Raw genomic sequence first — 113,852 nt, forward strand, 5'->3', positions numbered from 1 at the left:
TGACGCTGTGCGGACCTCACTGGTGGTGTTGGTGTCGGTGACGTTGCTGATCTCGCTGGCGATCTACGGCAGCCAGGGACGATTCAACCTGGCAGGCTGACGTTCTCAGTCCAGCTGCGGGATCGACGCATCGGTGGCGAGTTCAGCGTAGCGCCGCATGAGCCGAAATGCGGTGGCGCGGTTGAGCTCTGGATCCCGCGCGACGATGCGATAACCGAAGTAGTCCTCCATGGACATCAGCGTCATCGCGATGTCGCGGGCCGGGTCGCTGAGACGGAACGCCCCGGACCGGGCGCCCGCATCCAACAGATCCGTATAGAGACCGACCTGACGGTGGTAGATCCCCTGCACGTCGCGACGCGTGTCCAGATCGAATCCGGCCGCCAGTACCGCCCGCCAGATGGCACGCCACTCAGCATCTTCTGGACCGGTGGGCAGACCGGCAGCGATCGTCTGGGCGAGCTGGCGGCACGGATCGTCGCTCTCGGTGCGCAACCGCAGCCGGTCATCGTAGAACCGGACGTCAGAGCGCAACGCCAGCTCCGACAGCAGCTCGGCCATGTCCTTGAAGTAATACCGGACGGCGTTGGTGGTCAGGCCCAGCTCCGAGGCGACGTCGGAGAGCTTGAGGGTGGCCAGGTCATGGCGTTCGATCAGCGCGATGGCGGCATCCATGATGTCGCCGCGCCGTTCGACCTGCCGGTTCGGCCGTGCCATACCTGCGCCACTCCTGTCGTCGTGCTGGGTGGATCCATCCCATTTTGCACTTCCTCTTGCGTGCTGCGTCACACCGGCGCATAGTTCTTTTCCAATCAGGAAAAAAACTATCGGTGAAGTGAGCGTGACCAATGCGGGCCAGAGACCTCGGCGTAGCCATCGGGGAACACCCCACCGGGCCGCACAACGCCATCACCGACGTCGCGGGTGTCCGGGTGGGGCACACCACCATCACCTCCGACGATCCGCACACCGTGCGCACCGGCGTCACAGTGGTCATCCCCCACGAACACATCTGGACCGAACCGGTGTTCGCCGGCGCGCACCGGCTCAACGGCAGCGGCGAACTGACCGGCCTGGAATGGATCCGAGAATCCGGCGAGCTCACCACCGCCATCGGCCTGACCAACACGCACAGCGTCGGCGTGGTTCGCGACGAACTGGTGGCAGCGCAGGTGCGGGCCCGCGGCGAAGGCGCCTATTGGTCGTTACCCGTGGTGGGCGAAACCTACGACGGACTGCTCAACGACATCAACGGCTTTCACGTGCGTCCCGAGCACGTACGCTCCGCGCTGGACAACGCCAGCGGTGAGCCACCCGCCGAGGGCAACGTCGGCGGCGGAACAGGGATGATCTGCCACGGCTTCAAAGGCGGTATCGGTACCGCCTCCAGGATCACCGACACCATGGCCGGGCGCTACACCGTCGGGGTCCTGGTGCAGGCGAATCATGGCCGGCGCGAACGACTTCGGATCAACGGCGTGCCGGTCGGCGAGCGGATCGGCGCCGCGGAGGTACCGCTTCCCGAACTTCCCGCCCGCTACGAACCCGGATCGGGCTCGATCATCGTCATCGTCGCCACCGACGCTCCATTGCTCCCGCACCAGTGCACCCGGGTGGCCCAGCGTTCTGCGCTGGCCGTCAGCCGACTCGGCGGCAGCGGCGAGCAGTACAGCGGGGATCTGATGCTGGCGTTCTCGACCGGCAACCGCGGGATCCCGCCCTACGCATGGGACGAGAATACGGCGACCTCACGCCCGGAGATCCCACTGCGGATGGTGGCGCCGCAGCTGATGACCCGACTGTTCGACCTGACCATCGAGGCGACGGAGGAGGCCATCGTCAATGCCATGGTCGCCGCCACCACGATGACCGGCCGCAACGGTTTCACCGTCCACGCACTGGACCACGACTTACTTCGCCATGCGCTGTCCCCCACTGCCCGAACACTTCAGGAGATCCCATGACCACATCCACCAAGGCCGAAGGGCGCCGCCTGAACGGGCGCCTCGGACCGATCGGCATCGTGTTCATGGTCGTCGCCGCGGCCGCCCCACTGACCGTGATCGGCGGCAACATGCCGTTGGCGATGGGACTGGGCAACGGCGCGGGTGCCCCGATGGGATTCGTGATCGCCGCACTGGTGCTCTTGGTCTTCAGCGTCGGGTTCGTCACCATGACACCGTATGTACCCGAGGCCGGGGCGTTCTTCTCTTATGTGACAGTCGGACTCGGTGAGCGCGTCGGCAAGGGCATCGCGGTGGTCGCGCTGATCGCCTACACCGCGATCCAGGTGGGCATCTACGGCTACATCGGTTGGGCCATCAACGACACCGTCACGCATTACAACGGGCCGGTGATCCCATGGCCGGTGTACTCGTTCGTCGTTCTGGCGATCGTCGCGGTACTCGGCTACCGGCATATCGAGTTGAGCGCCAAGGTGCTCGGTGTGGCGCTGGCGCTCGAGATCGGCATCGTCGTCATCCTGGACGTGGTGATGGTGGCCAACCCCAGCCCGGCCGGAGTCACGTTGAGCTCGTTCGATCCCGCCGTCTTCACTCACGGCACACTGGGCATTGCAGTCCTGTTCGCGCTTACCGGATTCATCGGTTTCGAGGCCACCGCCGTATTCCGCGACGAGGCGCGGGATCCGGAACGCACCATCCCGCTCGCCACCTACGCCGCGGTCATCATCATCGGCGCGTTCTACGCGATCACGGTGTGGGCGTTCGTCGTCGCTCTCGGGCCCGACCAGGTGACCGCGACAGCTGAGAAAACCCTTGCTGGAGAAGGCAATATGCTGCTGGATACCGCCGGTGACATGCTGGGGACGATCGGGCGCGACATCGTCAACGTACTGCTGTTGACCAGTCTGTTCGCCTGTGTGCTGTCGTTCCACAACGTGATCGCGCGCTACCAGTTCGTGCTGGCCGGAAAGGGTCTGCTGCCGGCCAGACTCGCCGGCGTGCACGACAACCACGAGTCGCCGGCATTCTCATCGGTGGTCCAGACCGTCACTGCCGCCGTCATCGTCGGGGTGCTGGCGATCCTCGGGATCGACCCGCTGGTCGGCGTTTTCGGCTCGATGGCGGGAATCGCCACCGTCGGCATGGTGGTGCTGATGCTCACCACGTCAATCGCGGTACTGGCGTTCTTCCTTCGCGGGCGCGCAAGCGGCCCACTGTGGACCACCCGTCTGGCGCCGGCACTTGCGGTGCTCGGATTGCTGGGAAGTCTGTGGCTGGTGCTGTCGAACTTCACCTTGGTCACCGGCGGCAGTGCCACATTGAGCACCATCTTGGCCGCGATCCCGTTCGTCGGCCTGATCGCAGGTGCGCTCGCCTGGCGGCCGTCGCGGTCATTGGCACCCTCGACAAACTGATTCGAAGCCGAGGCGCCGAACCCGTGCTGCCGCACGGCCTCTGGCATTTACGAGGCCGTGCGGCCGGACGTCCCGAGGACTAGAAGTTCCAGTCCTCGGCTTTGGTGACGACGGCCTTGCCGATCACGTAGGACGAGCCCGACCCGGAGAAGAAGTCGTGGTTCTGGCCTTCCCCAAGGTCAAGGTTGCGCACAACGCACGACCGGCAAAAAACGGCCACAAGAGTTGACTGGAATGACTGGAATAGAGCGAGATTGTGGCCAAAACGTGGCCATGGGATCGCGGCTAAATCCCGCGCCAGGCGGCCCACAGCCGCCCCTTTCGGTAAACCCGGATAACCCGACAAACCCGGATTCTGCAACTGCGGTCACGGCCGATGATCACTCGCACAGAACTACCGTTATCGGTAGTTAGGCGGATCATCGTCGCCACGGTGCAGTTTGTTGCTCTGTTCGAGCAGCGTCTGCGCATGAAGCTGCGCATCTTCGATGGTTCGATGCCATTGCTCATATGTGGAGTTGCGTCCGTGATGGTGACGGTTTACGACTACCGTCTTGAACGGCTTGTCCGAGTAGGGAAGATCGCCACCTTCACTAATCGTGATGCTTACCCAACCGCCGACGATTGTGTCGATGATCCGTTCATTCACGACTTAGCTCTCATCACGTCGTGCGGCTGCCGTTCGCCGTCGCAACCACGTGACCACGTGACCACGGCCAGCGGGCCGAACGCGGCCGCCGGGTACACGAAGATCCACGGATGCCCCCAGCCGGAAATCAACTCCACAACGATTGTCGCGACGAACACCACCGCCAGCACCGCGCACACCCGCCAAAGCCAAAGCATGCCGGGCACCCTACCCACCGATACCGCCGACAGAACCCGGAACGGTGCCCATGCACACCTTGCACCACCGTAAACGGGGAAGCACTACGAGCGTGGATCACACCCTGAGCCCTTGGAAGTGGATCCGCTACGACCCTTGGTCTTCGATGGCGACCGTACGCGCCACAGCACTCACCTCTCAATCGCTCTTCGCCGGGAAGTTCCGCCAGCCAGCGTCACGGCTCCACAACAGCACCCGACGGGAGCCCTCGGGTGCCAGCCACAGGTGGCTGACGTGGTCCGGGATCAGCGGCGGATCAGGCGGCAGCGTCTCCTCAAAGACCAATTCCGAGGAGATTGCGAACGGAAGAGCGCTGCTGTGCAACGGGATGAACAGGTGCCGCTCATCCACGTCAGCGCACTTGGCGAGCTTGTCGAAGTGTGTCTTGATGTGCGCCTGTTCGAACGCCTCGCTTAGCGCGTCGGCGAACCCAGACAATTGCTCGTCGACGGCTCCCCCACCGCCAACCGGCACCACCATCGCCCCCGGATTCTTCATCTCCTTCACCCGTACGTCTGGGTAGCCCGTCATTTCAGACGATGACTCGTCCACCAGCCATTTCAGGTCCGCATGCGCAGAAGGCTCCCAAGCAATCCGGAACGGAGATGGCTCCGAAGCGCCCTCACAAATGCGGATGATGTTCTCGTAGCACTCTTTCAGCCGGTAATAGTCCTCCACGGAACCCACTTCGATGGTCCAAAACCAGTCACCCGGTACCGGCCACGTGCGATCCCTAAACAACTTCATCGCCAGCTTCAGCGCGTCTTTGGCCGCCAGATTGGTCACTTCGAACGCTGCCTTGCGACCGTCTGGGAACGTCAACATCGCATCCACGGCACCTTGCCGCCCGTCGATGTCCCACGCTTCGGCCTCGATTACGTCGAGCTCGCGCACGGCGACCATGCACGCAGCCTGCTCTTGCCGGTCCAACAGATCGATATTGATCAAGCGTGGTTGTCCACTCACGTGCGCCAGGATATGGCCTAGCAATGCGGGGGACTGTTCGTCATTGGCTGTGTCCCTCTGCTGCCCAAGCGTTTTGAATGCGGTTGATCTCGTTAGATGACCACTGGCGGTCGATGCCCGACGTGCAGGCGACTCGCTCCCATGCCACTGGCTGACCTTGCTCTGTCTCGAAATCAGGTTGACTTTCCAGTGACACATTGACTTTCGAGACCGATATCTGAGACTCGGCGTCCTCGGAGTTCGGCTCGACCATGGAGGTCGGCACGGCCGTCTCAGATGTGGTCTGTTTTGAGACGGTCGGCCGGTGGCGATTTCGATGGAACTCCCGTCGGAACTCTCGTCGCGGTGCCGGTGCCGGTGGCAGTTGGCGTTATCGGTGTTCGTGTTCAGGCGGACGCGGGCCGGTCAGGCCGGACGCCCAGACCAGGACGGTCGTGGTCAGCGGGGTAACTGACGACCCCGCCGTCGTGCCCCACACACGGACTTGGCAAACAATTTAATTCAATGTTGACAAAGGTGAGCGATTAGCATCCCGATAAAGGCGAACAGGTTGACTTTGCGCCGTCCAAGGCGACCGCCTTCAAATATAGCCTTCGCACGTCTATGCTGTTTCGGTCTGGGATTGGTAAGTGCATACGCCCCTTGATTTGAAGGGGTCATGACATCAGAATGTCTGTACAAGACCTGGAGGTTTAGTAGCAATGGCGGAAAATGACGCCTGATTCCAGGGTGCCATCGATCTCTCCCGAGAACAAGTCAAAGCTCGCTGGCCACGTTCTTGGTCAGCTGTCTGTTCTGATATTAGTCGGTGCCCTTCTAGGCTTCCTCTTCGGTATCTCTCAATCGCAGAACCGTTGGATCGATGCGTTCAACGGAGTGGTGATCGCGTTGGCCAGTGCAGCGGTCGGTGGGTTGCTCGGACTCCTGTTCGGTGTTCCCCGCGCCCTCGCAGGATCACCCGACTCCACTAGCATGCAGACCACCACAGCACGTACGGCGGCTGGCACGTCCGCGTCAAGCTCCAGTCCTACAACTGCCAGTGCAGCGGGTTACGGCGCGAATACCAATCTGGAACAGGTTTCAGATTGGTTGACGAAGCTCCTATTAGGAGCTGGACTCACTCAGCTGATTCTAGTACCAAGCGGGCTGCAAAGACTGGGGTCATATCTTGCCCCTGGGCTGGGAGGAGGATCAGGAGCCAGTTCATTTGCGGTTGTGCTGGTAATTTATGGCCTTCTGATCGGCTTTTTTCTGGCCTTTCTCGCCGCTCGGCTCAAGCTCGGAGCCGCATTTAAGGAAGCTGATGATCTGGCCCAGAGCAAGCCGGTGGTGACTGCCTGGGTCCATCAACTCCCAGATGCGCCCGTAGGGCCAACGATGCTTCAAGTTTTAGACCCGAAACAAACTGCATCACCTAAAAAGCAGCAGACCGCTCTCCATCTGTCGCAGCAGTTCCAAGCCATAGAGGAGCAGACGCCAGGATCGGCATGGAAGGCCGATGATTACCGGCGAGTCGCTAAAGAATTGGCCGCAGCCAAACTTTATGGCCAGTCGCTACAGATCCTCAACGACGGTGCGACACACCACCCGAACGACCCGAGCCTGCCGCTCTACACCGGAGCCATCTACGGCATGTATTTGAGTGACCACAAGTCAGCTGATAGCAACTACTTCAAGGCTCTGGCAATCAACCCTGCATACGCACCAGCTTTCTATAACTTGGCCTGTAGCGCTGTCAGGCAGGACAAACTACCCGACGCTCACGACTATCTGACCAAGGCCTTTGAGATTGATCCAGGGCTACGAGACCGGTCCACGAGCGATCACGTATGGGACAGCGTGCGAGACTCAGAGGAGCTTAAAGATTTACTGCCCCAGGTTTCCTCAGTGGCGAACACCGAGAACACCCAGAACGATGAGAAGTAGGACAGGCTGACGGATTACATCCTGACCGTTCCGCCGCACAGCGACACGCATTTCCGACTGCCCTTGGCGGCGTTGGTCTCCACTTCTTCGGCCACCTGGGACGTTTCTTCCGCCGGTTGACCGGGCGCTCCCTCAAACGCCACCTGGCCCGAGTCGTCTTCACACGGCTTCACACCGATCACCGCTGCTGCAACGGCGGCGCGCAGTACTTATGACGTGCAATCAGATGTACCGGGCTGGAGTTCGCCGGGGAGCCCAGCCGATGACGGGAACCGTGTCAGATGCTCGGCGGTGGCAGCGCTGACCTTGACCCGGGGAGCAGGAACTAGCAGAGGAACATCTGCGCACTTATCACCAGGGCCGCGCTATCAGGGGACGATGCCAATGCACAACGGATGTGGGCCGTCGGCATTGCCTCCCGTGCTGATGTAGCCGCCGCTAGTGACGCTGTACCACGCCTCCTTGCCAAGAAAGAAGGCGTCCGTATCACCCATTCCGTAGCGACTCATAAGCATGTTTTTGAGTCCTGAGGTGTAGTCGGCACCGCCCGCAACTGCCTTGCAGGCGAACGTGACTGCTTCGGGCTTCCAGTTGCCACATACCTCGCCAGTCGCTGTGTCACACACCCAAGTGTGGTGCTCGCGCCAGTCGCCCTGCTGGCCGTCAGTGCTGTCGGAATGAGCGGTCGTCGGATTTGTCGTGGTCGTCGGTGTTGTGGTCGCCAAAGATAGTGGTGGCGGTGGGCTACTCGTAGTGGCGGTCGGCCCCGCGCGGGCCGAACGGCGCAGGGTCGCGTAAGCGGTGATGTTCTGTTGTTTAGACGCCGCGTAGTAGGTGGACATGAAGGAGAGCGTGCCATCGCTGCGCGGGGTGAGAGTGACGTCCGAGTTTACGCAGTTGCCCTGCGTCATTGTTTCGGTAATCAGCCGTACTCCGTTCGCTGTGGAGCCGTGCTGAGTCCATGTGCCGCTGCAGGAGAGCTGCGGGTAGCTCACCGTGCCGGTGAGCTGTGCGCCGTCAACGATTTCGGCGACCACATCGAAACCCGATTGGGCACCGGAAACAGGTCCAGACCACTCGCCGGTCAACGACATCGGCGCCGTGGTCGGGCTGGCCAACGACGTTGACGGTTGCTGGCGAGCCTGTTGCCAAGGACGCCAGACCAAGGTGGCGACGCCGATTAACAGCATGATTGCGGCGACACACCCCAGGACAACCGATCTACGCAGAGAGGTTGTGGCGGGTTTGGCAGGCGATCTCTTCGGGGACGCGGGTGCGGATTTGTCTGGTTTCGGTGCGGCCTGAGTACTGGCGTTTGCAGACGCTGCTCCCTGTCCAGCACGGGAATCATCCGCTAGGGCCGCCGCGAATGCCGAACACGACGGGAATCGGTCCTGCGGGCTTTTGGCCAGCGCTATTTGGAGGAGGGCGTCGAGCGATGCGCAGTCAGGGCGATGGTCGCCCAGCGTGGGTGGGGTTGTGTTGAGGTGGCGGCTGATCACAACGGCTGGATTGGAGTGTGGGAAGAGTTGCGCACCGCACAGCAGGTGGTAGGCAGTGGCAGCGAGGGCGTACTGATCAGCTCGTCCGTCCATATGTTCGCCCATGAGTTGCTCGGGCGCTGCGTAGGCAACGGTCCCCACCGTCGTGTTGGTCGTGGTGAGGCCGTTGGTGTCGTCGAGCGGGCGTGCGATGCCGAAGTCAGCGAGGAAGATGCTTGGGTCGTCGGTGTCGAGGCCGGCAACGATGATGTTGGCGGGCTTCACGTCGCGGTGCAGCAGGCCCTTTTTGTGGGCGTAGTCCAGAGCGCTAGCCACCGCATTCACAATTGGCATGACAGTTTCGACGGGCATGCCAGCCGGGTAGCGCTTCTCCAATAGCTGACTGAGGTCGGTGCCGTCGATGTACTCCATCGCAATCCACAGTTTGCCGTCGTTCTCGCCTCGGTCGTGGATGCCGACGATGTGTGGGTGCCGAAGGTCTGCGGCGAGGTCGGCCTCGCGAATGAAGCGGTCCCGGAAGGAGGGATCGCTAGATATGTCCGCTCGAAGGACTTTGAGGGCTTCGCGGCGAGGCAAGCGGGGGTGCTGGACCAAGTAGACCTCACCCATGCCGCCTGAGCCCAGGAGTCGGAGCACGCGGTATCCGGCGAAGGTCTCACCGATCCGCAGCGGCATGGGCGAATGTTAGCTGCTGAGATCGCCGTGCCCGACCACTTCGCGTAGCCATGCCGGAGTACCGCCCGGCCGGTTCGCATCCTTCGCAGTTGGCCAAGCCCATATTCTGTGCCTGAGTTGGTCGGCGACTTCAGGGCGGCGCGTCCACGGAATTTCGCGACCTACTTTCTGGACGCTCAGAACTCGTCTATTCCGAGACGGCGTCCAGCCCTGGACGCACACGCACCGGTTCAATATTTGGTTACCGCCGGGCGCCTCCTGAGGCTGGCTTGGGCCTTGCCCCCATGTAGTGGACACGGGATTTGTGGTTATGCGGCTTCGGGCAGCGTAGCCGGTGTCAGGTTCCTTTCGTAGGTCGCGGGGCTGGAATGACGGCAGTAGGAGTGCCGTCGTGTGGTGTTGTAGCGGGCCAGCCACCGAAAGACCTCACGGCGGCAGATCGCCGCGTCCGGCCAGCAGGCACGGTCTTGCAGAATCTCGCGCTTGAGGGCGGCGTTGAACGATTCGGCCAACGCGTTATCGGCACTTGACCCCACCGCACCCATCGACTGGACGACCCCCAGATCGCGGCAGAGATTCGCGAAATCCCGTGAGGTGTACTGACTTCCATGATCTGCATGGAATATTGCACCAGCCAGTGAACCCCGCAGTGCAGCAGCGGCTTTGAGCGCATCGATGACCAGTTCGGTGCGCATGTGATCGGCGATCGCCCACCCGGCGACCCGCCGTGAACAGCAGTCGATCACGGTGGCCAGGTACAGGTTGGCGCCGGTCGCCAATGGCAAGTAGGTGATGTCGCCGACGTAACGGGTGTTGACCTGCGCGGCGGTGAAATCGCGTTTGAGCAGGTCGGGGACCTTCTGGTTCGCCGGGTCCGCCACGGTCGTCTTGACCCGACGTCGGCGTCGATAACCGGCGATCCCGGCGCCGCGCATCACCCGAGCCACCCGCTTGTGGTTGACCCGCTGCCCCTCGGGCGCACCGTCGTTGAGCTCGGCGGTGATCCGCGGCGCCCCGTAGGTGTTGTCCTCGTCGTGGACGGCGCGGATACGCTCGGCCAGCGCCTCGTCAGCAGCCCGACGGGCCGCTCGTCCGTCAGCACCGGCCAACCACGCGTAGAACGACGAACGCGCAACCTCGACGACTGCGCAGAGCCACTTCACCTCGAAGGCGTGCAGGTGGTCGGCGACAAACTGAAAGCGGCTCACCAGTTCGTCTCCCCGGCGAAATATTTGGCCGCCGACCGCAAGATGTCACGCTCGGTGGACAACCGCGCCTCGGTGGCGCGTAACGCCTTGACCTCACTGCGGAGGCGGGCCAGCTCCTGCTCAGGGCTCTCGGCCCCTAGCACAGGCTCGGCCACTACGACACCGCGGCGGTGCCGAATCGGCACCCCGGCCGACTTGCACCACGCCGAGAGCGTGGCCTCGCTGACACCGAGCTCGGCAGCGATCTGGGCGATCGTCGCGCCCTCGGTGTCCCGGTAGAGCGCGACCGCGTCACGCTTGAACTCATCGGGGTAATTTTTCCTTGCCATCGGGTTGGATCATCTCGCTTCCCCCAGCACATTCCTGGGATTGAGCGTGTCCAACACACGGGGTCAAGTCCCCTTCGCCCGGCAAGTGCCGTTGCCATCAAATTGGCGCAGCAAATACTGCTACGCCAATTAGTCGGGTTTGGACTGTGGAACTTTCTTGTCTGTGGATTTGCTGCTAATTACTGTGCTGATGCTGTGGTTGGCGACAGAGCCGTGTTCGGATGTACGAGGCCGATGCAGGGGTCGGGATGTCAACTGAACATTTTCGGGGGACGCGGTGACGGGATCTGGAAATCCAGCGGTAGCCCCAACGGGCCAAAGCCGGGGAAGGAAGGGCCGCCAATGCGCACGTCGCCGCCGGGAGCCCTATGCGTGGCTGGGTGCTAGCGCGGTCACCCTCGGTTTCGGAGTGGTCTTTGCTGTCGGAGGCTCAGGTGTCGCCCGGGCTGAAACTGGCACAGCACCCGGCGCGGTGTCGGACAGCGCAGCAAGGGGCAACTCAACCAGCGACGTAGGTTTCCCGTCGTCACCGCATCTGCGCACAAGCTCGCGGATCGCGACGCCAACGTCCGGCGAGGAATTGTCAATACCTGTGGATCGGCGTGTTTCAGGCGACCTCCGTTCCGGCTTGCTGATCGCCGTCTGAGGGCGGTGTCGGTGGGGTGATTTCGGTGGGGCGTTCGAGCAGTTTGCCCTTGTGGAAGACCGCGCCGGCGCGGACCAGGGCGACCAGGTGTGGTGCGTTGACGGCACGCCAGCGGGCCGCGGCGGCGTCGATGAGCTTGTAGGCCATGGCCAGACCAGCCGCACGTGATCCCGGCCCCTTGGTGACCTTGGTTCTCAAACGTACTGTGGCAAAGGTGCTTTCGATCGGATTTGTCGTGCGTAGGTGGATCCAGTGCTCGGCGGGATAGTGGTAGAACTCCAGTAGGGTGTCCAGATCGTCGGTGATCTTGGCGACCGCCTTGGGGTACTTGGCCCCGAAGTCGACCGTGAAGGCCTTGACCGCGAACTGGGCCTTGTCGATATCCTCGGCGTTGTAGATCTCCTTGAGCGCCGACAACGCCGACGCGTGCGCTGATTTCGGCAGGGCGGCAAGCACATTGGCTTGCTTATGAAACCAGCACCGCTGTTCTTTGGTGGCCGGGAACACCTCGCGTACCGCTTTCCAGAAGCCGAGTGCGCCATCGCCGACGGCGAGCACGGGTGCGGTCATGCCGCGTCGTTTACAGTCGCGCAGCAGATCAGCCCACGACTCGGTCGATTCCCGGTAGCCGTCGGTGATCGCCACGAGCTCTTTGCGGCCGTCCGCGCGCACGCCGAGCATCACCAGCAGACACAGCTTTTCCTGGTCCAGGCGGACCTTGAGGTGGATGCCGTCGACCCACAGGTAGACGTAGTCGGTGCCCGACAGGTCCCGGGCGGCAAACGCGCGGGCCTCGTCCTGCCACTGGCTGGTCAGCCGGGTGATCGTGGTGGCCGAGAGCCCGGCACCCGAGCCCAGGAACTGCTCCAGAGCGGGGGTGAAGTCGCTGGTGGACAGCCCGTGCAGGTACAGCAGCGGCAGCACTTCGCTCATCTGCGGTGACTTGCGTGCCCAGGCCGGCAGGATCGCCGAGGAGAACCGTTTCCGTTCACCGGTGTCGGGGTCGACGCGTTTGTCGTTGACTCGCGGTGCTTTCACCTCAACTGCCCCGGCTGCCGTCAGCACCTCGCGGGCCTGGTGATAGCCGTTGCGGACCACCAGCCGATGCCCCTTCTCATCGAGCTGATCGGCGAACTGGGCCACGTAGGCGGCGACCTCAGCCTTCAACGCGGCGGCCAGCATCTGACGGGCGCCGTCGCGGACGATCTCGTCCAACAACGACCGACCAGCACCGCCAGTGCTTTCGTTGGCCTCGATGGCATCGTGAACTACGGTGAGCATGGGCGTACCTTCCCGAACCAGCGCGCCAACGCCGGCTCATGATCGGACCTTCGGATATTCAGATCATCCTCGGGAAGGTGCGCCCACTTTCACGCCCCCTCACCGAGGCTCATCCACAGGTTCTGATCATTGCTCACGTCCGGCATCGGCTCGACCCGACGGATTGCGGTGAATTCGCCGGCGCCCAACATCATTGTTGTGTCACCACCGTCGGCCACTAGCCGACCGGTATCCCCGATCGGCAATAACGCAGCGCCCACGTCCGCGATATTGCAGGTGGGCCTAGATTCGGTGTCCCCAGGAGCACATCTGAAGTGGGCGCTGGCGAAACCGCCGGCTCTGGTGGCGTCAACATCATCGGCCACCATCTCGGGGGCTCCACCGGCTACGGCTGCCTTAGTCCCAACGTGGTCGCCCTCGCTGCTGGCTCCGATCGGCAAGGTTCTTGTCGGCCTTCTGCTATCGCTGGGTGGGTTGAACACGAGTAACCCGAGTCCCTCTAACCCGTTCCAGCAGTTCTTGTACTCACTAGCCAAGGGTCTCAACGAGACTCTTGACCCTGCCCCATCACCAGGATCGCCCACCGTCGACACTCCGAACCTCAACACCGGCGTCGTCACTGGATCTCTCGGATTTCCCACCGGCAGCGGTCTCACATACACGGTCACCCAGCCCGCCAACGGCACCGTGACTGTGGCCAGCGATGGCACCTACACGTACACCCCGACCCACGCTGCTCGCCAAGCCGCCGGGTTGTCGACTACCGAAACTTTCACCGCCACCGTGCACGAGGGTCTGTCGACCAACTCGGTCACCGTCACCGTGCCCGTCGATCCGGGCACCCCGGTCGCAGGGACGCCCACAGCAGGGATACCAAACTCAGGCACCGGGGCAGTCCTCGGTTCCGCGGTCTTCTCCGACACCGCTGGACGGACCCTGACTTACAGCGCACCGTCCACCAGCACCGGCGGTGGCACAGTCAGTCTTAACACCAGCACGGGGGCTTATACCTACACTCCCACCGTGGCCCAACGCCAGGCTGCCACTGCGACCACAACCGACAACTTCACCATCACCGCCAACAACGGGGTCCGCGCTGCGACAGAGACCGTCACCGTGCTGGTGTCTCCGCCGATTGCCGATACCGTCATCGCGACCTTCGAAGTCGGTATCTCTCCGAACGACGCTGGAGTCGGTGGCTCTCCAGCTGCGGTTGTGTTCAGCCCCAATGGTAGCCGCGCGTACGTCACGGGCTACGCAAATGGCGGTGGCACGGTGTCGGTAATCAACACCGCTACCGCCACCGTAATAGCCACCATCGCGACTGGCATCAACAGCTATCCGAAAGTGCTGGTCATCAGCCCCAACGGCAACGATGTCTACGTCGCCAACGACGACCAGGTAGGCCCGTCGGGCACCGTGTCGGTGATCAACACCGCCACCAACACAGTTGCCTCCACCATCAGCGTCGGCGAATACCCAGCGGCATTGGCTCTCAGCCCTGATGGCACCCGGCTTTATGTCGCCAACAGCGGTAGTGAGTCAGTGTCGGTGATCAACACCGCAACCAACGGGGTCATCAACACCATCAGCGTCTCTCCTGTGGCCAACACCAGCTTCAGGCAAATGGCGGTCAGCCCCAACGGCAGCACCCTCTATGTCACCAATGGCTACAACGGCACGATGTCGGTGATCAACACCGCCACCAACGCCCTCACAAAAACCATCACGATCGCCAATGGCCAGGACGCTGAGGCGGTGGCCGTGAGCCCGGACGGCAGCCGCGTCTACGTCACAGCGCAGACTGTCACTAACGCCTACTACAACACTGTCACGGTGATCAATGCCGCCACCAATGCGATAACCAACACCGCCAACATCGCGGTGCTGCCCTACGGCGCCGAGGGCGACCCGGAGGCGGCAGCACTCAGCGCCAACGGCACCCAGCTTTACGTCCCCAACTACGCGAGCGGCACCGTGTCGGTGATAAACACCGCTACTAACACCGTCACGAACACCATCGATGTTGGCTCGACACCCATTGGGGTGGCACTCAGCCCCGACGGCACCCAGATCTACGTCACGAACTCCTACACCAACAGCGTGTCGGTGATCTACCTTGGTCCAACGACGCAAGCTGTGTGACGAGCAGCCAGACGTCGGGTGCACTGGCGATCTAGGATTCGTCGAGCGTGAAAGCCCCAGGAAATTCAGTTCTCACATGTTCGTCTCGAAAGATGCTGTCTCGCTTCGGGTTACTCTGCCCATTTCGCGACAGGATAGCGGTGATCGGCACTGCCGCCGGCGCAGGCGTGACGGGCACGTGGTGGAAGCTCTGTCGGCGCGGTCGCAGCGCGCACGCATGAAGGCGTCCGCCGCGCCGTTCGCTACCAGGTCACCAAATCTCGGAAGGGATGCCCAGCTCCGGGTTGTAACGAACCGTCATCCCGTTGACGACCGCCGTCGGCCACTCCGGCTCATCGTCACCGCCGGCAACGACACCCGAAAACCCGATGGCACCCGCCCCCCGCATCCGGTTGTGCTGACTATGCGACGCCCGAAAATTCGCTGACTCAAGCGCCAGCGACTCATCCACACTGACCGGCACAAAATGATCCAACTCCCATGCCATCGGATCCGGATGACGCAACGAGTAGTCGATCCCACCCTCGCAGATATGACAGACGGCATGAGACGCCACGCACTGCTTCCGGAATTGCGCCCGCAACACCCGATACGTATTCCGATCCGGGCCGTCGATCCGCCGACGCCAAGACCCCGACCACGCACCAGACTTCGCCTCCGACTCAGGCGTGTCGTCATACTCCGAATCCATCACATCCTCCTCATCTCACCGGCCGGCCCGGCCGACCCGCACTGATCCTGACCAACGCATGCGACACACCCCGCGCCGACAAACCCACACGCACCCCGATCTCACGATGCGTCCACCCCGAGCGACGCAACTTCACAATCAACTCATCACGCGCATCCGACGCACCACGAACAGAACCCATAGCAACCCCCTAGCTCCAAGAGCCACAACCGAATTGACACCCCACAAATTGCCAATACATCGGAAAATCGAAAGCGGACGGACGGGGAGGGATATTTGTCGGAGACCGGTAGCGCGGCACCACCCGCCTGTGACTTTGCTGTGCCCGCCCTGTGGCAGCGTCGCCCCAAGCAGGTTCGGCAGATTCAGTTATGTTGCTAACTTTCGATTGTTGGGACACCTGCGTGCGCCCGCGGGGTCGGAGATCACCGCCAGCAGCACGTGTTCGGTGCCGACGAATCGGTGACCCAGCTGGCGCGCCTCGGATTGCGCGCCGGCCATCAGGTGCCGAACATCAAAGGTGTGCATGTTCATCGCCCCGCGTTGCGGTCCGCGTCCCGGCACGGCAAGCCGCAGTGTTCCTGCCTGGTCTCGGCTTGGAAGGCGATACCGCAGCGGACACACCGGAACGCGGTCTCTGCACCAGGTCGCATCCGCTGCTTGTAGTCGTCGTAGTCGCTAGCTCGGCTGGCCACTTCTGCCCAAGCGTCGGTGGTAGTCGTCGTGGTGGCTCGTCGCGGGCGGTGACGCCGTAGATCTTCGTCGGCGAGCAGGGAGCGTGCGTCAGCGAGGCGGCGGTGCCAGTCCGCCCGGCACCGGTCCGAACAAAATCGGGCCGTGGACCGGGCCGACCAGAACTCCTGGCCGTCTGGGTGCGCGAAGATGTTGGCGCACCACTTGAACGAACCGCTGCTCATCCGTTTAGCGTAGGAACGCGACGGAAGCTCCTTGAGCGCGAATCGCTGGTATTGGCAATGATTTTAGGACCTGGCAGTCTGACGCTAACGGCGTCTCGCGATTTTCATGGTCGCCTCGGTGCAGGCCGGCCCGACTAGCGCGCGCAGATCACTGACGCGGCGGATGAAGTCATCGAGCAACACGTCGTCGTCCATCACGGTGAGTGCGCGCAACAACGTTTCGAGCAACGCGAGCTGGGCGTCGGTCGCGATCATCAGAGTGATCACCGCGCTTGTCACCGCCGCCGCAATGGCCGTGGCGCGTTCGGCATCGCTCATTGAGTCGGTCATTCGTCGGCGTCGTGTAGGGCGGCGAGTTTCGCGTCGACGACCGCCCGGCGGTTGGCGTCGCAGACGTTCAGGTTCACCATGGCTCGTCTCCGTCTTGGTAAGTGGCGGTCTCCAGCACCAGAGGTTTGAAGATGGAGACGTGGACGTCATCGCGGCACACGATGCACTCAGGCCAGGTCATGATCGATGCTCGTTTATGGTGAAGCGCGGAAGGTCGCCGTCGAGTTCCACGATGCGGCCGGCGGCGAGCCAGCCGGCCCAGTTCGCGGCGAGGATGGACCGATCCTTGCCTTGCGGAGAGCGCTGTATGTCGCTCCACAGCTGAGGTCCGTACTTGGCTATCCGCCGCTCGATCACGCCAAAGACCCGTGCGCATTCAGCGGCGCAGCCTTCGCGGTGGCCTTGAGTTGAGGCATGGCAACCACATTCAGGGCAGTGGCCCGGACCCGCCGGCAAGATGTGGACTGCCGGGCCTAGTGGAGTGGGTTCGCGTCCAGTAGGGGTCGCATACAACCCGGATAACCCGGATGACCCGGTTGATGCGGATATTGTTGGAGAGTGCTGCGCTCCGGGTTTGCCGGGTACGCCGGGTGATCCGGGTTGTATGCGACCCACCCCTAGTTGATGCCACACCGGCTCCATGGCCGACCGGGAGTATCCGCGCGGGCCGCGCGTGTCGGGACGGATCGAGGTCAACTTGGTCGCTTGTGTGACGAGCCGACCCAACCTGGTTTCGTTGAGCGGCTTGCCGTATGGGCTGCCCGCACCCCAGTAATCGGGGTTGTGAAGGATGAGTTTCGGCACGAGTTCCCGCGTCGCCACGAACACTTGGCCGTTCGGCCACACCGCGTGTAGGTCGATCATCATTACCATGCCCGGCGGCAGGGTCTTCAGCCCGGCTTCTCGTTCGGCTGCATCTTGCGCAATGTTGGTCTCGATCAGCTTGTGCGTGATGGCCGGCCAGTCGCCTCCAGCGGCAGCGGCGATCCGCGCCAGTGGCCTCCAGCGCTCCTTCGAGCGGCTGATGCATCCGTTGGGCAACGGCACGTCAAGACCTTTGACCTTGTCTCGCATCGTGGCGGCCCACTCCGCGATGCGCTCCCGCAACGCGATTGCGTCGTCTTCCAAGTTCTCCCAGTCGGATTCTTCGACGGTGCCGTCGATGTCAGGCATGAGAAGTACCCGGATTTGGCGGGACGCGGTGTCCGCAGGCAGGTTGGGGTTGTTGCCGGCCATGGCCACGGGCGCGTAGGTGGGCATCTCTCGTGAGTCCCAGCCGCCACCCTTGGCCGGAACCAACACCGGCCTAGTGGCTCCCCGTCGGTATCCGCTATTCAGGATTGCAAGGAGGTCCTCGACTCCGGTCTTGTCGGGGCGAAGCGACCTGTCGATCTCATCGAGCAGGATGGTTCTCATCTCTTGTTCGAGCATCCGCTGGAGGAGTGCGGGCGACGACAACGACGCAACCTTGATGGGACGATGACACAGGCGTTCAAGGTGATCGAGCACGGTGGTCTTTCCGCTCTCCGGAACGATGGAGTCGATTGCGAGCCGTGGTGTCGTGTACAGCTCGACGACTAGATGGGTGTGGACCGTCCAGAGCGCAAGCAGGCGGAGGTCATCGTGGTCGGTCACGGAGATGAACCGTCCGAACCACGTAACCAGCTCGTCGAGCAGGTGGGCACCGCTGAGGTCCTCGGTCATGTCGACCGCCTCGGGATGTAGGCGCCATCCGCGACGGCCTTGCGGCGCTGGGCTTGTCCGCGGACGATGCCGGTCCAGTCCGCGGCGGCGGAGATGGCGAGGCCGGCCTCGCGCAGCGCGTCCTGACGGGTGCCCTGGTCGACGGCCCACCACGGCACCACCATTAAGCAGCTGCCGAGCTTCAGCGGATCGTGGTTGTACAACGTGCACCATGCGACCGATCCGGGTAGCGGTACGGGTTGGCCTAGCCGCGCGATACGCGGCGTGACGTATTGGTTGACCGCGAGCCAGTCGATCTCGCGGGTCGTGTTCTGTCGGAGCGGCGCTGTACGATCAGTCTGTCGAGTTTGATCGCGTGCGCCGTCCTTCGGGGCGGCGTTCTGCATTTTGGCTAAGCACCGACCCGGTTCTCCAGAAGATGACGCACGACGTCACCGCGCAAGTACCTAATCCGTCGACTCCCGGCACCCCCGATCCGCACGAACGGGATGCCGACGCGCCTGTAGCGGTCTTGCGCCAGGCTGTCGACGGTCGTGTCCAGCGTCGCCGCTAGAGCCTTGGTGGTGGAGATCGGCGGTAAGTCGGACAGGTCTATCCCAGTCTCGCGGTACAACGCCATCAACTCCGATTCGGCGAGATCCTTGATGCACCTAAACATTTCGTTGTCTGCCGCTACTTTCACACTCATCAGTGAGGCCACTTCCAGTCATTCCACAAGCCGACAGTCGTCAGCTCTGTTGACAACAGTGTCATATGACATGAATTATGTCTGTATGGCATTTTGGACGTTGCGCAATAGTCGTACGGGGAGGTGTCGTGGCTGACCCACTGGAACGGATCGTCTACGGACTTGACGACGGCGGCGAGGTCACGATCGAGGACGCCGAGCTAGTGGCGATGGGTGACCGGTTCGTGCGCCGACGGATCGTCTATGAGCACGACGGCGATGCCGATCAGCCGGCCACCCGGATCGAATTCGAGGTCCGCGACAAGGTACCCGTGTGTACTCGCTTCGCCATGTGGTCACCGCAGGGCAGCCACACTCAAGTCCGCGCAAGGGATCTGAGCACATCCAGGCTTGAGCGGATCCGCGACAAGTCATACGCCATCACCGGGGTGTTCACCCCCAACCCGGCCGGCGGATGGGTGCGCGTACACAGCCCGGAAGCCCTAAAGGCCGATACCACCCGAGTGAAACGCGCCGCCACACCCCCGAAAAAGATGACCCCGGAATTCCTCGCCCAGGTCGCCGAGATCCACAACAACACACCGCGCGGTAGTCGAATCGAGGCGATACGGGCTGCGATTACGCCCATAAAGAACAAGCGCACGGTGCAACGCTGGATCGAGAAGGCAAAGGACGCGGGACTTATCCATGGCGACGATTGAGAAGTATGTAACGAAAAGGGGCGCAGCGCTTTACCGTGTCCGCTTCCGCACACCTGACAACCGCTCGACGCAGAAACGCGGGTTCACCACCAAACGCGACGCACAGCAGTTCGCCAACTCGGTGGAAGTCGCCAAGCTCAAGGGCGAATACGTCTCGCCCGCGAGTGCCCGAGTGACCGTCGGTGAGCTGGGACCGGAATGGCTGGAGCGTCAGCGCGGGCACCTCAAGCCGTCCGGCTATGCGGTGATGGAGACGGCGTGGCGTACACGGGTCAACCCCCGGTGGGGCCACGTCGCGCTCGGTGACATCCGGCCAACTGGGGTTCAGCAGTGGGTTGGGGAGCTAGGACGCGGCGCCGCTGACGTGCGACCCCTCGGGGCTGCGGGGGTGAAGCGGATGCACTACGTCCTGTCGCAGGTTCTCGCCGATGCGGTCCGCGACAACCTCGTGGCCAAGAACCCGGCAGAAGGCGTCACACTTCCCCGGACCAGTCGCAAGCGGCCCGTGTACTTGGACCACGAACAGGTCGGAGCGTTGGCCGCCGCCTCGGGTGACTACGAGGGCCTGGTGTTGCTGCTGGCCTACACGGGTCTGCGGTGGGGTGAGGCAGTCGGGTTGCGCGTGCATGATCTGGACATGCTGCGCAAGCGGGCCAGTGTCACCGAGAACGCCGTCCAGTCGGGCACCGACATTTACGTCGGCACCCCCAAGTCACACAAGCGGCGCACGGTCCCATTACCGGATTTCCTATTGCCATACGTGGCCCGACAGTGTGAAGGCAAGAAACGTGATGGGCTGTTGTGGTCGGGCGAGGACCGTGACCACATGCGCCGCCCGCATCCAACGTCGGGGTGGTTCGCCAAGGCGGTCAAGACCTCGGGTATCCCCCGCGTCACGCCGCACGATCTGCGGCACACCGCAGCGTCTTTGGCGGTGTCGGCCGGGGCGAACGTCAAGGCGGTGCAGAGGATGCTCGGACACGCGTCGGCAGCGATGACGCTGGACGTGTACGCCGACTTGTTCGATGACGATCTAGAGGCAGTGGCAGCGGCTTTGGACCGTGCACGCGCCGGAGCACGTCAAGCCATCCTCTGACCGACTACGGCGCTGTTACGGTGTCACACCGATCGACGAGATGCGCTACGAAGCTCAGCACAGCAAGCATCTCAAGGGCCTCACTGGCAGTTGGGTCAGGCCATCCGGGATGAGAGACCAGGTTCCGAACGGCCATGAACGCTGTGCGGACTGATGAGGCCGCGCCCTCATGGGCAGACTTCCACGTCTTCGAGGTGGGATCGGGATCGATATCGCGAAACCGAAGGCGTGGGGATTCTGGTGTCGGCGGCGAATCGAGCGTGAAGAGCTTGGCAAGGTTCTCGCCACCCAGACCCGGGCCGGCCACAACCTGCAGCAGACCCTCAAGAGCACTCGCAGCCGTCTGCACCGCTTGGCGATAGTGGCCGTCGTCCCAGAGTCCAGCTGCCGCACCCCAGATAACGCCGTGTAGTTCGGACGCTGTCAGTCGTGGGCCAACTGGCCCGATGATCTCCGCCAGTTCCTCGCGCTGCTCCAAGATTGCGATCGCCTCAACGATTGCCACCCGGGCTTGGATGAACGGGTGCGCGTAGGACTCCAGGCTCTCGACGACGTTGGCCGAAAGTTCCTTCTCGCCCATCTCCGCGATCACATCGCGAGCAAACCTCGTACGCTTGCGGACCTCGTCGATGCCGTCCCTAACCTGTTGGTCGAGTCCGGGAGCTTCGAAACCCTGAGGGTCCGCGTGGCCCCAGCGTCTGTCGTAGAGGTCGCCCCAGTCGTCAATCGTGCCCAAAACACCAGACAGGCGTTTATGGGCAAGTTCGTCGTTCATCTCGGTTCAGGGCAGCTTTCTGTCGAGGGTGTGGCCAAATTGTGGCCACGGGGCGGGTAGCCGGACCGCTAGAGGGTTGCCGCAATTGGCTCTTTAGAAGTTCCAGTCCTCGTCTTCGGTGTTGACGGCTTTGCCGATGACGTAGCTGGAGCCTGACCCGGAGAAGAAGTCGTGGTTCTCGTCGGCGTTCGGCGACAGCGCCGACAGGATCGCCGGGTTCACCTCGGTCTCGTCGCGCGGGAACAGCGCTTCGAAGCCCATGTTCATCAACGCCTTGTTGGCGTTGTAGCGCAGGTACTTCTTGACGTCCTCGGTCAACCCGACCGAGTCGTAGAGATCCTGCGTGTACTCAATCTCGTTCTCGTACAACGCGAAGAGCAGCTCGTAGGCGTAGTCCTTGAGGTCCTGCTTACGCTCATCGGTCTGGACCGCGTAGCCCTTCTGGAACTTGTAGCCGATGTAATACGCGTGCACGGCCTCGTCGCGGATGATGAGCCGGATCAGATCGGCGGTGTTGGTGAGCTTGGCCCGGCTCGACCAGTACATCGGCAGGTAGAAGCCGGAGTAGAACAGGAACGCTTCGAGGAAGACCGAGGCGATCTTGCGCTTGAGCGGATCGTCACCGCGGTAGTAGTCGAGGATGATCTGCGCTTTGCGCTGCAGGTTGACGTTCTCTTCCGACCAGCGGAACGCCTCGTCGATCTCAGCGGTCGAGCACAGCGTGGAGAAGATCGAGCTGTAGCTCTTGGCGTGCACCGACTCCATGAACGTGATGTTGGTCAGCACCGCTTCTTCGTGCGGGGTGAGCGCATCCGGGATCATGCTGACCGAGCCGACCGTGCTCTGGATGGTGTCCAACAGTGTCAGGCCGGTGAAGACGCGCATGGTGAGCTGCTTCTCGTCGGCGGTCAGCGTGCCCCACGACGGGATGTCGTTGGATACCGGCACCTTCTCGGGCAACCAGAAATTTCCGGTCAAGCGATCCCAGACTTCCGCGTCCTTCTCGTCAATGACACGGTTCCAGTTGATCGCCGTCGCCCGGTCGATCAGCTTCGTTCCATCGCTCACCGAAACCCCACTTCACCACGCTGTTTGCCCCGTTTCCGGCTGACGACCAAAACACTACCCCTGGGGTGTGACAACGCGCCGCAACACAACAACTTGTGTTGCGGCGGTGTCGAACCCACAGGTCCGACGCGCGTCGAGGCGGGGCTCGGCGTGTCGGGCGGTCAGCGTGCTGCAGCCCGCCGGGACGGCTGCGCCGAGGCCACCCCCGAGAAGCGGTATTCCGAGCGCTTCAGCGAACGGGTGGACAGCCAGTACTGCCACGTCATGCCGCTCCACAGCGTGCGGTTCTTGCCGTGCTCATCGAGATACCAGCTGCTGCAGCCGCCGGTGCTCCACACCGCACCCTGCAGATCGTCCTGCAGTTCGGCGTTGAAGGCGTCCTGGGCCGAGCGGGTCGGTGCCAGCGCCTGCGCGCCGGCCTTGTCGACCGCACCGATCGCCTGGCCGACATAGCGGATCTGCGACTCGATCATGAAGACCACCGAGTTGTGGCCCAGTCCGGTGTTCGGCCCGAGCAGGAAGAACAGGTTGGGCATGTCGGCGACGGCGATCCCGCGGTGCGCCTGCACACCCTCGCGGTTCCAGCGGTCCACCAGATCCTCGCCGCCGGGGCCTTTGATGCCGACGTAGGTGTAGGAGTCGGTGACGTGGAAGCCGGTCGCGAACACGATGACGTCTGTTTCTCTTGCGGTCGCACGACCGTGCCTGTCCTCGGTGACGATCCCGTGCGGGGTGATACGGGCGATCTGATCGGTCACCAGCTCCGAGTGCGGCTCGGCGATGGCACGAAAATACCTGTTGGAGAACAGAACTCGTTTGCAGCCCACGCGGTAGGTTGGCGTCAGCCGACGCCGTAGATCGCGATCTTTGACCTGGTGGCGGATGTTCCACTTGCCGGCCAACTCCCCCAGGGTGAGCAGCTCGGGGCGTTTGGTCATCGCGAACCCGAGGGCTTCCTGGAACCAGTAGATGCCGGTGCGCAACGCCGCCCGGGTGCCGGGCACCGTGCCGAACGCGTTGCGCATCCACATCGGGATCGGATTGTTGGACCGTGGCAGCACCCATGCCGGGGTGCGTTGGTAGAGCTGCAGTGCGCCGACCTTGTCGACGATCTCCGGGACGATCTGGATGGCACTGGCCCCGGTGCCCACGACCGCGACCCGCTTGCCGGTGAGGTCGACACCGTGATCCCACTGCGCGGAGTGGAACGCCTCCCCTTCGAAGTCGGCCAGGCCCTCGATATCGGGGATGGATGGGATGTGCAGCGCACCGGCCCCGGATATGAGGAATTGCGCGACGTATTCGCGGCCGTCTTCGGTGAAGACGTGCCAGCGATACTCGGCGTCGTCCCAGTGGGCGCGTTCGACGCGCGCGCCGAAATGGATGTAGCGGCGCAGACCGTGCTTGTCGGTCACACCCCTGAGGTAGTCGAGGATTTCCGGCTGCAGCGACCACATGTAGGTCCAGTCCGGCTTGGGTTCAAAGGAGAACGAATAGAGGTGCGCCGGGATGTCGCAAGCGCAACCCGGGTAGCTGTTGTCGCGCCAGGTACCACCGACGTCGTCGGCCTTCTCCAGGATCAGGAAGTCGACGCCGCGGTGCTGCAGCTCGATTCCCATCCCCAGCCCGGAAAAGCCGGTGCCGATGACCAGCGCCCGGGTGTGGACGGGTCCGGTGGAGGCGTTGGCGACGGTGGGTTCAGCAACGGTCATGCGACCAAAATACCCAATACCGGCGGTATCGCCTAGGTGCGTTGCGGCTCAGCCGGCAGCGGCCCGCCGCTGCATGGCGTCGTGAATCGGGCGGTCGGGATCGAGTGCGACGCCCAACAAGTCCGCGGTGCCGTTGACCGTGCCGAGCATGATCGTGGTCAAGTGATTGATGAACTCGTCCGTCGGCATCCGGCGCGGGCTGTCCGGATCGGGGCCCAGCCACCAGTCAGTGGCCGCCGAGCACGCGCCGAACGCGGCCGCCGCAGCGAGTTGTAGTGCAGCGGGATCGAGTTGCATGCCGCGCAGCTCGTTGTTGAACGTGTCGGCGAACGCCATGGTGATCTCGCGCCCCTCGTTGAGCGCGCGCTGCGTGGACTCTGCCTGTTCGGGGAACCGACCCTGCAACATGAATCGCAGCACGTTGGGGTGCTGCTCGACCAGGTTGACGTACTCGGCCACCCCACGGCGGACGACCTCCCGGGTCGGGTCGGTGGCGGCGTCGATGTTCGAGAAGATCGCACCCCAGAGCATGTCGCGCAGCCGCTTGCCGATCGCCTGGAACAGGTCGGACTTGTCGGTGAAGTGCCGGTAGATCTTCGGCTTGGCGGTACCGGCCTCTTCGGCGATCTCGCGCAGGCTGACCTCGGGGCCGTGCTTGTCGATCGACCGGAATGCGGCGTCGACGATCTCGGCTCGCACCTTCTTGCGATGCTCCCGCCAGCGTTCACTGCGCGCGTCGACCTTGCCGGGCTCGGACCCCGACCGCGATCTGGACACTCTGCGCACGTCAAGCACTGTACCCGCAGCGCGGGCTGACCAGGGCCGACCTCGCGTGAGGACTATTACATCGGTCTGACGCAGGCCTTCGCGAAGCAGAGCGCCACGGTGTTCTCCGATAACATCGTCGCATCCGATTATCGAACCGAGACGAGACGTAGTGACCGAGCGATTCGACCTGGTGGTAGCTGGCGGGGGGCCATCAGGATCCGCGGCCGCGTGGCAGGCCGCGCAGACCGGCGCACGGGTGGTCGTGCTGGACAAAGCCCAGTTCCCGCGGGCAAAGCCCTGCGGTGACGGCCTGACCGCCCGCGCCGTGAGCTACCTGCAGAAGATGGGCCTGGCCGACGAGGTCAACACGTTCCATCGGGTCAACCGCGTGACGGTCTTCAGCCCGTCGCAGTGGGAGCTGTCGTTCCCCAAGCGTCCGGGGATGCCCGACCACGGCCACACCGTCAGCCGCGAGCACCTCGACACGTTGCTGCTCAAGCACGCCGAGTCGGCCGGCGCGACGGTGCGCCAAGGTGCCGAGGTGGCCGGACCAGAGCTCGACGCCAACGGCCGAGTGGTCGGTGTGGTGCTCAAGAGCGGTGAGAAGGTGCTCGGCGACGCGGTGATCGCCGCCGACGGCGCTTACTCCCCGATCAAGCGGGCGCTGAAGATCGATTCGGAATACAACGGCTACTCGGCGATCGCGATCCGCTCCGAGATGCCGGCCAACCGTCCCGACTCGGACAGCCTCGACATCTACTTGAAGCTGGCATTCCAGGGCGACCAGCTGCCCGGGTACGGCTGGGTTTTCCCGATGGGTAACGGGGTGTTCAACATCGGCCTCGGTTACGTCAACAGCTACAAGAACTGGCAGTCGATCAACGCCACCCAATTCCTCGGCGATTTCCTGCGGACCCTCCCGCCCGAATGGGAACTGCCGCCGATCGAGGAGCTCAAGAAGAACAAGAGCGTGCGGGCCTGGCGACTCCCGATGGGGTTCACGGCCTGGCCGCCGTGGCGGCCGGGTGTGCTGTTCACCGGCGACTCGCTGGGCGCAGGAAAGCCCGCCTCCGGTGCGGGCATCTCCAAGGCCTTGGAGTCCGGTCTGGCCGCAGGCGAGTGCGCCATCGCAGCGCTGCAGAACGGCGGGCCCGACGACTTCACCAACTACGGGCAGCGCATGGAAGCCGCGTGGGGCCGGGAGTACAAACGGGGCCGCTATTTCCACAAGCTGCTGGGATACCCGCAGGTGGCCAACGCCGGGATCAAGCTGATCGACAACGCCCCCTTCCGGGACGCGATGCTCAAGGCGCTGTACAAGAAAGCCCAAGGGCCGCAGCACAGCTACTGAACGCATGGTGACGATGGCGGCCGGCATCAGCGACGAGGAGCTGGCACGGATCGAAGGTGAATTCGGTTTCGAGTTCGCCGACGATCATCGAGCCTTCCTGTCTTCTGGTCTGCCCGTTGGGGATTCGTGGCCGGACTGGCGCTGCGCGCCGCGCCGGAGTCTGCACCAACGATTGCGGCTGCCCGTCGACGGCATCCTGTTCGCTGTCGAATGGCGGGACTTCTGGGGTTCCGACTGGGGTGTGCGCCCGGCCCGGATGAAGGACGCGTTGCGCAGCGCGAACTACCACCTGGCGCGGGTGCCGCAGCTGGTGCCGCTGCACGCCAACCACTATCTTCCCGCGGGGCGCGGCATGTCCGGGCACCCGGTGCTGTCGATTTATCAGACCGACGTGAGTTGTTGCGCCGCAGACATATTCGACTACGGCAATCCTGATCCGGCACGGAAGTCGGCGTCGACGGTGCCGTTCTGGTCAGACCTGATCGGCTAGATGTTCGACTCGTCGACCGGGACGCCGCGGGCCGGCGCGGCGGCGCAACCGTCGGCGTCCGACGGGGCCACGACGTCCAAGCCCAGCGTGTACGACGTCATCGACAGCGAGCCGTACGCGCAGCCATCGGTGAGCACGCCGACCTTGTCAGCGTGATCGGCAGCCACTCCCGCGAAGTACAACAGCGGCAGAAAGTGGTCGGGCGTCGGCACCGCGGCCGAGTAGTCCGGGTGCTCGCGCAGCCGGACCGCATCGGCCGGATCGGTCAGCACCTGTGCGCGCGCCTGGTCGTCGAAGCGCTGCGCCCAGTCAAAAGCCCCGTCACCGAGCGTCGGATCCATCCCGGCCAGATTGTGCACGACGTTGCCGCTACCCAGGATCAGCACGCCCCGCTCGCGCAGCGCGGCCAGCTTGGCGCCCAGCGCGAGGTGGTACTCGAGCGGCTTGTAGGCGTTGATGGCCAATTGCACGACGGGTACCGATGCGTCCGGGAAGGCGTGCACCAGCACCGACCAGGTGCCGTGGTCGATCCCCCAGCTGTCGACATCGGCGCCCACCCACGTCGGCTCCACGACGTCGGCGATCTCGTCGGCAAGCTCCGGCAGACCCGGTGCCGGGTACTGCACGCCGAAGAGTTCGGTGGGAAAGCCATAGAAATCGTGGATGGTCCGCGGCACCGCCATCGCGGTGACGGCGGTGGCGTTGATGTACCAGTGCGCGCTGACGACGAGGATCGCCCGCGGCCGCCCGGCCGATTCGTGCACCGACCGGCCGAACGCCCGCCACGCCGAGGTGTAGCGGTTGAGTTCCAGGGCGTTCATCGGGCTGCCGTGCCCGATGAACGCGGCCGGCATGAGTGCGGACATGGCTCTAGTTAACCGGGATATCACTCACTGTGGGTGAGCTGGTCGGCGAACGCCGCGCCCGCATCGCCGGTCAGCTTGGCTGCGTCGAACGCGTAGGCGACACGGTCACCGCGGATCGCGCGCAAGGGATCCTCGAAGTCACGGAAGTACCCCATCGCCCACGCGCCCTCCTGGTAGCCGATCAGCTTCAGCAGGTCGTCATCTAGCTCGCGTGCGATTTCCATTGGTACCGAGAGGAATTGGTTCTCCTCCTGGCGGACCCAACCGACGCAGTAGTTAACGTTGATGGCGCGCCGGACGTGGTCGCTGCGGTTGGCGGCGCCGCTGTGCACGATCTTGCCGGAGTAGATCAACACCGACCCTCGCGACATCTCCGCCTGCACGCACTCATCGTCGGCGTAGTCGGTCGGCTTCTTGTCGCCCACCTGACTGCCCGGCACCACCCTGGTCGCGCCCATCTCCGCGGTGTAGTCGGTCATGGCCCACAGCGTGTTGCACTGCACGTGGTAGTCGTCCGGGAAGGGGTAGAAGTCGAAGGCGTTCTGATCGCGGTGCAGCGACTGATCGGTTTCACCCGGCTCGATCGAGATCACCTGGGTGAGCATCAGCTGAAATGCGCTGGCATGGCCGAGGAAGTCCTGGCACACACCGAGGATGGACGGATTCTGGATCAGCGTGCGGCAGGCCGGGGACCGGGCGATCAGCGCACCGGTGCGTCGGGTCTTGCGACCGATCATCGCGTTGTAGCCCATCGGCGTCGCATCGAGGTAGGGCGCCAGTTCGTCGCCGATCGTGTCCATCAACGAGTCCGGAACCAGGTTGTCGACGATCACGTAACCGTCGCGGCGCAGATGGTCGGCAAGGTCCGCCGGGGACGTGGTGGCCGGAACATGCGTCAGCACGGTCATGGTTCGAGTATCGCGGAGCGTATGTGTTGACCAGGTAAAACGGCGTCACACGGCGGTTAAGGCCGCCGACGCTTGGGAGCGTCCGGCTTACGGGCGACCTTTCCGGCGGCGGCGCGAGCGGCTTGCTTGGCCAGCGTCTTCTCACGCGCGGTGCGCTTCGGAGTCGGCTGCGCCTGCCCGCGAGACGAACTCGGCTTGCGCCCCCGCACGATCCCGGTGAACTCCTCGACCAATGCCGACGGTTGCCCCGCCGGGAAGGCAAGCGCCACTGGACAAGTCGGTGCGCCGGCGATCGGACGATACGTGAGGTCGCGGCGGTGGTACAGCCGCGCCAGCGACTGCGGGACCATCAGCACGCCCAACCCGGCGGCGACGAGTTCTATTGCCGCCTCGGTGGTTTCGGGGCGATGATCGATCGCAGTGCTCGGAGCCTCCGCCCAGGCGACGACGTCGTCGAGTGGCAGTAGGACCGGTTCGTCGGTGAGGTCGGCCGCGGTGATCTCGTCGGCGGCGCTCAGAAGGTGATCGGTCGGCACCACGGCCACCGTCGTCTCCTCGTAGAGCGGGATGATGGACAGTCCTGACGTGTCGGCCGACGGGCGCAACAACGCGACGTCGACGATCCCGTCGCGCACCGCGGCGGGCCCGTCCGCCGCGGTGACGGCACGCAGCTTCAGCGGTACATCGGGATGGCGCTCGGCCCAGGTCCGCGCCCACTTCGCGGGCGTCACTCCGGGCACATACCCGACGGTGAGCGAGGACTGGGTCACCGACTCAGGCTACCGATAGGCTCGTGCCATGAGCAGGCCGAACGCGCAGTCGATGAAACCCGCCACCGCGGCGAAGAAGCTGGACGTGTACCTGCCGGCGACGCCCGCGGAGTTCCAGGCGAACGCGATCACCCGCGACGAGCTGGCAGCTCTGCAGGCCGATCCACCGCAGTGGCTGGCCGATCTCCGCAAGAACGGGCCGCACCCGAAGAACCTGGTGGCGGCCAAGCTGGGTGTGTCGATCGCGGGCCTCGCGCGTGGCGGGGTGGTCGATGCGCTGACCACCGAGCAGATCGACGCGCTGCTCGCCGACAAGCCCGACTGGCTGGTCGCCGAACGCGAGAGCTACCAGAGCGTGCTCGCCGAGCAGCGTCGAGTGAAGGCTCTGCACGCGGACAAGGCTCGCTGACACCTCACGCCGCGTCGTCGGTCCAGAAGATCTGCCAGGAATGGCCGTCGAGGTCGTTGTAGCTGCGCCCGTACATGGACCCGTGATCTTCGGAATCCCCATCGGTGCCGCTCGCGGCGATCGCTTGATCGACCAAAGTGTCCACCGCGTCCCGACTGTCGACGCCGAGACAGACCACGCATTCTTTGACCTTGGTCGCGTCGGCGGTCTCCAGCGGGTGCAATGAGTCGAAGTCGTCGCGCTGCAGCAGCATCGCGAACTGGTTGTCCGCCAGTACGAGCGTGACTGCGGTATCCCCACTGAACTGTTCGTTGATCGCGTATCCGAGGCTGGCGAAGAACTTTCGTGAGCGGTCGACGTCGGCGACGGGCAGGTTGACGAACAGCATTGAGTGCATGGGTGCCTCCGTGGCTTCTGCGGGATCCTGCTGGATGCCGTCGGAGAATCAGACCGGCCGGGCGCCTGAAACTCATCGGGGCACCATCGAAAAAGAACTGAGAGCGAAAATTCCGCGGAATCTTCGCTCTCAGTTCTAAGTCTATGCGACGAGGGCGCTCAGCTCACAGCATGCAGCTGACGCAACCCTCCACTTCAGTCCCCTCCAGCGCCATCTGGCGAAGGCGGATGTAGTACAGCGTCTTGATTCCCTTGCGCCAGGCGTAGATCTGCGCCTTGTTGACCTCGCGGGTATCGGCGGTGTCTTTGAAGAACAGCGTCAGCGAAAGCCCTTGGTCCACATGCTGAGTGGCTGCGGCGTACGTGTCGATGATCTTCTCGTAGCCGATCTCGTACGCGTCCTGGTAGTACTCCAGGTTGTCGTTGGTCATGTAGGGCGCCGGGTAGTAGACGCGGCCGATCTTGCCTTCCTTGCGGATCTCGACCTTGCTCGCCACCGGGTGGATCGACGATGTCGAGTGGTTGATGTAAGAGATAGACCCCGTCGGCGGCACCGCCTGCAGGTTCTGGTTGTAGATGCCGTGAGTCTGCACCGAATCCTTGAGTCGTAACCAATCCTCTTGGGTCGGAATGCGAATGCCCGCCGTGGAGAAGAGCTCGCGCACCCGCTCGGTCGCCGGCTCCCACACCTGATCGGTGTACTTGTCGAAGAACTCACCGGATGCGTACTTCGACTTCTCGAAGCCCTTGAACGCCGATCCGCGCTCGATGGCGATCTTGTTCGACGCCCGCAGCGCGTGGTAGAGCACCGTGTAGAAGTACATGTTGGTGAAGTCGATGCCCTCGTCGGATCCGTAGAAGATCCGTTCGCGCGCAAGGTATCCGTGCAGGTTCATCTGGCCGAGGCCGATGGCGTGCGAGTCGTTGTTGCCCTGCTCGATCGACGGGACCGACCAGATGTGCGTCTGGTCGCTCACCGCGGTCAATCCGCGAATCGCTACCTCGATGGTCTGCGCGAAGTCCGGCGAGTCCATCGCCTTGGCGATGTTCAGCGAACCCAGGTTGCACGAGATGTCCTTGCCCACCTTGGAATACGACAGGTCCTCGTTGAACAGCGAGGGCGTCGACACCTGCAGGATTTCCGAGCACAGGTTGGAGTGCGTGATCTTGCCATCAATAGGATTAGCTCGATTGACCGTGTCTTCGAACATGATGTACGGGTAGCCCGACTCGAACTGCAGCTCGGCCAGCGTCTGGAAGAACTCGCGAGCCTTGATCTTGGTCTTGCGGATCCGCGCGTCGTCGACCATCTCGTGGTACTTCTCGGTGACCGAGATGTCGGCGAACGGAACGCCATACACCCGCTCGACGTCATACGGCGAGAACAGGTACATGTCCTCGTTCTTCTTCGCCAGCTCGAAGGTGATGTCGGGAATCACCACACCCAGCGAGAGGGTCTTGATGCGGATCTTCTCGTCGGCGTTCTCCCGCTTGGTGTCCAGGAAGCGGTAGATGTCGGGGTGATGCGCGTGCAGGTAGACCGCGCCGGCACCTTGACGGGCTCCGAGCTGGTTGGCGTAGGAGAACGAGTCCTCCAGCAGCTTCATGATCGGGATGACACCGGAGCTCTGGTTCTCGATGTTCTTGATCGGTGCGCCATGCTCACGAATGTTGGTCAGCAGCAAGGCAACTCCGCCACCGCGCTTGGACAGCTGCAGCGCGGAGTTGATCGAACGGCCGATCGACTCCATGTTGTCCTCGATGCGCAGCAGGAAGCAGCTCACCGGCTCGCCGCGCTGCGCCTTGCCCGAGTTCAGGAATGTCGGGGTGGCCGGCTGGAACCGTCCGTCGATGATCTCGTCGACCAGCTTCTCGGCCAGCGTGGTGTCACCGGCGGCCAACGTCAGCGCAACCATCACCACGCGGTCCTCGAACCGCTCCAGGTAACGCTTCCCGTCGAAGGTCTTCAGCGTGTAGGAGGTGTAGTACTTGAACGCGCCGAGGAAGGTCGGGAACCGGAACTTCTTGGCGTAGGCGCGGTCGGTGAGCGTCTTGACGAAGTTGCGCGAGTACTGATCGAGAACCTCACGCTCGTAATAGTTCTCGCGAATCAGATAGTCGAGCTTCTCGTCCTGATTGTGAAAGAACACGGTGTTCTGGTTCACGTGCTCGAGGAAGTACTGACGCGCGGCCAGACGATCCATGTCGAACTGGATCTTGCCGTCTGCGTCGTACAGATTCAGCATCGCGTTGAGCGCGTGGTAGTCGGTCTCCCCCGGCAACGCGTGCCCTGACGTCGTTACAGGCTCAGCAGCTGTGACTGTAGGTGGCACGTGTCCTCGTCCTTCCAGAATTTCGTTAACTCCGCACGGACGGCTTCGACGTCCTCAGCGGTGCCCATCATTTCGAAGCGATATAGATTCGGCACCCTGCATTTGTGCGCGACCAGCGTCGCCGCGAAGCAGTATTCGGCACCGAATTGAGTGTTGCCTGCCCCGATCACACCGCGGATCAAGGACCGATTGTGCGGATTGTTCAAAAACTTGATGACCTGCTTGGGGACGTATCCCTTGGCCTCGAGGTGCGGGCTGTCCCCTCGCCCCCTGCCGTAGGTCGGCAGGAGCAGGACGTAGGGCCGGTGCACCTCGATGTGCTCGTGAAGGGGAATCCGGATGGCCGGCACGCCCAGCCTCTGCACGAAGCGGTGGGTGTTCTCCGAAACGCTGGAGAAGTACACCAACCGCTCCGGGCCCGCCAGGCTGGGGCTGCCATCCGGATTCATCACATCTCTTTCCGTGGCGCCCGGGCCGCTAAGCGCTCAGTGCGGCACCGACTGGCGGAGTGTCGATATTCGTATGTGTTGTATTCATGGATTTCCTCCTCTGTTGTGTGCATTTTTGTTTCAGTGACCTGTTACTAGCGCTACTAATTCCGCAGCGGGTAGGGCGGCCATCATGTTGACGGCGAAGGGCCAGACGATGTTGTTGACTGCGCTCTTCCATTTGCTTTTGTCGGTGCTGTTGGCGGCGCCGCGTACGACGGCGCCTGCGAGACGTTCGAGTGCGTCTTGAAGGCTGAAATCACCGACTGTGGCGTAATTCTGGGTGCACCAGCGGACGTGAGCGATGACGTCGTTGATGTGAGCACGCAGTGGTGCTGGGATAGAGGGGTCGCTTTTCAAAGTTTCAGCGACGCTCTCAATGTAGCCGTTGATCCTGTCGATGCCGTCGGCTTCAAGGGTCGGTACTACGTCTTCCAGGCGCTCAGCAAGCATTTCGAGAGTGTTCAGGCTGGTTTGGTCGATCGTGGCGGTTCCCTGACCCTGCCAGCCCCCGCTGAATGAGAAAACGACCTGATACCACGTTGGGACGGCCTCTCGGGCGACTCGCATGTTGCGGCCCTGGCTTTCCAGGAGCCCGATAAGTTCTTCGATCTCTCTGAGATGACTGATCGCCAACGTGTGGTCGTCCCAATTTTGACCGTTCAGTCCGCGAGCCGAGGCAGCATTGACGTTCTGTGGGCCGCGCCAGCTGAGGAACTTGGCATGTAATAGTTGGGCGGGGTTAGACATAGCTGTGGTGCTCTCTGAAGGACTGTGTCGGTTCTGTTTCTGATTTGCGCCGCGCGAGTAGGTATTCAGTTCTGTCTCGTTGGCCGAACTTGGCCCACTGAGTTGTCGCGGAGGCGCTGAGGCCGAGCTGTGCGGCGACAATGGCTGCCGGGAGGTCGCTGGTGAGAGCAACCATGGCGTAATTGCGGCCTAGTCGACTCGGGACGCCGGCTTCCGCGAGTTTCACGCTGAGAGTGCGGGTATGGATGGGTTCGTGTGCGCGGGCGCCGGGAAAGAGGAAGTGGGCGTCGCTGTCAGGCGTTTGTGCGCGTGGGTTCTGGGATGCCTGTTGTGTGAGTCGGTTGACGAGCGTTGCGACAGACTCGGGCAATTCAATTGGATGGTTGACGAGTGTGAGCTGTGTGCACGGGCCCGTCGAGGTGACGTGTGCGGTGGTCAGACGCTGAATGTTGACCAGTTTCGCTCCGTAGAGCAGCACGAGCAGTCCAGCGACTCTGGTTTGGAGTTCGATACCGCAGTGCTCGTCAAGCAGCTTGGCGATCTGACCCCGGTGGTCTTGTTCGTCACTGATCTCACTCGGCGGCACCTGTGATCCGCGTGCGAGCGTGACGTTTTCGACGATGCCACGCTTGTTGAGCCACGCGACAAAGCCCTTTATCCGGCGACTGCGGTTGCGGTCTCCTGCTGTCCAGTCGTCGAGCATCGTTTGGGTGAGGTCACCGATTCGATGCCCGGATGATTCCACGTGCTCGATGAGTCGCAGCGCCAGCCGGATCCGCTCGCGGCTCGAATCGGCAGCGTTGGCAGTAAATCCTCGCCGAGCGGCCCGGCGTCGTGCTGTGCGCAAAATGCCCCATCGTGCATAGGGTTCCAGCAGCGCAGCGTGGCGCGGAGCCAGGGAGGCGGTAAATTCGTCAATCCATGTTTCGAGCCGCTCGATCGGCTCGTCGCGCCGCGTCAAGACGTTGGCTTCGACCAGCAGGGCCCGCAGATAGTGGCGGGCTTGGCCGGGCGGGCACGCATCGACGGTCGCGTGGGTGAGGGCACCTTCCGCAGTGGCCAAGAAGCGCAATGCTTCTTGAGTGCGCGCTTTGATTAGCCAACGCAGCGTCGAGGCGGGCCGGCCACGACGAGCAAGCAGGTCGGGCAACATGTCCAGGCCCTCACGAATCGAGCCATCTTCTGCGGTGAGCAGCTCTTCAGTCAGTCGTCGAATCGAGCAGCTCAGGCAGGTGCCTTCGTAGTGCTGCGGGCCGCCTTGATCGCAAGTGGCGCAGACGTAGTCGGTGAGACTGCCCGCGCACGGCCCGCAAGCCAATTCGCCTGCCGGGGTGTGGCCGATAAGGACTTTGGTATGGCCGCAACTCGAGCAGACGTCGGGATGGTTCGTTGAACGCTTATAGCACGAGAAGCACACCGGTCCGAGCGGCCAATGCGCGTGGGTAGGACGTGTTTTCCCGCATAGACCGCACTGCGCGTCCGGAGACTGCACGCAGCTCTTGCAAAGATCAGTGTCCCCGAGCTGAACGCGAGCGGCGATCGGACGCACGTTGCCGCACTTGCCGCAAGCACGCATCGGGGCTTTGTAGCAGCGCTGGCATAGCGGGCCCTTGACGGTCATCGATTTAGCGTGATCAAGACGACCGCAGCCCGAGCAGACATGTTTCGGGCGAGCGCAGCTGCCGCACAATGCTTTACCGTCCGCTTGCCGTGTAGAGGGCACCTTATTTCGCCCGCAGCTGGCGCAAGTTTCCATCCGCTGCGGGTCGTTACGGTAGCAGCGTTTGCAGACTCCGCCATCCGGGGTGCGGGCGGCCCGTTGCGCGAGTCGACCGCAGCGCACACAAGTGTGCTTGGGGGGTGCCACGACGCTCATGAGGCACCGCCTGGTCTGCGGATTGTGGTGCGTCGCGGCTTAATCGGAGTGACCTTGCCGGTGGAGTCTTGACCTCCAACCGCCTTACGTCTCGCAACCTCGTTGATTCGCGGCTCGATCAAGTCGTTTGGAGTGCACTCCAAGATGTCGCACAATGCGACGAGAATGTCCATGCTCAATCGCTGCGGCTGGCCGGTTACTAGGCGATAGGTCTGCTCCCGCGACAAAGACACGCCACGATCGGCTAGGTGCGGTTGCAGATCCGTGGTCGAGAACATTCCACGCTCGGCCATCTTCATGCGCAGATGCCACACGTAATCCATCTGTCTCATCGTGATGACCCCCCGAGCTCGGTGCCGTAGCGGGAGTGCATCGATTGGGACAAAAGGCGATTGCGGTACTCGTTTGACACGCCGACATAGATGGCGGTCGTCGAGGAGAACGAGTGACCAACCTGCTCTTGGATGAATCGTTCCGGGTAGTCGAACTCAACTAGGTGAGTCACGTACGAGTGACGCAACGAATGTAGGTCCAGTGTTGGGTCAATGCCGGCTTCATCGCGCGCGGTGCAAAACGCTTCATTGAGCGTCCGCATGCCGACTCGTGATCCCCGCTCGGTCAACCACAATGCCGGGCGCTTCTCGCTGGGAAACAGCGGTCGCACATCAGTCATGTAGTGATCGAGGATTTCAACGATCCAGCTCATCTCCGGAATCGTCAGTACGGTGCGTCGCTTGGGCGCTCCACCGCGCGAGGCCTTGCCGTACCGAACCGACACCGCGCCAAACCTGCCGAAGTCGTCCATCTTTGAATTACGGCGCAGATCAACAACGTCGATATGGACGACCTCGCGCCGACGTAAACCGAAGGCGTAGCAGAACTTCAACATCGCTGCGTCACGCAAGGCTGTTCGTGCGCCCTTGCGGCCGCGGGCACGGATGGTGCCGACTCGGGCATCAGCGGCATCGAAGAGCGCCTGAACCTCGTCATAGGTCAGCGGACGCCGGGACGGATCACCTTCGTAGTCCCCGACATGGACAATCGAGTTGTCCTCGTGAAAGACCTGCTGGGGAATTTCACCGAACTGCTGCGTGCACTCCGCGATCCAGCCGTACCGCGGATCAAGCAAGTACTCGCAAAACATCCGGATATCGATCTCGTAATTACGTGCGGTCGATAGCCGCAACGGCGTTGAACCAGAACGCAACTCACTAATCCACGCCTCACCCTCAGAAGGCGTCCACTGCCACGGATACAAGCCAGAGAACTCCACAAACCGACGCACCAGCCGACGCCGGGGCACGATCGTGGAGTCCTTCAGGAACCGGGCCCGTTGCTGGTTCTCCCAGCCCTCCAACATCGCTTCAAGCACCGCGCGTTGCGGATCAAGCTGAACAACATTGGGCGCCAACATCCGGCGGGCTACGCCATCGGCATCGCTAGTCACAAGCCCTGTTGTAACAGATGCATCGTTGATGCACCAGACTTTGGACCGGTGTTGACCATCGACTACCAGCGTCGAGGTCTCACCCCCCAACGCCTGAGCTGCTACAACAGACAACATTGCTAGCCAACCAATGTTGCATCAGATGACAATATTGCTCCATTGGAGAGGGCCTTGATCCGATCCGGCCGGAAGCCCGACCAGTGATCGCCGCCGGCAACGACGACCGGCGCCTGCAGGTAGCCCATCGCCATCACGTAATCGCGGGCCTCCGCGTCCTCGCTGATGTCGACGACGTCGTAGGTCAGACCCGACTTGTCCAGGGCCTTATAGGTCATGTTGCACTGCACGCAGGCGGGCTTGGTGTAGACGGTGATGGTCATCTGCGAATGGCTCCTCAGCGAAACATAGAGATGTACTCAGGCGGACTGACTGTGCGCAGGCACTCATGAACATTCAGCGAGCTGTCGGACCGTGAAATTCCTGACCGGCGGAGCCGCTCGGACCGACATCTCAGCGTCGGTTCCGGCGATCCGGCGGACCTGTGACTCTCTGGTCTGTCGGCCTGTCGAACACTACACCTAGTGTCCGACAGCACGAAGAGATACCACATGTTCTGAATAACAATTCTGAAATTCCCTGGTCGTAAGCCCTTCATCCCTTCCTCGCCCGGCGTGTCGCATGTCACAACACGCCGCACGCCACCGGCTGTGCCTAGATGTACCACCGGGCACCGACACGGCCGCCGCACCCGGCTCTGACGGACCGCCGAATAGCAAAAGGCCGCCGGCGCACAGCACCGGCGGCTTTCTGCGAGCGGGACGGAGCCTCAGCCCACCTCGGCGGCCAGCTTGCCGACCACGTCGCGCACCGCGGCGGACACCTCGGAGTTCTCCCGCGGATGCTTGCCGTCGAAGGTCGTGGACGGCACCGACAGCTTCAGCGACTCCACCACCCGGGGGCCGGCGATACCGAACGACTTGCGGGTCTCGTCATGCGCCCACACCCCGCCGTACTGACCGAGGGCGGACCCGATGACCGCCAGCGGCTTGTCCTTCAGCGCGCCGTTGCCGTACGGACGCGACAACCAGTCGATCGCGTTCTTGAGCACACCGGGGATGCTCCCGTTGTATTCCGGGGTCACCACCAGAGCCGCATCCGCCTGCGCGGCCGCGGCCCGCAACGCCACCACGGGGGCGGGTGCGTCCTCGGTGTCGAGGTCTTCGTTGTAGTGCGGCAGGTCGCCCAGCCCGTCGTACACGGTGACGGTGACGCCGTCGGGCGCCGACTCCGCCGCAAGTTCGGCCAGCTGGCGATTGACCGAGGCCGCCCGCAGGCTACCTACCAGTGTCAGCACGTTGATATCCGACATGTCGCAATCCCTTCAGTCGTTCGCGATCCTCCCACGGCAGAACCGGACCACGGTCCGGTTTATTTCCTGCTGAGCTAAAGTGTGGGAGTGAGCGCGATCCACGGGGCAAATGAGCTGCCGGTTTCCGCGCCGCAGGAACGGGGCGACGCCGCCCGAAACCGGCTGCTGCTGCTCGACGCCGCCCGCATGCTGATCGCCGAGCGAGGCGCCGACGCGGTCTCCATGGACGACATCGCCGCCGCCGCGGGCGTGGGCAAGGGCACGTTGTTCCGGCGCTTCGGCAGCCGCGCCGGGTTGATGATGGTCCTGCTCGACGAGGACGAACGCGCGATCCAGCAGGCCTTCCTGTTCGGACCGGCGCCGCTGGGCCCGGAAGCCCCGCCGCTGCAACGACTTCTGGCCTTCGGGCGCGAACGGCTGCGTTTCGTGCAAACCCACCGCGACCTGCTCCTCGACGCCAACCGCGATCCCGATTCCCGTTACAGTGCGCCGTTCGCGGTGATGCACACCCACATCCGGGTGCTTCTGCAGGCCGCGGGCAGCACCGGCGATCTCGATGCCCAGGCCGACGCGCTGCTCGCGCTGCTCGACGCCGACTACGTCAGCCGTCAGCTCCTCGAGCGCGGCCGCTCGCTGGACACCCTGGGCGATGCGTGGGACAGCGTTGCGCGCAAGCTGTGCGGGACGTGACCGCACCACCCGCCCGCGACTGGGTCCTGCACGTCGACCTCGATCAGTTCCTGGCCTCGGTCGAACTGCGCCGCCACCCCGAACTCGTGGGCCTGCCGCTGATCGTCGGCGGAAGTGGCGATCCCACCGAGCCGCGCAAGGTGGTGACCTGCGCGTCGTATGAGGCCCGCGGCTTCGGCGTGCACGCGGGGATGCCGTTGCGTAGCGCAGCGCGCAAGTGTCCGGATGCGACGTTCCTGCCCTCGGATCCGCCCGCCTACGACGAAGCCTCCGACCAGGTGATGGGTCTGCTCCGCGATCTCGGCCACCCGGTCGAGGTGTGGGGCTGGGACGAGGCCTACGTCGGCGCCCGGGTCGCCGACCCGGTGGAGCTGGCCGAGCGAATCCGCACCGTGATCGCCGCCGAGACCGGGCTGGTCTGTTCGGTGGGTATCAGCGATAACAAACAGCGGGCCAAGGTCGCGACCGGCTTCGGCAAACCCGACGGCGTATACACGCTCACCGATGCCAACTGGATGGAGCAGATGGGCGCCCGCCCGGTGGAAGCGCTGTGGGGTGTCGGACCGAAGACCACGAAAAAGCTTGCCGCCCTCGGTATTACGACTGTGCGAGAGCTCGCGTCAGCCGATGCCGAATTGCTCACCGCGACGTTCGGACCGCGCACCGGCCTCTGGCTGTTACTGCTGGCCAAAGGCGGCGGCGACACGACGGTCAGCGCCGAGCCGTGGATTCCCCGGTCCCGCAGTCACGTCATGACATTTCCGCGCGACCTGACCGAGCGCGCCGACATGGACGCGGCGATCGTCGATCTGGCGCGCCACGCGCTCACCGACGTCGTCGCCCAGTCGCGCATCGTCACCCGGGTGGCGGTCACGGTGCGCACCAACACGTTCTACACTCGCACCAAGATCCGCAAACTCGACGAGCCCACCGTCGCCGGCGAGGTGATCACGGCCGCCGCACTGCGAGTGCTCGACCTCTTCGAGCTCGACCGCCCGGTACGCCTGTTGGGCGTACGTCTGGAACTCGCGCCGATCTAAGCGCCTGGCGGACTCGACGTCGCCCCGCGCGGACGCAACACACGCGTGAAGAAGACGTTGACCCGCCGCATCGCGACGCTGTACGGCCACCACGCCAGCCGTTTGAACGCGTAGAAGGCGCGGATGTCGACCGAGGTGTAGATCAGGAAGCGGTTCTTAGAGACACCGGCCAGGATCTTGTCGGCGACTTTCTCCGGTGACACCGCGTGCCCGCTGAATCGCTTGACCCACTTCTGCACCTTCGGATGGTCACGATCCACACCGGCGATCTGGACCGTCTGCACCAAAGGGGTGTCGACGGCACCCGGCACCACGAGTGAGACCCCGATGTCGTGGCGGGCCAGGTCGAAGCGCAGCACCTCCGAAAGTCCGCGCAGGCCATACTTACTCGCACTGTATGCGGCATGCCACGGCAGCGCGACCAGTCCTGCCGCCGAGGACACGTTGACCAGTTGCCCACCTCGCCCGGCAGCGACCATCGGGGGCAGAAACGTCTCGATGACGTGGATCGGACCCATCAGGTTGACGTCGACCATCGACCGCCAGTGCTGGTGGGTGAGCTGGTCGACGGTGCCCCACGCCGAGATCCCGGCGATGTTCATCACCATGTCCATCGCCGGCCGGCTGGTGTGGATGTCGGCGGCGAACCCGGCGACCGCGTCGTAATCGGAGATGTCCAGAGCGCGATGCTCGGCGACGTCGGCGCCGAGCGCACGAGCCTCGGCGACGGTCTGCTCCAGGCCGTCGGCGTTGACGTCGGTCAGATACAGCTCGGCCCCTTCGCGAGCCAGCCGAAGCGCGGTGGCCCGGCCGATGCCGCTGGCCGCGCCCGTGATGAACACCCTCTTGCCTGCGAAGCCGTCAGCCATGGATCAGTCGCCGACCCGTCCACCCCACAGCGCATGCAGCCACAGCTTTTCCAGGATGCGCACTGCCTGGTCCAGATTGCGGTCCGGTCCCACGAACGCCGTCTCCCCGGAGAGCGTCAATGCTGTTGTCGCCGTGAGGATCCGGACCAGACCGCGGATGTCGTCGCTGATCGGGTCCGCGGTGCCGTTGCTGATCTCGGCTTCGACGATCGGCACGATCTGATCGATCACCGCATCGTTGTAGCGGTCCAGGATCTCGCGGATCTCGGCGTCGGTGTGGCGGGCGGCGTTACAGGCCGACATGACCGGATCGTTGTGCGCATAGACCACGGCGGCGCTGCGCACCATGCGTTCAGCGAACGCGGTCGGCGTCTCGGCGGGTCCGCGCGGGGCGAACGAGTGGGTGAGTTCTTCGAGTTCGTGGGCGGCCTCGCCGACGATGTGGGCCAGCACGGCGTACTTGGAGTCGAAGTAGAAGTAGAAGCCGGAACGCGCGACGCCGGCTCGATCGCTGATCGTGCTGACCGAGAGTTCGGCAAACGGCTTTTCTTCGAGCAGCTCGCGAACGGCCTGGACGATGGCGTGCCGCTGCTTGTCGCCACGGCGACGCGGCGCCTCGACGGAGTCTTGTTGAGCGGTCACCCGTTCACCTTGCACCACGCCGGGGGCGAAGTGAAACTTGACATGCGTCAAGAAAGTTGGCCAGGATGGAGGAAACCTGTGGTGCCGGCCACACCCGGCTGGCAAGAATGCCTGTTCTCTGTTTCCCGAGGAGCGTCGATGGCCACCATCAGTACCCCCCACTACCTGCTGGATCAGGCTCGTCGCCGGTTCACGCCCACCCTGAACACCATCCCCGGCATGGGCGCGGTCGAGAAGCGGCTTCGTGAGCGGGATTGGCCGCAGTTCGAGCTGGCCCAGGCGCCCGTGGGCAGCGGACTCAAGACGGTCATGGGCGATTCGGGGCTCCCCCTGCTCGGCCACATGGTCGAGACCTTCCGCGGCGGTCCCGAGTATCTGCTGCAGGTCTACCGCAAGTACGGACCGATCCACTACGCCTACTCCCCGGCTCTGCCGGCGGTGACCGCGCTGGGACCCGACGCCACCCAGGCGGTGTTCTCCAACAAGAACAAGGACTTCTCCCAGAAGGGCTGGCATCCGGTCATCGGGCCGTTCTTCAACCGTGGCCTGATGATGCTCGACTTCGACGAGCACATGTACCACCGGCGGATCATGCAGGAGGCGTTCACCCGCACCCGGCTGTCCGGCTACGTCGAGCACATCGACCGGGTCGCCTCGCTGGTCATCGCCAACGACTGGGTGGCCAACGACCCGCGCTTCTTGTTCCACCCGGCCGTCAAGGAACTCACCCTCGACATCGCGTCGGTGGTGTTCATGGGCCACGAGCCCGGATCCGACCACGACCTGGTGACCAAGGTGAACGCGGCGTTCACCACGACCACCCGCGCCGGTGGGGCGATCATTCGCACGTCCGTTCCGCCGTTCAAGTGGTGGCGCGGACTGCAGGCCCGCAAGGTGCTGGAGGACTACTTCAGCGAGCGCCTCAAGGAACGCCGCAACGCCGAGGGCACCGACATGTTGACGGTGCTCTGCCACACCGCAGACGACGACGGCAACACATTCACCGACGACGACATCGTCAACCACATGATCTTCCTGATGATGGCCGCGCACGACACCTCGACGTCGACGCTCACCACGATGGCCAACCAGCTGGCAGCGAACCCGGAGTGGCAGGAGCGCTGCCGCGACGAGTCCGACCGGCTCGGCGACGGGCCGCTGGACATCGAGGCGCTCGAGAAGCTGGAGACCCTCGACCTGGTGATCAACGAGTCGCTGCGGATGGTCACTCCATTGCCGTTCAACGTTCGCCAGGCGGTGCGCGACACCGAGCTACTGGGCTTCTTCATCCCGGCCGGCACCAACGTCAATGTATGGCCCGGACTGAACCACCGCCTGCCTGAGCTGTGGACCGATCCGGAGAAGTTCGACCCGGCCCGCTTCGCCGAGCCGCGCAACGAGCACAAGCGGCATCGCTACGCGTTCGCTCCGTTCGGCGGCGGCGCGCACAAGTGCATCGGGATGGTCTTCGGGCAGCTGGAGATCAAGACCGTCATGCATCGCCTGTTACGCAAGTACCGCCTCGAGCTCCCGCACCCGGGCTACCAGCCCCGCTACGACTACGCGGGCATGCCCGTGCCGATGGACGGCATGCCGATCGTGCTGCGCCCGCTGCACTGACGGGGGTCAGCCGATCAGCCGGTTCGCACAGGCGATGACGGCGCGCAGTGCCGACTGGGTGGGATCCGCCGCCCAGCCCATCGCCCATTCTCGGCGCCGTCCGTCGCTGCCCTGCACAAAGGTTGCGGTGTGCGACCCGGCTGCCAACTGGTGGAATCGGGTCATCTCGACGCCGATACCCCGGTCGTAGAGCATCGCGGTCAGCGCTGCGACCGGACCGCTGGCGTGCACGGTCGCACTCTCGATGCGGTCGTCCACAGCGATCGTCGCGCAGAATCGCCGGGGCTGCGGACCCGACCGGGCGGAACGGTCGTCGCACTCCCACGACCCCAGCCGAACGGGTCCGCCGCTCGGGCTGAACGTGTCGGTGAATGCGCTCCACGACATGGTTCGGGCGTGTTCGCGCAATTCCGCGGGCAGCGGAGCGCAGAAGCGCGGTGCAGGTTCAAAGACTGTGGTGCTGTGCGGACTCATGTGAATCGGTCTTCTCGTCCAGAGGAGGCTGACCGACGGCGTAGTTTTCGACCCACAGCGGGGGGTCGGTCTGGATCAGACCCCGCTGCGGGTGGCTACTACGGCGAGCACGCGGTGCATGGTCGCCAAGGTTAGACCTGCCCGGGCAGGCGACGCAAACGGGTTATCGTCCCCCTAAGCTTTCACCCCAGAGGAGTTGATATGTGCTATCCCGTCGAATGCCCGCGTTGCCACAAAACCACCTGGGCGGGTTGTGGCGAGCACGTCGACCAGGTGATGCGCGACGTGCCACCCGCCCAGCAGTGCACCTGCGGGCAGGGCAGCCAGCCCGGGCGCTAGACGAACGGGTTGTCGCCCGTTGCGACCTGTACGCCGAGGTCGATCAGCCGGCTAGCCGAATCATGCAGCCGCTCACCGGCTTCACGGTGTGCCTGGCCGGCCAGATACCGCGAGTATGTGCCCTCGATGACGATCGCCAACTTGAAGCACGCCGTCGCGATGTACCAGTTCAGGTGTCCGGTGCGCCTGCCACCCGCGTCGGCGTACGCGGCGACCAACTCGGTGCGCGACGGCAGCCCACCGAGTGCGGCCAACTCCCGGCCGGCATTGATCGGGTCGGGATAGTCGGGCCAGCACACCAGAATCCAGCCCAGATCCAGCAACGGATCACCGATGGTGCACATCTCCCAGTCCACGAACGCCGCGACCTCGGGGGCGTCGCGACGTAGCAGCACGTTGTTGAGATGGGCGTCGCCGTGCATGATGCCCGGCTCACCGTCGGGCGGTCGGCGTTCACCGAGCCAGTCCGCGAGCCGGCTGACCTCCAGCATCTCCGGCCGGTAGCTCTCGTGGCGGTAGCTGTCGAGCAGCCTGAGGAAGTTCGGAACCTGGCGCGCCAGAAACGAACCCGGACGGTGCAGCTGCTGCAACGGGCGACCCCGCCACGATGCTGCACTCAGCCGGGCCAGGTCCGCTGCGTAGTTCAGGCCCACCTGATGCCGCAGCCGCGGGTCGGCGACGTACGCGGGGGCCACCTCGGTCGCCGGGTTGAAGCCGTCGACATCCTCCATCAGATAGAAGACGACACCCAGCACGCCGAGGTCGTCACAGCCGGCCACGAATTCGGGATGGGGCACCGAGCTTCCGGCCAACGTCTCCAGCACCGCGATCTCGCGCTGCATGGTGCGGTTGCTGTTTGGGCGCGGGTACGGCGGCGGCCTGCGCAGAACCAGACGGCGGTCGTCGACGCGCAACCGCACCACCACATTCTGAGTTCCACCGGCCAGCGGTTCGACATCGCTGATCCGCGAACCGATTCCGTTCTCGCGCACCCACGCGGTCAGCGCACCGACGGCGGCCGAGTCAAGTGTTCCGGGAACCTCGGCGGCCCGGTCCTCGATGTTGCTCAATAGTCAGTGAACTCCTGAAAGTCGTTGCTGCTCATGCCAGCTCCGAAGCGTATTGCGATGGCGCAGACATCGTCGTTGCGGGGTGGAGGCGCAAGGGTCTGGGTCAGTTCCCGGCATGCCGACGGCAGAGACTCGTCTCCCCGCCAGTCGCCGACGATGTGTTCGACGCGCACCATTCCTGATTCGATGTCCTGGCCGCGACGTTCGATGAGCCCGTCGGTGTACATGACGAGGATGTCGCCCTCCCCCACCTCGACGTTGCCCTCGCTGTAGGTCGCCCGCTCGACCGGGCCAAGTACGGGGCCGTGCGCGCCGGGCAACCGGATGACCCTCCCGGTCGACGCCCGCCGCAGCAACAGCGGCGGATGCCCTGCCGAGGCGTAGCACAAGGTCGCCGACGACGAATCCAGCAGCGCCACAGCCATTGTCGCGAATTTCCCGTTGCTGGCGTGACGGGTGAACGCGTTGAGCGCCGACAGCAATTGCGCGGGCGCCAACCCTTGTAGCGCCAGCGCTCGCCCGGCGCTGCGCAGTTGAGCCATGTCCTCGACGGCGGGCAGGCCATGGCCCACCACATCGCCGACCGCCAGATAGGTTCGGCCGTGCGACAATTCCAGCGCGTCGTACCAGTCGCCGCCGAGCCCCTGCACCAGATCGGCCGGTTCGTAACTCACTCCGACGTCGACTCCGTCGATCGGAATCGGACTGGTCGGCAGAACAGCCGCCTGCAACACCGCCGCGCGGGCGTGTTCGTCGGCGTACATGCGTGCCCGCACCAGCGCCTGACCGATCATCGTCGCGACCGCCGAGGTGTAGGCGAGTTGCGCGGTGTCCAGCGGCTGGGTGTCGGCCCACGCCAACACCAGCGCTCCGATTGCCTTGCCGCCCACGGTCAACGGCCAGCTCACGACGGCCGCGCCGCCGCTTGCGACCATCCACTTGGCGTTGTCGGGGTATCGCCGGCGATATTCGGCGACGGTGCGGATCACCACCGGCTGACCGGTGCGGACCGCGTCGGTGGCTGCGGTGGACTCACTGACCGCGACACTTTCGTGGAGCTCGTTGACCACGAATTCGGGATAGCCACCCATCGCCACCCACTCGAGGATGGCGCCTTCATCGCTGACCAAGCCGACCGCGACTGCTTGCGCGCCTGCGTCATTGATCACCTGACCGATGACCGCGTCACCGATCTGTTTTTGGGTGAACGCCCCCGACAGCAACCGGCCGAGGTTGGCAAGCGTCTCAAGGCGGGCCCGTTCGCGCTGTTCGGCCTGGTGTTGCCTGACCGCCGTGACACGCCCCCCGGCTTCCTGCGCGGTCAGCATCGCGACCAGCACCACCACCGCGATGAACGCCTGGGCGATCGCCAACTGGCCCGGGCGGTGCAGATCGAGGTTCTCGAAGGTCGTGTATCCGGCGTTGGCCATGCCGTTGGCGGTGAACGCCAGCGCTCCGCCGCAGAGGGCCGCGCCGATCATGTCAAGCCGCAGTGCCGCCCATGCCATCACCGGTAGCAGGAACAGGGCGGGAGGAAGCGCGAGACGGAACGACACCACGGTCAGTGCGGCCATGCTGGTCAGGACCAGCATCGTCTCCAGCATCCGCGATCGCAAGATGTGGGATTGCACCGGCCACAACAAGATTGGTGCACCGATCATCAGGACACCGACCCCGTCGCCGGCCCACCAGTGCATGACGGCCATCGACCAATCGACCTGGTTGCGCAACGAGGTGATCAAGCCGCCGATCATGCCGCCCGCCAGCGGGCCCAGCACCATGGCTCCGGCCACGAACCGGGCGAGGTCCTCGCGCTTGCGCAGATCAGGCGGCCCCTTGCACCACACCAGCACCAGTGAGGCCCCGACCAGCGGCTCCACCGAGTTGGCCACCGCGAATCCCACCGCCGACTGCCAGCCCGCTCCGTAGCGAAGGTCGACGGCCAGCTCGGCCACCACGATCGCGGCGACTATCACCGGCCACATCGTCCGGCGGGTCAGCAGCATGGCCGCCACCGTCACCCCGGCCGGGGGGAAGAACGCGGGTCCGATACCGGCACCAAAGGTCTGCCACGACAACACCGACCCGGCCAGGTAGGGCAAGGCGACCCAGCCGAACAAGCCGGCGGCGAATCCGACCCGGTCGCGAGTACGCGAGACGCTCACGCGGCCCCACTTCGTGATCCGTGGATCAGCCGGGCCGCAGGCACGTCACGAGCGTAGTCACCCGTTGGCAAACACGAGGGATTCTTCAGCGAGCCCGCTCGCGTCGTCGCTGATCGAAGAACTCGACCGCTTCCCGGATCGACTCGTGCACGTCGCGCGGCTGCCAGCCCAGTTCGCGGGTTGCCTTGCCGTGGTCCATCGGTGCCATGATGCCCATCAGCCGCACGGTCGTCGGATTCAGCGGCAGATCACGTCCGCTCAGCGCGGCGGCGGCGCCGCCGAGGACCCCGATCGCCGCCATCACCGACTTCGGGATCCCCAACCGGGGCGCCGGCCGACCGGCGGTCCGGGCCGCCGTCTCGTAGAGCTCGCGGTAGGGCAGATAGCGCTCGGAGATGATGTAGCGCTCGCCCACCCGGCCGTGGTCGGCGGCCAGCAACAGCGCGCGGGCGGCGTCGGTGATGCCGACGACCTCCGTCGCCATCCCACCCATATAGAAAGGCAGCTTGCCGGCCGCGGCGGCAGCCACCAGCGACCCGTGCGGAGTGGGCTGCCAATCACCTGCGCCGTATGTGTTGGATACGCACAGCACCACCGCGGGCAGCGCCCTGTCGCGGCTGTAGTCCAGGACCAGCTGCTCGGCCGCGATCCGCGAGCCGATGTAGCCGCCGCCCTTGCCGCCCCAGTTGACCGGGGTGTCCTCGTCGACGACTCCGCCGTTGCCCAGTCCGATCGTCCCGATGGTGCTGGTGAAGACGAACTTGCGCAGATCGGCGTTCACGGCGGCATCGAGAACGTGACGAAGGCCTTCGACGTTGGTGCGGTACAGCGGTGCCGAGTCGCGTAGGTGTGCCCGTGTGTCGACGACGCAGTAGTAGACGACGTCGCAGCCGTCCATCGCCTCCTTCAGCACGGCGCCATCGAATATGTCGCCGCAGAAGCGCCGTACGGCCAGGTCGTCGATGCCGCGCGTGGAGCTGGACGGGCGGAGCATGACGCGGACGGTGTCGCCGCGCTCCACCAGCTGCCGCGTGACATGCGAGCCGAGGAAACCGCTCGCGCCCAGAACCAGTGAGTCGGTACCCGCCACGCCCCGCAGCATGCCCGAAACCGGTCTCGGAGGACAAGATTGCGGATCTGTTCACCGGGACATCGCGCATGATGCTCCCGGCGGGCACCCGCTGCGTCGACTACTTGATCAGCGGGTCACGCGGCATGCCGAGGATGCGCTCGGCGATCTGGTTGCGGGTGATCTCCGACGTGCCGCCTGCGATGGACAGTGCACGTGACCCCAACGCCGCCCGGCCCGCCAATTCGCCCTCGCCACCCTCGAGTGCCGCATCCGGCCCGACGAGGGCCGCCGCGATGGTGCCCTGCTCCTGGAACTGGTCGGCCAGAATGAGTTTGGTGATGTTGCCTTCCGGCCCGGGCCCGGCGCCCTCCAGCGCGCGAACCACCCGACGCAGATTCAGCAGACGCAGCGCCTGGTCCCGGGCCAGGAACCGCCCGACCCACTGAACTGCGCCGCCAACCCGGTCACCGTGAGCCTTCGTCAGCGACACCAGCCACGCCGCCGCGGGCGCGATCGTGCCTGCGCCGCCGCCGATGCTCACCCGCTCGTTGCCCAGCGTGGCGCGCGCGACGGTCCACCCGGCGTTCGGCTCGCCGACGACATCCTCGTCGGGGACGAACACGTCGTTGAAGAACACCTCGTTGAAGTCCGCGCCGCCGGTGATCTGGCGCAAGGGCCGAACCTCCACGCCCGGCGCCTCCATGTCCAGGATCACCGTCGTGATACCGGCGTGCTTGGGCACCTCGAAATCGGTGCGCACGGTGGCAAGGCCGCGCTTGCAGTAGTGCGCCCCGCTGGTCCATACCTTCTGGCCGGTGATCTTCCATCCACCGTCCACGCGAGTGGCCCGGGTCTTGACCGCCGCGGCGTCCGAGCCCGCCGACGGTTCGGAGAACAGCTGGCACCAGATCTCGTCTTTGCGGAGTGCCTTCTCGACGAATCGCTCGATCTGAGAAGAGGTTCCGTGCTGAACAAGGGTCAGGATCACCCAACCGGTGATGCCATAGTCCGGCCGCTTGACCCCGGCGGCCGCGAACTCCTCTTCGATCAGCAGCTGCTCGACGGCACCGGCAGCACGGCCCCACGGCTTGGGCCAGTGCGGCATGACATATCCGGTCGCAATCAGCTCGTCGAGTTGCGCCTTGTCGTCCAGCTTGGCGAGTTCGGCTGCATCCGAGCGGATTTGAGTGCGCAGCTCGTCGGCCTCGGGTGGCAGGTCCAGGCTGTTCGCGCGACCGTGGCCGGCTTCGGTCAGGGTGAACACGTCGGTGGCCGGCGCGTCCCCGCCGAGGATCGCCTGCACGGTCAGTGCCCGGCGCAGATGTAGATGCGCGTCGTGCTCCCAGGTGAAGCCGATACCGCCGTGTACCTGAATGTTCAACTCCGCGTTGCGAACATAGGCCGGGAACGCCAACGCTGCCGCCGCCGCGGCAACCAGTTCGAACTGCTTCAAGTCGTCGGTGAAAGCTCGGGCGGCATCCCAGACGACGGCGACCGCCGACTCAGAGCCGACGATCATGTCAGCGCAGTGATGCTTGATCGCCTGGAAGGTCGCGATGGTGCGGCCGAACTGCTCACGCACTTTGGCGTAATCGACAGCGGTGTCCACGCAGTCCGACGCTCCGCCCGCGGCCTCTGCCGCGAACAGGGTGCGCGCCAGGGCCAGCGCCGCGGTGCGCGCCCCGGCCAGCACGTTGCCGGCCACCGAGACGTCGCGCAGCGTCACCCGCCCGGAGCGCCGCGCCCGGTCGAGGCTGCCCGGCAGTTCGACCGAGACCCCGTCGGCACTTCGGTCCACCAGCACCACGTCGTCACCGGCGACGAGCACCAGCACGTCGGCGAGCCCGGCGCCGAGGACCACGCCCGCGTCGCCACCGGCGGTGTCACCGGAGACAGTGAGGTCGCCACCGAATCCGACTGCGGCAGTGACGGATCCGTCGACCAGACCAGGAAGGAGTCGCGCCTTCTGCTCGTCGCTGCCCATCGCCGACACGACCGCGGATGCGACGACGGTCGGCACGAACGGACCGGGCGCCACCGCGCGTCCGAGCTCGTCGATGACGACCACCAGTTCGGGCAACCCGAAACCCGAACCGCCGTACTGCTCGTCGACGTGCAGCCCGAGCCAGCCCAAGCCGGCCAGCTCTGCCCAGAACGGCGGTGCCGTCTCCTCGACGTCGTCGGCGAGCAGTGCGCGCGCCGCCGCCCTGGCCTTCTGCGTGCTCAGAAATGAGCGCGCCACCTCACTGAGTTCACGGTGGTCGTCGGTCAGTGCGATACCCATCGGATCCTCCTCGAGGCGGCGGTGCCCATTCCTCTAATGCCTTACCACAGCCGGTCGAGACCGCAGTACGGCGGCCGGATCACTTGGGGGCGAAGCGCTGCCCGGCGTCGAGACGGATGCACTGGCCGTTGAGCATCGGGTTGTCGACGATCGCGGCGACCAGCTTGGCGAATTCCTCGGGGCGGCCGAGCCGCTTCGGGAAGGCGGCGTCCTTGGTCAGCGCCTTGGCGAACTCGTCGGGAATGCCCTTGGTCAGGCCGGTGGCGAACAGGCTCGGTGCGATCGCGAGCGCGCGGATGCCGACCGGACCGAGGTCACGAGCCATGGTCAGGCACATGCCGGCGATACCCGCCTTGGCGGCGGTGTAGGCAACCTGGCCGATCTGGCCTTCGAACGCGGCGATCGAGGCGGTGTTGATGATGACCCCGCGCTCCTCGTCTTCGGGCTCGTTGTTGGCCATGTGCGCGGCCGCAAGGCGGCTGATGTTGAAGCTGGCGATCAGGTTCAGGTTGATAGTGCTCTGGAAGGTCTCCAGGGCGTGCGGGCCGTTCTTGCCGAACGTCTTCTCCGCGACACCGCCGCCCGCGGTGGTCAGCACGACGTGCAGGCCACCCAGCGCCTCGACCGCCTCGGCAAGCACCTTCTCGGTGCCCGAGAAGTCGGTGACGTCGACCGGCATGAAGGGGCCGCCCACACTGGACGCGACCTCGGGGCCGTCGGTGCCTTCGCGGTCGAGGATCGCCACCTTGGCGCCGCGCGAGGCCAGCAGCTCAGCGCTTGCCCGTCCGAAGCCCGATGCGCCGCCTACGACGACCACCTTCTTGCCCGAGATCTCCATCCGATACTCCTGTCCGTTGACGCGGCACGGTTCCCGTGCCGCTTACAGTTCGCAGTTCAATTCGCGGGGACACCTCGGTGGCGCCCAAGCCGGTACGCACGTTACCGCTCGTCATCGAACGGTAATGACCAAGGGTGCCTACCCAGCGGTAGGTTGGCTGGCATGGCCCGATCCACGATCGGTCTGCGGATGGGAGCGGGGGTGGCTGCGGCCGCCGTCGCCCTCGGTGTAGTCCAACTGACAGCTGCGTTCTTCTCGCCGGCCGCCGACGCGCGTACCGCCGTGGGCACCGCGGTCATCAACGCGACGCCGGGTCCGGTGAAGGAATGGGCGATCCTGACCTTCGGCACGGCCGACAAACTGTTCCTTTCGGTGGCGGTCATCGCCGTGATCGGGGTGCTGGCCGCCGTCGCCGCAATCTGGGAACGATCCCGCGTCCCGGTCGGCTCCGTGGCGTTCCTGCTCGCTGCCGCAGCCGGAAGCGCGGCAGTGCTGGCCCGGCCGGGTGCACGACTGGTCGACATCATCCCTACCCTGCTCGGCGCGGTCTGCGGGATCGCGGTCCTGCGGCTGCTCACCTCCGGCCGCATCGTCGACGGCCGCTCCGACGACGGCCGCGCCACCGACGCCTCCGACGACGCCGGGGTGGATACCGGGCGCCGGCTGTCGCTGGCGACGCTCGGGTTCGCCGGACTCGGGTTGCTCGGCGGCGTCGCGGGTGTGGTGGTCACCCGACGACTGCACTCGGTGTCCGGCGACCGGGACACCTTCGCACTGCCCTCGGCCGCACCACCGTCTCCGGTTCCCGCCGACGTCACACCGGCCGGCGTCCAACTGCCGAGCTTCATCACCGGCAACGGCGACTTCTACCGCATCGACACCGCTCTGAGCGTTCCGCAGCTCTCCCGTGCCGACTTTCGGCTACGCATCCACGGGATGGTCGACCGCGAAATCACCTACACCTTCGACGATTTGAAGAAGTTCGAGCCTATCGACAAGGTCGTGACGCTGACGTGCGTGTCCAACCCGGTCGGCGGCGACCTCATCTCGAACGCCACCTGGACCGGTTACCGGGTCAGGGACCTGTTGCGGGACAGCGGTATCCACCCCGATGCCGACATGGTGCTCTCGACGTCAGTGGACGGGTTCACCGCGGGCACCCCGGTGGAGGCGCTCACCGATGCCCGCGACTCGATCCTGGCGATCGGGATGAATGGCGTTCCCCTGCCGGTCGAGCACGGCTACCCCGCCCGGCTGGTGGTGCCCGGGCTGTACGGCTACGTGTCGGCCACCAAGTGGGTGGTGGACCTTGAGTTGACCCGCTTCGACCGGGTGCAGGCCTATTGGACCAAGCTCGGCTGGTCCGAGCGCGGCCCGATCAAGACCGAGTCGCGGATCGACGTGCCGCGTGACGGTCAGAAGGTGGCCACGGGTCCGGTGACCTTCGGCGGGGTGGCGTGGGCGCAGAACCGGGGGGTGAAGGCGGTCGAGGTCCGTATCGACGACGGTCCGTGGCAGCCTGCGCAGCTGGGTTCGGCCTACTCGAATGACACCTGGCGGCTGTGGAGCTTCCCGTGGACCGCCACCCGGAGCGGGTTCCACACGATCACGGTCCGCGCCACCGACAACACCGGTGCGGTACAGACTCAGGACCAGGCGCCACCGGCGCCCGACGGCGCGACGGGCTGGCACTCGGTGTCCTTCGAAGTCGCCTGACACCGTGGTTGTCCCGGGCTGGTTGTCGTAGTGCCGTGCCAAGCTGGAGCCATGTTGCTCGGCGATGTCGTGGCCGCCTCCGCCGACGTGTCGGCGACGTCATCGCGGCTGGCCAAGGTGGCGCGAATCGGCGAACTGTTGTCAGGCATCGCGGATCCGCGGACGGTCCAGGTCGTGGTGTCGTGGCTGTCCGGGGAGCTGCCACAGCGGCAGATCGGGGTGGGCTGGGCGGCGCTTCGGTCGCTGCCCGCACCAGCTGACGAATCCACGCTGACGGTGCACGCAGTCGATGCGACGTTCACCGAGATCGGTGCCGTCGCGGGCAAGGGCTCCCAAGCCCGACGGTCCGAGCTGCTCGGCGGACTGTTCGGCACGGCCACCGACGCCGAGCAGGTGTTCCTGCGCCGATTACTGGGCGGCGAGTTGCGCCAAGGCGCCCAGGCCGGGGTGATGGCTGACGCGGTGGCGAAGGCGGCAGGCCTGCCGGCCGCGGCCGTTCGCCGAGCGGCCATGCTCGGTGGCGATCTGCCCGCGGTGGCGGCCTCAGCGCTTGCCGGCGGGGCGGACGCCCTCGGCGACTTCACCCTCACAGTGGGCAGGCCGGTCGGTCCGATGCTGGCTCAGACCGCGACCGGTGTGACGGACGCGCTCGAACGCCTCAGCGGCGACGCGATTTTCGAGGCCAAGCTCGACGGCGCTCGCGTGCAGATTCACCGCTCGGGCGATGACGTGACCGTGTACACCCGCAGCCTCGACGACGTGACGGCCCGGTTGCCCGAGGTGGTGGACGCCGCGCTGGCACTGCCGGTGACGTCCCTGATCGCCGACGGCGAGGCGATCGCGCTGCGCCCCGACAACCGTCCGCACCGATTTCAGGTCACCGCATCCCGGTTCGGGAAAAGCACTGATGTGGCCGCAGCCCGGGCGGCACAACCACTTTCGGTGTTCTTCTTCGACATCCTGCACCTTGACGGCGTCGACCTCTTGGACGAACCGACGCATGCCCGGCTCGCCGCGCTGGACGCGATCGTGCCTGCCGATCAGCGTGTCGACCGGCTGGCGACCACGGATGCCGCTGCCGCACAGCAGTTCCTGGATGTGACACTGGCCGCCGGACACGAAGGCGTGATGGCCAAATCGCCCGCCTCCCCGTACGAGGCGGGCCGCCGCGGTGCCGGCTGGCTGAAGGTCAAGCCGGTGCACACCCTTGATCTGGTGGTGCTGGCGGTGGAATGGGGCTCGGGCCGGCGGACCGGCAAGCTGTCGAATATTCATCTGGGGGCCCGCGATCCGGATACCGGTGGGTTCGTGATGCTGGGCAAGACGTTCAAGGGCATGACCGACGCGATGCTGGAGTGGCAGACCGCACGGTTCAGCGAACTGGCGACCGGTCCGCTCGACAAGTATGTGGTGCCGGTGCGGCCCGAGCAGGTCGTCGAGATCGCGTTCGACGGCGTGCAGGGCTCCAGCCGGTATCCCGCGGGGATGGCGCTGCGCTTCGCGCGGGTGCTGCGGTATCGCGACGACAAGAGCCCGGCCGAGGCCGACACCATCGACACCGTGCGGGCGTTCTACGAGCGGGACTAGCTTGCCGGCACGGGCTGATCATCGATGCGTGTGCCGAACACGCCGAATCCGTGGATCATCTCCTCGGTGGGCGCCGGGGCCCATTCCCATGCGGCAATCTGCCGTAGGGATCGACGACTCAGGTTGGCGCGCAACAGTTCATAGCCGTCGGCCCGCAGCAGCGTCGCCGGATGTCCTGTGCCGCAAATCCACTGGGCGCCCCGGTCATCCTCAATGCGCAACGCCGGGCTGTCCCGCAGTTGCGTGCCGAGGTAACGCATCGTGACGTCTAGAAACGGCTGCCAGTGTTCGCGGTCGACGCGGGGAAGTCCCAGTGCCTCATGCAAGTCCGATTCGTGGCATACGGCGTCGATGGCCAGGTTGGGTCCATAGAGCTGGTCATCGGTCAGACTGGCGTCAGCGTCGGTACCGATGCGGTCCCATTCGTTCATCAAGTCACCCACCGGTGTGCACCGCCGTTCCCGGACGTGACGTGCCGTCCACTGATCGCTCGTCACTGCGTCCAAGCGTCCGCTGACGGCGTCGGCCGCGCATCCGACCAGGTGCGCCAGCAGCTCGTGCACGGTCCATCGCGGAGTGGCAGGTACGTGTGATTGAAGCTGCTCGTCAGTGAGCGTGGCGGCAAGGTCTCGTACCCGATCCCGGGCTGTGCGATAGATCGTCTCGAGCATGACTGTCCCGCTTTCAGTGAGCCGCGTTCTGCGAAAAAGCCAATGACCAGCCGTCGCCGGTACGCACCGCGACGCTGGTGTTGCGACGGGTCCGCCGGTGGATCGGTCCGGTGATCGCGGTGCGGGCTTGGATCAACGCCACATCGGGTGTGAGATAACGCAGTCGGGTGATGTGGGTGGGCGCCCGGCGGCGACGCGCCTGGCGGTCGACAAGCGCACGAATTTCCTGTTCGTCGGTTCCATTGAGCGACGAATGCGACGTGGCCGGCTGGGTGAAGAGTGTCGCTCGCGGATGGCGCAGGTTGGCGAGCAGGACTCGCGCGAGAAAGCGCCGGTCCCGCAGCCTTGCGGGCGGATCGATGAGGCCACGGACTCGTAAAATCTTTTCCGCCACAGCGATATCGGTGCTGGCAGCGCGCAGTACCGCACGCTGCAGCCACGCCTGCGTGCGGTGCACCGAGGCGAGCTGGGGCTGGTCGATGGTCCGGTTGACCGCCCACACCGGTCGGATGGATTCGGCCGCGGCTCGGTAGAAGCGCCGGGGCAGGTCGGCGGAGCCCGCACGCAGGCAGTCGCGTAACGAAAGGGCCTGCAGGGCAGCCATGGTCATGCCTTGTCCATGGAGCGGGTTGAGGCTGCACAGAGCGTCGCCGAGGACAACCAGGCCCGGCGGTAGATCCGGCAATTGCTCATAGCGTCGCCACACCGCGCGGGTGTTGCGTGAGATCGAGATCTCGCCGATACAGGTGGCGTCACGTAGTCCGGCCACCATCTCGGCGGGCAACATCCGCTCGACTGTTCGCATCATCTCGGCGTATGTGCTTGGTGGCGAGCCACATTCATCTGAGCAGGACACCGCCAGCATCCAGGTGTCGTGTTCGTACGCGACGAGCATCGCTCCCGGCGCCTGCCTGCCCTGATTGACAAAGACCAGCCGCTGCCGAATGCGTCCCGGCGGGATACGTAAGAGCTGACTGGAGTACCCCCCGGTCGACGGGACCCGGTCCTCAGGCACCGCACCAAATCCCTGGTTCGTCAGGAAGCGTGCCGAGCACGCCGCGCGCCCGGTGGCGTCGACCACCAGATCGCAGCGGAGGATTGTCGCGCTGCCGGTCGCGCGGTCGATGATCCGCACGCCGGTGACCGAACCGTCCGCGAGCACCGGCCCCACGATGTTCCGCTGTCCGATGACGGTGACATTCGCCAGCCCCGTCACGCGCCGGCGCAGATGAAACTCGAGGAACGGCCGACTGGCTTGGTAGGCCGCGACGGCTTGCGGATCTGCCAGGCGACCAACGGGATTGATCTCATGATTTCCGATCCGGACATAGACCCCCGACAGGTCATCACCGTCGTCGACGACGGCCCCGTCCGCTCCCATCTCCTCGAGCATCCCGGGAAACAGCTCTCCGATCGCCTGCGTGCCGCGGCTCAGGAGGTTGTGCAGGTGACGTCCCTGCGGCACTCCGGTCCGCTGCGTGGCGCCATCGGGCAATGTGTCACGTTCGACGACAGTGACGGACGCATAGAACTCCGAGAGAACCCGCGCCGCGAGCAGCCCCGCCATGCCGGCACCCAGAACAACCGCGTGCGAACCCAATTCGGCCATCTGGTCGTCTCCGTCCCGCTGCGCCGTGCGGTGGCATCCGCAGCCATGAGAGGTGACACTACACCAAGATTAAGAAAAATAAGGGAAACTTATGGAAATTCTAAGGAGGCGCTTTTCCGGACACTGCGCACCGCACTCGCCGCACCAGCGCTACACGCGAGCGAAATCGGTTTTGCCGCGCTCGAATTCGGCCAGCATGTCGGCGGTCAGGGTGGGCCTGACCTCGCCGATCGCAAACAGGTAGTCCTCGGTGGTGGCCGGCTGACCGAGGCCGTGGCGCATCTCGCGCTCGAAGGCGGCCTGCGAGCCCTTGCGCGCGGCGAACTCGATGTCGGCCGGGGTGAAGAACTCTGAGGCGCCGACCAGACCGTCGACGTCGACATGAACCAGCGCCTTGCCGAGGTAGCGCTGCCACACCGCCCGGCGGGCCGGCTGATCGGGCGGACCGACGGGGATGACGTAGTCGAAACGGCCGGGCCGCAGAAACGCCGAGTCCAGGGAGTGGACGGCGTTGGTGGCGCACACCAGAAGCCGGTTGTCCTTCTGCCGGAAAGCCGGGATCAGCTTCAGCAGTTCGTTGGTGACGCCCAACTCGGCGGTGCTCGCGCCGGAGCGTGCGGTCGCGATCTCCTCCACCTCGTCGATGAACAACACCAGTTCGTCGAGTTCAGCCAGTTCGGCGAACGCCTCCCGCAGCGAGGCCGCCAGCCCACCGTTGCCGGTGGCTGCCAGTCGCGACGGGAAGAGTTCCACGAACGGCCATCCGAGCCGCGACGAGATCGCCTTCGCGAAGCTCGTCTTCCCGGTTCCGGGCGGTCCGAACAGGATCACCGCTTTCGGCGGCTGCACCCCGTAACGCTCAGCGACGTCCGGGTGCGCCAGCGGGTCGACGATGCGACGCTCGATGATCTGCTTCTCCTGCTCCATGCCGGCCATCTCGTCAAACAGGCCGGGCGGCAGGAACTGACCGCCGAGTTCGTCGAGTAGATTCGCCTGGTCCAGGCCCAGATGCTCGACCATCTCGAAATAGACCAAACCCTCCCGGCGGGCGTAGCCGGAGTTCTCCATCGCCGCCGCGCCGGTGGCCCCGTCGGGCAACACCGCGCAGATGCGTCGCACCCCCTGCGCACGCAGCCGTCGCTCCAGGTCACTGAGCAGAGCGCTGCCGATGCCGCGGTAGCGCCACCGCGAGCCGAGCGCGACCAGCAGAATCCAGGCCCGTTCGCCCTGGGTTTGCGCCACGGCCATGGCGACCACCTCGTCGCCCACTTCGGCGACCACGGCAGGCTGCCCGGAACGCGCGGCGGCCATCACCTCGGCAACGGTGAACACCGGCTCACCCGACCCGGGCGCACGGCTCTGATCCCACACCTGGATCGCTTGGTCGATGTCGTCGTCGCGGTAGTCGCGCAAACGCCATGGCGGCATGGCCCACCTCCTCGGTTGCGATAGAGGGTGACGGCAGAAGCCGCGAGGGGCATCCCCCAAGCGGGTGGTTTCGGGATGGGACCGACTGGTCGCAGACCCGCCGAAATCCGCCCCAATCGGAGACCCGCCGAACCTGTGAATGAAAGGATCACCGCACGGCCCGACACTGCACATCTGGCGCAAGGGAGAAACACTGTGGCTGCACCGACCGGCGCGCCGTCGGAACACATGGAAGAGACCAGGGGCGACGTCACCTACATCCGCACCGACCCTGAGCTGCCGCCGGTGGCCATCGTCGACCGGTCACCGATCACGCTCCGGCACAAGCTGATCTTCGGTGCCGTCGCGGTCCTGGGCGCGATCGCATGGGCGATCATCGCGTTCTTCCGCGGCGAGACCGTCAACGCCGTGTGGTTCGTCATCGCCGCGATCTGCACCTACGTCATCGGATACCGGTTCTACGCCCGGCTCATCGAGATGAAGATCGTGCGCCCGCGCGACGAACACGCCACTCCCGCCGAGATCTTCGAGAACGGCACCGATTACATGCCCACCGACCGGCGGGTGCTGTTCGGTCACCACTTCGCGGCGATCGCAGGGGCGGGCCCGCTCGTCGGGCCCGTGCTGGCCATGCAGATGGGATATCTGCCCGGCACGATCTGGATCATCCTCGGCGCGGTCTTCGCCGGCTGCGTCCAGGACTATCTGGTGCTGGCGATCTCCACCCGCCGCCGCGGACGGTCACTTGGCCAGATGGCTCGCGACGAGCTCGGTGCCTTCGGCGGGGCGGCGGCAATCATCGCGGTGCTGGCCATCATGGTGATCCTGCTTGCGGTGCTCGCGCTGGTCGTGGTCGGCGCGCTCGCCGAGAGCCCATGGGGAGTGTTCTCCATCGCGATGACGATTCCGATCGCCATCTTCATGGGTCTCTACCTGCGTTTCCTGCGGCCGGGACGAGTCTCCGAAGTCTCCGTGATCGGCGTCGCCCTGCTGCTGCTCGCCGTCGCCAGCGGCGGATGGGTGGCCGGAACCGATTGGGGCGCAGACTGGTTCACCCTGTCCAAGGTCACCCTGTCGTGGTGCATCATCATCTACGGCCTTGCCGCCTCCGTGCTGCCGGTGTGGTTCCTGCTGGCGCCGCGCGATTACCTGTCGACGTTCATGAAGGTCGGCACCATCGCGCTGCTGGCGGTCGGCATTCTGCTGGCCCGGCCGATCATGGCAGCCCCGGCGGTGTCCAAGTTCGCCGAGAGCGGCTCCGGTCCGGTGTTCGCCGGTTCGCTGTTCCCGTTCCTCTTCATCACCATCGCCTGCGGCGCACTGTCGGGTTTCCACTCGCTGATCTCATCGGGCACCACACCCAAGCTTCTGGAGAAGGAAAGCCAGATGCGCTTGATCGGGTACGGCGGGATGCTCACCGAGTCATTCGTGGCGATCATGGCGTTGATCACCGCCGCCATCCTCAACCAGCACCTCTACTTCGCGATCAACGCGCCGTCCGCCCAGACCGGCACGACGGCCGAGACGGCAGCCAAGTACGTCAACGGTCTTGGCCTGTCCGGCGCCCCGATCACCCCGGCTGAGATCAACAACGCCGCCGCGAGTGTCGGTGAGCACTCGATCATTTCGCGCACAGGTGGGGCACCGACGCTGGCGTTCGGCATGTCCGAGGTGCTGCACCAGGTGTTCGGCGGACCGGGGCTGAGGGCGTTCTGGTACCACTTCGCGATCATGTTCGAGGCGCTCTTCATTCTGACCACCGTCGACGCAGGCACCCGTGTCGCCCGGTTCATGCTCTCCGACGGACTGGCCAACCTCGGCGGCCCGTTCACCCGGCTGCGCAATCCGAGCTGGCGGGTGGGGGCATGGCTCTGCAGTGTCCTGGTGGTCGCGGGCTGGGGTTCAATCCTGTTGATGGGGGTCACCGACCCGCTCGGCGGGATCAACACGCTGTTCCCACTGTTCGGCATCGCCAACCAGCTGCTTGCCGCGATCGCGCTGACCGTCGTTACCGTCGTGGTGATCAAGAGGGGCCTGCTGAAATGGGCGTGGATTCCGGCGATCCCGCTGCTGTGGGATTTGACGGTCACACTCACTGCGTCGTGGCAGAAGATCTTCTCCGGCGATCCCAAGGTGGGTTACTGGACTCAGCACTTCCAGTACCGCGCCGCCGCGGAGGCGGGCAAGACAGCGTTCGGATCGGCCAAGAACGCCGACCAGCTGCACGCCGTCATCCGCAACACCTTCATCCAAGGCACGCTGTCGATCGTGTTCGCCGCAGCGGTGGTCATCGTGTTCACCGCCGGCGTGATCGTGGCGTTGCGGGCCGTCCGGGGCGGCGCCCCCCCGCTGAGCGACGACACCGCGGTGCCGTCGAAAATCTTCGGGCCGTCCGGCCTGATCTCCACCTCGGCGGAGAAGGAGGTGCAGAAGGAATGGGACGCGCTACCCGCGCAGCACGCCAAATCCGTTGGTACGTCGGCGCATTGATGGGCGATAGTCACTACCGCCGCTACGTCGAGCATCACGCCCGCACCCACCCGGGTGAGCCGGTTCTGAGCGAGGCGCAGTACTGGCGCAAGCGGCACAGCGACGCTGACGCCAACCCGAGCGCCCGCTGCTGCTAACAGCCGTCGACGACGAGATCGCAACGCGGCCTTGCGGTCGCGATCAGCCGGGCGTTCGGTTCGTCCACGGCGTCCACCCAGTCCGCCGCGGCCTCCGGGGCGCGACCGCCCTCGACGTGCCGCCGGACCAACCGCACCCGCCGCTGCCGCGCCGGGCAGTCCACGTAGTACAGCCGGTTCAGCAGCGGCCGCACCTGCGCCCATGCCCCGTCGGGCAAACCCAGATAGTTGCCTTCGGTGAACACCAGCCGACTGGTCGCGGGCACCACATGACCCGCGGCCACCGGTTCGTCGAGGCGACGCTCGAAGGCAGGCACATAGACATCTTCACGGCCGTACTCCTCGACGATGCGACGCAGGACGGCAAGATAACCGGCGGCGTCGAACGTGTCGGGCGCGCCTTTGCGGTCACGTCGACCCAACTCCTCGAGCACGGCATTGGACAGATGAAAGCCGTCCATCGGGACGTAGGACGCGCCGTCGAAACGGCCCAAGAGCGCTTGCGCCACCGTCGACTTCCCGGCGCCCGGCGGCCCGGTGATGCCCACCAGAACCCGGCCCGGCGCCGTGTCGAGCGGCCCGGCGACGTCGGCGGTGAGTATTTCAATGGCGGACACGATGGACTGAAACCTACCGTGAACAGACGAAAGGCCCGGTCCCTTGTCCAGGGACCGAGCCTCTCAGTGTCACGTGTGGGGGGACGCCCGGCGGCGTCCTCCCGACCTGTTCCCCGGGGTGGGGCACCTCAAACCCGAGAGCGCAGAATGAGTGACACCCAGCGCAAGCCCGCCACCGACGACGGGCTACCGTTACTTCTGAGAACGGCCGTGTGCAGATGGAGGAACAGCTGATGGACCTGTCGTGGTCGGCGAAAGATCTTGAGTTCCAAGACGAGGTGCGGGCGTTCCTCGACGAGAAGCTCACCCCTGAACTGCGGCAGGCCGGCCGGCTGATGACCAGCGTCTACGCCGACCACGAGGCCAGCATGGCCTGGCAAGCGATCCTCCACGAGCGGGGCTGGGCCGCTCCGGCGTGGCCGGTCGAACACGGCGGCTGCGACTGGACCCTGACCCAGCACTACATCTTCAGCCGCGAGTCGACTCTCGCCGGGGCTCCGGCGCTGTCGCCGATGGGGATCTCGATGGTCGCGCACGCCATCATCGCCTACGGCACGCCTGAGCAGAAGGACTACTTCCTCCCCCGCATCCTCACCGGCGAGGTCTTCTTCTGCCAGGGCTATTCCGAACCCGAGGCCGGCTCGGACCTGGCGTCGCTGTCGATGTCGGCGGTGCGGGACGGCGATGACCTGGTCTGCACGGGCAGCAAGATCTGGACCACCCATGCCGGCGAGGCCAACTGGATTTTCGCCCTCGTTCGCACCTCTCGTACGGGCCGCAAGCAGCAGGGCATCACCTTCGTGCTCATCGACATGAGCACTCCGGGCATCGAGATCCGGCCGCTGGTGATGACCTCCGGCGAGCAGGTACAGAACCAGCTCTTCTTCGACGGGGTGCGGGTGCCTACATCGAACGTGATCGGCCAGATCGACGACGGCTGGACGGTGGCCAAGTATCTGCTCGAGTTCGAACGCGGCGGCGGCGCGACGGCACCGGGGCTGCAGGCGATGGCCCGGGCCATCGCCACGGCGGCGACCGAGCAGCCCGGGCCCGACGGCGGCCGGCTGATCGACAACCCGGCATTCGCCGCCAAGCTCGCCGATGTCGGGATCCGCGCGGAGGTACTCGAGATCCTCGAATTCCGGGTCCTGACAACGGTCGCCGAAGGCGGCCACCCGGGCGCGGCGTCGTCGATGCTGAAGATCCTGTCCACCGAACTCTCGCAGGCGATCACCGAGCTGGCGATGGAAGCGGCCGGCCCGCACGGCCGGGCATACCAGCCGCACGCCACCAAGCCGGGCGGTCCGGTCGCCGACTTCGAGCCTCCATCAGACGGTTACGTCAGCGGCCAGCCGTGGCAGGCGGTGGCGCCGCTGCGGTACTTCAACGACCGGGCCGGCTCGATCTACGCGGGCAGCAACGAAATTCAGCGCAATATTCTGGCCAAAGCGACCCTGGGGCTGTAATGGACTTCAACCTGAACAAAGAACAAGAGCTCCTGCGCGACGGCCTTGGCAAGTTCCTGGCCACCCGCTACGACCTCGAGAAGAGCCGCACCGCGGCCAAGATCGGACCAGGCTGGCAGCCCGAGATCTGGCGTGCTCTGGCAGACGACCTCGGCATCCTCGGCGCCGCCTTCCCGGAGTCGGTCGGCGGGATCGGCGGCGGCCCCGTCGAAATCATGGTGATCGCCGAGGAACTCGGCCGCGCACTGGTGATCGAGCCTTTCATCGACACCGTCGTGGTCGCCGGTGGCCTGCTGCAGCGCGCCGACCACCCCTCCGCTGCCGCGCTGTTGGAGCGCATCGCCGACGGCAGCGCGATCGTCGTCCTGGCCGGCACCGAGCCGGACAACGGTGACCACGCGGTGTCCACCACCGCGGTCCGCGCCGACGACGAGTGGGTCATCACCGGCAACAAGATCGTCGTCACCGCCGCACCGCTGGCCACCCATCTGCTGATCACCGCACGAACCTCAGGTGAACCCGCTGACCCGCATGGGGTTTCATTATTTCTCACCGAATTCGACCCCGCCGGCCCGCCGCCCGGAGTCGAGGTGCACGGCTACCGCACCATCGACGACCGGCGCGGAGCCGACATCACCTTCGACGGCCTGCGCCTGCCCGTTGACGCGCTGCTCACCGAGGACGCGGCCGGTTCGCTGGCCCGCGCTCGTGACGAAGGTGCGGCGGCGGTGTGCGCAGAGGCGGTCGGCAGCATGCGAAAAGTGTTGTCCGACACGGTCGAGTACTGCAAGCAACGCCAGCAGTTCGGTCAGCCGATCGGCACGTTCCAGGTTCTGCAACATCGCATGGTCGACATGTACATGGAGCTCGAGCAGTCCGTCGCCGCGGTCTACCTCGCGGTGCTGAACCTCGAGGCCGAGCCGAAGGTTCGGGCCCGGGCGGTCTCGGCGGCCAAAGCGACCATCGGGCGAGCCGCGCGGTTCATCGGCCAGAACGCCGTCCAACTCCACGGCGGCATGGGGATGACCGAGGAATTGGCGATCGGCCACTACTTCAAGCGACTCACCGCGCTGCAATACGAGTTCGGCTCCACCGACGAGCACCGCGCTCGGTACACGAAACTGACTCGCCCTTAGGCGTTTTGGGCGGCCACCCGGGCCCGTTCCCGCATCGAGGCGATCACGCCGCCGTCGTTGAGGATGTCGGTTCCGGTCAGATAGGTGGCCCGGTCGCTCGCGCAGAACGCGAACAGTTCGGCCATCTCCTCGGCCTTCCCCCAACGGGGCACCGCGGCGTTGGCGACCATCGCGCCGGCACCGGCGTCGGCTTCCAACAGACCCATCTCGGTGTCCACCGATCCCGGCGACACCGAGACGATGCGTAAGCCGCGGGCGTTGAACCGCTCGGCCTGTGCGGAGCTGTACCACCTGACGAAGGTCTTGCTCACGCTGTAGGCCAGCCCGGAGCGCATCTCCTCCCCCGCGATGTCGCACGCCGCCAGCATCTCGGTGAGAAACCGGGGTTCATCGGTGAAGGCCAGATCGAAATGCTGGGCGGGGACGAGTTCGTCGGGAAGCATGTGCGACGCCATCGACGCCACGTTGACGATCGCCGATCCCTCACCGGCCGTGGCGAAGAATGCCTCGTTGACCCTGAGGGTGCCGATGGCGTTGGTGGTCATGACGTAGTCCGCGTCGCCCATACTCGGGCTGACACCCGCGGCGTGGATCACCGACGCGATCGGCCCGATACCGGCCGCGGCCTCGAACAGGCGCGCGACGGCGTCGCGGTCGGTGACATCGCAGTGAACCGGTGTCGCCGAGATGCCCAGGCTCTCCAGCTCGGCGACCGCGCCGTCGAGCCGGTCCTGCCGGATGTCGCAGAGCACCACCGTGTGGTCCTGGCCGACGATCTTGGCGGTGGCCCGGCCCATGCCGCCCGCACCCCCGGTGATTACCGAAACCCGTGTCATGACCGGACGATATCCGGCCGGCGCGCACGGGCGGGCAGCAGGGCAGGAAGTGCGTCAGAAACAGGTAATCGACTTTCACCTGTCGGGCGGGTATGCCTGCAATAGAACAAGGAGGCGCTCATGTTGAAGACTGTTACTGGAGCGGTGGTGCAAGTCGCCGAAGGCGTGGGCAACATCGTGGGGATTCGGGTGGGCACCGAGGAGCCGGCCTTCACCGTCGAGCGGGTGGTCGACGGTGTCGAGATTCGCCGGTACGGGCCCCGCGTCGCGGCCGAGACGGCGATCGATGCCGATGAGGAGTCGGCCCGCAGTCAGGGTTTTCGGTTGCTGGCGCGCTACATCTTCGGCGGCAATTCCGGCAGCGCCAAGATCGCGATGACCGCGCCGGTGGCCCAACAGCCCAGCGAGAAGATCGCGATGACCGCGCCGGTCGCGACGCAACGCAACGCCTCTGGCGAGTGGGTCATCCGCTTCTTCATGCCGTCGAAGTACACCCTGGAGACCTTGCCCACCCCGAACGACGACCGCGTGCAGCTCGTGGTGGTTCCCCCCGAGACCGTGGCGGTGCTGCGGTTCAACGGCAGCATCGGCCCGGACGCGGTCGCCGAGCGCACCAGCCAGCTCATGAAAGCCTTGCACCGCAACGACATCGAACCCACAGGTGAACCCCTGGCCTGGTTCTACGATCCGCCGTGGACGCTGCCGTGCCGACGCCGCAACGAGGTGGTGGTCGGTGTCGCCGACAGTGCGTGATGGGCTGAGGCCGTCGGGAGGTACTAACTCGCCGGCGCACCCGCGTCAGCCGCGGGCGGCGCGGCTGATGTTCCGACCGGTCCACTCGGAGTCGACGACATGCCGGGCGGCGGCGCCGCGTTGGCGTCGAGCGGTCGTTGGGTGAGTAGCAGCAATGCGTCGCTGCCCGACACCTCTTGAGTGCGCATCGCATGCAGTAGGTCCCGCAGGTAGCTCAATCGGCCTTGCGGCGCGGTGTCGGTGCCGGTGGTGGTCGTGCCCGGCGGCGGGTTGTCCGGGCTGGACAGATGCTGGACCGGCGCCGGCGCCGCCGCCGGCGCGGGGACCGATTCGTCTGCCGGCGGGGCGCTGGTGTCGGCGGCGGCGGTCGTCGGTACGACAGGATCAGCGGGAGCGGCCGGGTCGGCGCCGGCCATGGGGGCCGACAGAATGGCCGCGGACACGCCCAGCGCGCCGATCCCCAGACAGGCGCTACGGACCCAGAGATGTGCGTTCGTCATGCGCTTCACCGTCATATCCTCCGCGGCTCGCAGGGCGGCGTCCCGATGCCCGTGAACGCCCTGTACCGGTGTTGTCGGACCAGAACGCATTTTGTTACATCCGTCACTTGTGTCACCAGAGCCCCAGAAAACCTCAGTTGTTCACGCACACCAGGAGGTCGCTTGAAAACGGACCGGTGGACGGTGTAGAAAAAAATGCCCGCAGAACCTGGGACGGCGATGGGTTCTGCCTACATGGCACTCGTCGGCGTCCGGGCTCCTGCGGAAAATCGTGAAGGGCGACAACCGAACGGGTTGCCGGGCGAGGGGTGTCAATGGTTGCGGATCAGGATCCGGCAACGGAGAGCGACGACGGCCTGGCCGGCGTCGGTCCGCAGCAGGTCGGACAGTTTCGGTTCTACTTCGCCGACGAGCGATGGGAATGGTCGGACGAGGTGCAGATCATGCACGGCTACGAGCCGGGCACCGTCTCGCCCACCACCGAGCTGGTGCTGTCGCACAAGCACCCGGACGACTACCAACAGGTGGCAACCACTCTGGACGACGTCCGACGGCACCACCAGGCCTTCAGCACCCGGCATCGGATCGTCGACACCGCCGGCCAGATCCATCACGTGATCGTGGTGGCCGACAAGCTCCTCGACGACAGCGGCGAGGTAGTCGGCACCGAGGGCTTCTACGTCGACGTCACGCCCACGGAAGACCGTAACCAGAAGCAGTTCAGCGAGGCGATCGCCGAGATCGCCGAGAACCGGGCGACCATCGAGCAGGCCAAGGGCATGCTGATGGTTGTGTACGGCATCGAGTCCGAGGCGGCGTTCGACCTGCTGCGCTGGCGGTCCCAGGAGGCCAACATCAAACTACGGCTCTTGGCCGAGCAGGTGGTCACCGACTTCGTCGCCCTCTCCCAGTCGGACAGTTCACCGTCGCGGGCGGCCTACGACAACCTGTTACTCACCGCCGACCGGCGGCTGGAGAGTCCGCCGCAGACTCAATCGTCCTGACATGAGGGCGATTCGGGCGCTGCCGATTCTCGCAGCGGTAGCGATGGTCGGCATCGGGGCGGCGACCCCGGCCGGTGCCGCACCCGGCGCCGAGGTTCCGCCGGTGAGCCCGCAGGCCGTGGCGGCCGGCTTAATCGATGTGCGCACCGTGGTGCCTGACACGGTCGTCGATCTGCGCTACGCGACGCCGAACAACTTTGTCGGGGTGCCGCTCTACCCCGCTGACGCGCGGTGCCTGGTGCACAACTCGATGGCGCCGGGGCTGGCCAAGGCCGCCGACGATCTCCGAGCCCAAGGAGATGTGCTGGTGTTCTGGGATTGCTACCGCCCGCACGACATCCAGGTCCGGATGTTCGAGGCGGTGCCCAATCCGGCGTGGGTGGCCAAACCTGGTCCATATGCACGCAGCCACGAGGCGGGACGTTCCGTCGACGTGACGATCGCCGAGCGCGGCCGGCTCGTCGACATGGGCACCGACTTCGACGACTTCTCCGCCCGCGCGCAGGCATACGCCACCGACGGGGTCAGCGCAGTGGCTCAAGCGAACCGCGCCCGGCTGCGTGCCGCGATGGCCGACGGCGGCCTGGCGGTCTATTCCGGTGAGTGGTGGCATTTCGACGGCCCCGGCGCCGGGGTTCAGCGCCCGATCCTCGACGTACCGGTCAACTAGCGCGCCGCCGGTCAGGCCGCCACGAGTCGCAACGGAAGCCGCTCATAGCAGCGGATGATGTTGTTCACCGCCCACGTTGGCGGGCCGGCGAGTTCGATCCGGCTGACGCCGTCACACAGCGCGCGCAGCATCGCCTGCATCTCCAGGCGCGCAAGCGCCTGCCCTGCGCAGGCATGAGTTCCGTGGCCGAACCCGAGATGTCGGCCCGCATTGCGGCGGATGTCGAAGCTGTCCGGCTGCTCCCATTCGCGCTCGTCGCGATTAGCGGAGGCGTAGAGCACCAATACCCGCGAGCCGGAGGGCAATTCGACGCCGGACACCTCGGTGGTGCGACGGACTTTGCGACTGAACGCGCGCAGCGGCGATTCGTAGCGCAGCACCTCGTTGACGGCACCAGGAACCAGCGCCGGGTCAGCGCGAAGCAGATCCCACTGGTCGGGATGGCGTGCGAACAACGCCAGTGCGCTGGCGATTCCGCTGATGGTGGTGTCCAAGGATGGCACCAGATAGTCCACCATGAGCGCGGAGCATTCCTGCGCGCTCATCGTGCCGCCCTGCGCTGCCTCGAGGATTTCATGACCCATGCTGCCGGGCAGCACAGTGCGGTCGCGGACCACGGCGCGCGCGAACCGCAGCATCTGGAGGCTGGCCGGCACCGACCGCGCGGCGTGCCGATTCATCGGACCCAGCACATCGAACGTTGCACCGCCCCAGCGCAACAGGTGCTGTCGCCGGTCCCGGGGCCAACCGACCAGGTCGGGTACCACTGAAACCGGAAGCGCCGTAGCGAGATCCGCGACGCCGTCGACGTTGCGCCGGCGAACCGCATTCGCGACGAGATCCCTGGCTTGGCTGTCGATGACCTCGTCGAGCTCTCGCAGGGCTCTGGGGAGCATCCGGTGGGCCAGCAGCTTGCGCCGTCGGTCGTGCTCCTCACCGTCGCTGTTGAGCGTTGTGCCCCGCGAGAGCTTGTTGAACACCGCGGAAAGACCCACGCCTTCACCGGAGATGAACCCGTCGTCGTGGCGCAACACCGTCTTGCATTCGGTGTAGCGCGCCAGCGCGTACACCCGCTGTTTGGGCAACCAGACCACCGGGCCCAGCTGTCGCAGCCGCGCGTAGTGCGGGTATGGGTCGAGGATCGCCTGCGTCGAGTACAGGTCCGGCTCGTAGGTCGGGACCGCGATGGCCGGCCTAGACATGGGCAGCCTGGACGTCCGGCGCGAAAGCCGGCACTGCGTCAAGCACTTTCGCCACGCTCCGGCCCGCTGTCAGCACGGTACGGTCCGGACGAACCACCCCCACCGCGGCCCGCCCGGCGCGTAGCCATGACGCCAATTCCGTACCGGGCTGCGCCGCTATCACGACGGCGCCACGGCGATCCATCTCGTCGCGTTGCGCTGTGGTGATTGGCACCGCGGAGACCACCGCAAATGCGCGGCCCACGATCTCGTCGAATCGTTTGCCGTTCGACACAATCGGGTTCGGGCAGAGTCTGCCGGCAAGCTGTCGCCGTCCCGGCGATCTCATGACCAGGCCACTGGCGCGCAGTCCCGGTGTCGCACTGTCCACGGCCTTGTCTCGTACGCCGGGGATCAGGTGCAACCGGGGCACGACGATTCTGCGCAGCGCATCTCCGACGCGACCCCCTGCGGTCATTGCCGCTCCCACAGCCAGCGCGAAGCGGATGAGATTGCGGGCGTGCGGCTTTCGCTCGTCCTCGTAACTGCCGAGCACCGCCTCGGGCAGCCAGCCGTTGATCACGCCCGCCAGCTTCCACGACAGATTCATCGCGTCGCGCAGTCCCGCACCCAATCCCTGGCCGATGAACGGCGGGGTCAAGTGGGCGGCGTCGCCCAGGATGAACATGTTCGACCGGCGCCACCGGGTGGCGATCTGAGCCCGGAAGGTGTACTCGGCGACCCGCACGAGATCCAGTTCTTCGGGGGCCACTCCGTCCACCCAGGGACGGATCAGCGGACACAGCGCCGCAAGCGTGGCATAGTCGTCGGCGGTTTCCTCCTTGAGCAACCGGAACTCCCACCGGTAGCGGGATGGTCCGATGCGCATGTAGGTGGCGGCGCGGCCGGGGTCGCAGACTTGGTGCACGCCGTCCCACTGGCCCAGGTCGGCGTCGGTCATCACGTCGGCGACTAGCCAGCGTTGCTGAAACTTCAGGTCGTCCATGGCCGAACCGATCGCCTTGCGCACCAGACTGTTCGCGCCGTCGCAACCGAGCACATAGCGCGTCTCGACACAGTGCTGCTCGCCGGTGGACCGGTCGGTGACGGTGACGCGTGCACGGTCGGCGCTGATCGGCACGACGTCGATAACTTCGGCGTTGCCCCGTAATACGGCGTTCGGATGCTTCTCGAGGTTGTCGCGCAGCAGTCGTTCCAGATCCGGCTGGTCGAACATGTTGGCCTGCGGATAGCCGTTGGCGCTCAGCGCCTCTTCACGGCGGAACTCGGCCAGCACACGCATGTCCGGATCGCGGAGCTGAAGCCCACGGGCCGGGCGCGAGATCGCCGCGAACTGCTCGCCGACTCCCAGTCCCGCCAACAGCCGGAACACCTCGTCGTCGAGGTGGACCGCGCGCGGCTGAGGATAGACATCAGTCCAGCGGTCCAGCACCAGGCAGTCGACGCCGTATCGGGCGAGTGCGGTCGCCGCCGATACGCCTGTCGGGCCGGCACCGACGATCACCACAGGCATGAAGGCGGGCAGCGCCGTCATGCGAATCTGACTGGGTTGCGCTGAGTTCCGAGGTCGATCTTGCCGTCGTCGGTTCCGACCGTGGCCTCGACGATGTCGCCATCATGCAGATAGTTGGTGTTCTTGGCCTGGCCCGCGAAGAACAGTTTCCACTTCAGTTCGTCAGGCAGCAGGGCGGAGAGCTTCTGCACCGCTTTGGGGGGTGCGGACAGTGCTGTACCGACCGGGGTGCCGGTCAGTATCAGGTCACCGGCGGACAGTGCCTGGAAGCGGGTCAGCGCCGCCAGGGCCTGGACCGGCTTGTAGATCATGTCGGCCTTGACCGTGCTGTCCTGCCGGAGTTGCCCGTTGACCTTGAGTCGTAGCCGCAGGTCGTCGAAGCGGGCCAGTTCGTCGCGGTCCACCAGCACCAGGGCTGGTCCCACCGGGGTGAAACCTGGATACGACTTGCCTTCGTAGAACTGAGTTTTGGTCAACTGGACATCCCGCGCGCTGACATCATTGGTCACCACAAGTCCGCAAATATAGTCGGCGAGGTTGTCCGCGGTGACAGTGGTGCCGACGGGGACGTCGGCCCCGATCACCAGGCCGATCTCCACCTCGTAGTCCAGCAGTCGGACGTGGGTGGGCTTGACGATGTCGTCGACGGGGCCGGTGATGGACCCCGATGCCTTCCGAAAGAACGTCAGCGGCACCGACTTCGGGTCGCCTCCGGTGTCGATGACATGCGACGCGAAGTTCGTCATCTGCGCAACGACGCGACACGGGGCGGTGACCGGCGAGAGCAATTCGAGCGTCGCCGGCGCCACTGTCTCGGTGTTGGCGACCGCGGCATCGATGGCCGTCCGGTCGGCCAGCAGCGCAGCGGTGGTGGTTGCCGTGGTGGCGATCCGGGCGACTGAGTCGGCTGTGCCGGCCCACCATCCGTCAGCTGTGCGATAGACCGAAATCGTCATGAGCGTGCCACTTTCAGTAGTCCCCGCAGGCGGGTGAGGTCGAATTCGTTGTCGTCGCGGACAGCGTTCAGCATCGAGCGCAGCTCGCGTAGTGATTCCTTGCCGGGGGCGATGCCGAGGAAGTCTTTGGTCACCGGCGGCCCCCACTGGGCGAGCCCGGATGCCGTCATCGGCGCCCATCCTGGTTCCAGGGTGTTGTCGAACAAGTCGCCGTCGCTGAAGTGTTCGACCAGGAAGCCGTCCGGATCGCGCCAGTAGTCGAAGATCTGGCTTCCCTGAATATGACGACCGATACCCCATGACCGGTGGAAGCCGCGCTCTCGCAGGTACTCGCCGCCGGCGGCGATCGCATCGAGATCGCTTACCTGATAGGCGGAGTGGACATAACGGTCCGCCGGTCCGAGCACCATGGCCATGGTGTGATGGTCGGTGGGTGTCGCCCCCTGGTCGCACCGGATGAAACTCATGGTCGGCCCCCGCTCGCGCTGGCCGGGGTAGTAGAGAAAATCACTGACTATCAGACCGAAGTGCTCCAGATACCAGTCCAGCGACCGCCGGTACGTGGTGCTCTGCAGCACCACGTGTCCGAGTCGCTGAATCCGCGCCGGCTCGCGCACAGGCCGCTGAGTCGCGTTCGTACGCAGCACCTCTCGACCGAAATTGAACGTATGAACGCGCTGGGCCGGCTGTTCCGGAAGGTCACGCATGCCGGCCACGACGCGCACCGGCATTCCGGCCGGGTCCACGAGTTCGACGGTCACGCCGCCGATGCTGTCCGGCGACTGACGGGTCAGTGTTCCGGTGGCCGCCGCCAGCCGCTGCACGTCAGCCACGTCGTGCGCGGCGAACGCGGGACCGACGAATCGTGAGCGCGGCCCGCGACGGATGATCACGCACACCGTGCCGCTGTCCGCGCCGCGCAGGTGCAACTCCCGATCGGTGCGCAGCTCGGTGGTGAACCCGAATGCGTGCGCGAACGTCTCGGCGCGGGTCAGGTCGGGCTTCTCGAACTCCAACCAGGCGAGATCGCGCACTTTGATGATGGGGTTCTTCGCCCGGCCCGGGTGTTCGCCGCGCAACGCACCCTGGTCACTGTGCAGATCCCGGTGGGTGTCGAGGTGCTGCGTCATAACGCCCCCTTTCGCCGACTGTCGAAGACTGACGAAATCATCACTTACGAGGACATCATCAGTCAAGGTTTCTGACGAAATCCTCAGAAATGACATCCGCTGCTAATATCTGCTGATGGCAAGTGATGCCGGGGCGGGAAACCGCCTGGAACGACGCAAGATGCAGACGCGTGCTGCGCTCGTTCGCGCAGCTCAGAGCTTTATCGCCGCCGGAAAGCTGAATGCGCCGGTGCTGGAGATCACCCAAGCTGCCGACGTCGGGATGGGCTCGTTCTACAACCACTTCGAGAGTAAGGAACAGCTCTTCGAGGCCGCGGTCAACGACATCCTGGATGCGTTGGGCGCACTGTTGGACAAGCTCGCGGTGGACGGCGAGGATCCCGCACTGACCTTCGCCCGCAGCTTCCGGATCGTCGGGCGCTTGTTCCGCCAGCGACCCGAGACCTCACGCGTGCTGCTCAACTCGGGCCTGACGCTGATGTTCGCCGATCGTGGGCTGGGTCCACGTGCGCTGCGCGACATCACCGTCGCGGCCGAAGCGGGCCGGTTCACGGTGACCGATCCCGAGCTGGCCCTGTCGGTGGCCGCAGGCGCGCTGATGGGTCTCGGGCAGCTACTGCAGAATCAGCGCGAGCGCGACGGCGCCGAGGCCGCCGATAGTGCCACCCGCGGCGTCCTGGTGATGCTGGGCGTCAGCCAGGCTGAAGCCGAGGACATCTGCCGCCTGCCGCTCCCGGATCTCGACGAACTGATGGGATCGGAGTCGGCGGCGTAATCAGCCGTCGGCTCGGGGTGCGCCGGCCAGCACGTCGAGTGCGATATCGACGAGCATGTCTTCTTGCCCGCCGACCATCCTGCGACGCCCCGCCTCCTCGAGAAGAGTTCGGGCATCGACGCCGTAGCGCTCGGCGGTGGCCTCGGCATGCCGCAGAAAGCTCGAGTAGACCCCGGCATAACCGAGGGTCAGCGTCTCCCGGTCGACCCGCACCGGGCGGTCCTGCAGCGGGCGAACCAGATCATCGGCGGCATCTTCGAGTGCATGGAGGTCGCAGCCATGCGACCAGCCCATCCGGGACGCAGCCGCGATGAACACCTCCAGCGGAGCGTTACCGGCGCCGGCGCCCATCCCCGCCAGCGACGCATCGACGCGGCAAGCCCCGTGCTCCACGGCGACAAGCGAATTCGCCACGCCCAGAGACAGATTGTGGTGGGCGTGGATGCCGATCTGTGTGCTGGGCAGGAGCGTCTGGCGAAGCGCGTCGACCCGGTCGGCGACGGCGGGCATCACCATCGCGCCACCGGAGTCCACAATGTAGATGCAGCTCGCCCCAAAGTTCTCCATCAGCCTGGCCTGACCAGCCAGCACGTCGGGAGTGGCCATGTGGCTCATCATGAGAAACCCGACCGCATCCATGCCGAGCTCGCGCGCGACGGTGATGTGTTTGGCGGCGGTGTCCGCTTCGGTGCAGTGGGTGCCCACCCGCACCACGGTGGCTCCGGCCCGGTGCGCGTCTCTGAGGTTGCGCACGGTCCCGATACCGGGCAGCACCAGGGTCGCTACCCTGGCCGAGCGCACTACCGACGCGACGGTTTCGATCCACTCCAGATCGGTATGCGCACCGAAACCGTAGGCGCACGTCGAGCCGGCCAGACCGTCGCCGTGGGCCACTTCGATGGAGTCCACCCCGGCGTCATCGAGCGCGCCGGCGATCGCCGCGGCCTGGTCGAGGCTGTACTGGTGACGGACGGCGTGCATACCGTCCCGCAGGGTGACGTCGCTGATGTACAGCTGGCCATTCACGCCGATGCTCCTGCGGTTCTCTTGGTGTGCAGAGCAATTCGCTCCGCCGTCGCTTTGGCGGCAGCGGTCATGATGTCGAGGTTGCCTGCGTAGGCGGGCAGATGATCGGCGGCACCGGTCACCTCGATCAGCGTGGTGACTCGAGTACCGACGAACGTGCCCGTCTCCGGAATGAACAGCGGATTGTCAGCGGTGAAGAACTCGAACTGGACCCGCTGCTTGAGCCGGTAGCCGGGGACGTACGCCCGCACCCTGTCGACCATCACCTCGATAGACTGCTCGATCGCGCCAGGGTCGACGTCTCCGTCCACCAGGCAGTACACGGTGTTGCGCATCATGACCGGTGGGTCGGCGGGGTTGAGGATCATCATCGCGCGTCCTCGTCGGGCTCCCCCGACCGAAACCACCGCGGCCGCAGTGGTTTCGGTGAACTCGTCGATGTTCGCCCGCGTTCCGGGGCCGGCCGACTTCGAGGCGATCGAGGAGACAATTTCGGCATACGACACCAGGCCGACCTGAGCCACTGCCGCGACGATTGGTACCGTCGCCTGCCCACCGCAGGTCACCAGGTTGAGATTGGGCACGTCGAGGTGATCGTCGAGGTTGACCACCGGCACGGCGTAGGGGCCGACCGCTGCCGGAGTCAGGTCGAGCACGCGTACACCCGTGTCGGCCAGCCGGTCCCAGTTCGCGTAGTGAGCCGAGGCCGAGGTCGCGTCGAAAACCAGCCTGATGTCCGGAAATTCCGGCATTTGCACCAGTCCGTCGACACCTTCCGCGGTCGTCGGCACCCCCAGTTGCCTCGCGCGAGCCAGTCCATCGGAATCGGGGTCGATGCCGACCATCGCTGCCAGTGCAAGCGGTCCGTCGCTGCCCTGGATCTTGACCATCAGATCCGTGCCGATGTTGCCGGAGCCGAGGATCGCGACCGGCCAGCGCGGTCCTGGCGAGACGGTTCCACTCACGCGAATCTCACGGACACGACGCCCAAACCACTGATCGCGGCAGAGGCGATATCGCCGGAACGCACGAACGCTGCCGTGGTGAAGGAACCCGACATCACGAATTGTCCTGCCGCGAGCTCTGTTCCGAACTCGCTCAGTGAGTTGGCCAGCCAGGCGACCGCGGTTGCCGGGTCACCGAGGACGGCCGAACCCAAGCCGGTGTCGACCTCATGCCCGTTGAGCCGCAGGGATGCTCGGCTGGCGGCCAGGTCGAGGTGTTCGGAGTACGGAACCCACTCACCGACGACCACAGCACCGGAACTCGCGTTGTCGGCCACCGTGTCGCGCAGAGTCAGCTTCCAGTCGCGGATTCGGCTGTCGACGATCTCGAGGGCCACCGCCACCGCGCTGGTCGCTGCACGCACGTCGTGGACGGTGACGTTCGGGCCGCGCAGCGGAGCCCGCAGTAGGAAGGCCACCTCGGGTTCGACCCGGGGCGCGCAGAACCGGGCCCACTGCGCCGTCGAGTCGTTGGCCAGCACCATGTCGTCGAGGATGTAACCGAAGTCGGGTTCGTCCACGCCCAGAAGGGTTTGCATCGGCTCGGAGGTCAAACCGATCTTGTGGCCGACCACGCAGCGGCCGGCGCCGAGGTGGCGAGCCAGGTTCACCTTCTGGATGGCGTAGGCGTCCCCGACGTCCATTCCGGGATAGCGACCGGTCAGCTGATCGGTCGGGCGGGCCTGCTCGGCAGCAACCGCGAGTATGCCGGCAGCGTCTTCGATCTCACTGCGCGACAGCATCATCGAGCGTTCTCTTCGACCATCCGCATCGCGGTCGCATACAGGGCTTGCCCGTGCAGGGTGAACAAGGACAGCAGATCGACCGCGTCTCCCCCGATCTCCTTGGCGATGAACAGCCCGTCGGCACCGGCGATCGCATACGTGGCGAGCTCCCGGACCTGCCCCTCGGTCAGTCCGATCCCCAGACGATCGAGGCTTCGACTCATCGCGTCGAAGGCTTCTTCGCGGACCTTGACGAACATCGCCCGCGCCCTCGGTTCGACCGGCCGGCGCTCGAGCGCCAGCATGAGGCCCAGGCGCAGGAAGTCGGGTGACTCCATCAGTGCCTTGGCGGTCCCCGTTGCGACATCCATCAGACGGTCGACCGCAACCAGATCCTCGGGCAACTGCCAGACCGCCATCCAGTTGTTGAAGCTGCGTTCGATCACCGCGGCGATCAGGTCGTCCTTGTCGGCGAAATGCCAGTAGATCGAGCTGGCGGGCAGTCCGCACTTTGCGCTCACCGCACCGATACTCGTTCCCTCGTAACCGCGTTCGGCTGCGATCTCGGTGGCGGCGTCGAGGATTCTGGTGCGCGACAGTTCGCCGTCCACCCGCTTGGCACGGCGCTTCGGCTTGTCCGCTGTGGCCATTTCCGCCTCATCTCTTGACTCTGTAGTGATCACTACACTACCGTATCGATCACTACGGAACAAGTGCCCGTCACCGAGGACGCGGCAGCCGGATCGGAGACAGCTATGAACAGCGCCTCGACGTACGACGTCGCGATCGTCGGCTACGGCCCGGTGGGTGCGACCGCCGCCAACCTGCTCGGCCAGCTGGGCCTGAGAGTCGTGGTGGTGGAACGCGACCCCGATGTCTACTTTCGGGCCAGGGCCATCTCCACCGACGAGGAGGTGCTGCGGATCTGGCAACAGGTCGGGTTGGCTGACCAGCTCAACGCCGACATGCTGCCCGGTGCCGGCGCCGACTTCGTCGACGCCGGGGGCGTGAGCATCGTCAAACTGCTCCCGGCGGATCGCGGTAATGGCCACCCGCCGCAGCAGTTCATCTACCAGCCCGCTGTGGAAGGTGTCCTGAGGAAGGGTGTGGCCCGGTTCCCGAACGTGTCACTCCTTCTGGAACACGAGTGTCTGCGCCTGACCCAGCGACCCGACTCGGTCGAGTTGATGCTGGCCGACCTCACTCAGGATCAGTTCAAACGCACAACGGCCAGCTATGTGATTGCCGCAGACGGCGGCTCGAGCGCGATTCGCGGACAGCTGGGCGTCGGTTTCACCGGCCGAACGTATTCCGAGCGCTGGATCGTCATCGACACCAAAGTGATCGAGAGCTGGCCGGGCCACGACCAACTCCGCTTCCACTGCAACCCCGAACGGCCGACGGTCGATTGTCCGACTCCACTCGACCACCATCGATGGGAATTCCCGGTCCGCGAGCACGAAGACGAGGACGACCTCCTCACCGAGGATGCGATCTGGAAAGTGCTGCACCACCAGGGAATAACGCGGGCGAACGTCGAGATCATCGGCTTCGCCTGCTACAACCATCACGTCCGATTCGCCGACAGGTGGCGGGTGGGCCGGGTCTTCCTCGCCGGCGATGCGGCGCATGCGATGCCACCGTGGATCGGTCAAGGTATGTGCGCGGGTATCCGCGACGTCGCGAACCTCTGCTGGAAACTGCACGCCGTGGTCACCGACTCCCTTCCCGACTCGGTGCTCGACACCTATCAGGAGGAACGGCTGCCGCACGTCAAGGAAGTCACCAGTCGCGCGGTGAAGGTCGGCAATATCATCATCGAGCACAACACACTGCGAGCGGCCGTACGCAGTCGATTCTTCCGTTTCGCCGGCAAACTCCCCGGCTTCACGGCGTGGTTGCGCAATCACCGATGGCTGCCCGATGCGCGCTACCGGACCGGTCTGCTTGCGCACAACGGCACCGCGGCCACCGGCTGGCTGATGCCTCAGCCGTGGGTCATCGACGAACGCGGATCCATCGTTCGCCTCGATGACCTCCTCGCAGGCAGATGGACGATCGTGCACACCGGCACCGAACAGTCCTGGCTGCCTTGGCGATTGGCCGGGGTGCCGGTCGTGAGGATCGTTGCGCCAGGTAGCGCGCCGGGTGCCGACGGCATCGTCGATCGGGACGGCAGGCTCATCGACTGGCTGGCGAAGAAGAAGGCAACGGTGCTCGCGGTGCGGCCCGACGGGTTCGTCTACGCGGCCGGCGACGACGCCCACCCCCTCCCCGCTCCCCCGACCGGGCTCACCGTACGAGCCACCCGAGTGAAGGACCACGCATGACCACTGTGAAATCCGAGTACCACGTCCGCTCGAACGGCGCCGACATCTTCGTGACGGACACGGGTGGTGACGGCCCGCCGGTCGTGCTGCTGCACGGCGGCGGCCCCGGCGCGTCGGGTCTGTCGAATTTCTCGCGGAACATCGACGCACTGGCCCGCGGGCACCGTGTCGTGGTGCCCGATATGCCGGGCTACGGGCGGTCGAGCAAGTACGTCGATCATCGTGACCCGTTCGGCTATCTGGCCGACACGATGCGCGGCCTGCTCGACGAATTGGGTTTGGCCACAGCCCATCTGGTGGGCAACTCCTACGGCGGTGCGGCCGCGTTGCGCCTGGCACTGGACACCCCGCACCGCGTCGGCAAGCTGGTCCTCATGGGCCCGGGCGGAATCGGTACCACCCGCGGACTGCCCACCGAAGGGTTGAAATGCCTGCTGTCGTATTACACCGGTGACGGACCGAGCCGTGACAAGCTCGCCACGTTCATCCGCGAGTATCTGGTCTTCGACGGCGCGGCGGTACCCGACGACCTGATCGATCTGCGGTATCAGGCGTCGATCGACCCTGAGGTGGTCGCCAACCCGCCGCTGCGCCGGCCGTCCGGCATACGCACCCTATGGCGAATGGATCTGACCCGGGACAAACGGCTGCGCCGGCTCGGCAACCCGACCCTGGTGTTGTGGGGCCGTGACGACAAGGTGAACCGGCCGGCGGGCGCGCCGATGCTGCTCAATCTGATGCCCAACGCCGAACTCGTCATGACCTCACACACCGGGCATTGGATGCAGTGGGAGCGAGCGGATCTGTTCAACGATCTGGTGGCCGAGTTCCTCTCCCCCGCATCGAAACTGGCCCTGGCATGAACACCGACGTATTCGGCCGAGTGCACTTGGGCTACCTCGTCGTCGAATCCGAGAAGCTCTCCGACTGGGCCAGATTCGGCCGCGACGCCATCGGCATGCACCTCGACGACGCACTCCCCGACGTGCTGCGGTTCCGCCTCGACGACAACGCCTGCCGCTTCCTGGTTCAGCGCGGACCCGCTGAAGACACCATCGCCCTGGGTTGGGAGGTCGACGACCACCGCTGCCTCGAGACCATCGAAGCGCGGGTGCGCGGCCACGGAGTGGCGGTGACCCAGGGCTCGTCGGAGGAATCCGCACTGCGCGGCGTCGAGCGTTTCGTCCGCTTTCCGGGTCCCAACGGGTTGACCCAGGAGGTGTATGTCAGCCCCCGCTCCGCGCAGACGCCGCTACGACTCGGTACCAGCGGGTTCGTCACCGGCACAGGCGGAATGGGCCACGTCGCGATCGCGACCAGCAAGCCACACCAGATGCGTGGGTATTACAGCACGGTGTTCGATGCGCGCCTATCCGACTACATCGATGAGACGATCAGCGGACTGAAGTTCAAGATCCGGTTCCTGCGGGTCAACGAACGCCATCACAGCGTCGCGATCGCGTCGGTGAACCGACTGCCGGTCAACCCCATTCGTACCCGGATCCAACACTGCAATGTCCAAGTCGCCAAACTCGACGACATGACATTGGCCTACCAGAGAGTCAAAGAACTCGGGTTCGACATGGCTCTGTCCATCGGTCAGCACACCAACGACAAGGAGCTGTCGTTTTATGCGGTGAGCCCGTCGGGCTTCGAATGGGAAGTCGGATGGAACCCGATTGTCGTCGATGAGTCCACCTGGGAACCACGCACTCACGCAGGTATCAGCATCTGGGGCCACACCCCGGAGGGCAGCACGATCGTCCAGCTGATGGAGAGATTCAAGACAGGTGCCCACTCCGTGCTGCACCGTGAAGCCACGATGCCCGCTCTGGCCGGAGCCGGCATAGCCGATGACTGACAGGAAGGCAGCCATGAACACCGACGAGTCCGGCTCGTTCACCACCGGCCCGTCGCGGCGCCGATTCCTCGCCCTCGCCGCCGGCGGCGCAGCAGCCGTACCGTTACTGACTTCCTGCGGATCGGGTACCACGACCACGCCTGCCGCATCGAGCCCAGCACTGACCAGACCGGCTGCTCCACAACGTGGTTCACACCCGAACATCATGTTCGTGTTCACCGACCAGGAGCGCTATTTTCCATCCTGGCCGACCGGGATGTCGCTGCCGGCTCGCGAGCGGCTGACCCAGGAGGGCGTGACTTTCCACAACCACTACAGCTCGGCCGTGATGTGTACCAGCTCGCGCGCGGTCCTACTGACCGGACTGCAAACTCCGGACAACGGGATGTTCGAAAACGCCGACCTGCCCTACGTCAAGGCCATGAGCACCGGGGTGCCGACCATCGGGCATCTGCTCCGCAAGGCGGGCTATTACACCGCCTACCAGGGAAAGTGGCACCTCGACGCCGCCTTCGACCGCGAGCCTGTCCAGCAGGTGCTCACCGAACGCATGGACGCGTACGGCTTCTCGGACTTCGGACTTCCGATCGACTCGCTGGCCCATGACCTCGGCGGCTACACCACCGACTCGGTGATCGCCGCCGGCGCGCAGTGCTGGCTGCGCAACACCGGGCGACCGATGGCCGATGACGGCAAGCCGTGGGCATTGTTCGTGAGTCTGATCAATCCGCACGACATCATGTATTTCAATACCGACAAGCCGGGTGAGCACGTGCAGGACACCGGCACGCTGCTGATGCACGCCGCGCGGGCGCCCGAGCACGCCCTGTACCAGCAGCATTGGGACAGCGCCCTGCCCGCGAGCCTCACACAGTCGATGCAAGAGCCGGGCCGGCCCGCCGCCCATGGCGAGTTCGACAAAGCCTGGGGTTACACCCTGGGTACCATTCCCCCCGAACCGGACCGCTGGCAGCGCTTCACCGACTTCTACCTCAACAGCATCCGCTCGGTCGACCAGCAGATGTCCCTGCTGCTCAACGAACTCGACGATCTCGCCCTGACCCGCAACACCATCGTGGTGTTCACCTCCGACCACGGTGAGATGGCCGGCGCGCACGGGCTGCGCGGGAAGGGGCCATTCGCCTACCAGGAGGCGATTCACCTGCCCATGCACGTCGTGCACCCGGACGTCAGCGGTGGACAGGACCTGAACGCACTCACCAGCCACATCGATGTGGTACCTAGTCTGCTGGCGATGGCCGGCGTGTCCGCGGGCGATGTCGATGAGCTGGCCGGGCGGGCGCTGCCGGGCAAGGACTTCAGCGCGGCGCTTTCCAAGCCGGGCAGTGCTGACGTGCATGCAGTTCGGGACAGTGTGCTGTTCACCTACAGCGGACTGGCGACCAACGACAGCGACGCGGTCAAGCTGTTCGCAGAGGCAAAAGCGGCCGGCCAGGATCCTCGACAATTGATGCAGACCAGTGGATTTCGCCCGGATCTCACCAAGCGCGGCAGCCTACGCACGATGTTCGACGGACGGTACAAGTTCAGCAGGTACTTTGCTCCCGCCCAGCGCAACGTGCCGGCGAATCTCGACGACCTCTACCGGTTCAACGATGTCGAGCTGTACGACCTGCAATCCGATACCGCAGAGATGACCAACCTTGCGGGGACCAAGGGTGAACACGCCGACCTGGTGATGTCGGCCAGTACCAAGCTCGAGGCGGTCATCAAGTCCGAGATCGGCGTGGACGACGGGCGCGAGATGCCTCAGTTCGGCGACATCGACTGGCAGATCGACCGGATGGATCTCTGAGCGGTCGCAGCTGATCAGCCGGCGGCGCGCGCCAGGAATGGCAGCAGCAGATCGGCGAACCGCTTGGGGCATTCGAGCTGCGGCATGTGCCCGACGCGGTTGAGCAGGTGGGCCTCGGCGTGGGGATACACCCGCATCGCCGTACGAATGTGGTGTGCGGGCAGGATGCGATCCCGGGTGCCCCAGACGATCAGCGTCGGACGCGGTGTCCGGGCCACGCCCGCGGCGAGCTCACGGCGCCACTCCGGGCGCACCCCGCGTGGCGTGCCGAGCGCGAGCGCGGTCTCACGCATCACCTCGCCTGCACCGGGCACGGACCCGACGGCGAACGCGTGGTCGATTCGCTCTTTGGTGGCGATTGCCTTGTCGCCGTGGATCAGCCGTTCCATCAGCGCGGCGCTGGCGCGGGTGGGTCGTCGGATGCTCATCGGGCCGAGCACCGGCATGGTGAGCATTCGCAGCAGCATGGTGACCTCGCTGCCGAAACCGGCGCTGTTGACCAGAGCCAGGCTCGCGATCCGCTCCGGCTGATCGACGAGCAGCTGCTGGGCGATGGCGCCGCCAAGTGAGTTGCCCACCACATGGACGGGTCTGTTCTCCCCCAACGCGTCGAGGGCAGCGGTGACCCCATCCGCCAGCACCGGCAGGGTGACGGTTTGTTGCGGGCGCTCGGAGAAGCCGAAGCCGGGCACGTCGAGCGAGATCGTCCGGTAGGACCGGGCCAGCCGTTCGTGCTGCGGTGCCCAATCCTCCAGGCTGCGACCGATGCCGTGGATGAGGAGAACCGGTGGGTTTCCGGGGTCACCGTCCACCCTGACCCGGGTGCGACGGCCATCGGCCTCGACGAAGGCGGTACGACTCATGCTCTCGCGAGGCGAGAAACCGCCTGTGCGCCAACGGCGGTGCTGAACCGCAACGCCGGATCCTCGACAGAGCCCTTGCGCAGCCGGTCGTGATCCGCCCAGTAGTCCATCTCGACTGTCCATGGGCCGGTCGAGCCCTGCTGGGGGAACAGGTCCACCGAGCGCTGCACATAGCCGGCCGAGAAGTCGAGCATCGGACGCTTGTCCATGTGCGGGTCATCGACGATGGGGACCACTGTCGTGTAGCCGTGCCGGTCCATGTAAGCCAGCAGGCGGCACAGGTGCTCACACACCAGCCCGACCTTCAACGTCCACGACGAGTTCGTGTAGCCGAACGCGAATGCCAGATTCGGGATGTCGGAAATCATGAAGCTCTTGTACAGCAGCGAATCGTGCGGGTTCTTGACCTCGCCGTCGACGGACACCTGGATTCCGCCGAGTGGCAGCAACTTCAAACCGGTTGCGGTGACGATGATGTCGGCGTCGAGCGTCTTGCCGGACTCCAGCAGGATGCCGGTCTTGGTGAACCGCGCGATGCGGTCGGTGACCACCGACGCCTTACCCCGCGCGATCGTGCGGAACAGGTCCGCGTCGGGCACCGCGCACAAGCGCTGATCCCACGGGTTGTAGGTGGGGTTGAAGTGGGTGTCGACCTCGAAGCCTTCCGGCAGCGCTTTGACGTTCAACGAGCGGATGATCCGGCGTGCCAGCTTGGGATGGCGCTGGCACAGGTTGTAGATGAACCGGCCCTTGCCGATGTTGAAGCGGCGAGTCGCGGCGTAGGCGGCCTTGGCAGGCAACACTTTCCGCAACGAGTTGGCGATGGGGTCCTTGCGCGGCAGTGGCATCACGTAGGACGGCGAGCGCTGCAGCATGGTGATGTGTTCGACCTCGCCGGCCATCGCGGGAATCAACGTCACCGCGGTGGCGCCGCTGCCGATCACGACAACCTTCTTACCCGTGTAGTCGAGATCTTCCGGCCAGGACTGGGGATGGACGATCCTTCCCTCGAAATCCTCTTCACCCTCGAAGTGCGGTCGATGTCCGCCCGCGTAGTCGTAGTATCCGGTGGCCCCGAACAGCCAGTCGCATGTCACCTCGAAATGCTCACCGTCACGCTCGAGGGCGACCGTCCACTGCGCGGTGGCCGAGTCGAAGTCAGCCTTCAACACCTTGTGATGCAGATAGATTCGGCGGCCCAGGTCGTCCTCGTCCACCACCTCGTGCAGGTAGTCGAGGATCTCGTGGGCGTCGGCGATCGCGTTGTCAGACGTCCACGGCTTGAACTCGTAGCCGAAGGTGTGCAGGTCGGAATCCGACCGGATGCCCGGATAGCGGAACAGGTCCCAGGTGCCCCCGATCGCATCGCGACTGTCGACGATCGCGAAGCTCTTGCCGGGCTGCATGGTGGCGAGATAGTGGCCCATCCCGAGGCCGGAAATACCGGCGCCGACGATCAGTACATCGACGTGGCCGCGCAGGGACTGCGTGGGGCGGACCTGGTTGAGCGAGTTCACGGTCATTCGGACACTCTCCGGCGTAGAAACTGTAACGTGAATAGTGTTATAGTTTTGCGGATCAGTGTCAAGGGTTCGAGGGAGTTGCGATGACCACGGTGTCGGTTCCGCGGCGGGCGCCGGTTCAGGCCCGCAGCCGCCAGACCGTCGCCCGGATTCTCGACGCGGCCGCCGCCATTGCCGATGAACAGGGCATCGACGCCGCCACCACCCGCACGATCGCCGACCGCGCCGGGGTGTCGTATCCCTCGCTGTACCGGTTCTTCGCCGACCGCGACGCGATTTTCGACGAGCTGATGGAGCGGCACTGCAGTGAGATCGACGCCCGGTGCGTCGCGGCCGAGCGGACGTGGACGATCACCTCGATCGCCGATCTGCTCAACAACGAGATCGATCTGCACGTCGACTACTACCGCAGGCATCCGAGCGCGGCCGGGATGTGGATGGGTGGGCGGACCTCCCCCACCGTGACCAAACACGTGCACGCACGAATGCGCACCCTCGCCGACCGGCTGCACAACATCTTGGTCGATGTCGGCCTGATACCCGCCGACACCGACCCGCGGGCGATGCTCGTGGCAGTGGAGATGGCCGATCGCATGCTGGAACTCTCCTACCGCGACAACAGCGAGTTCGATGAGGCGATTCTCGACATCGGCAGGGCGGCGCTGCTCGCCTTCGGCGAATCGCTCGCGGCTCGCCTGCGCACCTGACAGCTACAGACCCCGCTCAGCGGCGTTCGAAATGCTGGTAATCGATCGGGTTGTGCCAATTGCCGCCCCAGACCCAGCCGCGATCGGAGAAAGCGCGTACCGCCGGGTCGTCGGCGTGCAACATGCCCGGGTCGGCGCGGTGACGGTCGAGATATCCCCCCGCGGTTGCCGGTTCGAGATCACCGCTTCGATCGAGGTATGGATTGAACAGTGGGTTGAGGTCGATTGCGCGGCCGTAGGCATGCAGCGACCAGGTGGTGCTGCCGGGCAGCGGCCGGCAGTTGAAGGCGGAGGTGTTGTTGTCCTCCATCGACAGTTCGTCGACGGCCCCCGGATAGTGCTGAGGTGTTTGCATCTTCGCGATCGGATATCGCTGCCGGTGAAGGTCGGCGAAGATCGCGATCACCTCGGCCACCACGTCCCGGTGCACGACGAGCGCGCCGCGATGATCCAGCCCGTCCAGGCCGACGTAGTCCAGGTCGACGCGGCGTAGCTCGTCGGGAGCCACCGGACAACCGGGATGCCAGGTGGCTCCGAGGTCCGCCGCGGTCACCTGCTGCACCACCGGCGCAGTGGTGCTGATCGTGGCGGTCGCCGACGACGGCTCAGCCGGGGGTGACCCGGGCGTCGGACTGCATTGCACGAGGACAGCGGCGGCGAGCGCCACCGACAACGCTGCCCGCGGGTCTACGGAGCGACCTCCGGCGCCGGCGTGCGACGTCGGGTAGCGCCCCAGAGACCGACGCCGATGCCCACCACCGCGCCGCCGAGTCCGATGATCTGCTGTCCGCGGGTGAGTTCACTGTGCACGCTGGTCCCGCCGAGCAGGTCGGCAGCGTCCGCTCCGCCCGAAGCCAGGAACCATCCCCGGGTATTGCGGCCGCGCAATCCTGCCGACAGCAGAAGTCCGCCGATCAGCGCGTCGCGGTAGCCCATCGACCGCAGCAGCAACCGGGCCGACGGGCCCGGGTCGTTCGGCTCACCCCACAGCTTGTTGGCGCCCAGCGGGTCTGCAAGAAAGTGCACTCCGGAGGCCAGCCGGATGCTGCCCGCGATCACCGCGGCCTTGTCGATCGACATGTCGTTCCTACAGGGTCGCGGTGAACGGGCCGAGGAGCTGACAGTCCGGCGCGACGTTCTGCCCCATCCATACGGGACAGCCCCGGCCGGTCGCGACATAAGTGAAGCCCGCCTTGTAGGGCACCGAGATCACCGCGGGATCCGAACCGTGGGCCTGCGCGCAGTGCGTGACCCCGTCGGCGCCCAGCAGACACGCGACTGCTGAATAGGGGCCGCCGCCCGGCCCGCATCCTGCGAGATCCGCGGTGGCGCTGACCCCGCCGGGGCCGACAACGGGCGGCGAGAGCGTGTACGTGCACGGCGGCAGCGGTCCGGCGGTAGCAATGGGAGCAGCCACGGCAGCACCACCGAGGGCCACTGCGAACGCTGTCAAGACCACGGACGTCGGCCGAATCATGGCCGAATCCTAGATCAACTAGGTGATTCGTCGACGTGGATTGCGCGGATCGTGAGCGGTTCCCGAAGTGCAGAGATCAACGCATCCGGGCGACCGCCCCACCCGCGCACGCCGACACCATCGGCTACCTCGACACCATCACCGCGCGGCCCGAGTAGCCCTTCCCAACGCCGACGCGGCGCTGTCCTACGGCTACGGCGTGTGCGATCAGATCAACTCCGGAGTGAGCGACGACTTCCAAGCGTCTATCCGATCAGCCAATCCGACCAGGAACTCTGCCCGCCGCCATCGGGCAACTGCGCCGGTCCGCCACCGCAGTCGGCGCGGCCACGTTCGTGGCCATGACCGGCTATTTGTAGCAGGGACCACCACCCGGCGGATTGCACGGCGCCGGGCCCAGTTCGATCCAGCTCAAGTCCATCCACGGCGGCGAGAGCCAGGTTTTCGTCGGCTCGAGGAGAAAGCGCAACGGCCCACGCTCGCAATATGTGTCACCACTCGGCGTGACGGCACAGGTCGTGCCTTCGTGGGTGATCGACGCATGTGGTGGTAGCGCGCGCTGGGCCTGGGTCGCGGGGAATCTGACCCCCATCGACCAGTCGTAGTGCACGGCCCGATCGCCGTCGACCCAGCCGATGTGCGACGTTCCCGGCGGGGCGCCGGCGATGTCGCCTTCGCACCCGAAGCTGCCCAACCCCCAGATCCCGCAGTTCTGCCCGGTCGGCGCCGTGAACCACACGCCGCCGGGAAGCGCGAAGCCGCCGGCATCGAGTTCGTCGTAGTACCGGATGTCGGGATACGGGTCGGGGCCCGGATCGGCCGGCGACGGGTCGGCCCAGGCCGGCACGGCAGTGCTCATTGCCGCCGCGGCGAGGCCGATGACGCCGGCAATGACGGTTCCGCGATGTGGGTTCCCGCGATCCACGACCATCCCCCTCATGTGATACGTGGCGTGATGCCGTAGCAGGCGGCGTTGCCGACGTCGAGAGTGTTCTGGCAAATGAGGTTGCCGCGGTAAATGATTCGCACGCTCACCCAGCGTCCGGGAGCCGATTGCGGGCGCCAGTCCGCCCGGACCTGGCTGCCGTCGGGTGGCGCTCCGCGGACGCTGCGCACCGGTACCTCGGTTCGCCACGGCAGGGCCGCACCGTCGACCGCCGCCCGGCCTGTGGAGCTTTCGAACTCGATGTTCGCCACGTGCACGTCGTCCGAGACGACCTCGTAGGTGACGACATCATCGGCGTGTGCGGTCGCAGGACTGACCCACTGCGAGAAGCCGAGCGCACCCAGCACACCGACGATTACAGCGGAGCGCGCGCTCACGGACCCACCAGGATCACAACGGTGAGGATGTAGCCCGACTCGTCGTTGATGACGCTCGTACCGAAGTCGGTGTAGGAACAGTCGGGAATCGCATTGCGCCCCTCCAACAAGACGCCTCGGACGGAATCGCCGTAATCGCGACTGGCGCCCTGCAGCGAGATCACTTTGGCGCCGGTGATTCCGAGATCCTTGGCGACGGCCGTCGGATGGGTCGCGTCGGCCGGCACATTGTCGGCCACGTGGTTGATGTAGCCGCTGGTGGACTGGTTGACGATGTCGGCGACGCGCGCGGCCCGAGGGTCGTAGCGCAGCGGGCCGCATGCTGACACCGCGCGTGCCGAGACCACCGCCTGATCCAAACCGGAGCTAGGGTCGGCGGCTGCCACCGCACCTTCGAACCCGTTGCCGATCAACAACATGAGTGCCGCCGCACCTACGCCGATCTGGCGTGACCACATGTCGTCATCCCCTATTGGCATACGTGCGACCGGTTGATCTTGCTGCCCCAGTGCTGTGCACGCGCGAAGGACGGTCCGGTGAACCACGTCGGCTGGCGAGCCGTCAAACCGTTCCCGACGTTGGACAACTGCTGCCACAGCCCGTAGAAGCTATCCCCTTGATAGATAGGGAAATACATGTCACCGGCATGGTCGTAGCTCTGTGTGAGGGCCTGAGCACGCGGAGCCAGGAAGTCCAACGCCCGGTCGATATTGGCCGTGACGATGTCGACCTGTTGAGTGACGCCGTCTGCAGCGAAGTTGCCGTTATTCCGCACGATGGTGTTGTTCAGCCTTTCGATCTGGCCCTTCAGCTCGTAGTACTGCGCGTTGAACCATTGGCACATATCCCGTTCGGCGTTGACGTCCGCGTCGGTGACGTACCTTCGGTAGTTGTCGAACGGGAATGGGAACTGCGGCTGCCAGTCGGTCGGCGTCGGCACCACGATCGGCAACGGCGTTGGCGCCTCATAGTTCTCGCTCGGATCCGCTGAAGCCGAACCGACCACTCCTGTGAGGCCGAAGCAGATGCCCGCGACGACGCCCGCGGTCAGCCGCCAGGCGGCGGCGGTAGGTCTCATCGAGCCCGTCGCTACTTGCCCACCGCTGCGTCGATGCCGCCGACGTCCGTGATCTGCCAATTGTTCTTGCTGTCGAGGGTGATGCTGTACGTGGCCGTGGACTGCAGGCCGTCCGGCGCCTGCATCGTCTTCGTCAGCACGCTCACGAACGCGTCGACCGTGTAGATGCCGCCGGCTTCGGAACGTACTTTGGCTGCCAACGGACGCGCTGTCGACTTCCACTGCAGCGGCGCGAGGATCTGTTGCATCGAGTCGGCGGCCTTGGTGAGTTTGTCCTTCAGCTCCGGCGACGTGCCGTTGACCAGTTTGACCTTCCACCCGTTGAAGTCTTGGTAGTCCATGTCAGCGGCGTTCACCGCGTAGTCGGAGGCGATCTCCTCGGCATGACTCCTCGCGGCGGCAGCCCGGTCGTTGGCGGCGAGCGTTCCGCGAACATCGAGGTAGAGCCAGCCGAGCACGCCGACGGCGATCACCAGAGCCGCCACAAGTCCCGCAAGTATCAAACCGCGCAGCGATATCGAGACGCGCCGGCCGGTCGTCGGGGCCACGTGCTCGGGCACGTCCTCTTGCGGTGGTATCGGTTCGTTGTCGTCCAACGCGCAGATATCGGCGTCGGTACGAATCTTGGTGTCGATCATGAGGGGTCTCCTTCTGGAATGCGGTTGGGGGCGAGCCGATCTAGGGATCGGGAACGGTGACGTGCAGTGTGATCGCTCCCTCCTCCGGGATTCCCGACAGAGCGTTTGACAGGATCTGTCCGGTATCGAAATTCATCAAAGCGCCGCCGATGCCGGTGAATTGCGGGGTCAATGCCTGCGCCAGCACCTTGATGTCGGGAGACCTGGTGTCCAGAAACTTCTGGATACGGGCGAGAAAATCTTGGAAGAGCCGAATGTTGGTGGGATTGTTCGAGACGACGGTTCGCATCATTCCGACGAACGTCCCCGATACCCCCCGCCCTGCCGCTCGCACCGACGGCCCCATCTCGGTCAGCGTTGGCCCCACCCATCCCGCGTTCTGCAGCAGCGCCTGAGCGTTGTCGAGGACTTCTTGTCCTCGGCCATCCATTCCCTCGGTCATGTTGCGCAGCAACAGGCTCGCTCGGGCGAGGTTCGGCAGGACCTGTTGTGGGTCGGGAAGGGCGGCGTCGGCTTCGGCAAGTGTGCGTTTGAGTTGCCCGGGATCGAGCTGGTTGAGCACCCGCACAACGCTGGTCGCCAGCTCGGCGATCGACGGCGGTACGGTGACCGCTTCCGTCGCGATGTGCTGGCCGTCCTGCAGCACCGGACCGTGATCGGCTTGGGGAAGCAGTCCGATATAGGCCTCACCGAGTGCCGAGAGGTTGTCCAGACGCACGTTCGTGTCGACCGGAATGCGATGGTCGCGATCGACGTAGAAGTCGATGGTCGCGTCGCGGATCGACGATCGAACCGCGGTGACCTTGCCGACCGGCACGCCCCGCAGCAACACGTTCGACCCGACCACGATCCCTTTCACCTCGGGGACCGACATCGACAGGTTGGTGCGGTCGTCCGGTGGGCCGATGTGTAGATCGAACGAATTGATATAGGCGCCGGAGCACACGACGATTGCCCCCAACGCGCTGAACGACATCAGATTTCGAATGGCTCTCATGGTGTTGCTCCAAGGATTCGCAGCACATCCTGGACATTGCCGACCATTTCACGGCCGTCCGGCCCCTTGATGGAGGTGATGTTTATCGCGGGGTTCTTGTCGACGGGCAGGAAGTCATTGAGGAACAGCTCCCGCCAATGTGGCGCCTCCCCTTCGACATTCCATTTGGTTTGTTGCACAGCGCCCGTCGCGTCGGCCAGGGAGTTCAGCATCGGAATCAGCCAGTACCCGCCGCTGTAGATGCTGCCGATCGATGGCAGCACCGTGCCGATATAACCGGCCGCCTGGGTGGCACGGTCGAATCCCACCATGCCGGCGGGTGAGAGCCAGTACGAGTATGTCGACAGGTGGCGGTTCATGACATCGGCCGTCCCGGACACGCCATTGAGCATCTTGTCCACGACGTCGATGTTGTTGGACAAGTCGCCGAGATCGGCGGTGACTCGGCGGACCATGCGGGCCAACTCGTCTCGCCGCGCCGGCGTCACCTTGTTGACACCGATGATCGAGTTCTGGATCCGCTGAATCGACCCGCTGCCCACGAAATTGGCGAGGTTGGCGATCGTGTCCTCCAGCTGTGGAGGCGATGTCGTGTTGGCCACCGGGATGCGTCCACCGGGAACGAGCGGCGCCGACCTTGGTGCGGGATCCGATGTGCCCGAGGGATCCTCCAGCGCGACATAGGTATCGCCGAGCACGGTGGACTGCTGCAACGTTGCGCGGGTGTCTGCGGGTATGACGACGTCATTATCGATACGGGACTCGACGTCGACGTGGTCGGTCTTGAGGTTGATACGGGTGACGACACCGACTGTCTTCCCGTCCTGCACCACCTTGGCTCGATCCGGCAGGTTGAGGACACTGCTGAACTCGAACGTCACCGGATAGCCGTCACCATCGCCGCCGCCCAGTTGCGGAAGGGAATCCACGCTCATCGACGCACACGACGTCAGCAGCATCGCGCTGATGGCGATCGCCGCCGTGGCCGGGATGCCGCGCATCAGTGGTGGCTCGCTTGCATCAGCACGTACTGGAGCAGCGACACATCCACGGCATACGGCTGTCCGTTGACGTCAGCGCAGCTGCCGGGCATCGCCGAGTTCATCGCGCCGCACAGCGCCTGCCCGTCATGGGTCGGCACCCTGAACATCGGTGGGCGATAGGCGATGTTGAAGAAGCTGAATTGATGAGCGTTGTAGTGGTTCGCCAGATTGTTGATCCACCACGGCACCGGGTCGAAAAGACCGGCGAACGCATTCGCGTGCGGACTGAGTTTGCGCAGGGTGGCACCGGCCGTGTCCAGCGTGAGCTGGGTGGTGTCACCGAGTCTGGTCTCCAGAACAGCAACGGTTTCGATCAAGGGATTGAGGGTTCCCAGTTCGTAGGGTCCACCCGCAAGCCGTGACGCGCCGTCCACCGCCTTCGCGAGATCGGGTGTCGTCGTACGCGCATCCAATAGCGCTTGTTTGAGCGGGCCTGACATCTCCTTGACTGCCGTGGTCAGCTCACTGAGGTTCTCCACTATCGACCCGATATCGCTGATCGACTGGTCCGGGCTGTCGAGCAATGCTGAGGTCGTGGTCAGCAGACGCCCAGCGGCCGCACCGTTGTTGTGGGTCAGCCGGTCCAGGCCCTGCACAGTGTCTTTGATGTTGGTTGATCCGTCGGGGTTGATCGCGGCGAGAAAGGTGTTCGCGGACCCGATCACCTCGGACACTGTCTTCGGCGAGACCGAGCGCTCGAGCGGGACGCAGCCGCCAGGTGTCAGCTGGGGTCCGCCGGAGTAGTTCCCCACCAACTCCAGAGAGCGATCGGCCAGAATCGACGGCGACCGGATCACAGCCTTCACGTCGGCGGGCAATTGCCGTCGCTCGGTCACCGAGAACACAACACGGACATTGGTGTTGCCGGCCGAGATCGCCGTCACCGTGCCGATGGGGTATCCCATCTGGGTGACCGGGTTTCCGACGTAGAGTCCGATGGTGTCGGGCATGATCGCGCAGTACGACACGGCGGACTCCCGAGACGCCGGCGAGCAGGACGACCCGACTGTGATCATCATCGCCGCAACAACTGTCGCGAGAGCCGTACGCGCCAATCTGGGCGCCCTGATCGCCGACATCAGCAGAGACTCGTCGGCATCGGGATGCACAGGTCGGTGGCAAGCAGCTCCGGTCGCGCGTTCTGCGCGTCCAGCACTCGCTCGATCTTCTCTCGGACCCGGCGCAATCTGGGAATGATCCTGCTGTTGTTGTCGGCCCATCGGCGGAAGCTGTCCTGCCACTCGCGTACTTTCTCGATGAACTCGTCACGATGGTTGACCCAAAAGCGGCCGAAAGGCACCAGCACGGCGTCTGAGATGTCGCCCATACCACTGAGCGCGGCACCGAATCCCTTGCCGTACAGGACGAGGGTCTGCTCGAGAATGGAGATCTTGGACACCAGTTCCTGCAGCTTGCCTCGATAGCCACTTAGTGTCTGGATGTACTCATCGGACAGGTTGAGGATCGAGGAGATCTGCCCCCGCTGACGCTCCATCGTGCTGGTCAGCGAATTGCCAGCGTCGATGACCGCGGACAGGGTCTCGACATTCGTACCCGTGAGTCCGCGCTGGATCTGGTCCAGCGAGTCGTGGATCGGTTGCGGGTCGACATGATCGGTCACCTTGGTCGCGTCGGTCAGTGCACGCATCAGGCTGTAGGGCATCGTCACGCGCTCCTGTGGAATTGCCCTGTCCGCCAGCGGTTTGTCACCAAGCGAGATGAGGTCTACGTAGTAGCCGCCGACAATTGTGAGCATGCGAACCTGGATCTGGGAGCGGTCCCCCACAAAGGCCTCTTTCTCCACCGTCGCCCTGACCTTGATTTGAGCGGGTTCCAGCGAGAGGTCCTTGACTTTTCCGACCGGTATGCCGGCGATCCGCACCGAGTCACCGGGCCGTACCGATGCCGCATCGTCCGTGTAGAACACCACCATCTTCTCGCCGGGCGGGCTGATGTAGAGCAGTGCCGCCGTCAACCCCAGGACCAGAAGCAGAGCGAGCGTCGTCACGCCCCAGAACATGGAACTCCGAAGTAGCTTCAGCGGTTGCACAGAATCACCCGCTGACCGTTCAACAGCACGTCCAGGCTCTGCGGAAGTTGCGCAGGCCCTTTCGAACATGGCACCGGCGTACCGGGCGGTGGCGGCGGTTCGACGTTGTCCCACAGAACGGGAATGCGTTTGAACGCATCACTGTAATCGTCGAAAACCGTTATGGCACGGTCGAATCCCTTATCGATGTCGGCGTGACCCGGACTGAATCCCGCGTTCTGCAGCAGGCGCACGGCCGCGGCGGTGAATCCCGGACCATACAGCTCCGACTTGCGGAATTCGTCGAGTACCGAGATCGCGGCATCGATCGGCCTGTTCAACCATTCCAGTACCTGTACGAAATCCCGCGAATGGCCGCCGAATACATCCGCGATCGAGGTGAGGTTGGCTATCAGGGTAGCAACAACCTGCTGCCGATTGGACACGAACTCGGTCAGCGTGCGGATGCTGTCGAGCATCGGCGCAAGGCCACTCCCGTCACCGGAGAGGAAGGAAGCCACGTTGGACGTGAAGGTGTCGATCTGATCGGGGCTCAATGTGGCGAGCGCGGGCTGCAGTCCGTTGAAGAGGGTCGTGATGTCGAACGACGGCTGCGTCATCGCGAGCGGAATGCGGGTGACCACGTTCTGGGCGTGCGGGTCCAGTGAAGGGTTGGTGACGTCGATGTAGCGCAATCCGGTCAGCGCCTGGTACTTCACAGCGAGACGCGTCTGGGGCACCACGAGATAGTGGTTGTCCAGGCTCAGGTCGACCACCGCGATGCTCTGACCGGCGTCGCGCTCCAGTGCGATCGACTTCACCTTCCCGACCCGCACACCCCTGACGCGTATGTCGGAGTCGACGTGCAGTCCGGAGACGTCGGTGAAACATGCTGTGTACGAATGCGTTTCAGCGGCGACGGGCTGGCGTAGAACGTTGACGATCAGGACGAACACCACCCCGGCCAGGGCGGCGCTCAGAGCAAACCGCCACAGTGCGCTTATCGGCTTCATCACGGGCCACCCATCGCGTCGATCGGGGCTTGTACGCCCGGCAGGTTGTCGAGCACGATGTGCACTTGCAGCGCCCGCTGTTCCGGCGTTCCGCCGTAGAGTTTTTCGAACCGGGTGCGAAGTTCCACCAGGGTTTCGGCCACTCCCGTGGGGGCGACCAAAGCGGGGACCGGATCTGCCATGGTATTGACCAACCCCACCGCCGGAAGCAGCTCACGGGGATGGGAGGACAACAGCTTGCCGATCGCACCGAAGAACGAATTCGCCACCACGTCAAGGGTTGCCACCGACCTGGTGCGCCAGAACTCCTCGGACTGGGGCTGTCCGGGTCGCACATCGATCCCCTGCCCCGGAAGGGCTGACTCGTTGGAGACGTTGAACGTCACGAAGCCCGAGCCCTGATTGATGTCATATCCGGCGGCGGTGGCATTGTCGACGAATGACGGCAGCGCCACCGTAACACCCGTCGCGTTCCGAAGGAGTTGCTCGGTGCTGACCTTTTGCACGGTCGTAATGGCGTTCGCGGTCGTGACCAGAGTTTCGATGAGCGGGTTGAGTCCGTCGGTGTAGCGTGTCGCCCGGTCGACGACGCTGATGAGTTGCGGAGTGACGACACCGCCCGTGATCTCACCGAGCCGTGACAACAACGCCTGCAGTGTGAAATTCCCCTTCGGCACGGTGGTGATGTGGGTGCCATTGCGTAGTGGTCCGCCGCCGTCGCCCGCGATGAGATTGATACTGGTGACGCCGAAGTAGTTGGCCGGACGGAAGTCCATGCCCAAGGAGTCGGTCAATCCTGTTGTGGGACCTGACTGGAGGTCGGCGTCCAGCCGGACGTCGCCATTCGGCAGGCTCGAGACAGCGGTGACACTGCCGATCTTGACGCCGTGCATCATCACCGGTGTGCCGGCCGAAACGCCCTGGCCCACATAAGGCAGATCCAATTTGACCGAGATGTCGTTGGTTGGACGTGCGCCGAAGGGGCTGGCAATCACCACCGCAAGCACCACCGCGACGGAGGTCGTCAACGCGACGCCGATCAGGATCAGCCTGCGCCTCTCGGCCTCGGCCGTCATGCGGAATAACACTGCGGCTCCTTAGCCTTTGAAGACGAACTGTGGTCGCAGGCCCCAGAGCAGGATGGTCGTCGCGAGATCCAGCACCATGATGATGACGAGGCTGGCACGGATCGCCCGGCCGGACGCCTCCCCGACTCCGACGGGTCCCCCCGACGCGAAGTATCCGTAATAGCAATGGATGAGCGTCACCGCCGTGCAGTAGACGACTGCTTTCAACAGCGAGTACGCAATGTCGGACGGGGTGAGAAACTGCACGAAATAGTGGTTGTAGGTTCCTCCGGGTTGGCCGTAAAGCACCCGAATCACCGTGTCGGAAGTGATGAAGCTGACCACAAGCGTCAGCAGGAATCCCGGTACGACACAGACCAGTCCACCGATGACTCGGGTGCCGACGACAAAGGGAATCGACCTCAATCCCATTGCTTCCGCGGCGTCGATCTCATCGGCGATCCGCATGGAGCCGATCTCGGCTGTCATGCGGCACCCCGCCTGGGACGCAAAGGCGACCCCGGCCACCAGCGGCGCCATCTCGCGCACGTTGCCCCATCCGCCGATGACGCCGGCCAACGGACCCAGACCGATCAGGTTCAGCGTGGCGAAGGCTTCGATGGCGACGATGGCGCCGACGGTCACACCGAGGATGGCCAGCACACTGATCACGCCACCGTCGACAACCACCGATCCACGGCCCCAGGCCAGGTTGTTGACGACCTGAAGGGTCTCGCGCCGGTAGCGGCGCACCGTGATCGGGAGCAGCCAGATGGTCTGCGCAATGAAGGCCGCCCACTGCCCTGTGGTTCGGAATGTCTCCGCCAGAGCGGAGACAGGTCGATGCACGATCCGCGAGACGTTCGTTGCCGCCGAGGGCGCCGTCGATGAGGCCACTACGCGACCGCCATCGGGAAGAACATCGTCTGTATCTGAGTGATCGCCAGATTGACGACGACGATGAGGAGCACATTGAGCACCACCGATGCGTTGACGGCGTCAGCAACGCCGCGTGGACCACCTCGTGCTTCCATCCCTCGCTGGGACGAGATCACCGCGACGATCGTGGCGAAGGCAAAGCCTTTGCCGAGGGTGAACCAGACATCGATCATCTTGGCGAATGATCCGAACGACAGCCAGAAGCTCCCGGGTGTGACGTCATTGACCAGAGTGGCGATCAGAAACGCAGCTCCGACGCCCATCGCAATGACGATGACAACCAGAATGGGTGTGATCAACAGAAGCGCCAGGAAGCGAGGTACCACCAACCGTCGCACCGGATCGATGCCCAGGGTCCGCAGCGCATCGAGTTCCTCGCGTATCGCCCGCGCACCGAAATCGGATGCGATCGCCGAGGCGGCAGCGCCACCCATCAGCAGTCCCGCGGTGACCGGAGCGCCCTGCCTGAGCACCGCAACACCTGTCGCCGACCCGACGAGCGAATTGGCTCCCACCTCGTTGACCAGCCCGGACAGCTGCACCGCCACCATCGCGCCGAACGGTATAGCCATGAGTACGGCGGGCAGCGCAGTCACTTTCAGCAACGACCACGCCTGGATGATCAGTTCGCCGAACGGCAGACGCAACGAGAGCGTGTCGGTCACCGAATAGCGGATGACTTTGGCTCCCAGGATGACGCAGCGTCCCGTTGTCCCCGCACTGCGCACGGGGATGGCGGTGAGCTTCGAGACCAGCCTGCGGCCGGCCGCTCGCGCAGCCGCAAACCCCCCACGCCGTCGACTCGGCTCGGCGGGAGGCGGCGGTGCCGTGTCAGCCCGTTGCCGGGGAGGGTGATTCAGAACAGTCACAAACTCACCGATCGGGTAGGCAACGGCGGCGAGACTTGCGCTCCGCCGATGGCCGGCCATCGGATGCGGTGCGTCCCTCGGTCGCTAGGGCGTTCAGTGTGGTGCTCATACCGCGCATCAGTTTATGACTTCTAATTAAAATTAAATTCCGTTCGTAAAAAATTTTTGGCACGCCGACATGGCGGGACGGGATCCCGGTCTCGGTCCACAATCGGCTGATCACCGCAGTTCTCCCGCCATCACCTTGATCAATTCGTCTGCCGAACGCGCCCGTCCCTCACGCTGTTTTAGCGTCAGCCAACACGCTCCCGCCATTCAGGCAGGCGTTCGTTCTCGGATTCGAGGGTCCCCATCGTATGGCGTAGGTCATAGTGCGTCAACCATCGTGAGCCGCACAACGGAGCCGACAGCAATCGTTTCGAGATGAGAGCAGGGTTTGCCGGCGCACTTTCGGACCGGCCGGATCACGTTGCGACCTATCATGTTGCGATGACCAGGCGGACCCCTCCCCCGCGGCGTGCCGTCGAACCTGCGACCGACGACGGCGGCACACTCTCGAAATCCGCATTGACCCGGGCCCGGATCATGGATGCCGCCGCACATGTGCTGTCCACCAAGGGATATGCGGGCCTGCGACTCACCGACGTCGCCGCAAGTGCCGAACTGCAGGCGCCGGCGATCTACTACTACTACCCTTCTCGCGACGACCTCATCGAAGAAGTGATGTGGGCCGGCATCGCCGATATGCGTGAGCACGTCGGCGCAGCGCTGGACGCACTGCCCGACGGAACACCGCCACTGGATTGTCTGCTCACGGCAGTGGAGGCCCACCTGCGCCACGAACTGGAGATCTCCGACTACACCACCGCCGCCGTGCGCAACGCGGGACAGGTTCCGCTCGCCATCCGCAAACGGCAGATCCGCGAGGAGGAACGCTACGGCGAGATGTGGCGCAGAATCCTCAACGAACTCGCACGAGAACGCAGCCTGCCCAGCGAATTCGACCCCTACGTCGTGCAGATGCTGATACTCGGCGCGCTGAACTGGGCGGTGGAGTGGTGGGATCCCCGACGCGGCTCCGTCGATGCGGTCGTCGCGAACGCCCAGTACCTCATCCGATCCGGCCTTTCCGGCAGATCCGTGCGATAAGTTGCGGCACGACACCCGCGACGACATATCCCGCGCGACCCGACCCATATCATTGAACGATGGCTAGAAAACCGACCGCCTCCGCGTCTGCCACCTCTGAGGTCGAGTCGAAGTCTGCGCGCACCCGGCAACGCATCCTCGACGCGGCCGCCCACGTACTGAGCGTGAAAGGGTTCGCGGGGACCCGACTGTCGGACGTCGCGGAATTCGCGCAGCTGCAGGCACCCGCGATCTACTACTACTTCTCGTCGCGTGAGGACCTCATCGAGGAGGTGATGTTCTGCGGCATCAGCGACATGCGAAGCCACTTGCAGGAAGCCCTCGACGCCCTCCCGGATGGCACCTCGCCGCTGGACCGCATCATGACCGCCGTCGAGGCTCACCTTCGCCATGAGTTGGAGTTGTCCGATTACGCGACCGCGTCGATCCGTAACTCCGGCCAGATTCCCGAGCATCTTCGAAGCCGGGAGCGAAAGGAGAGCGCGGCATACGGCCGCATCTGGCAGCGCCTGTTCGACGACGCAGCCGCGGACGGTGAGATGCGGGCCGACCTCGATCCGCGAATCGTCCAGGGTCTGGTTCTCGGCGCGCTGAACTGGGCGGCGGAATGGTGGGATCCGCGGCGAGGCTCCCTCGACAGCATCGTCGCCAACGCTCAAGGCTTGGTCCGCAGCGGCATCACACCGGTTGCCGCAGCCTCGGCTCGGCGCAAGCGCGCGCCTCGCGCATCCACGTAACAAAGACCTTCGGCCACCTGCCGGTCCTCGTATTTTCGATTCTATGTTAAATTAATCGAGTGACCGAGGCATACATCATCGACGCTGTCCGCACCCCTGTAGGCAAGCGCAAGGGCGGACTCGCCGGCGTGCACCCAGCCGACATGGCAGCACATGTGATCAAGACACTCGTGGGGCGCCACGACATCGATCCGGCGGCCATCGACGACGTCATCCTCGGCTGCCTGGACAACATCGGCTCCCAGGCCGGCGACATCGCCCGCACCGCCGCACTGGCCGCGGGCCTGCCCGAGTCGGTACCCGGCGTGACGATCGACCGTCAGTGCGGATCTGCCCAGCAGGCAGTGCATTTCGCGGCGCAGGGCGTGATGAGCGGGACAGCCGATCTCATCCTCGCCGGCGGCGTGCAGAAGATGAGCCAGTATCCGATCCTCAGCGCCTTCGGCGCGGGTGAGCCGTTCGGATCGGTGGATCCGTGGTCCGGCTGCCAGGGTTGGCTGGACCGCTATGGCGACCAGGAGATCTCCCAGTTCCGCGGAGCGGAGATGATCGCAAGCCAGTGGAAGCTGTCGCGCGAGGACAACGAACGGTTCGCCTACACCAGTCATCAGCGCGCGCTCGCCGCGATCGCCGACGGCCGCTTCGAGCGGGAGATCACCCCCATCGCCGGCATCAGCGTCGATGAAGGCCCCCGCGCCGACACCTCGCTGGAGAAGATGGCCGGCCTGCCGACGCTGGTCGAAGGAGGGGTGCTCACGGCCGCTGTGGCCAGCCAGATCTCCGATGGCGCAGCCGGACTGCTGATCGCCTCCCAGGCGGCCGTCGACCGGTTCGATTTGACTCCCCGTGCCCGGATTCACCACATGTCAGTGCGCGGCGCCGACCCGGTCATGATGCTCACCGCTCCCATCCCCGCGACGCAGCATGCCTTGAAGCGCACCGGAATGTCGATCGCCGACATCGACGCCGTCGAAATCAACGAGGCCTTCGCTCCGGTTGTGTTGGCGTGGCTGGCGGAGATCGACGCGGACCCGGAGACCGTCAACCCGAACGGCGGTGCCATTGCGCTGGGCCATCCGATCGGATGTACCGGAGCACGGCTGATGACGTCCCTGTTGCACGAGCTGGAGCGCACCGGCGGCCGTTACGGTCTGCAGACGATGTGCGAAGGCGGCGGACAGGCCAACGTCACGATCATCGAACGGCTCTGAGATGCAACGTTCGTTGTACGGCCCCGACCATGAGGCCTATCGGGCGACCGTGCGGGAGTTCCTGGCCCGCGAAGTCGTTCCGCATCAACAGGACTGGGACGAACACCGGTGGATTGACCGTTCGGTGTTCGCGCGCGCGGCCGAGGCGGGCATCTACGCGCTGCAGATCGGTGAGCAATACGGCGGCGCAGGCGAACCCGACTACCGTTACCGCCTGGTGGTGTGCGAAGAGGTCGCGGAGGTCAACGCGCTGTCCTTCGGCGTGACCATCAGTCTGCAGGACGACCTCGTGCTGCACTATCTTCTCGACCTCACCAATGACGAGCAGAAGCAACGCTGGCTTCCCGGGTTCGCTGCCGGCGAGGTCATCGGTGCACTGGCAATGACCGAGCCCGGCGCCGGTAGCGACCTACGCGGCATCCGCACCACCGCCCAGCGCGACGGTGATCACTGGATTCTCAACGGCCAGAAGACCTTCATCTCGAGCGGAATCATGGCCGACCTCGTCGTGGTGGCCGCTCGCACCGACAGCACCGGCGGATCCGGCGATCTGAGCCTCTTCGTGGTGGAACGGGACACCCCGGGGTTCGAACGCGGACGCAAGCTCGACAAGATCGGCTTGCCCGGCCAGGACACCGCCGAACTGTTCTTCCACGACGCACTCGTTCCCTCCGCCAACCTGCTCGGCGAGCCCGGTCGGGGCCTGCAGTATCTGATGAGTCACCTGCCACGCGAGCGCCTCGGGGTGACCGCCGAGGCCATCGCCACCACCCGAGCGATTTTCGAGCTGACCGTGGACTACTGCCAGTCCCGCCAGGCATTCGGCGGACCACTGACCGACAAGCAACATGTGCGCTTCGAACTGGCCGAGATGGGCACCGAGATCGACATCGTCCAGGCCTACGTGGACTCCTCCGTGATGGCCTACAACGCAGGCGAATTGACACCCGTAGACGCCGCCAAAGGCAAGTGGTACGTCAGCGAGTTGCAGAAGCGCGTGATCGACCGTTGCCTGCAGTTGCACGGCGGCTACGGTTACATGACCGAATATCCTGTCGCACGAGCGTATCTGGACACCCGGGTCAAGACGATCTACGGCGGAACCACCGAAATCATGAAAGAAATCATCGGCCGCGAGATCGCCGCGTCTGTCCGTAAGCGCCGGTCGCTAGCCGGGATCCTGGGCAGCAGCGGCTCGTTCGCCGGCGGCGATCGCGACCAATTCGCTTGCGTCGGTGAACTTCACCCTGGGCCGTGCGCTGTCGGCTGCTCGCGCCCGCTCGGCGGTATCGATTGCCTGCCAACCGTGCCAGTCGACGACGGGGACGCTCCTGGAGGCTAGTAGCGCATCCACGTCACGGTTCGTGCCGACGCGCCGCGTGAGTCGGCCCGCCGTGAAATCCTCGAACAGCGCGTTGACCGTCTCGTGGGCGCATCCGCGGTTGGTGCCGATGACCCCGCGTGGACCCCGCTTGATCCAGCCGGTGGCATACACACCGGACACAATCTCCCCGCCGGCCATGACCCGGCCGCCGTCGTTGGGCACCACCCCGCGCGCGGCATCGAAGGGCAGATCCGCGATCGGTGCGCCGCGGTAGCCGATCGACCGCAACACCAGGGAGGTCTCGATGGTGCCCTCCGCCTCTCCCGTCCGCACTCGCAGGCCTTCCACGCGGCTCGCGCCGACGAACTCGACAGGCGCGGTGGAGAACCGGAACACCAGCCGCTTGTTCCCGAAGGTTGCTGTCCTGCGCCGGTATTCGTCGGCGATGTCGTACTTGAGCGCACGCTCGAAGTCGTCGTCAGGACGATCGCCGAGTTCGCCTTCGACGGCGATATCGATACCGTCGAGTTCGCCCAGCGCCAGGAACTCGCCGACCGAGAATGCCGCGTTCGCGGCACCGCGACGGCCCAGGATCACGACCTCGTCGATGCTTCCGGACGCCAGCCGACGCATCGCGTGATCGGCGATATCGGTGGCCGCCAGCGCTTCCGGAGGCATGAGGAAAACGCGGGCCACATCGAGTGCCACGTTGCCGTTCCCGACGATCACCACGCGAGGTGAGTCAAGGTCCAGGTCGTCGTCGGCATGGTCGGGATGACCGTTGTACCAGGCCACGATGTCGGCGGCGGCGTGGTGTCCGGGCAGTTGCTCGCCGGGGATGTCGAGGGGGTTACTGGCAGTGGCGCCAACGGCGTAGATGACGGCGTGGTGGTGGGCCAGGAGCTCGTCGTGGCTGATGTCGGGGCCGACGGCAACATTGAAATAACATCCCGCGCCCGGGCCGCCCAGCGCCGGTTCGAAGACGGTGACGACTTCCTTGGTGCGTTGGTGGTCCGGCGCCACGCCGGACCGGATCAACCCGAACGGAGTCGGCAGCCGCTCGAAGATATTGACTTCGACGCCGTCGTTCTCCAACAGCTCCGCGGCGGCATAGCACGCCGCAGGACCGGATCCCACGATCGCCACTCGCAGCCGGCCGGGTTCCACGATCGGGCGTTTCATTGCGGGCGGCACCGCACGGGTCCTCAGTGGAAGGCGGGTGAAGAAGTCGGCGTTGATTTCGCGAAACTTCCTCTGCCCGTTCGGAAGATCGTCCTCGTAGTAGATGGCGCCGACCGGGCACACCTGCAGGCAGGCCCCACAGTCCACACATGCCGTCGGATCGATGTAGAGCATCTGGTTGCCTACGTCCGAGGAATCTGGCACGGGTCGGATGCAGTCGACGGGACACGCCGGCACGCAACTGGCGTCGGTGCAGCAGTTCTGGGTGATCACGAAAGCCACGACAATCTCCTCCGGTGGTGGTGCGTGAAGGCCGGGGCCGATCAATCTGTGATCGACAAGGCTCCGGTCGGACAGTTCGAGACCGCCTCTTCGGCGGCGCTGCGCTCGGATTCGGGTGGTTCGGGATCAACCACCTGCGACTGGCCATCGTCGCCGATCTCGAAGATCGCCGGGGCGGTCATCTCGCACAACCCGATTCCCGAGCACTTGGAGCGGTCGACGTGTACCCGCATCAGAACATCTTCCGCATGATCTTCAACGCGCGACTGCTGTACGGCGGATAGACGATCGACGGATCGGGCCGGCTCGGCTTGGCGAGCACCGCGCGCCGGTGCGACAGCGCCTCGAACCCCCACTTGCCGTGATAAGCGCCCATTCCGCTGGCTCCGACGCCGCCGAACGGCAGCTGTGGAACGAGGCAATGCATCATTGCGTGATTGACGACGGCTCCGCCCGACGGCGCTCGGTCGATGATGTCGCGCGCCGCCGCCAAGTCCTTGGTGAAGACATACAGTGCCAACGGTTTCGGTCGGGAGTTGACGAATTCGACCGCGGCGTCGACAGTTTCGACGCGCATGACCGGAAGGATCGGGCCGAAGATCTCGTCGGCCATCACCGGGTCGTCGGGCGACGGATCGACGATAACCGTCGGCTCGATGCGCAGCCCGGCACGGTCGGATCCCCCACCGGCGGCCACAGTGCCACTGGTGGTCACGATCAGCGTTGTCAGCCGGTCGAATTGGCGTTCGTTGACGATGGGCAGCGACGGCGCGTTTCGGATCTCCGCGATGTTCGCGACGATCTTGGTCACCAGCTCATCGACAACGGAGGCGTCGGCGAGAACGTAGTCCGGCGCGATGCAGGTCTGCCCGGAGTTGATCAACTTGGTGTAGGCCAACCGGCGGGCGGTGACGTCGACGTCTGCATCAGCAGTGACGATGGCCGGGCTCTTGCCACCCAACTCCAGGGTGACCGGCGTCAGGGTCGATGCGGCCGCGGCCATGATCTTGCGGCCGATCTCGGTTCCACCGGTGAAGAAGGCATGGTCGAAACCCGACGCCAGCAGATCTTGAGTGGTCTGCGCGTCACCTTCCACGACTCGGATCGGCTCTGGATCCAGGTAGTGCGGTACCAGGCGCGCGACCAGAGCTGACGTGGCCGGAGCGAGTTCGGACGGCTTGATCACGACACCGTTGCCTGCCGCGACCGCGGCGACCACCGGCGCCATCAGCAGGTAGAAGGGATAGTTCCACGGTCCGATCACCAGCACCACGCCCAACGGGTCGTACTGGATCCAGCCCCGGCCCGGTAGTTGGGCCATCGGCAGAGACACCCGCCGGCGGGCAACCCACTTCCGCAGGTGCTTGCGCGCGAAGGCCGCCTCGGCTTTAGTCGAGGCGACATCGCCGAGCCAGGCTTCCACCGGGGTGCGTCCGAGGTCGGCGGCCAGCGCCTCGGCGATCTCGGACTCCTGTTCGTCGCAGAGTCGTTCGATGCCCTGCAATTGCGTGAGGCGCCAGTCCAGCGATCGGGTCCGCCCGGTGGCGAAGATGCGGCGGATGTCAGTCAGCACCGGGTCGGTGGCGCGCGGCTGCACGTGGTGAATCGTCAACGCCGCACTCAGATTTCGGGAGCGGGAACCACGCCGGAGGCAACGGCTCCGCTGATTCCACCATCGACGGCGATCGCCTGTCCGTTCACCCAGCGCGCGGCGTCGGAGGCCAGGAACAGCACCACCTCGGCGATGTCTTCGGGTTCGGCATGGCGGCCGAGCAGTCCCTCGAGACCGTCCAAGGTGTCCTTTCCCATCGACTCCTCGAAATCGACAAGGATGGGCGTTCGCACGGGACCGGGCAGCACAGCGTTGATCCGGAAACCCATCTGCGCCAGGGCCAGCCCCATCGACAGGGTGTATACGGTGCTGACTTCTTTGGAGAAGTTGTAGGCGTTGCCCTGCTGGGGATTGGCCTTGAACCACGCTGCACCTTCTTCGAAGGTGTCGGTAGCCAGCAGCTCGCGGATCGCGGGCAGCCGTTCGGGCCAGCCGAATCCGGCGGTCGAGGACACAATGGTGACCGACCCGCCCGGAGTCAGCCGTTCGAAGAACGCCTCGGTAAGATGGCGCACCGCAAGCGAATTGACGGCGAACACCAGCTCGCCCGCGGCGGTGCCCGGGATTCCGGCGACGTTCATCAGCCCGTCGTACGCGCCGTTAAGTTGTTCCAGTGCCGCGTCGATACTGCGCGGATTGGCCAGGTCCACCTCGATGTGCTTGTGCACTGAGGCTTTCGGGGTGTTGCGATCCAGGCTCGTCACCTCGGCGCCCAGCGCCAGCAGTTGTTCGGCAACGGCGTGGCCGATCCCGGAGGCAGCGCCGGTGACGACGTAGCGTCGTCCGGAAAAGTCAGCCATGTCGGTGGTCTCCTAGTCGAGGGTGTAGGGCAGGTGCTTGACGGCGGTGATGAAGTTTCCGGTCAGGTATTCCGGTTCGCCGACCCGCAGATTCGGTGCCCGCAAGATCAACTCGCGGAAGATCGACTCCAGCTGCATCTTCGCCATGAAGGCACCCATGCAGTAGTGGGGTCCACCCCCGCCGTATCCGACGTGCGGGTTGGGTGATCGGGTGATGTCGAACGCGTAGGGATCGGTGAACACCCGTTGGTCACGGTTGGCCGACGAGTAGACCATCGTCACCCAGTCACCTTTGCGGATGTGCTGGCCGTGCAGCTCGGTGTCCTGCGTCGCGGTGCGCCGGAATGTCATCACCGGCGTGGTCCACCGGACGAATTCCTCCATCGCGGTCTTGATATGTCCGTCGAAATCGTTCTGCAGCAGCGCTTTCTGCTCCGGAAACCGGTCCAGCGCGATCGTGGTGAAGGTGGTCGTGGTCTTGGTGGTGTCGTTGCCGGCCACCGACAACAGCACGAAGTACGGCCCGAGTTCGTCGTCCGTGAGCTTCCTTCCGTCCACCTCGGCCTGCACCAGTGACGTCATCAGGTCGTTCTCGGGCTTTTCCCGACGGGCCTGAGCCAGGCCGATGCCGATCTCGAGCAGCCCGACCATCGAATCGGTGAGTACCTCGGCCGGTTCGCGGCCCGCCGCCACGGCCGGGTCGGCCCAGGCCACCATGCCTTCGGCCAGTTGCGCCGCTTCGTCACGCTGCTCGTCGGGCAGGCCGAGCATGTCGTAGATCGTCCACATCGGCAGCCGTTTCGAGACCTGCTCGACGAAGTCGCCCTCCTTCGTAGCGAGCAGATCGTCGACGATCGACCGGGCCTGGTTCTGGATCTGGTCTTTGATCTTGGCGACCTGGCGCGGTGTGAAGACGGAGCTGACCAGCCTGCGCAGACTCGAGTGCTTCGCACCGTCCATGCCGAGGAATGACTGAATGGCGTCCAGCATCTCCTCGGGGACCGCTTCGAAGGTGATGCCCTGACCCGAGCAGAAGAGCTCGGGATTCTTGCTGACGTAGCAGACGTCCTCGTGGCGAGTTACCACCCAGACGCCGTCGATCTCGGGTTCCATCATGGAGCCCTCGATCGGGCGATGCCAGCTGACCGGACGTTCGTCGCGCAGGATCTTGAACGACTTCTCCCGCTCGTCGAAACTCTGTGCCCAGAACTCCAGCGATGAGATGCTCACCGGGTCGTAGGGCGGCCGTCCGGTGTCGGTCGATGACGCGATGTCGTGCTGGACGCTCATGCTGATGCCTCCACGTAGCGGGCTTTCAAGATTCTTTTCACGAGTTTTCCTGTCTCCGAACGCGGCAACTGGTCGACGAAATCGACCGACCTGGGCGCCTTGAAGTGCGCGAGACGATCTCGCACGTAGCCGATGATCTCCGAAGCGATCTCGTCGGACGGACTGATCCCGTCGCGCAGTTGGACCACGGCCTTGACCTGTTCACCCATCTCGGGATCCGGCACCCCGATGACGGCGGCGTCGAAGACCTTGGGGTGCAGCGCCAGAACGTTCTCGACCTCTTGGGGATAGATGTTGACGCCGCCGGAGATGATCATGAACGACTTACGGTCGGTCAGGTACAGGTAGCCGTCCTCGTCGAGGTAGCCCATGTCCCCCACCGTGGCCCAGTTCCGGTGGGCTGGGTGCCGCGAACCCGCGGTCTTCTCCGGATCGTTGTGGTAGCTGAACGAAGGTTGATCGCGTTCGAAGTAGACGAGTCCGACTTCGCCGGAGGGTAATTCGCGACCGTCGTCATCGCAGATGTGCGCCACCCCGAGCACAGCCTTGCCGACCGATCCCCGCTTGTTCGCCCATTCGGCACTCGACATGACGGTCGTTCCGTGACTCTCGGTCGCTCCGTAGTACTCGGTGAAGATAGGTCCCCACCAGGCGATCATCGCGTCCTTGACCTCTGGCGGGCAAGGCGCTCCGGCGTGAACGGCAAGCCGCAGGGACGAGATGTCGTAGCCCGCCCGCTGTTCTTCTGGAAGCTGCAGCAGACGCACGAACATCGTGGGCACCATCTGGGTGACGGTCACCCGATAGCGTTCGATCGCCGCCAAAGCCGCGACCGGGTGGAACTTCTCCATCATCACCACGGTGCCGCCGATGGCGTGTACCGCGGCCGACCACTTCAACGGCGCCGCATGGTAAATCGGCGCCGGCGAGAGGTACACGTCGGCGCTGGTGACGGCGAAGACGTGTTGCAGCATCATGGCGATCAGATCGGCGCCGGGCTCGTCGACCGACAGCGCGGGCAGTGCCAATTTGATCCCCTTGGGATGCCCGGTGGTGCCCGATGAATAGAGCATCTCCGCCCCGCGCGGTTGATTGTCGAGCGGTCCGGGGCTGCCCGATTCGCACAGTTCCCGATAGGAACCGAATCCCTCGATCACCCCACCGAATGCGTAACGGCGGTGCAGGTCTGGGACCTCAGCGGCCGCATTGCCGGCCAGTGCGTCGAGGGCGGCGGAGGCGAACAGCACCTGTGCGCCACTGTCAGCCAGGATGTGGGCGACCTCCGAAGCAGAGAGGTGCCGATTGACCGGCGTGACGTAGAGTCCCGATCGCAAGGCAGCCCAGTAGATTTCGAACACTTCGGCGGCATTGTCACTCAGCACGGCGATTACATCGCCGGGCCGCAGCCCTGATGCCCGCAATGCCGAAGCCACCCGGACCGAGCGCTCGTCGAGCTCCCCGTAGGTCAGCGTCCGGCCGGTGCCGGCGATGATCACCGCGGGCCGGTCGGGGTCGGTGGCTGCGTGGGTTCCCGGATACATGGCGCTAGACGATCAGGTCGGTGCGGCCGTCACCCTGGAGGCGAGCGATGTAGGCCGGATAGAGCTTCTTGCCCAGCGGAGCGAGTTTGAGCAGGCTTGCGATATTGCCTTCGACGGTGATCTTCTTCTTGGCCATGGCCAGTGGCAGGTTGACCTTGCCCTGCCAGTAGGCGTTGCCGGTGTCGGCGGTCATGAACATGGTGGCCATCGGGGCGCTACCGCCGGCCACTCCCTCACGTGTCGTCTTGTTGGCCATGTCGATCACGACGACGGACTTGGGGTCGGTGAAGTCGAACGCCACCACAAGACCGGTCGCCTCGAGCTTCGGGCCGATCTCGGGGTCGTCGAACGCGGCCTCGAAGATGCCGCCGATGTACTTCGCCACCTCGGCAGAGTCGGTGAACCCCATCGTTCTCCTTAATTTATTTTTGATTCAAAACTGTACTTGAAAGCGTACAACATCGACAGGATCTGGTATGCGCATCGTCACACCCCAGCGCCCACCAGTCAACTCACGGACGGCGATCGGGACCGACGCCAAGCAACAGGAATGAATGGCATTTCACTATTGAACAGTAATTCATCTCGGCGGTAGGGTCATGCCGATGAGCACCGCTATTACCCCACTGGACCTCAGGTGGGACATAGAGAAGTCACGCCGAGTGCAAATCGCCTGCACCTGGTGCGGCCCGGCGTTCGTACTGTGCCTGTTCGGCGGCTGGGGCCTGCTCGGTGGATTCATCCCGCTGATTCCACCGAGCGACTCCGCGGCCGAAGTGGCCGCCATCTACAGCACGAACCCGGCGTTGCACCGAATCGGGTTGATCATCGCGATGATGGGCGCGTTCTTGACACTGCCGTTCGCGTTGGCGATCAGCATGCAGATGCGGCGCACCGAACTACGGACTCCGATCCTGTCGATTCTGCAATTCGCGTCGGGGCTGATCGTGACCGTTGTGCTGATCATCCCGATCCTGTTGTTCGCCGGCAACAGCTTTCGCCCCGAACGTTCAGCCGAACTGACACAGCTCGTCAACGACTTGTCGTACCAGATGCTGATCCTGCCGTGGCCGCCGCTCATCGGCCAGCTGGGCGCCCTCGCAATGGCGGTCTTCACTGATCGGCGATCAACACCGGTTTTCCCACGCTGGTTGGGCTATTACAACGCCTGGGTGGCGCTGCTGCTGCTGCCGGCCAGCATGATTCTGTTCTTCAAATCAGGACCGTTCGCCTGGACAGGCTTGATCGGGTTCTGGATTCCCGCAGCCGTTTTCGGCACCTGGTATCCCGTGATGACGGTGTTCCTGCTGCGCGCCATCAAACAGGAAGCCGACGAGGACCTGAACGCGACGTGATGTCGATGGTGAAGGCGCTAGCGTCCGGGTGATCGTGGATACACCGCCCGACGCCTAGTCCTTTTCGTCGTCGTTGGGCAGGAATTGTTCAGGGTGGTGGTAGTCGTTGGTGCCGCCGCGCATGGGTATGTCGGGTGGTGGGGTCCAGTGAGTCTGGCCGTTAGGGAGTTGGTGGGTGGTCCAGCCGTCGTTTTCGACGAGGAGGTTGTCGCATTTGCAGGCCAGGGTGAGGTCGTCGATGTCGGTGCTGCCGCCGTGTTTCCAATCCTTGGCGGCGTGGTGGACGTGGCTGGTGTAGCCGTTGACGGTGCAGCCGGGTGCGGTGCAGCCCCGGTACTTGCCTAGCAGCATGATTCGCTGATCGGCTGAGGCCAGGCGTTTGCTTCGGCCCAGCCACAGTGATTGTCCGGTGACGCCGTCGAACACGGCGAGGTAGTGGTGGGCGGGGGCGGCCATCCGGATCAGGTCGGTGATCGGGAGCAGGGTGCCACCGGCGGTGACGGCGTGTCCGGCGCCGGCCTGTAAGTCTTGCAGGGTGGTGGTGACGATCATGGTGACGGGTAACCCGTTGTGCTGGCCGAGTTTGGGGTCACCAAGTCGGCCGCGGACCAACTCGGCGAGCGCGTCGTGTTAGCGTTGGGCGTGGCTGCGGAGGTCGGGTTCGGCACCATCGGGCTTGGGGGCGGCGAATTTCGCCAGCCAGGCATCCAGCATCGATCGTAGTTCGGGATCGGCGATCAGTTTCCCGATGCTCATGCCGTCGGGGCGTTGACTGCCGCACCATTGGAAGCCACGCTTGCGGGCCCGGTCTTCCTCGGAGTACTGGCCGTCGGGGTTGAGGTGGACGGCGAGGCGGTCGGCGATTTTCTCCAGTTGATCGGGCCGCATGGTCTGGGCGTGCTCGGCCAGGGTGTGTTCAGCTTTCTCGATCTCGACCGGGCCGACGTGATCGGGTAGGTCGCGGAAGAACTTCTGGATCACCCGGACGTGCTCACCGTCGAGAAGCCCGGCCTCCCAGGCTTTTGCGGTCTCAGGTAGCAGCGCAGCCAACGGTTCGCCGGTCAACGCTCGGCGCGGAACCAACTGCTCGGCATCGCGCATCCGGCGCTTGGCCGCGGAACGGCTGATCCGCAGCACGTCGGCCACCACGATCGGGATCGGTGGGCAGCCCTCATACCGTTCCAGATGGGTGAGCTGCTCGTGGGATATCGCGACCTGGCGGCGCACCGCACTTTCCAGCCGCTCCAAAGCCGAGAAGCGTTGCGGGGCAGGCAGTTCCTCGATATCGGCGGCACCCAGAAGTTCGACCGCCGCGTCCAGCGCATCCAACGCCGCACTGATCGAACTCATATTCGAAACACTACGCCGACCCACCGACAGGAAGCCGGTCAGAAAGCCGACCTGTGGATGAACGTGGAACTGTGGAAAACACTGCACTGCTTCGTAGTTGAACCGCCGCCCGAGCAACCGGCGGCTGACATCCCCCGCGTTCGAGCCAGCGCCGCGCACACAGTGCGCATGGCGCCAACCTCGCGTCTTGAACCGCCAGATCACTTAATATAGATTAAATTTTTAACTCTTCCGGTAGCAAGAAAATGAGGTCTCATGTCGGAGCGCGAAGACTTCCTGTGGCAGCGGTTCTTTGCCGCATGCGCCCTGTTCTTTGTCATCTTCACGTTCGTCGGCCTCGAGGTCTCCTGGCCGCAGCCGCCGTCTTTCGCATGGAGCGCTGAGCAGACCGCGGCGTATTACGTGGAACACCAGACCGGATTTCTGGTCGGGGTGGTGCTGTGCAGCATCGGGATGGCATTCCTTCTCATCTGGACAGTGCAGTTCTGCCTCATGCTGAGCCGCCTGGAAGGCGGTTCCCGCGCGGTCACTGCCGTCACCGTCGCCAGCCTGGCCGCGAGTCCGGTGCTGCTGTCGTTCGACCTTGCGGTGTTCGGTGTCGTGGCGTACCGCCCGGACCGAATCAGCCCCGACATCACTCGTGCCCTCAGCGACCTGGCATGGCTTGGTTCACAGCATATTTGGCCCATGCTCACGGTTGGTATGGCGCTAGCCGGGATATTGATCTTGAGAACTCAAGGCCGGCCCGAGTCGTTCCCCGCGTGGCTCGGATACTTCAGCCTTGTTGTCGCTCTGTGCGAATTCGGGCAGCTGCCGATTTTCTTCTTCAAGAGTGGACCGTTGTCCGGAGACGGCGCCGCGGCCTGGTATCTCGCGACGTTCACCTGGGGTCCGTGGATCCTTGCTGCCGGCTGGTCTATGTATCAGATCCTGGGAAGGCTGCAGACGAACCGTTCGGCAGAGTCGCGACACAGCGTCTTGCAGTAGCAGCGCACCGGCGTCATGACTCAGTCCGGGTGTCCAAGTCGGCGTTGCGCAGCACCACACCCATCACGATGAGGAACGCGGCGTAGGCGAACAGAGCCAGCCAGAACACGAATACCCCACGCCACGAGAAGGCGCCGTCGTGAAAGAAGAAGGCCAGCACATCGGGGATGAACGCGGCGGCGACCCAGAAGTTGAAGTAGCCGACCCACCGCGGTAGCAGGGACCGCTTGTCCCCCAGGATCGCGGTGCCGATCGCGATGTTCTGAATCATGAACGGCGCGATCGGCGTAAGGAACAGCAACCACGCAATGTCGTTGAGCGTGACCGTCAGTTCCGGGGTGCGGTCTGGCCGAAAAGCGATGACGGCCATCAACAGCATCGGCATCAGCAGCAGTACGCCGGTCGCGGCGCCGGTCACCGCCTGGATGATCGTGAGCAGCGGGGTGCGGCCCTCGATGCGCAGCATCGCCAGGGTGATCAACGCGATCAGCGGGAAGACCAGGCAGACGCCGAGTTGCGCGATCACCAAGCCGATCAGTACCCGGGTGTCATGACCGTA

Annotated in this window: 113 protein-coding genes and 3 pseudogenes (2 of these 116 cut by a window edge); 35 read left to right on the forward strand and 81 right to left on the reverse strand. The window is 64.9% G+C overall.

Features of this window, described 5'->3' with window-relative positions; genetic code table 11:
• Positions 1–100 carry the 3' end of an ABC transporter permease gene (locus tag Y900_RS04140; RefSeq protein ID WP_036339351.1) on the forward strand. The gene continues 746 nt to the left of window position 1, outside the view, so 100 of the gene's 846 nt are visible here — the last part of the coding sequence; its start codon lies off the left edge, out of view; the stop codon is at positions 98–100.
• A gap of 5 nt (positions 101–105) precedes the next feature.
• On the opposite strand, the gene Y900_RS04145 is transcribed toward Y900_RS04140, so the two are convergent.
• The gene (locus tag Y900_RS04145) at positions 106–717 is read right to left on the reverse strand and encodes a TetR/AcrR family transcriptional regulator (protein WP_036339354.1); all 612 of its coding nucleotides are present in this window, start codon (positions 715–717) and stop codon (positions 106–108) included.
• Positions 718–848: 131 nt separating this feature from the next.
• Here Y900_RS04145 and Y900_RS04150 point away from each other — a divergent pair, with 131 nt between their 5' ends.
• Entirely contained in the window at positions 849–1,964 is a 1,116-nt protein-coding gene (locus tag Y900_RS04150) for a DmpA family aminopeptidase (RefSeq protein WP_036339357.1), read from the forward strand.
• On the forward strand, positions 1,961–3,379 hold the full coding sequence (locus Y900_RS04155; RefSeq protein ID WP_036339361.1) for an APC family permease: 1,419 nt from the start codon (positions 1,961–1,963) through the stop codon (positions 3,377–3,379). Before Y900_RS04150 ends, Y900_RS04155 begins: the two co-directional genes overlap by 4 nt.
• Positions 3,380–3,458: 79 nt before the next feature.
• Here the strand turns inward: Y900_RS04155 and Y900_RS33895 are convergent.
• The 4 genes and pseudogenes from Y900_RS33895 to Y900_RS04170 all read right to left on the reverse strand — a co-directional run.
• Positions 3,459–3,545, reverse strand: a pseudogene (locus tag Y900_RS33895) (hypothetical protein); the annotation flags it as partial.
• 234 nt (positions 3,546–3,779) lie between these two features.
• Entirely contained in the window at positions 3,780–4,028 is a 249-nt protein-coding gene (locus Y900_RS04160) for a hypothetical protein (protein ID WP_036339364.1), read from the reverse strand.
• A complete protein-coding gene (locus tag Y900_RS04165) occupies positions 4,025–4,225 on the reverse strand; it encodes a hypothetical protein (protein ID WP_131536074.1) in 201 nt (66 codons plus the stop codon). Before Y900_RS04165 ends, Y900_RS04160 begins: the two co-directional genes overlap by 4 nt.
• Before the next feature lie 178 nt (positions 4,226–4,403).
• On the reverse strand, positions 4,404–5,231 hold the full coding sequence (locus Y900_RS04170; protein ID WP_131536076.1) for a hypothetical protein: 828 nt from the start codon (positions 5,229–5,231) through the stop codon (positions 4,404–4,406).
• A 711-nt stretch (positions 5,232–5,942) separates the two neighbouring features.
• On the opposite strand from Y900_RS04170, the gene Y900_RS32085 reads away from it, so the two are divergent.
• Positions 5,943–7,157 (forward strand): TPR end-of-group domain-containing protein, encoded by a 1,215-nt coding sequence (locus Y900_RS32085; protein ID WP_131536078.1) that lies wholly within the window; start codon positions 5,943–5,945, stop codon positions 7,155–7,157.
• Between the two features lie 368 nt (positions 7,158–7,525).
• Here the strand turns inward: Y900_RS32085 and Y900_RS30145 are convergent, their stop codons facing one another.
• From Y900_RS30145 to Y900_RS32680, 4 genes are all read right to left on the reverse strand, one after another.
• On the reverse strand, positions 7,526–9,334 hold the full coding sequence (locus tag Y900_RS30145) for a serine/threonine-protein kinase (protein WP_051659872.1): 1,809 nt from the start codon (positions 9,332–9,334) through the stop codon (positions 7,526–7,528).
• A 308-nt stretch (positions 9,335–9,642) separates the two neighbouring features.
• A protein-coding gene (locus Y900_RS04185; RefSeq protein WP_085977995.1) for an IS3 family transposase occupies positions 9,643–10,871 on the reverse strand; the annotation gives its coding sequence in 2 pieces (ribosomal slippage) (positions 9,643–10,559 and positions 10,559–10,871; 1,230 coding nt in all).
• Between the two features lie 607 nt (positions 10,872–11,478).
• Complete coding sequence (locus Y900_RS04195; protein ID WP_013472279.1) at positions 11,479–12,798, reverse strand: IS256 family transposase; 1,320 nt, start codon at positions 12,796–12,798, stop codon at positions 11,479–11,481.
• Positions 12,799–12,887: 89 nt separating this feature from the next.
• The gene (locus Y900_RS32680) at positions 12,888–13,058 is read right to left on the reverse strand and encodes a hypothetical protein (RefSeq protein ID WP_192827473.1); all 171 of its coding nucleotides are present in this window, start codon (positions 13,056–13,058) and stop codon (positions 12,888–12,890) included.
• A 214-nt stretch (positions 13,059–13,272) separates the two neighbouring features.
• Here Y900_RS32680 and Y900_RS30150 point away from each other — a divergent pair, with 214 nt between their 5' ends.
• Positions 13,273–14,943 carry a beta-propeller fold lactonase family protein gene (locus tag Y900_RS30150; RefSeq protein WP_051659873.1) on the forward strand — a complete coding sequence of 557 codons (1,671 nt, stop codon included), beginning with the start codon at positions 13,273–13,275 and terminating at the stop codon, positions 14,941–14,943.
• Positions 14,944–15,193: 250 nt separating this feature from the next.
• On the opposite strand, the gene Y900_RS30155 is transcribed toward Y900_RS30150, so the two are convergent.
• The 7 genes from Y900_RS30155 to Y900_RS04235 all read right to left on the reverse strand — a co-directional run bounded on the left by Y900_RS30155 (position 15,194) and on the right by Y900_RS04235 (position 19,285).
• Positions 15,194–15,637, reverse strand: coding sequence for a hypothetical protein (locus Y900_RS30155; RefSeq protein WP_131536080.1), 444 nt, complete (start codon positions 15,635–15,637; stop codon positions 15,194–15,196).
• A gap of 366 nt (positions 15,638–16,003) precedes the next feature.
• On the reverse strand, positions 16,004–16,168 hold the full coding sequence (locus Y900_RS33665) for a Clp protease N-terminal domain-containing protein (RefSeq protein ID WP_081844979.1): 165 nt from the start codon (positions 16,166–16,168) through the stop codon (positions 16,004–16,006).
• A complete protein-coding gene (locus tag Y900_RS04215; protein WP_036339388.1) occupies positions 16,165–16,551 on the reverse strand; it encodes a hypothetical protein in 387 nt (128 codons plus the stop codon). The genes Y900_RS33665 and Y900_RS04215 overlap by 4 nt, the downstream gene beginning before the upstream one ends.
• Positions 16,552–16,635: 84 nt before the next feature.
• The gene (locus Y900_RS04220; RefSeq protein WP_131536082.1) at positions 16,636–16,869 is read right to left on the reverse strand and encodes a hypothetical protein; all 234 of its coding nucleotides are present in this window, start codon (positions 16,867–16,869) and stop codon (positions 16,636–16,638) included.
• 189 nt (positions 16,870–17,058) lie between these two features.
• Entirely contained in the window at positions 17,059–18,585 is a 1,527-nt protein-coding gene (locus Y900_RS30160) for a DUF3631 domain-containing protein (protein ID WP_051659875.1), read from the reverse strand.
• The gene (locus tag Y900_RS04230) at positions 18,582–18,971 is read right to left on the reverse strand and encodes a DUF2742 domain-containing protein (protein ID WP_051659876.1); all 390 of its coding nucleotides are present in this window, start codon (positions 18,969–18,971) and stop codon (positions 18,582–18,584) included. Before Y900_RS04230 ends, Y900_RS30160 begins: the two co-directional genes overlap by 4 nt.
• A gap of 5 nt (positions 18,972–18,976) precedes the next feature.
• Complete coding sequence (locus Y900_RS04235) at positions 18,977–19,285, reverse strand: hypothetical protein (protein WP_036339395.1); 309 nt, start codon at positions 19,283–19,285, stop codon at positions 18,977–18,979.
• Positions 19,286–19,401: 116 nt separating this feature from the next.
• Between Y900_RS04235 and Y900_RS04240 the strand changes: the two genes are divergently transcribed.
• Positions 19,402–19,974: a hypothetical protein gene (locus Y900_RS04240; RefSeq protein WP_036339398.1), complete on the forward strand. Its 573-nt coding sequence runs from the start codon at positions 19,402–19,404 to the stop codon at positions 19,972–19,974.
• The gene (locus Y900_RS04245; RefSeq protein ID WP_036339403.1) at positions 19,961–21,070 is read left to right on the forward strand and encodes a tyrosine-type recombinase/integrase; all 1,110 of its coding nucleotides are present in this window, start codon (positions 19,961–19,963) and stop codon (positions 21,068–21,070) included. Before Y900_RS04240 ends, Y900_RS04245 begins: the two co-directional genes overlap by 14 nt.
• Before the next feature lie 4 nt (positions 21,071–21,074).
• On the opposite strand, the gene Y900_RS04250 is transcribed toward Y900_RS04245, so the two are convergent.
• From Y900_RS04250 to Y900_RS04265, 4 genes are all read right to left on the reverse strand, one after another.
• Positions 21,075–21,845, reverse strand: coding sequence for a TIGR02391 family protein (locus Y900_RS04250; RefSeq protein WP_036339405.1), 771 nt, complete (start codon positions 21,843–21,845; stop codon positions 21,075–21,077).
• Between the two features lie 93 nt (positions 21,846–21,938).
• Positions 21,939–22,913, reverse strand: coding sequence for a class 1b ribonucleoside-diphosphate reductase subunit beta (nrdF, locus tag Y900_RS04255; RefSeq protein ID WP_036339408.1), 975 nt, complete (start codon positions 22,911–22,913; stop codon positions 21,939–21,941).
• 161 nt (positions 22,914–23,074) lie between these two features.
• Positions 23,075–24,625 carry a flavin-containing monooxygenase gene (locus Y900_RS04260; RefSeq protein WP_036339411.1) on the reverse strand — a complete coding sequence of 517 codons (1,551 nt, stop codon included), beginning with the start codon at positions 24,623–24,625 and terminating at the stop codon, positions 23,075–23,077.
• A gap of 48 nt (positions 24,626–24,673) precedes the next feature.
• On the reverse strand, positions 24,674–25,411 hold the full coding sequence (locus tag Y900_RS04265) for a TetR/AcrR family transcriptional regulator (protein ID WP_036345775.1): 738 nt from the start codon (positions 25,409–25,411) through the stop codon (positions 24,674–24,676).
• Between the two features lie 151 nt (positions 25,412–25,562).
• Between Y900_RS04265 and Y900_RS04270 the strand changes: the two genes are divergently transcribed.
• The gene (locus tag Y900_RS04270; RefSeq protein WP_036339414.1) at positions 25,563–26,744 is read left to right on the forward strand and encodes a geranylgeranyl reductase family protein; all 1,182 of its coding nucleotides are present in this window, start codon (positions 25,563–25,565) and stop codon (positions 26,742–26,744) included.
• 4 nt (positions 26,745–26,748) lie between these two features.
• Positions 26,749–27,234, forward strand: coding sequence for an SMI1/KNR4 family protein (locus Y900_RS04275; protein ID WP_051659877.1), 486 nt, complete (start codon positions 26,749–26,751; stop codon positions 27,232–27,234).
• Here Y900_RS04275 and ygiD read toward each other — a convergent pair.
• Genes ygiD through Y900_RS04290 form a run of 3 tightly spaced genes read right to left on the reverse strand, consistent with a single transcriptional unit; the run spans position 27,231 to position 29,778 of the window.
• Complete coding sequence (gene ygiD / locus Y900_RS04280; protein WP_036345781.1) at positions 27,231–28,088, reverse strand: 4,5-DOPA-extradiol-dioxygenase; 858 nt, start codon at positions 28,086–28,088, stop codon at positions 27,231–27,233. The genes Y900_RS04275 and ygiD overlap by 4 nt on opposite strands.
• A gap of 32 nt (positions 28,089–28,120) precedes the next feature.
• Positions 28,121–29,008 carry a phytanoyl-CoA dioxygenase family protein gene (locus Y900_RS04285; RefSeq protein ID WP_036339417.1) on the reverse strand — a complete coding sequence of 296 codons (888 nt, stop codon included), beginning with the start codon at positions 29,006–29,008 and terminating at the stop codon, positions 28,121–28,123.
• Between the two features lie 56 nt (positions 29,009–29,064).
• Complete coding sequence (locus Y900_RS04290) at positions 29,065–29,778, reverse strand: LysR family substrate-binding domain-containing protein (RefSeq protein WP_036339420.1); 714 nt, start codon at positions 29,776–29,778, stop codon at positions 29,065–29,067.
• Positions 29,779–29,806: 28 nt separating this feature from the next.
• Between Y900_RS04290 and Y900_RS04295 the strand changes: the two genes are divergently transcribed.
• Entirely contained in the window at positions 29,807–30,187 is a 381-nt protein-coding gene (locus tag Y900_RS04295) for a DUF5997 family protein (RefSeq protein ID WP_036339422.1), read from the forward strand.
• A gap of 4 nt (positions 30,188–30,191) precedes the next feature.
• Here the strand turns inward: Y900_RS04295 and Y900_RS04300 are convergent, their stop codons facing one another.
• The 9 genes from Y900_RS04300 to Y900_RS04340 all read right to left on the reverse strand — a co-directional run bounded on the left by Y900_RS04300 (position 30,192) and on the right by Y900_RS04340 (position 38,846).
• Positions 30,192–30,584, reverse strand: a complete 393-nt coding sequence (locus tag Y900_RS04300; RefSeq protein ID WP_036339424.1) for a VOC family protein — start codon at positions 30,582–30,584, stop codon at positions 30,192–30,194.
• Positions 30,585–30,747: 163 nt separating this feature from the next.
• Positions 30,748–32,916 (reverse strand): class 1b ribonucleoside-diphosphate reductase subunit alpha, encoded by a 2,169-nt coding sequence (nrdE, locus tag Y900_RS04305; protein ID WP_036339426.1) that lies wholly within the window; start codon positions 32,914–32,916, stop codon positions 30,748–30,750.
• The gene (gene nrdI, locus Y900_RS04310; protein WP_036339428.1) at positions 32,883–33,365 is read right to left on the reverse strand and encodes a class Ib ribonucleoside-diphosphate reductase assembly flavoprotein NrdI; all 483 of its coding nucleotides are present in this window, start codon (positions 33,363–33,365) and stop codon (positions 32,883–32,885) included. Before nrdI ends, nrdE begins: the two co-directional genes overlap by 34 nt.
• 120 nt (positions 33,366–33,485) lie before the next feature.
• Positions 33,486–34,154, reverse strand: coding sequence for a hypothetical protein (locus Y900_RS04315; protein ID WP_036339434.1), 669 nt, complete (start codon positions 34,152–34,154; stop codon positions 33,486–33,488).
• Positions 34,147–35,775, reverse strand: a complete 1,629-nt coding sequence (locus Y900_RS04320; RefSeq protein ID WP_131536084.1) for a site-specific integrase — start codon at positions 35,773–35,775, stop codon at positions 34,147–34,149. The genes Y900_RS04315 and Y900_RS04320 overlap by 8 nt, the downstream gene beginning before the upstream one ends.
• Positions 35,776–36,026: 251 nt before the next feature.
• Positions 36,027–36,362: a helix-turn-helix domain-containing protein gene (locus Y900_RS04325; RefSeq protein ID WP_036339440.1), complete on the reverse strand. Its 336-nt coding sequence runs from the start codon at positions 36,360–36,362 to the stop codon at positions 36,027–36,029.
• Positions 36,359–37,444: a tyrosine-type recombinase/integrase gene (locus Y900_RS04330; RefSeq protein WP_051659878.1), complete on the reverse strand. Its 1,086-nt coding sequence runs from the start codon at positions 37,442–37,444 to the stop codon at positions 36,359–36,361. The genes Y900_RS04325 and Y900_RS04330 overlap by 4 nt, the downstream gene beginning before the upstream one ends.
• A gap of 152 nt (positions 37,445–37,596) precedes the next feature.
• Positions 37,597–37,857 carry a redoxin NrdH gene (locus Y900_RS04335; RefSeq protein WP_036339443.1) on the reverse strand — a complete coding sequence of 87 codons (261 nt, stop codon included), beginning with the start codon at positions 37,855–37,857 and terminating at the stop codon, positions 37,597–37,599.
• Between the two features lie 446 nt (positions 37,858–38,303).
• A complete protein-coding gene (locus tag Y900_RS04340; RefSeq protein ID WP_036339446.1) occupies positions 38,304–38,846 on the reverse strand; it encodes an NADPH-dependent FMN reductase in 543 nt (180 codons plus the stop codon).
• A gap of 81 nt (positions 38,847–38,927) precedes the next feature.
• On the opposite strand from Y900_RS04340, the gene Y900_RS04345 reads away from it, so the two are divergent.
• Together Y900_RS04345 and Y900_RS04350 are read left to right on the forward strand one after the other, a co-directional pair.
• Positions 38,928–39,536: a TetR/AcrR family transcriptional regulator gene (locus Y900_RS04345; RefSeq protein ID WP_081844980.1), complete on the forward strand. Its 609-nt coding sequence runs from the start codon at positions 38,928–38,930 to the stop codon at positions 39,534–39,536.
• Positions 39,533–40,576: a DNA polymerase IV gene (locus Y900_RS04350; RefSeq protein ID WP_036345786.1), complete on the forward strand. Its 1,044-nt coding sequence runs from the start codon at positions 39,533–39,535 to the stop codon at positions 40,574–40,576. Before Y900_RS04345 ends, Y900_RS04350 begins: the two co-directional genes overlap by 4 nt.
• Here Y900_RS04350 and Y900_RS04355 read toward each other — a convergent pair.
• Both Y900_RS04355 and Y900_RS04360 read right to left on the reverse strand, forming a co-directional pair.
• Positions 40,573–41,445 carry an SDR family oxidoreductase gene (locus Y900_RS04355; RefSeq protein ID WP_036339452.1) on the reverse strand — a complete coding sequence of 291 codons (873 nt, stop codon included), beginning with the start codon at positions 41,443–41,445 and terminating at the stop codon, positions 40,573–40,575. The two genes, Y900_RS04350 and Y900_RS04355, sit on opposite strands and share 4 nt — an antisense overlap.
• 3 nt (positions 41,446–41,448) lie before the next feature.
• Complete coding sequence (locus Y900_RS04360; protein WP_036345789.1) at positions 41,449–42,087, reverse strand: TetR/AcrR family transcriptional regulator; 639 nt, start codon at positions 42,085–42,087, stop codon at positions 41,449–41,451.
• Between the two features lie 138 nt (positions 42,088–42,225).
• Between Y900_RS04360 and Y900_RS04365 the strand changes: the two genes are divergently transcribed.
• Complete coding sequence (locus tag Y900_RS04365) at positions 42,226–43,707, forward strand: cytochrome P450 (RefSeq protein WP_036339454.1); 1,482 nt, start codon at positions 42,226–42,228, stop codon at positions 43,705–43,707.
• A 6-nt stretch (positions 43,708–43,713) separates the two neighbouring features.
• Here Y900_RS04365 and Y900_RS04370 read toward each other — a convergent pair whose 3' ends face one another.
• From Y900_RS04370 to Y900_RS04395, 6 genes are all read right to left on the reverse strand, one after another.
• Positions 43,714–44,181: a homocitrate synthase gene (locus Y900_RS04370; RefSeq protein ID WP_036339457.1), complete on the reverse strand. Its 468-nt coding sequence runs from the start codon at positions 44,179–44,181 to the stop codon at positions 43,714–43,716.
• A 335-nt stretch (positions 44,182–44,516) separates the two neighbouring features.
• Positions 44,517–45,581, reverse strand: a complete 1,065-nt coding sequence (locus tag Y900_RS04375) for a phosphotransferase family protein (protein WP_036345792.1) — start codon at positions 45,579–45,581, stop codon at positions 44,517–44,519.
• Between the two features lie 5 nt (positions 45,582–45,586).
• The gene (locus Y900_RS04380) at positions 45,587–47,755 is read right to left on the reverse strand and encodes a SpoIIE family protein phosphatase (protein WP_051659879.1); all 2,169 of its coding nucleotides are present in this window, start codon (positions 47,753–47,755) and stop codon (positions 45,587–45,589) included.
• Positions 47,756–47,840: 85 nt separating this feature from the next.
• Positions 47,841–48,857, reverse strand: a complete 1,017-nt coding sequence (locus tag Y900_RS04385) for an NAD-dependent epimerase/dehydratase family protein (protein WP_036339460.1) — start codon at positions 48,855–48,857, stop codon at positions 47,841–47,843.
• 88 nt (positions 48,858–48,945) lie between these two features.
• Positions 48,946–51,111 carry an acyl-CoA dehydrogenase family protein gene (locus tag Y900_RS04390; RefSeq protein WP_036339462.1) on the reverse strand — a complete coding sequence of 722 codons (2,166 nt, stop codon included), beginning with the start codon at positions 51,109–51,111 and terminating at the stop codon, positions 48,946–48,948.
• 79 nt (positions 51,112–51,190) lie between these two features.
• Positions 51,191–51,949 carry an SDR family NAD(P)-dependent oxidoreductase gene (locus tag Y900_RS04395; RefSeq protein WP_036339464.1) on the reverse strand — a complete coding sequence of 253 codons (759 nt, stop codon included), beginning with the start codon at positions 51,947–51,949 and terminating at the stop codon, positions 51,191–51,193.
• 162 nt (positions 51,950–52,111) lie between these two features.
• Here Y900_RS04395 and Y900_RS04400 point away from each other — a divergent pair, with 162 nt between their 5' ends.
• Together Y900_RS04400 and Y900_RS04405 are read left to right on the forward strand one after the other, a co-directional pair.
• On the forward strand, positions 52,112–53,665 hold the full coding sequence (locus tag Y900_RS04400) for a molybdopterin-dependent oxidoreductase (RefSeq protein ID WP_109751018.1): 1,554 nt from the start codon (positions 52,112–52,114) through the stop codon (positions 53,663–53,665).
• Between the two features lie 51 nt (positions 53,666–53,716).
• Positions 53,717–55,252 (forward strand): ATP-dependent DNA ligase, encoded by a 1,536-nt coding sequence (locus Y900_RS04405; protein ID WP_036339468.1) that lies wholly within the window; start codon positions 53,717–53,719, stop codon positions 55,250–55,252.
• On the opposite strand, the gene Y900_RS04410 is transcribed toward Y900_RS04405, so the two are convergent.
• The 3 genes from Y900_RS04410 to Y900_RS04420 form a co-directional block, all read right to left on the reverse strand.
• A complete protein-coding gene (locus tag Y900_RS04410) occupies positions 55,249–55,923 on the reverse strand; it encodes a maleylpyruvate isomerase N-terminal domain-containing protein (RefSeq protein WP_036339472.1) in 675 nt (224 codons plus the stop codon). The two genes, Y900_RS04405 and Y900_RS04410, sit on opposite strands and share 4 nt — an antisense overlap.
• 13 nt (positions 55,924–55,936) lie before the next feature.
• Positions 55,937–57,532, reverse strand: a complete 1,596-nt coding sequence (locus Y900_RS04415) for an NAD(P)/FAD-dependent oxidoreductase (protein ID WP_051659880.1) — start codon at positions 57,530–57,532, stop codon at positions 55,937–55,939.
• 150 nt (positions 57,533–57,682) lie between these two features.
• Complete coding sequence (locus Y900_RS04420) at positions 57,683–58,960, reverse strand: ATP-binding protein (RefSeq protein WP_036339475.1); 1,278 nt, start codon at positions 58,958–58,960, stop codon at positions 57,683–57,685.
• 195 nt (positions 58,961–59,155) lie between these two features.
• On the opposite strand from Y900_RS04420, the gene Y900_RS04425 reads away from it, so the two are divergent.
• Both Y900_RS04425 and Y900_RS30765 read left to right on the forward strand, forming a co-directional pair.
• Positions 59,156–61,450 carry a carbon starvation CstA family protein gene (locus Y900_RS04425; protein ID WP_036339478.1) on the forward strand — a complete coding sequence of 765 codons (2,295 nt, stop codon included), beginning with the start codon at positions 59,156–59,158 and terminating at the stop codon, positions 61,448–61,450.
• The gene (locus Y900_RS30765) at positions 61,450–61,587 is read left to right on the forward strand and encodes a CstA-like transporter-associated (seleno)protein (RefSeq protein ID WP_420329737.1); all 138 of its coding nucleotides are present in this window, start codon (positions 61,450–61,452) and stop codon (positions 61,585–61,587) included. The genes Y900_RS04425 and Y900_RS30765 overlap by 1 nt, the downstream gene beginning before the upstream one ends.
• On the opposite strand, the gene Y900_RS04430 is transcribed toward Y900_RS30765, so the two are convergent.
• Positions 61,584–62,204 (reverse strand): nucleoside/nucleotide kinase family protein, encoded by a 621-nt coding sequence (locus Y900_RS04430; RefSeq protein WP_237752495.1) that lies wholly within the window; start codon positions 62,202–62,204, stop codon positions 61,584–61,586. The genes Y900_RS30765 and Y900_RS04430 overlap by 4 nt on opposite strands.
• 233 nt (positions 62,205–62,437) lie before the next feature.
• On the opposite strand from Y900_RS04430, the gene Y900_RS04435 reads away from it, so the two are divergent.
• The gene (locus Y900_RS04435; protein WP_036345796.1) at positions 62,438–63,670 is read left to right on the forward strand and encodes an acyl-CoA dehydrogenase family protein; all 1,233 of its coding nucleotides are present in this window, start codon (positions 62,438–62,440) and stop codon (positions 63,668–63,670) included.
• On the forward strand, positions 63,670–64,806 hold the full coding sequence (locus Y900_RS04440) for an acyl-CoA dehydrogenase family protein (RefSeq protein ID WP_036339482.1): 1,137 nt from the start codon (positions 63,670–63,672) through the stop codon (positions 64,804–64,806). Before Y900_RS04435 ends, Y900_RS04440 begins: the two co-directional genes overlap by 1 nt.
• Here the strand turns inward: Y900_RS04440 and Y900_RS04445 are convergent.
• On the reverse strand, positions 64,803–65,642 hold the full coding sequence (locus Y900_RS04445; RefSeq protein ID WP_036339485.1) for an SDR family oxidoreductase: 840 nt from the start codon (positions 65,640–65,642) through the stop codon (positions 64,803–64,805). The two genes, Y900_RS04440 and Y900_RS04445, sit on opposite strands and share 4 nt — an antisense overlap.
• A gap of 120 nt (positions 65,643–65,762) precedes the next feature.
• Here Y900_RS04445 and Y900_RS04450 point away from each other — a divergent pair, with 120 nt between their 5' ends.
• Positions 65,763–66,395: an SOUL family heme-binding protein gene (locus Y900_RS04450; protein WP_036339487.1), complete on the forward strand. Its 633-nt coding sequence runs from the start codon at positions 65,763–65,765 to the stop codon at positions 66,393–66,395.
• Between the two features lie 23 nt (positions 66,396–66,418).
• Here Y900_RS04450 and Y900_RS32685 read toward each other — a convergent pair whose 3' ends face one another.
• Entirely contained in the window at positions 66,419–66,895 is a 477-nt protein-coding gene (locus Y900_RS32685; protein ID WP_036345797.1) for a hypothetical protein, read from the reverse strand.
• Between the two features lie 314 nt (positions 66,896–67,209).
• Here Y900_RS32685 and Y900_RS04460 point away from each other — a divergent pair, with 314 nt between their 5' ends.
• Together Y900_RS04460 and Y900_RS04465 are read left to right on the forward strand one after the other, a co-directional pair.
• The gene (locus Y900_RS04460) at positions 67,210–67,899 is read left to right on the forward strand and encodes a PAS and ANTAR domain-containing protein (RefSeq protein ID WP_036339489.1); all 690 of its coding nucleotides are present in this window, start codon (positions 67,210–67,212) and stop codon (positions 67,897–67,899) included.
• Between the two features lies 1 nt (position 67,900).
• Entirely contained in the window at positions 67,901–68,569 is a 669-nt protein-coding gene (locus tag Y900_RS04465; protein ID WP_036339492.1) for a M15 family metallopeptidase, read from the forward strand.
• Between the two features lie 11 nt (positions 68,570–68,580).
• Here Y900_RS04465 and Y900_RS04470 read toward each other — a convergent pair whose 3' ends face one another.
• From Y900_RS04470 to Y900_RS04485, 4 genes are read right to left on the reverse strand one after another with little or no spacing between them, the layout of a single operon-like run.
• A complete protein-coding gene (locus Y900_RS04470) occupies positions 68,581–69,771 on the reverse strand; it encodes a cytochrome P450 (protein WP_036339494.1) in 1,191 nt (396 codons plus the stop codon).
• Complete coding sequence (gene mhpA, locus Y900_RS04475; RefSeq protein WP_237752497.1) at positions 69,764–71,305, reverse strand: bifunctional 3-(3-hydroxy-phenyl)propionate/3-hydroxycinnamic acid hydroxylase MhpA; 1,542 nt, start codon at positions 71,303–71,305, stop codon at positions 69,764–69,766. The genes Y900_RS04470 and mhpA overlap by 8 nt, the downstream gene beginning before the upstream one ends.
• Positions 71,302–72,240: a fumarylacetoacetate hydrolase family protein gene (locus tag Y900_RS04480; protein WP_036339496.1), complete on the reverse strand. Its 939-nt coding sequence runs from the start codon at positions 72,238–72,240 to the stop codon at positions 71,302–71,304. Before Y900_RS04480 ends, mhpA begins: the two co-directional genes overlap by 4 nt.
• A complete protein-coding gene (locus tag Y900_RS04485; protein ID WP_036339500.1) occupies positions 72,237–73,370 on the reverse strand; it encodes a VOC family protein in 1,134 nt (377 codons plus the stop codon). Before Y900_RS04485 ends, Y900_RS04480 begins: the two co-directional genes overlap by 4 nt.
• A 115-nt stretch (positions 73,371–73,485) precedes the next feature.
• Here Y900_RS04485 and Y900_RS04490 point away from each other — a divergent pair, with 115 nt between their 5' ends.
• Positions 73,486–74,145, forward strand: coding sequence for a TetR/AcrR family transcriptional regulator (locus tag Y900_RS04490; protein ID WP_036339501.1), 660 nt, complete (start codon positions 73,486–73,488; stop codon positions 74,143–74,145).
• Here the strand turns inward: Y900_RS04490 and dmpG are convergent, their stop codons facing one another.
• Genes dmpG through Y900_RS04510 form a run of 4 tightly spaced genes read right to left on the reverse strand, consistent with a single transcriptional unit; the run spans position 74,146 to position 77,550 of the window.
• A complete protein-coding gene (gene dmpG / locus Y900_RS04495; protein WP_036339503.1) occupies positions 74,146–75,171 on the reverse strand; it encodes a 4-hydroxy-2-oxovalerate aldolase in 1,026 nt (341 codons plus the stop codon).
• Positions 75,168–76,136: an acetaldehyde dehydrogenase (acetylating) gene (locus tag Y900_RS04500; RefSeq protein ID WP_081844982.1), complete on the reverse strand. Its 969-nt coding sequence runs from the start codon at positions 76,134–76,136 to the stop codon at positions 75,168–75,170. Before Y900_RS04500 ends, dmpG begins: the two co-directional genes overlap by 4 nt.
• Complete coding sequence (locus tag Y900_RS04505; protein WP_036339506.1) at positions 76,133–76,921, reverse strand: 2-keto-4-pentenoate hydratase; 789 nt, start codon at positions 76,919–76,921, stop codon at positions 76,133–76,135. The genes Y900_RS04500 and Y900_RS04505 overlap by 4 nt, the downstream gene beginning before the upstream one ends.
• Positions 76,918–77,550 (reverse strand): TetR/AcrR family transcriptional regulator, encoded by a 633-nt coding sequence (locus Y900_RS04510; protein WP_036339509.1) that lies wholly within the window; start codon positions 77,548–77,550, stop codon positions 76,918–76,920. The genes Y900_RS04505 and Y900_RS04510 overlap by 4 nt, the downstream gene beginning before the upstream one ends.
• 105 nt (positions 77,551–77,655) lie before the next feature.
• Here Y900_RS04510 and Y900_RS04515 point away from each other — a divergent pair, with 105 nt between their 5' ends.
• The 4 genes from Y900_RS04515 to Y900_RS04530 are packed head-to-tail and all read left to right on the forward strand — an operon-like array spanning position 77,656 to position 82,907.
• The gene (locus tag Y900_RS04515) at positions 77,656–79,230 is read left to right on the forward strand and encodes a bifunctional 3-(3-hydroxy-phenyl)propionate/3-hydroxycinnamic acid hydroxylase (RefSeq protein WP_036345802.1); all 1,575 of its coding nucleotides are present in this window, start codon (positions 77,656–77,658) and stop codon (positions 79,228–79,230) included.
• The gene (locus Y900_RS04520; RefSeq protein WP_036339511.1) at positions 79,227–80,093 is read left to right on the forward strand and encodes an alpha/beta fold hydrolase; all 867 of its coding nucleotides are present in this window, start codon (positions 79,227–79,229) and stop codon (positions 80,091–80,093) included. Before Y900_RS04515 ends, Y900_RS04520 begins: the two co-directional genes overlap by 4 nt.
• Complete coding sequence (locus Y900_RS04525) at positions 80,090–81,091, forward strand: VOC family protein (protein WP_036339514.1); 1,002 nt, start codon at positions 80,090–80,092, stop codon at positions 81,089–81,091. Before Y900_RS04520 ends, Y900_RS04525 begins: the two co-directional genes overlap by 4 nt.
• Before the next feature lie 13 nt (positions 81,092–81,104).
• Positions 81,105–82,907 (forward strand): sulfatase family protein, encoded by a 1,803-nt coding sequence (locus Y900_RS04530; protein ID WP_036339516.1) that lies wholly within the window; start codon positions 81,105–81,107, stop codon positions 82,905–82,907.
• 14 nt (positions 82,908–82,921) lie between these two features.
• Here Y900_RS04530 and Y900_RS04535 read toward each other — a convergent pair whose 3' ends face one another.
• Together Y900_RS04535 and Y900_RS04540 are read right to left on the reverse strand one after the other, a co-directional pair.
• The gene (locus tag Y900_RS04535) at positions 82,922–83,770 is read right to left on the reverse strand and encodes an alpha/beta fold hydrolase (RefSeq protein ID WP_036339519.1); all 849 of its coding nucleotides are present in this window, start codon (positions 83,768–83,770) and stop codon (positions 82,922–82,924) included.
• Positions 83,767–85,293 (reverse strand): flavin-containing monooxygenase, encoded by a 1,527-nt coding sequence (locus Y900_RS04540; RefSeq protein WP_051659881.1) that lies wholly within the window; start codon positions 85,291–85,293, stop codon positions 83,767–83,769. Before Y900_RS04540 ends, Y900_RS04535 begins: the two co-directional genes overlap by 4 nt.
• 83 nt (positions 85,294–85,376) lie before the next feature.
• On the opposite strand from Y900_RS04540, the gene Y900_RS04545 reads away from it, so the two are divergent.
• Positions 85,377–86,000, forward strand: a complete 624-nt coding sequence (locus Y900_RS04545) for a TetR/AcrR family transcriptional regulator (protein WP_036339521.1) — start codon at positions 85,377–85,379, stop codon at positions 85,998–86,000.
• Between the two features lie 16 nt (positions 86,001–86,016).
• On the opposite strand, the gene Y900_RS04550 is transcribed toward Y900_RS04545, so the two are convergent.
• The 3 genes from Y900_RS04550 to Y900_RS04560 are packed head-to-tail and all read right to left on the reverse strand — an operon-like array spanning position 86,017 to position 87,417.
• Positions 86,017–86,667, reverse strand: coding sequence for a M15 family metallopeptidase (locus tag Y900_RS04550; protein WP_237752499.1), 651 nt, complete (start codon positions 86,665–86,667; stop codon positions 86,017–86,019).
• A gap of 20 nt (positions 86,668–86,687) precedes the next feature.
• Positions 86,688–87,080 (reverse strand): DUF4267 domain-containing protein, encoded by a 393-nt coding sequence (locus tag Y900_RS04555; RefSeq protein ID WP_036339526.1) that lies wholly within the window; start codon positions 87,078–87,080, stop codon positions 86,688–86,690.
• A gap of 7 nt (positions 87,081–87,087) precedes the next feature.
• Positions 87,088–87,417 (reverse strand): hypothetical protein, encoded by a 330-nt coding sequence (locus Y900_RS04560; RefSeq protein WP_131536086.1) that lies wholly within the window; start codon positions 87,415–87,417, stop codon positions 87,088–87,090.
• A gap of 95 nt (positions 87,418–87,512) precedes the next feature.
• On the opposite strand from Y900_RS04560, the gene Y900_RS33425 reads away from it, so the two are divergent.
• Positions 87,513–87,635: a hypothetical protein gene (locus tag Y900_RS33425; protein WP_272945536.1), complete on the forward strand. Its 123-nt coding sequence runs from the start codon at positions 87,513–87,515 to the stop codon at positions 87,633–87,635.
• Between the two features lie 191 nt (positions 87,636–87,826).
• Here the strand turns inward: Y900_RS33425 and Y900_RS04565 are convergent, their stop codons facing one another.
• The 13 genes from Y900_RS04565 to Y900_RS04625 form a co-directional block, all read right to left on the reverse strand.
• Positions 87,827–88,336 (reverse strand): hypothetical protein, encoded by a 510-nt coding sequence (locus Y900_RS04565; RefSeq protein ID WP_051660309.1) that lies wholly within the window; start codon positions 88,334–88,336, stop codon positions 87,827–87,829.
• Between the two features lie 77 nt (positions 88,337–88,413).
• On the reverse strand, positions 88,414–88,800 hold the full coding sequence (locus Y900_RS04570) for a hypothetical protein (RefSeq protein ID WP_237752500.1): 387 nt from the start codon (positions 88,798–88,800) through the stop codon (positions 88,414–88,416).
• Positions 88,797–89,258 (reverse strand): hypothetical protein, encoded by a 462-nt coding sequence (locus tag Y900_RS04575; RefSeq protein WP_237752501.1) that lies wholly within the window; start codon positions 89,256–89,258, stop codon positions 88,797–88,799. The genes Y900_RS04570 and Y900_RS04575 overlap by 4 nt, the downstream gene beginning before the upstream one ends.
• 11 nt (positions 89,259–89,269) lie before the next feature.
• Entirely contained in the window at positions 89,270–89,878 is a 609-nt protein-coding gene (locus Y900_RS04580; protein ID WP_237752502.1) for a hypothetical protein, read from the reverse strand.
• Between the two features lie 11 nt (positions 89,879–89,889).
• Positions 89,890–90,516 (reverse strand): hypothetical protein, encoded by a 627-nt coding sequence (locus Y900_RS32690; protein WP_192827474.1) that lies wholly within the window; start codon positions 90,514–90,516, stop codon positions 89,890–89,892.
• Between the two features lie 40 nt (positions 90,517–90,556).
• Positions 90,557–91,513, reverse strand: coding sequence for an MlaD family protein (locus Y900_RS04590; RefSeq protein ID WP_036339531.1), 957 nt, complete (start codon positions 91,511–91,513; stop codon positions 90,557–90,559).
• Positions 91,510–92,514 carry an MlaD family protein gene (locus tag Y900_RS04595; RefSeq protein ID WP_237752503.1) on the reverse strand — a complete coding sequence of 335 codons (1,005 nt, stop codon included), beginning with the start codon at positions 92,512–92,514 and terminating at the stop codon, positions 91,510–91,512. Before Y900_RS04595 ends, Y900_RS04590 begins: the two co-directional genes overlap by 4 nt.
• Positions 92,514–93,665, reverse strand: a complete 1,152-nt coding sequence (locus Y900_RS04600; protein WP_420329738.1) for an MlaD family protein — start codon at positions 93,663–93,665, stop codon at positions 92,514–92,516. The genes Y900_RS04595 and Y900_RS04600 overlap by 1 nt, the downstream gene beginning before the upstream one ends.
• A complete protein-coding gene (locus tag Y900_RS04605; RefSeq protein WP_036345824.1) occupies positions 93,635–94,597 on the reverse strand; it encodes an MlaD family protein in 963 nt (320 codons plus the stop codon). Before Y900_RS04605 ends, Y900_RS04600 begins: the two co-directional genes overlap by 31 nt.
• Positions 94,594–95,601 (reverse strand): MlaD family protein, encoded by a 1,008-nt coding sequence (locus tag Y900_RS04610; RefSeq protein WP_036339533.1) that lies wholly within the window; start codon positions 95,599–95,601, stop codon positions 94,594–94,596. The genes Y900_RS04605 and Y900_RS04610 overlap by 4 nt, the downstream gene beginning before the upstream one ends.
• Entirely contained in the window at positions 95,598–96,674 is a 1,077-nt protein-coding gene (locus tag Y900_RS04615) for an MlaD family protein (RefSeq protein WP_036339536.1), read from the reverse strand. The genes Y900_RS04610 and Y900_RS04615 overlap by 4 nt, the downstream gene beginning before the upstream one ends.
• A gap of 21 nt (positions 96,675–96,695) precedes the next feature.
• The gene (locus Y900_RS04620; RefSeq protein WP_036339539.1) at positions 96,696–97,514 is read right to left on the reverse strand and encodes an ABC transporter permease; all 819 of its coding nucleotides are present in this window, start codon (positions 97,512–97,514) and stop codon (positions 96,696–96,698) included.
• Between the two features lie 47 nt (positions 97,515–97,561).
• The gene (locus Y900_RS04625; RefSeq protein ID WP_420329797.1) at positions 97,562–98,485 is read right to left on the reverse strand and encodes an MlaE family ABC transporter permease; all 924 of its coding nucleotides are present in this window, start codon (positions 98,483–98,485) and stop codon (positions 97,562–97,564) included.
• A gap of 477 nt (positions 98,486–98,962) precedes the next feature.
• Between Y900_RS04625 and Y900_RS04630 the strand changes: the two genes are divergently transcribed.
• From Y900_RS04630 to Y900_RS04645, 4 genes and pseudogenes are all read left to right on the forward strand, one after another.
• Entirely contained in the window at positions 98,963–99,622 is a 660-nt protein-coding gene (locus Y900_RS04630; RefSeq protein WP_051659882.1) for a TetR/AcrR family transcriptional regulator, read from the forward strand.
• A gap of 59 nt (positions 99,623–99,681) precedes the next feature.
• Entirely contained in the window at positions 99,682–100,359 is a 678-nt protein-coding gene (locus tag Y900_RS04635) for a TetR/AcrR family transcriptional regulator (protein ID WP_081844984.1), read from the forward strand.
• Between the two features lie 59 nt (positions 100,360–100,418).
• Positions 100,419–101,570, forward strand: coding sequence for an acetyl-CoA C-acetyltransferase (locus Y900_RS04640; RefSeq protein ID WP_036339541.1), 1,152 nt, complete (start codon positions 100,419–100,421; stop codon positions 101,568–101,570).
• A gap of 1 nt (position 101,571) precedes the next feature.
• Positions 101,572–102,720, forward strand: a pseudogene (locus Y900_RS04645) (acyl-CoA dehydrogenase family protein); the annotation flags it as partial.
• Between the two features lie 18 nt (positions 102,721–102,738).
• Here Y900_RS04645 and Y900_RS04650 read toward each other — a convergent pair.
• Genes Y900_RS04650 through Y900_RS04680 form a run of 7 tightly spaced genes read right to left on the reverse strand, consistent with a single transcriptional unit; the run spans position 102,739 to position 110,010 of the window.
• Complete coding sequence (locus tag Y900_RS04650) at positions 102,739–104,358, reverse strand: FAD-dependent oxidoreductase (protein ID WP_036339544.1); 1,620 nt, start codon at positions 104,356–104,358, stop codon at positions 102,739–102,741.
• Between the two features lie 41 nt (positions 104,359–104,399).
• Positions 104,400–104,591 (reverse strand): ferredoxin, encoded by a 192-nt coding sequence (locus Y900_RS04655; RefSeq protein WP_036339546.1) that lies wholly within the window; start codon positions 104,589–104,591, stop codon positions 104,400–104,402.
• Entirely contained in the window at positions 104,591–105,955 is a 1,365-nt protein-coding gene (locus Y900_RS04660; RefSeq protein WP_237752504.1) for an aldehyde dehydrogenase family protein, read from the reverse strand. The genes Y900_RS04655 and Y900_RS04660 overlap by 1 nt, the downstream gene beginning before the upstream one ends.
• A 23-nt stretch (positions 105,956–105,978) precedes the next feature.
• Positions 105,979–106,770: a coniferyl-alcohol dehydrogenase gene (locus Y900_RS04665; RefSeq protein ID WP_036339548.1), complete on the reverse strand. Its 792-nt coding sequence runs from the start codon at positions 106,768–106,770 to the stop codon at positions 105,979–105,981.
• A gap of 12 nt (positions 106,771–106,782) precedes the next feature.
• Positions 106,783–108,060, reverse strand: a complete 1,278-nt coding sequence (locus Y900_RS04670) for a cytochrome P450 (protein ID WP_051659884.1) — start codon at positions 108,058–108,060, stop codon at positions 106,783–106,785.
• Positions 108,057–109,601 (reverse strand): acyl-CoA synthetase, encoded by a 1,545-nt coding sequence (locus Y900_RS04675; RefSeq protein ID WP_081844985.1) that lies wholly within the window; start codon positions 109,599–109,601, stop codon positions 108,057–108,059. The genes Y900_RS04670 and Y900_RS04675 overlap by 4 nt, the downstream gene beginning before the upstream one ends.
• A gap of 4 nt (positions 109,602–109,605) precedes the next feature.
• Positions 109,606–110,010 carry an SCP2 sterol-binding domain-containing protein gene (locus Y900_RS04680; RefSeq protein ID WP_036339550.1) on the reverse strand — a complete coding sequence of 135 codons (405 nt, stop codon included), beginning with the start codon at positions 110,008–110,010 and terminating at the stop codon, positions 109,606–109,608.
• Positions 110,011–110,206: 196 nt separating this feature from the next.
• Between Y900_RS04680 and Y900_RS04685 the strand changes: the two genes are divergently transcribed.
• Complete coding sequence (locus Y900_RS04685) at positions 110,207–110,956, forward strand: hypothetical protein (RefSeq protein ID WP_131536088.1); 750 nt, start codon at positions 110,207–110,209, stop codon at positions 110,954–110,956.
• A gap of 54 nt (positions 110,957–111,010) precedes the next feature.
• On the opposite strand, the pseudogene Y900_RS04690 reads toward Y900_RS04685, so the two are convergent.
• Positions 111,011–112,306, reverse strand: a pseudogene (locus tag Y900_RS04690) (HNH endonuclease signature motif containing protein).
• 255 nt (positions 112,307–112,561) lie between these two features.
• Here Y900_RS04690 and Y900_RS04695 point away from each other — a divergent pair.
• Positions 112,562–113,293 (forward strand): hypothetical protein, encoded by a 732-nt coding sequence (locus Y900_RS04695; protein WP_036339555.1) that lies wholly within the window; start codon positions 112,562–112,564, stop codon positions 113,291–113,293.
• Positions 113,294–113,306: 13 nt separating this feature from the next.
• Here the strand turns inward: Y900_RS04695 and Y900_RS04700 are convergent, their stop codons facing one another.
• On the reverse strand, positions 113,307–113,852 hold the 3' portion of the coding sequence (locus Y900_RS04700) for a hypothetical protein (protein WP_036345841.1). The gene runs 138 nt beyond the window's last position; 546 of the gene's 684 nt are visible here — the last part of the coding sequence; its start codon lies off the right edge, out of view; it ends in the stop codon at positions 113,307–113,309.

This window comes from Mycolicibacterium aromaticivorans JS19b1 = JCM 16368, assembly GCF_000559085.1.
In the GTDB taxonomy this organism is placed as follows: Bacteria; Actinomycetota; Actinomycetes; order Mycobacteriales; family Mycobacteriaceae; genus Mycobacterium; species Mycobacterium aromaticivorans.

Excerpts from the sequence above, each read along its gene's own strand:
- Y900_RS04145 (WP_036339354.1), bottom strand. The coding sequence starts at position 717 with ATGGCACGGCCGAACCGGCAGGTCGAACGGCGCGGCGACATCATGGAT.
- Y900_RS04150 (WP_036339357.1), top strand. The coding sequence starts at position 849 with ATGCGGGCCAGAGACCTCGGCGTAGCCATCGGGGAACACCCCACCGGG.
- Y900_RS04155 (WP_036339361.1), top strand. The coding sequence starts at position 1,961 with ATGACCACATCCACCAAGGCCGAAGGGCGCCGCCTGAACGGGCGCCTC.
- Y900_RS04165 (WP_131536074.1), bottom strand. The coding sequence starts at position 4,225 with ATGCTTTGGCTTTGGCGGGTGTGCGCGGTGCTGGCGGTGGTGTTCGTC.
- Y900_RS32085 (WP_131536078.1), top strand. The coding sequence starts at position 5,943 with ATGACGCCTGATTCCAGGGTGCCATCGATCTCTCCCGAGAACAAGTCA.
- Y900_RS30145 (WP_051659872.1), bottom strand. The coding sequence starts at position 9,334 with ATGCCGCTGCGGATCGGTGAGACCTTCGCCGGATACCGCGTGCTCCGA.
- Y900_RS04195 (WP_013472279.1), bottom strand. The coding sequence starts at position 12,798 with ATGCTCACCGTAGTTCACGATGCCATCGAGGCCAACGAAAGCACTGGC.
- Y900_RS33665 (WP_081844979.1), bottom strand. The coding sequence starts at position 16,168 with ATGAACATGCACACCTTTGATGTTCGGCACCTGATGGCCGGCGCGCAA.
- Y900_RS04215 (WP_036339388.1), bottom strand. The coding sequence starts at position 16,551 with ATGAGCAGCGGTTCGTTCAAGTGGTGCGCCAACATCTTCGCGCACCCA.
- Y900_RS04220 (WP_131536082.1), bottom strand. The coding sequence starts at position 16,869 with ATGAGCGATGCCGAACGCGCCACGGCCATTGCGGCGGCGGTGACAAGC.
- Y900_RS30160 (WP_051659875.1), bottom strand. The coding sequence starts at position 18,585 with ATGACCGAGGACCTCAGCGGTGCCCACCTGCTCGACGAGCTGGTTACG.
- Y900_RS04230 (WP_051659876.1), bottom strand. The coding sequence starts at position 18,971 with ATGCAGAACGCCGCCCCGAAGGACGGCGCACGCGATCAAACTCGACAG.
- Y900_RS04245 (WP_036339403.1), top strand. The coding sequence starts at position 19,961 with ATGGCGACGATTGAGAAGTATGTAACGAAAAGGGGCGCAGCGCTTTAC.
- Y900_RS04250 (WP_036339405.1), bottom strand. The coding sequence starts at position 21,845 with ATGAACGACGAACTTGCCCATAAACGCCTGTCTGGTGTTTTGGGCACG.
- Y900_RS04260 (WP_036339411.1), bottom strand. The coding sequence starts at position 24,625 with ATGACCGTTGCTGAACCCACCGTCGCCAACGCCTCCACCGGACCCGTC.
- Y900_RS04275 (WP_051659877.1), top strand. The coding sequence starts at position 26,749 with ATGGTGACGATGGCGGCCGGCATCAGCGACGAGGAGCTGGCACGGATC.
- ygiD (WP_036345781.1), bottom strand. The coding sequence starts at position 28,088 with ATGCCGGCCGCGTTCATCGGGCACGGCAGCCCGATGAACGCCCTGGAA.
- Y900_RS04285 (WP_036339417.1), bottom strand. The coding sequence starts at position 29,008 with ATGACCGTGCTGACGCATGTTCCGGCCACCACGTCCCCGGCGGACCTT.
- Y900_RS04295 (WP_036339422.1), top strand. The coding sequence starts at position 29,807 with ATGAGCAGGCCGAACGCGCAGTCGATGAAACCCGCCACCGCGGCGAAG.
- Y900_RS04300 (WP_036339424.1), bottom strand. The coding sequence starts at position 30,584 with ATGCACTCAATGCTGTTCGTCAACCTGCCCGTCGCCGACGTCGACCGC.
- nrdI (WP_036339428.1), bottom strand. The coding sequence starts at position 33,365 with ATGAATCCGGATGGCAGCCCCAGCCTGGCGGGCCCGGAGCGGTTGGTG.
- Y900_RS04315 (WP_036339434.1), bottom strand. The coding sequence starts at position 34,154 with ATGTCTAACCCCGCCCAACTATTACATGCCAAGTTCCTCAGCTGGCGC.
- Y900_RS04320 (WP_131536084.1), bottom strand. The coding sequence starts at position 35,775 with ATGACCGTCAAGGGCCCGCTATGCCAGCGCTGCTACAAAGCCCCGATG.
- Y900_RS04325 (WP_036339440.1), bottom strand. The coding sequence starts at position 36,362 with ATGAGACAGATGGATTACGTGTGGCATCTGCGCATGAAGATGGCCGAG.
- Y900_RS04330 (WP_051659878.1), bottom strand. The coding sequence starts at position 37,444 with ATGTTGGCGCCCAATGTTGTTCAGCTTGATCCGCAACGCGCGGTGCTT.
- Y900_RS04335 (WP_036339443.1), bottom strand. The coding sequence starts at position 37,857 with ATGACCATCACCGTCTACACCAAGCCCGCCTGCGTGCAGTGCAACATG.
- Y900_RS04340 (WP_036339446.1), bottom strand. The coding sequence starts at position 38,846 with ATGTCGGATATCAACGTGCTGACACTGGTAGGTAGCCTGCGGGCGGCC.
- Y900_RS04355 (WP_036339452.1), bottom strand. The coding sequence starts at position 41,445 with ATGGCTGACGGCTTCGCAGGCAAGAGGGTGTTCATCACGGGCGCGGCC.
- Y900_RS04365 (WP_036339454.1), top strand. The coding sequence starts at position 42,226 with ATGGCCACCATCAGTACCCCCCACTACCTGCTGGATCAGGCTCGTCGC.
- Y900_RS04370 (WP_036339457.1), bottom strand. The coding sequence starts at position 44,181 with ATGAGTCCGCACAGCACCACAGTCTTTGAACCTGCACCGCGCTTCTGC.
- Y900_RS04385 (WP_036339460.1), bottom strand. The coding sequence starts at position 48,857 with ATGCTGCGGGGCGTGGCGGGTACCGACTCACTGGTTCTGGGCGCGAGC.
- Y900_RS04390 (WP_036339462.1), bottom strand. The coding sequence starts at position 51,111 with ATGGGTATCGCACTGACCGACGACCACCGTGAACTCAGTGAGGTGGCG.
- Y900_RS04395 (WP_036339464.1), bottom strand. The coding sequence starts at position 51,949 with ATGGAGATCTCGGGCAAGAAGGTGGTCGTCGTAGGCGGCGCATCGGGC.
- Y900_RS04400 (WP_109751018.1), top strand. The coding sequence starts at position 52,112 with ATGGCCCGATCCACGATCGGTCTGCGGATGGGAGCGGGGGTGGCTGCG.
- Y900_RS04405 (WP_036339468.1), top strand. The coding sequence starts at position 53,717 with ATGTTGCTCGGCGATGTCGTGGCCGCCTCCGCCGACGTGTCGGCGACG.
- Y900_RS04410 (WP_036339472.1), bottom strand. The coding sequence starts at position 55,923 with ATGCTCGAGACGATCTATCGCACAGCCCGGGATCGGGTACGAGACCTT.
- Y900_RS04415 (WP_051659880.1), bottom strand. The coding sequence starts at position 57,532 with ATGGCCGAATTGGGTTCGCACGCGGTTGTTCTGGGTGCCGGCATGGCG.
- Y900_RS04420 (WP_036339475.1), bottom strand. The coding sequence starts at position 58,960 with ATGCCGCCATGGCGTTTGCGCGACTACCGCGACGACGACATCGACCAA.
- Y900_RS30765 (WP_420329737.1), top strand. The coding sequence starts at position 61,450 with ATGGGCGATAGTCACTACCGCCGCTACGTCGAGCATCACGCCCGCACC.
- Y900_RS04435 (WP_036345796.1), top strand. The coding sequence starts at position 62,438 with ATGGACCTGTCGTGGTCGGCGAAAGATCTTGAGTTCCAAGACGAGGTG.
- Y900_RS04440 (WP_036339482.1), top strand. The coding sequence starts at position 63,670 with ATGGACTTCAACCTGAACAAAGAACAAGAGCTCCTGCGCGACGGCCTT.
- Y900_RS04445 (WP_036339485.1), bottom strand. The coding sequence starts at position 65,642 with ATGACACGGGTTTCGGTAATCACCGGGGGTGCGGGCGGCATGGGCCGG.
- Y900_RS04450 (WP_036339487.1), top strand. The coding sequence starts at position 65,763 with ATGTTGAAGACTGTTACTGGAGCGGTGGTGCAAGTCGCCGAAGGCGTG.
- Y900_RS32685 (WP_036345797.1), bottom strand. The coding sequence starts at position 66,895 with ATGACGAACGCACATCTCTGGGTCCGTAGCGCCTGTCTGGGGATCGGC.
- Y900_RS04460 (WP_036339489.1), top strand. The coding sequence starts at position 67,210 with ATGGTTGCGGATCAGGATCCGGCAACGGAGAGCGACGACGGCCTGGCC.
- Y900_RS04465 (WP_036339492.1), top strand. The coding sequence starts at position 67,901 with ATGAGGGCGATTCGGGCGCTGCCGATTCTCGCAGCGGTAGCGATGGTC.
- Y900_RS04470 (WP_036339494.1), bottom strand. The coding sequence starts at position 69,771 with ATGTCTAGGCCGGCCATCGCGGTCCCGACCTACGAGCCGGACCTGTAC.
- mhpA (WP_237752497.1), bottom strand. The coding sequence starts at position 71,305 with ATGACGGCGCTGCCCGCCTTCATGCCTGTGGTGATCGTCGGTGCCGGC.
- Y900_RS04480 (WP_036339496.1), bottom strand. The coding sequence starts at position 72,240 with ATGACGATTTCGGTCTATCGCACAGCTGACGGATGGTGGGCCGGCACA.
- Y900_RS04485 (WP_036339500.1), bottom strand. The coding sequence starts at position 73,370 with ATGACGCAGCACCTCGACACCCACCGGGATCTGCACAGTGACCAGGGT.
- Y900_RS04490 (WP_036339501.1), top strand. The coding sequence starts at position 73,486 with ATGGCAAGTGATGCCGGGGCGGGAAACCGCCTGGAACGACGCAAGATG.
- Y900_RS04505 (WP_036339506.1), bottom strand. The coding sequence starts at position 76,921 with ATGATGCTGTCGCGCAGTGAGATCGAAGACGCTGCCGGCATACTCGCG.
- Y900_RS04510 (WP_036339509.1), bottom strand. The coding sequence starts at position 77,550 with ATGGCCACAGCGGACAAGCCGAAGCGCCGTGCCAAGCGGGTGGACGGC.
- Y900_RS04515 (WP_036345802.1), top strand. The coding sequence starts at position 77,656 with ATGAACAGCGCCTCGACGTACGACGTCGCGATCGTCGGCTACGGCCCG.
- Y900_RS04520 (WP_036339511.1), top strand. The coding sequence starts at position 79,227 with ATGACCACTGTGAAATCCGAGTACCACGTCCGCTCGAACGGCGCCGAC.
- Y900_RS04525 (WP_036339514.1), top strand. The coding sequence starts at position 80,090 with ATGAACACCGACGTATTCGGCCGAGTGCACTTGGGCTACCTCGTCGTC.
- Y900_RS04530 (WP_036339516.1), top strand. The coding sequence starts at position 81,105 with ATGAACACCGACGAGTCCGGCTCGTTCACCACCGGCCCGTCGCGGCGC.
- Y900_RS04535 (WP_036339519.1), bottom strand. The coding sequence starts at position 83,770 with ATGAGTCGTACCGCCTTCGTCGAGGCCGATGGCCGTCGCACCCGGGTC.
- Y900_RS04540 (WP_051659881.1), bottom strand. The coding sequence starts at position 85,293 with ATGACCGTGAACTCGCTCAACCAGGTCCGCCCCACGCAGTCCCTGCGC.
- Y900_RS04545 (WP_036339521.1), top strand. The coding sequence starts at position 85,377 with ATGACCACGGTGTCGGTTCCGCGGCGGGCGCCGGTTCAGGCCCGCAGC.
- Y900_RS04555 (WP_036339526.1), bottom strand. The coding sequence starts at position 87,080 with ATGTCGATCGACAAGGCCGCGGTGATCGCGGGCAGCATCCGGCTGGCC.
- Y900_RS04565 (WP_051660309.1), bottom strand. The coding sequence starts at position 88,336 with ATGAGCACTGCCGTGCCGGCCTGGGCCGACCCGTCGCCGGCCGATCCG.
- Y900_RS04575 (WP_237752501.1), bottom strand. The coding sequence starts at position 89,258 with ATGTGGTCACGCCAGATCGGCGTAGGTGCGGCGGCACTCATGTTGTTG.
- Y900_RS04580 (WP_237752502.1), bottom strand. The coding sequence starts at position 89,878 with ATGAGACCTACCGCCGCCGCCTGGCGGCTGACCGCGGGCGTCGTCGCG.
- Y900_RS32690 (WP_192827474.1), bottom strand. The coding sequence starts at position 90,516 with ATGATCGACACCAAGATTCGTACCGACGCCGATATCTGCGCGTTGGAC.
- Y900_RS04590 (WP_036339531.1), bottom strand. The coding sequence starts at position 91,513 with ATGAGAGCCATTCGAAATCTGATGTCGTTCAGCGCGTTGGGGGCAATC.
- Y900_RS04595 (WP_237752503.1), bottom strand. The coding sequence starts at position 92,514 with ATGCGCGGCATCCCGGCCACGGCGGCGATCGCCATCAGCGCGATGCTG.
- Y900_RS04615 (WP_036339536.1), bottom strand. The coding sequence starts at position 96,674 with ATGACGGCCGAGGCCGAGAGGCGCAGGCTGATCCTGATCGGCGTCGCG.
- Y900_RS04630 (WP_051659882.1), top strand. The coding sequence starts at position 98,963 with ATGACCAGGCGGACCCCTCCCCCGCGGCGTGCCGTCGAACCTGCGACC.
- Y900_RS04635 (WP_081844984.1), top strand. The coding sequence starts at position 99,682 with ATGGCTAGAAAACCGACCGCCTCCGCGTCTGCCACCTCTGAGGTCGAG.
- Y900_RS04655 (WP_036339546.1), bottom strand. The coding sequence starts at position 104,591 with ATGCGGGTACACGTCGACCGCTCCAAGTGCTCGGGAATCGGGTTGTGC.
- Y900_RS04665 (WP_036339548.1), bottom strand. The coding sequence starts at position 106,770 with ATGGCTGACTTTTCCGGACGACGCTACGTCGTCACCGGCGCTGCCTCC.
- Y900_RS04670 (WP_051659884.1), bottom strand. The coding sequence starts at position 108,060 with ATGAGCGTCCAGCACGACATCGCGTCATCGACCGACACCGGACGGCCG.
- Y900_RS04675 (WP_081844985.1), bottom strand. The coding sequence starts at position 109,601 with ATGTATCCGGGAACCCACGCAGCCACCGACCCCGACCGGCCCGCGGTG.
- Y900_RS04680 (WP_036339550.1), bottom strand. The coding sequence starts at position 110,010 with ATGGGGTTCACCGACTCTGCCGAGGTGGCGAAGTACATCGGCGGCATC.
- Y900_RS04685 (WP_131536088.1), top strand. The coding sequence starts at position 110,207 with ATGAGCACCGCTATTACCCCACTGGACCTCAGGTGGGACATAGAGAAG.
- Y900_RS04695 (WP_036339555.1), top strand. The coding sequence starts at position 112,562 with ATGTCGGAGCGCGAAGACTTCCTGTGGCAGCGGTTCTTTGCCGCATGC.